Source organism: Vibrio sp. 1457 (assembly GCF_033340195.1).
Lineage (GTDB): Bacteria > Pseudomonadota > Gammaproteobacteria > Enterobacterales > Vibrionaceae > Vibrio > Vibrio alginolyticus.
Genome location: NZ_JAWOWA010000002.1, coordinates 173,014 through 288,356, shown reverse-complemented (window position 1 = coordinate 288,356; position 115,343 = coordinate 173,014). Strand labels below are relative to the sequence as shown.

Sequence of the window (115,343 nt, the reverse complement as noted above, 5' to 3'; positions counted from 1 at the left end):
ATGGATGGCTTTATCTAGGTTGAAAGAGACAGCGATTACTGCTCAACGCTGACTGGCTGTGCTTTAAACTTTTGAATCAGCTTTACGATTAGTGGACTTGCCAATACCAATACAGCTAAAACAGTAAAGGTAAGGGTAATAGGACGCTCCCATAGGAAACTCAGTTCTCCATCTGAAATCATTAATGCGCGGCGTAAGTTCTCTTCCATTAATCCTCCAAGGATGAAGCCCAGCAATAAAGGTGCGAGTGGGAAGTTAGCGAGCCGAAGTGCAATGGCAGCCATAGCCACAATCAGCATCACGAACACATCCATAGTATTAAAAGAGACCAAATAAACGCCGGTGATTGAGAAGAATAAAATCATCGGTAGAAGCACCGTTCTTGGAACCGCCAAAAGCTTTGAAATGTACGGAATCAACGGTAAGTTCAGGATCACAAGTACGATGTTGCCGAAGTACATGGAAATGATCACTGACCAGAACACATCTGGGTGTTCAACAAACAGGCGAGGGCCAGGTTGAATACCATAAGCGATCAGCGCACCGAGCATTATTGCTGTTGTACCAGAGCCCGGAATACCAAGCGTTAATAGCGGTACAAATGAACCACTAGATGCTGCATTGTTCGCAGACTCTGGCGCAACCAAACCACGTATACTGCCTTTACCGAACTCATCCTTTTTCTCTTTAGGTGCGAGGTTGCGCTCCATACCATAGCTTAAAAAAGCAGCAATGGTTGCCCCTGCGCCAGGAAGAACGCCAGTGAAGAAACCTAATATTGAAGAGCGAATTGAAACAGGCGCAACATCTTTGATTTCTTCCTTGGTCACTTTCATTGAGCCAATGTTGCTCAGCTTTTCTTGTTCTTCATCGCTGGTGTCTTTTGATGGTTTAAGGATGCCCATCAATGTCTCACCCAGTGCGAATGTCGCCATTGCAAGCAACAAGAAGCTAAAGCCATCCATTAAATCCGTTAAACCGAAGGTAAAGCGTTCAACGCCTACGCCTTTATCGATTCCAACTGTAGATAGCATCAAACCAAGAATGGTCATCATCCACGCTTTGATTACCTGACCTTTCCCCGCAAAAGCCGCGACAGCTGATAACCCAAGTAGCATCAACGCAAAATAGTCCGACGATTGGAAGCTAAGGGAGACGCTAGCCAATGCTGGTGCGGCAACAAGCAACATAATGGCAGATAGCGTACCGCCAGTGAAAGACGAATAAGCTGCCAAAGCTAATGCTTTACCTGCTTGGCCTTTTTGGGCCATTGGGTAGCCGTCAAATGCTGTGACCACGGTTGAAGAACAACCCGGCGCGTTAATTAAAATCGACGATGTAGAGCCACCAAATACCGCACCGTAATAAACACCCGCCATTAAAATAAGGCCAGAGGAGGGCTCTAGGCCATAAGTAATTGGGATCATCAAAGCAATGGCTGAGATCGGCCCAAGTCCAGGTAACATGCCGATAAATGTACCGACGAAGCAACCAACGATCACCATCATAATGTTCATTGGCATTACTGCGGTGGATAAACCTTGTAGAATTCCATCTAACATAATTCAGTCCTTTCTTTGACTACCAGATGGTGAAAATCAAACCCGGTTCGAGATAGATGTCCAAACCTTGAGTGAGTAATAAGTAGAACGCGATCACGAATGGAAACGACGCGCCAAACAGAACGGGTTTACGTCTTTCCCCGAGCAGATAAAAGCCAGCCAATAAAAACAAGCCAGTAGCTATCACAAAACCTAAGTAAGTCAGGCCCACGCCGTAGAGCGCCATTAAAATTAAAAAGGCAATCAGTAACTTCCAATTGAAGGTCAGCACTGCGCCACTTTGTTTATCTGGTTGTCCTGTCACCAGCAATAGCAAAGAAAGGCCGACACCAACGTAAGTCAGGATGGTTGGCAGAGTACGTGCGGTGAATGGTTCATACTCATCACCTGGAAACAATGGAATTTGTGAGGTTTGATAACCGTAGCAAAGACAGAAAAGTAGAAAGATCATTGCGCCGACGCGGTCACGACAGAGTAAATACTCTTTGGTGAAAAAGTTGGTTGAACGAGGCATATTCAACTCCTAACAAAAGTAAAAAAGACCGCATATGGACGTCAATGAATAAACTAAACCATTAACAATTAAGCATTTCGCTGCTAGTCGAGCCGCTTTGGGTATATAAACAAAGGAGTGTGCATGCCGATTGTCGACAATGTCCATATGCGGTGAAACTTAGAGTGCAAATACAATGGGGAAATACCAACCTACGTTATTCATTGAGGTTGGTATCTGAGGGACCCCAATTCGATTGTTACTTCAGGAAGCCTAACTCGCGCATTAAGTCACCCATCTGCTGCTCTTGATCTTCAAGAAACGCGAAGAATGCTTTATCCGCTTTATAGTTGTCGATCCAACCATTGCGGTCTCGAACGACTTGCCATTCGTCGGTGTTATACATTTTAGTAAATGCGGCATTCCATTCATCTAGCTTTTCTTGGCTTGTGCCTGGTGCTGCAAAGAATCCACGCCAGTTAGCAAAGACAGTTTCATTACCATATTCGGTGAGAGTTGGAATGTTAGGCGCAGCTTCTAAACGTTTTGGTGCTGTAATCGCTAACACTTTCACTTGCCCAGACTTAGACATTTCGAGTACTTCACCTAACCCTGTAGAGAGCAGTTGTGTTTCGCCTGAAAGTAGGGCAGCCATGGCTTTTCCACCTGCATCATAGGCAATGTAACGAACTTTACGCGCATCAAAACCTTCACCTTTGAAAGCTGCTGCTATAACCAAATGATCCATAGAACCACGAGCAGAGCCACCAGCAACCTTCACCTTACGTGGGTTTTCTTTAAAAGCTTTAACGACATCTTCCCAAGAGCTATAAGGAGAATCGGCTGATGTAACAATGGCGCCATAATCGGCAACCGTTGCGGCAACAGGAGTCAAGTCGCGGAAAGATTGTGGGAAGATCCCACTGAGCGAGCGAACGACGATCGGTGTTGAGTTCACCATGAGTGTATCTTCTTGACGATCAGCCGTTTCAATCAAATGTGCGATTGCTTTGCCACCGCCACCACCAGATAGGTTTTGAAATGATACGGTTTCGACGATGTCTAACTTTATTAATACATCACCAGTACCTCGGGCGGTCATGTCCCAACCGCCACCGGCACCTCCAGGGATAAGAAAGTGCATTTTTTCAATATCTGCAGCAAGAGCGTTGAATGAAAATGAAGCTGCGATGATTGAAGCGGCGAGCGTTGGTTTGAGTACCTTTAACATGTTCACGTTCCTTATGTTAGCGACTCTATTTAGTTGAGCCTTATTGTTTTTGCTCAGTTGTCATGCCTTGTAAGCGTTAAAGCTGAACTTGGTGTAAAGGTTAATTAAGTGTTAAATATCTGTCTGTAAAAGAGATATAAAGAGAATATTGAGCATTTCGGTTATTTTGTTCATAAAGTTCACGGTGAGAAGTTGGTGTTAGGTCACGCGGCTTTACGTTTTGGTAGGCCATAATAAAATGACGGAAAATGAACGAGGAAAAGAGAATGAAAGGGACGTGTTTGTGCGGCGCTATTGAAGTGATCGCAGATGCTAAGAATGAAGTGAGTCTATGCCACTGCTCGATGTGTCGAAAATGGTCGAGTGGAGCACTCCATGCTGTGCATTGTGGTCCTAACGTGACGTTTAAAGGTGGCGAACCTAAACGTTATCAGTCGTCAGACTGGGGAGTGAGGGGGTTTTGCGGTGAGTGTGGCACAAACCTTTTCTACCATTTGTTGCCGACAGGTGAGTACATTCTTTCCGCTGGTTTGTTCGATAACCCAGATTTCAAACTCACTTTAGAGATTTTTACCGATGAAAAGCCAGCTTATTATGACCTCAATTCCGCTTCACAAAAGATGACTTCGCAACAAGTCTTTGATCAATTTGTACCTAAAGAATAGTTTTTTATCCGATTATTGTTCGACAGCTGAGCTTTTAGTTTTTAGATCATAAGCTTAAAGGTTTACAAGTTGTCGACAATATAAGTTCCCCATTCTTTATTTCTGCTAAAAACAGCACTTAATAGGCATTTTAGGCCAGTTTAAATTACGACCTTAGTCTAAATTGTCGACAATTTACTTGATTGTCGACACTTTGATCGACTACTTTATATTCAGGTTAAGAAATTGTAGACATTTCGATGTCGGTAACAAGAGTATCTGAATATGAACTCTGAGTTGAAAGCTCGTTATAAAGTGCTGGGTTCTGAGAAAGAACACACCAAATCCGAAACGCTGACCGAAACACTCATTGAAGTCATTGTTAATGGCGACGTGAAGCCTGGCCATAAGATATCAGAGCCTGAGCTAGCAAAGAAATATCAAGTCAGTCGTGGGCCTTTGCGTGAAGCATTGATGCGCTTAGAGGGGCTAGGGCTCATCGAGCGAATTCCTCATGTTGGGGCTAGAGTGACCACTTTTTCTCCGGAAAAGCTGATAGAACTTTATGCCGTTCGAGAAGCATTGGAAGGCATGGCAGCAAGGTTAGCTGCGCGACACATTACGCAAGAAGAGCTCTTAAGCTTGGAAATGCTATTGTCGACACATTCCAAGCATATAGACCAAATGGAAGGCGCGTCTTACTTCCATCAACATGGTGACTTTGATTTTCACTATCGCATCATCCAAGCGAGCAGAAACAGTAAGTTAATATCTCTGCTGTGTGATGAACTCTATCACTTATTACGGATGTATCGTTACCAGTCGCCACGTGCGCAATCTCGCCCGAATGAGGCGCTCACCGAACACAAATTCATTTTGGAAGCCATTCGCAATCGCGATGAAGAGCTTGCAGAAATGTTGATGAGAAGACACATATCAGGAAGTCGAAAGCTCATCCAATCTCAAATTATACATACAGAAAGTTTAGACAAAGACTAGAAGGAATTCGTCATGAGCTTAACACCGGGAGCGAAATTCAGACTCGCCATTGAACAAAATAATCCACTACAAATTGTCGGCACTATAAACCCGTATTGCGCCATGATGGCAAAAAACTTGGGTCACCAAGCGATCTACTTGTCTGGTGGCGGTATCGCAAATGCGTCATACGGATTGCCGGATCTCGGTATCACAACATTAAACGACGTTTTGGTTGATGTTGACCGTATTACTAACGCATGTGATTTGCCTCTTTTGGTTGATATCGACACGGGCTTTGGCGGTGCATTTAACATTGCTCGCACGATCAAAGCGATGGAAAAAGCAGGCGCGGCAGCGGTGCACATGGAAGACCAAGTCGCACAGAAACGTTGTGGTCATCGTCCGAACAAAGCAATAGTCAGCCAGCAAGAGATGGTTGATCGCGTAAAAGCCGCGGTTGACGCACGCAATGATGAAAGTTTCGTGGTTATGGCTCGTACAGACGCGCTAGCTGTTGAAGGCATGGACAGCGCAATCGAGCGTGCGATTGCGTGTGTGGAAGCTGGCGCAGACATGATCTTCCCAGAAGCGATGACCAAGCTGGATCAGTACCTTCAGTTCTCAAACGCACTTGAGCAAGCAACTGGAAAGCACGTTCCTATTCTGGCCAACATTACCGAGTTCGGCGCAACGCCACTGTACGGCTGCGATGAGCTTGCAAAAGCGAAAGTCGATATGGTGCTTTACCCATTAAGTGCGTTCCGTGCCATGAACAAAGCTGCTGAAACGGTCTACAAACATTTGCTAGAAGTGGGTAATCAGGAAGCACTGGTTGATTCGATGCAAACACGTAAAGAGTTGTATCAGCACCTGAATTACCACGACTACGAAGACAAACTTGACCAGTTATTCTCTGAAGGGAAATAGCGGGGGAAAAGCAAAAATAGACGGAAGCCCAAGAAAAAGATAATCGGAATTTATCTCATCTAATAACGTGAAATTCGTTTGGCTAAAAACACCCCAGAGAGGGAAAAGTCAGACAGAAAAGGAGTTCAAACAATGTCTCAAACTGCAGAAAAGAAAGCAGAATTAGGTGGCGCAGGCCTTCGTGGTCAAAGCGCAGGAAGCACAGCTTTATGTACTGTCGGAAAAACGGGAACTGGTTTAACTTATCGTGGATACGATATTACTGATCTTGCGAACAACGCACAGTTTGAAGAAGTGGCTCACCTTCTGTTACGCGGTCACTTGCCGAATCAACAAGAACTTGATGCGTACAAGACACACCTACTCAGCTTTAGAGGTTTGCCAGCCGAGCTAAAACAAGCTTTAGAGTTGATTCCTGCAAGCGCACACCCAATGGACGTAATGCGCACGGGTTGTTCTGTATTGGGTAACCTAGAGCAGGAAATGAGCTTCGAGGAGCAACTGAAAGCAACCGAACGTATGCTAGCCTTGTTCCCTGCCATCATCTGTTACTGGTACCGCTTTAGTCATGATGACGTGCGTATCAACACCGAGGATCAGACTGAAGATTGCATCGGTGGTTACTTTTTGCGATTACTTACAGACAAAGCGCCATCTGCGCTGCACAAACAAGTGATGCATTGCTCGCTTATTCTTTATGCTGAACATGAGTTTAATGCTTCTACATTCGCAGCACGCGTTTGTGCATCAACGTTGTCAGACATCCATTCTTGTATCACGGCAGCAATCGGTACGCTTCGTGGACCACTTCACGGAGGTGCGAACGAAGCGGCGATGGAAATGATTGAAGATTGGCAAACGCCCGACGAGGCGGAAGCGAACATCATGAAAATGCTAGCCAATAAAGACAAGATCATGGGCTTTGGTCATGCGATTTATCGTGAAAGTGACCCTCGCAACGCCTTAATAAAACGCTGGTCCAAAGAGTTATCGAAGCAAGTTGGTGATACACATCTATATGCGGTTTCTGAGCGTGTTGAATCAGTGATGAAGCGAGAGAAAGGTCTGTTCTGTAATGCGGACTTCTTCCATGCATCGGCTTACCACTTCATGGACATTCCAACCAAACTATTTACCCCAATCTTTGTGATGAGTCGTTTAACGGGCTGGGCTGCACACGTTTATGAACAGCGTGCCAATAACCGTATTATTCGCCCAAGTGCTGATTACACGGGCCCAGATCATCAAGAATGGGTGCCTATCGAGAATCGCTAGCGCGAAGGTCAACGAGGGCATTATATGCTTTGGTTGACCACCTCCTTCCTTTGTCATTCTCTCTAACAGAGGAAGGAGATCCTCTCATCACTGTGTTTCTGGAGCAATGGAAAACCTTGATGAAGGCAAGATGTAAAGACTGAATGGAAGCAAACCATGAACACAAATATTAATACTCAATATCGTAAGCCGCTTCCGGGAACTCAACTGGATTATTTTGATGCACGCGAAGCCGTCAATGCCATTTCTCCTGGAGCCTATGAAACACTCCCTTATACCTCTCGCGTGCTAGCTGAGCAACTGGTCCGTCGCTGTGACCCGAACACATTGACAGATAGCCTGAAACAGTTAATTGAACGCAAACGCGATCTTGATTTTCCTTGGTATCCAGCACGCGTTGTTTGTCATGACATTCTTGGTCAGACCGCTCTAGTCGATTTAGCGGGTCTACGCGATGCCATTTCAGATCAGGGCGGCGATCCTGCAAAAGTGAACCCAGTGGTTGAGACACAATTGATCGTTGACCACTCTTTAGCGGTTGAACATGCGGGCTTTGACCCTGATGCCTTCGACAAAAACCGCGCGATTGAAGAGCGCCGTAATGAAGACCGATTTCACTTTATCGAGTGGTGTAAAACAGCGTTTGAAAACGTCAGCGTGATTCCAGCTGGGAATGGCATCATGCACCAAATCAACTTGGAAAAAATGTCTCCTGTGGTACAAGCAAAGCAGGGCATTGCCTACCCTGACACCTGTGTGGGTACGGACAGTCACACGCCTCACGTAGACGCTCTTGGTGTTATTGCGATAGGTGTCGGTGGTCTGGAAGCAGAAACCGTCATGCTTGGCCGACCATCAATGATGCGTCTACCAGATATTGTCGGTGTCAAACTGACGGGTAAACGTCAACCGGGCATTACCGCAACGGATATTGTCCTCGCGATTACTGAGTTTCTTCGTAATGAGCGTGTGGTATCTTCATATCTTGAATTCTTCGGAGAAGGCGCACGTGATCTAACGATCGGAGACCGCGCAACGATTTCAAACATGACACCAGAATACGGCGCAACAGCTGGCATGTTTTATATTGATGAGCAGACCATCAATTACTTGAAACTAACTGGTCGAGATGAAGAACAAGTTGCTTTAGTAGAAAATTACGCAAAACAAACCGGTCTTTGGGCAGACGATCTTGATAGCGCAGTTTACGAGCGTGTACTTGAGTTCGATTTATCATCAGTTAGCCGTAACTTGGCTGGTCCGTCAAACCCTCATCGTCGTTTACCAACTTCTGAGTTGGCACAGCGCGGTATTTCTGGAGCGTGGGAAGAGAAAGAAGGCGAGTTGCCAGATGGTGCAGTGATCATCGCTGCTATTACCTCATGTACGAATACTAGTAACCCAAGAAACGTGGTTGCTGCTGGCCTTGTGGCGAAGAAAGCCAACGAACTTGGTCTTGTACGTAAACCTTGGGTGAAATCGTCTTTTGCTCCGGGTTCTAAAGTTGCACGCTTGTATCTGGAAGAAGCGGGCTTATTACCAGAGCTAGAGAAGCTTGGCTTTGGCATTGTTGGTTACGCATGTACAACTTGTAACGGTATGAGTGGTGCGCTGGATCCAAAAATCCAACAAGAGATCATCGACCGTGATTTATATGCAACAGCGGTGCTTTCTGGTAACCGTAACTTTGATGGTCGAATCCATCCGTACGCCAAACAAGCTTTCTTGGCTTCACCACCATTGGTTGTCGCTTATGCGCTAGCGGGTACCATTCGTTTTGATATCGAGCGCGATGCATTGGGCTCGGACCAACACGGCAAACCAATTTATCTCAATGATTTGTGGCCAAGCGATGAAGAGATCGATGCAGTTGTCGGTACTCATGTTAAACCTGAGCAGTTTAAGCAAGTTTACATTCAGATGTTTAAGCTGAATGATCAAGAGCAAAATCCCAACCCGCTGTACGACTGGCGTCCGATGAGTACCTATATCCGCCGACCACCGTACTGGGAAGGTGCGCTAGCGGGAGAAAGAACATTGTCTGGTATGCGTCCATTGGCGATTCTGGGCGACAACATCACCACTGATCACTTATCACCATCCAACGCGATTCTCGCAAGCAGCGCTGCAGGTGAATACTTAGCGAAAATGGGTGTGCCAGAAGAAGATTTCAACTCTTACGCGACTCACCGTGGTGACCACTTAACGGCGCAACGCGCGACCTTCGCTAACCCAAAGTTGTTCAATGAAATGGTGAAGGAAAACGGCGAAGTCGTGCAGGGATCTCTGGCGCGTGTAGAGCCAGAAGGGCAGGTGGTTCGTATGTGGGAAGCGATTGAAACCTACATGAATCGTAAACAACCATTGATCGTGGTGGCTGGCGCGGATTACGGTCAGGGGTCATCCCGTGACTGGGCAGCAAAAGGCGTTCGACTGGCGGGCGTAGAAGCCATTGTTGCTGAAGGCTTTGAGCGTATTCACCGTACTAACTTGGTTGGCATGGGCGTACTACCACTGCAATTTAAGTCGGGCGTTAACCGCAATACGCTAGAGCTGGATGGTACGGAACTTTACGACGTGGTTGGAGAAATCAAGCCGGGCGCTGATTTAGCGCTGGTTATCACACGCAGCAACGGCGATAAAGTCGATGTTCCGGTTACTTGTCGCTTAGATACCGCTGACGAAGTTCACGTGTACAACGCGGGCGGTGTTCTGCAGCGTTTCGCGCAAGATTTCTTGGCACAATAAGGAGTGCGTATGGCAAATAATACTCCGAATCAAACAAGCCAAATAAAAGTGCCCGCGACGTACATGCGTGGCGGCACGAGTAAAGGTGTCTTTTTCAACCTAGAGGATTTACCTCAAGAAGCGCAAATGGCTGGAGCCGCGCGTGACAAGCTGTTGTTACGTGTTATCGGCAGCCCGGATCCTTACGCGAAGCAAATCGACGGTATGGGTGGTGCAACCTCCAGCACCAGTAAAACAGTGATTGTTTCGCGCAGTAGCCAAGACGGTCATGACGTTGACTATTTGTTTGGACAAGTGTCGATCGACAAACCATTCGTCGATTGGAGTGGTAACTGCGGCAACTTGTCTGCGGCAGTTGGTCCCTTCGCCATTCATGCTGGTCTGATCCCACAAGATCGCATTCCAGAAAATGGCATTGTGACGGTGCGTGTTTGGCAGGTGAACATCAGCAAAACCATCTTGATTCACGTGCCAATCGTCAATGGTTTTGTCCAGGAAACTGGAGAGTTTGAACTCGATGGTGTCACGTTTCCAGCGGCAGAGATTCAAGTGGATTTTGTTGATCCTTCCGATGGCGAAGGAAGTATGTTCCCAACGGGTAACTTAGTTGATGATTTGGTGGTGCCGGATGTGGGTACGTTCAACGCGACCTTTATTAACGCGGGCATACCAACCATTTTTATTGATGCTGAATCGATAGGATATCAGGGCACCGAGCTGCAAGACGATGTCAACAACGATGACACAGCATTAGCGATGTTCGAATCCATCCGCGCATATGGCGCGTTAAAAATGGGCCTGATTTCTGATTTAGAAGAAGCTCAAACACGCCAACATACGCCGAAAATAGCGTTTGTTTCTAAACCGAAAAGTTACCTGTCTTCAAGTGGTAAAGCCGTTAATGAGTCGGATATTGATGTGCTCGTTCGCGCGCTGTCGATGGGCAAGCTACATCATGCAATGATGGGAACAGCAGCCGTTGCTATTGCTTCTGCTGCGTGTGTGCCCGGAACGTTAGTGAATTTAGCCGCTGGTGGCGGTGAAAAAGAGTCCGTGACTTTTGGTCATCCGTCAGGAACGTTAAAAGTTGGGGCACAAGCGAAACAAACTGAGCAGGGCTGGGTGGTGCAAAAAGCCATTATGAGCCGAAGTGCGAGAATACTGATGGAGGGATTTGTGCGTGTACCCTTCTATGTCTTCGATTAAAAGAGACGATCTTTGGATTAAAAGAGCGATCTTTGAGTAGAACGAGAGCAATGTCAGGACATACTGGAGGAAGCAATATGTCTTCATACGAAAAAGAATACTTATGGGCGAAGAATGAACCGGAGAGTTTTTGGCGCGCTCAAGCGGAGAATCTCGATTGGTTTGAATCTCCTAAAACTATCTTGAAATCTGATGAAAACGGCATAGAACGTTGGTTTCCAGATGGTGTAATGAATACGTGCTGGTTAGCATTAGATTACCATTGCGAGCAAGGACGCGGTGATAATACTGCACTCATTTATGACTCGCCAGTGACAGGTCGTAAAGCCACGTACACCTATAGCGACCTACGTGACCAAGTAGCCAAAATTGCTGGCATGCTGTCTGCTCAAGGTGTTGAAAAAGGCGACCGAGTCGTTATTTACATGCCGATGATCCCAGAAGCCGCAATGGCGATGCTTGCCTGCGCGCGTTTGGGGGCTATTCATTCCGTAGTATTCGGCGGTTTTGCACCTAATGAGCTTGCTGTACGAATTGAAGATGCAGAGCCGAAAGTGATCATGACGGCGTCGTGCGGGATTGAGATCAACAAAGTCATTCCATACAAACCAATGGTAGACAAAGCCATTATGGACAGCCGTTGGAAGCCTGAGAAAGTGTTTGTTTTCCAACGTCCAGAGTGCGACGCTGAGCTAAACCAAGAAAGAGACTTAGATTGGCAGCGAGAGTACAAACAAGCGCTGCCACATGGTTGTGTTCCGGTGTTAGCAACCGATCCGCTCTACATACTTTATACATCGGGCACGACAGGTAAGCCGAAAGGCGTTGTGCGTGATAACGGTGGCCATGCTGTCGCGATGAAGTACTCCATGAGCGCAATCTATAACATTCCTCAAGATGGCGTCTTTTGGGCGGCATCTGATGTGGGCTGGGTAGTAGGGCACTCTTACATTGTTTACGCCCCACTGATTCACGGTTGCACTACTATCCTATTCGAAGGCAAGCCTGTTCGAACACCGGATCCTGGCGCATTTTGGCGAGTGTGTGATGAATATAAAGTAGATGCGTTGTTCTCTGCACCAACGGCGTTTCGTGCGATTAAGAAAGAGGACCCGGAAGGCGAGCACTTAAAACAGTACGACTTGTCGAATCTGAAAAACATCTTTATGGCGGGAGAACGCCTTGACCCTCCGACACTGGAGTGGGTTCAGAGCAAAGCGGACAAGCCCGTTATTGACCACTGGTGGCAAACCGAGACGGGCTGGGCCATCGTTGGCAACCCGACAGGTGTCGAAATGATGCCAGTTAAAGCTGGTTCTTCGACGAAGCCCATTCCGGGTTATCAGGTCGAGATTCTGAATGAACTTGGAGAGGCTGTCGGGCCTAACCTACAAGGCTTTGTCGCATTAAAACGTCCGCTACCACCAAGTTGTCTGCCAACGGTTTGGCGTAATCATGACCGTTTTGAAACTGGTTATCTTAGCCAGTTCCCAGGCTACTACGTGTCAGGTGATGGTGGCTATCTGGATGAAGACGGTTACCTGTTTATTATGGGACGTATTGATGACGTGATTAATGTCGCGGGACACCGATTGTCGACAGGTGAAATGGAAGAAATAGTAGGAGGCCACCCAGCGATTGCAGAATGTGCGGTGGTTGGTATCCACGATGATCTAAAAGGTCAGCTTCCACTTGGCTTTGTGGTACTAAAAGACGGCGTCAAAGTGGATGAGCTAGACCTTGAAGGTGAGCTTGTTGGCAAAGTGCGTAGTGAGATAGGTGCAGTTGCTTGCTTCAAGCATGCGTTGGTTGTAGACCGTTTACCGAAAACACGTTCAGGTAAAATTTTGCGTCGAACTATACGTCAAATAGCTGATGGTGAAAAATACACCGTTCCGTCAACGATTGATGACCCAAGTAGCTTGAACGAAATTGAGCGAGTGCTACGACGCTGAGAAAAACTCAATTCTAACTAACCCCTGATCCTCGAACTCTGTTGGTTGGTTCTGCCTCTGTACGTTTATTAAGTGCAGGGGCCTTTTTGTTGTTCAAACAGTACAAACGTATCGTGAAAGCATTTGTGACTTGCCAATACGACGTTTTCCTCACAAACTACAGCCATTCCATTTTTAGTGACCCTTTGTATGACCACGTTTGCGATTAAACCTGCGTGTTTTAGCGACCTAGAGTTGCTCAACGATCTTATGTTCGAGCTTCATGATGAGCATCATCTTCAATCTCCTGAGCTTTTCAAAACGGCAGAGGAGATAGAACAAGAAAAAAGCATTGCTCGATATATTGACGACCCTGAGTGCCTTGTTTACGTAGCAAAACAAGGAGATGAAATTATTGGCTTTATCTCTGGTCACTTCTGTGAACTTATTTCTACCGTCAGCCAGCCAGTTATGATGGGAAGTGTGGATGAGCTCTATGTGCTGCCTGAATATCGAAAACAAGGTACGGCGCAGGCATTGATTAATAAAATTGAGTCAACGTTCTCTGATTACGGTGCAAAACAGATGTTTGTTGAAGTATGGCATTTTAACCAGGGCGCAATATCTTTGTATGAAAAACAAGGATTTGCACATCATATCCACTATTTAAGAAAACCGCTGAACGAATAATCGTATTTAACTTTAATATTGTGATTTAGGTTCTATCGAATTGAAATCATTCAGTTCGTCAATAGACTTTTCTCTATAAGTTGCTCGCAATGTTAACAAATTGATATGCACCCACATTGGTATCGGCGTTTTTGTCTGCTTGTTTATTAGTAGCACGAGGATCGTGCTTACAAAAACAAGAGGACAATATTTTGAAACTAACAAAATCGTTACTTGCTTTAGCCGTTTTGCCAATGTTCGCAAGTGCTGATGATTTGTCTCAGACGCAAAATCACACTATCCAACCCCAGATCGTAGGCGGAGTAACTGCCGACCCACGTGACTGGAAATTCTACACCCAAATTGTTAGTCGTTATGGTAACCGATCGTATTGTGGGGCCAGTTATATCGGGAATGGTTACGTCCTGACTGCTGCACATTGTGTTGAGGGTGATTCTCCGAGTCAGATTGCGGTTAAAATCGGTGGCGTTGTTTATAACGGTAGTGATGGTGTTCGTGCAAACGTCAGTGAGATCCATATGCACCCGGCATATCGCCGCGCGACGCTTTCTCATGACCTCGCGGTATTGAAGCTCGACTCTGTGCCTCAAGGTGTTTCTTCAGTTGAGATTGCGAATGGTAGTCTAACGCAATACGCGAGCATCGGAGATTGGCTTAGTGTTGCTGGCTTAGGGCGAACTTCTGAAGGAGGAAGCTCTCCGTCTCGATTGCAGGAGGTTGACGTCCCACTTGTGTCGGATATGACTTGCCGTCAAGCCGGTGGCAACTACACAACGGTTGGAGAAGTGTCATTCTGTGCGGGTATTCCTCAAGGTGGGATAGATTCTTGTCAGGGAGATAGTGGTGGTCCAATCGTTATTAATCGCAGTGGTGTAATTACTCAACTTGGTGTGGTCAGTTGGGGAATAGGTTGTGCTCGTCCTGGTATGTATGGGGTTTATAGCGATATCGCTGCTATGCGCAATTTTGTCGATGGTGTTATCGGAACAGCAACACCACCAAAAGAAAATGTTTCTGTTGGATACACCACCGAACAGACACTGGCATCATTTAATGTTGGGGAGTTACAGCAACATAGCTTTGTTATCCAGAATTCAGGGAACACCACGTTCACTGTGGAAAATGTTCGCGCGTTTGCTTCGGGTGTTACTGATGCAGCTGTTATTGCCAATGATCAGTGCTCTCAGGCGACGTTAGCAATGAATGCAAGTTGTAGTGTTGATGTTGAATTTGGTGCTACTCAGAGCGGAGAAGCAAGAGTGGCTTTGAACTTCAACGTTGATAAGACCAGCACACAATACCAAGCGTTAGTATCCGCTCAAGCGAAAACGGTGACAACGCCTCCCACAGATAGCTGTAAAACTGTATGGCAAGCCAGCTTAGTGTATCTCAAAGGAGATACGGTTACTTGGAATGGTAAAGTTTGGCAAGCGCAGTGGTGGACTCAAGGTGATAATCCAGCAGACTCAGGGCCTTGGGGTGTTTGGCAAAAAGTCGGCGATGCGAATTGCACGTCTAACTAACGATCGGGCCAGTGAATTTGATTCGTTGACCATGAGATAAGATTCATTCTTGGTTTCAACGATCAGTACATAGTTACCATAACTGGGGTTTATTGTTTGCGAATAATAAGCCCTTTTTTATTGTGTCAACTATGAGAACCCACAAAATGTGTATGACTTTGTCCTGACGTTATCTTTATATAACTGGCAGAATTGCGATCAACATTTTATGTTTTGTCTGATTTTTGTCAGGTTTGCATTAAATTATTCTCCAGTGAGCGTTGAGATCAGGTTTTACGCGATCAACTCAGTTTGGCATAACTCGTTACTTAATTTTTGTCGAAAAAGATAAGATTAACTGCCATGATTCATTGGTTATCATTATGTTTATTTAAGGTCATATTTTGTGTTGAGACAGCTGTTATTACTCATCCTTTGTTTTATTTTGTTACCTGTTTCACCGATTTCTACGGCTAAAGCCACTGCGAGCGAAGTTAAAGGAGCGCTCTGTATTGTTCGCGCTGATGACAAGTTAGTGCTAGTTCATGAAGTATTAACGGATAAGATTTCTCTACCTGGCGGAACCATTATTGATGGTGAGTCTCCACAAGTTGCTGCTCAACGAGAAACGTGGGAAGAAACCGGTATAGTGGTTACGGTTGGAGAGGAGCTTGGCAGAACGGACACTGCGGTTTTTTACGACTGTATATCAGACTCTGACATTATCGCTTTTTCTATGAATAATTCTTTAGGTGGAAATGAACTGCCTATTTGGTTTGCCCCTCATTATGGAGTAGAAGTTGCGTCAGCGATGTTGCTTAGCCCATCTGAATTACCATCATCTTTATATCGTTATCCTGAGCAATGGCCACAAGCCACTCAGTTTTTTGATCAAGCTACCAAGCAATCAGTATCTTATGTGACTCAGTTGATCGAATCCGCGCCTTCATTTCGTCAGGTTGAATTGGCGTGGCTGATAGATTTACAGAGTTGGGTAGGGGCGTTGTCAGAAACGAGTTACGAGGTAGCTAGTCAGATCTCGAAACTCGTTATAGATCTGATAGAACCGACGGTACTACTCTTTCTATTTCCTTTTGCCATGATGCGCTTTGGTAGCCGGTTTGTGTACCGACTCTTTTTCGCAATTAGTACAACGTCGCTTATGGTGCTTGTCGCTCAACAAGGCTTTTCGCTACCGCGCCCACATGTCTATATACCAATGATGGAGTTAACGCACAGCTTTGGCTTTAGTTTTCCTAGCTTGCCTATCGCTGTGTGGTTTTGTGTGCTGACGTTCTTGTTTCATAGAACCCAGTATTTTGGTTTGAATGGAACAACGGCAGTCTTCGTGTTCATCACTCTTACTGTGGTGTTAGGTAAGTTTTTCCTCGGCAGTGCCTTTATTTTAGATATGTTATTTGGCGCGCTGTTAGGCAGCTTGGTGGCTTGGCATGTTCTTCGATTGGAAACAAATCAAGATGTGAACGTTGATCAAGTTCTAAGCTCAAAAGGCGTCTGGTTCATTATGACTGTGGCAACAGCGGTCATCTCCGTCATCTGGCCATTACCTGTGTTTGGTCGCTGGCTAGCAATTTTAATCACTGCATCAGCGTTGGTCATGACATTTAAAGAGTCGAAAGCACATTTAGATACTCGGCAGATGATCTTTGTGACGCTGGCATTGTTGCTTGTTGATCAACTCTATTTGTACTCGGCTAATATCGTATCGTTTAGCGGTTTGTGGTCATTAGTCTTGTCGACGTTACATTATCCATTATTAATGTTGTTATTTATGCTGCTTGCAAGGAAGCTGACTTGTGAAAACCAACCGAGCAAAACGTTGCTAGATTGATGGCTGTATTTGTTATCTATTAGTATTTAAGTAAAAACAAAGCCTTGCATTACAGCAAGGCTTTTACACGTTTAGTCCACGAACAACGCCGCTTGCCTATCTTGGACGGCTAGGGATGTTAAACGTAAGAAGCTTAACGCAACAGACATGGCGGAAAGGGCTATGCATTGAGCACGAACTTTTCTATAGCTTTAGCGACACCGTGCTCATCATTACTTGCCGTAATGTAGTCAGCGATTTGCTTGGTTTCTTCCATTGCATTTGCCATCGCGATACCAAGGCCAGCGTATTTCAGCATGTGGTGGTCATTTTCTGCGTCACCCATACAGATAACTTCTTCCGGTTTAATTCCCAGATACTCGGCAATTGCGGCAACACCAATACCTTTGTTGCTCGCAGGGTTAAGAAACTCAAGGAAAAACGGAGCGCTTTGAACAACCGTAAACGCTTCGCGCATTTCAGCTGGCAGTGCTGCTATAACTTCTGTTAGTTTGCTTGGCTCTGCAACCATCATAGCTTTGATGATTGGATGATCGTCTTCTAGTGATTCGAAGTTCATCTCGGTGACATTTAAGCCATTTATCTTTGCTTCAATATCGGTGTAAGGGTTGTGTTCGTTGGTGATTAAACCATGAACTTGACTAAAAGCATGGACGTACGCACCTAGCTCTTCGGCTTTTCGCGCCACCAATTTTGCAGCTTTACCATCTATGATTTGCTGGTGGATGATGTCGTTTGTGCCTACGTTCTTGACCATCGAACCGTTGTAGTAAAGAACAAAATCTCGATCGGAATGGATATTCAGTTCGTCGAGCTTGTCTTGCATTCCTTCTAATGGGCGACCAGAAGCGAGAACGACAGTAACGCCTGCTTCTCGAGCTTTTGCGATCGCTTGTTTGTTTTCTTCAGAAATGGCTTTATCACTATTGAGTAGCGTGCCATCCATATCTAGTGCGATCAGTTTATACATCATTTCTTACCTTAAAGTTTTTTGGGAGCTGTCAGTGAATAAGGCTTGGTTTAACGTTAACCAGAAACCTATATTCATTACGCTATGAAACTACAAAATGGTCTATTTTAACAATTAATTTTTGGTTTAAATTGACCTAGACACGCGTGTCCATTATGGTCTTCGCCTCGAAATGTTATGAGTTGAGTGAGTTCTGCGTTGTATAAGCTAAATGAGATGTTTGAAACCATCCAAGGGGAAGGGGTTTTCACTGGAGTCCCTGCTGTTTTTGTTCGGCTTCAAGAGTGTCCGGTTGGTTGCTCATGGTGCGATACCAAACAAACGTGGTATGCAGATGAGAATGATCAACGTCAAATAGGCGATATTCTGGTGAAAACGGAAGATTCTCCAACGTGGTGTGTTGCATCTGCCGAGAACATCGTAGAGCAATATCAACAGCAAGGCTTTAATGCTAAGCATATCGTGATTACTGGTGGAGAGCCTTGTATTTATGATCTGCGCCCTTTAACAAAGGCGTTTGAAGATATGGGGTGCCAATGCCAAATTGAAACCAGTGGCACATCAGAAGTGATTACTTCAGAAAATACGTGGGTGACAGTGTCACCAAAAGTAGCAATGAAAGGTAAATTACCAGTGCTTAATAGCGCGTTAGAGCGGGCAAATGAGATTAAGCATCCAGTCGGTACCCAGAAAGACATCGACCACCTTGATGATCTTTTAGCAAATGCGAACGTGGCGGCTGAGACTATCATTGCACTACAACCAATTAGCCAGAAGCCTCGTGCTACGCAATTGTGTATTGATACGTGTATTGCCCGCAATTGGCGTTTGTCTGTTCAAACTCATAAATATTTGAGTATTGCTTAGACGAGAGGCTCGTCATCATTCGAAGTGGCTTTTCTATCTAATCCCGGTTTCGCGAGTAATGCCGTTGGTAGCTTTGCTATCGAAACATTGTCGATATATCTAAACAGTTTATAGCGTTGTAAAAGCTAAGCAGTGTTGGCTGTTGTGGTGTGGTGCTATCTTTGGTTCGACAATCGTTTCGCATTTAATTGATGCCACCAATCTGGCGGCATCAAAATGAAGCTCTGTTGGCTGGAGTTTCACGCTGAGATAAAACGTTTAGAAGCTAACGCAAAAGGTTTTATCCCAGCGCTATTACCGCTAACAAAGACTATTTGCTCGCTAAGTATTCTTCTAAGCCGCTTTGTCGCAGTAGGCACGCTGGGCATTCACCACAGCCTTTACCAACGATTCCGTTGTAACATGTTAACGTATTGTTTTGGACAAACTCCAACATATTGTGCTTATCAGCGAGAGCCCAGGTCTCTGCTTTAGTAAGCCACATTAAAGGAGTCTTAATATTGAAGGCTTTATCCATACCTAAATTGCAAGAGAGATTTAGAGAGCGAATAAAGTTGTCTCGGCAGTCAGGGTAACCACTAAAGTCTGTTTCGCAAACTCCCGTAATGATGTCTTGAATACCAAGCTGGTAAGCATGGATACATGCGTAAGTAAGAAAGAGGATGTTTCTCCCTGGAACGAATGTATTGGGTACGTTAGCATCGCTTAAGTCATTAGATACCGGAATGTTGTCTCTTGTCAGCGAGCTTATCGCTAACTCATTAATTGATTTTACATCCAGGACTTTGTGGCTTTTGATGTTAAGTTGCTTACCTAATTCGATAGCGATATCTATTTCATCTGAATGACGCTGGCCATAATCAAACGTTATAGCATGAACCTCATCATATGTATTTAATGCATCGATTAAGCAGGTCGTAGAGTCCTGCCCACCGGAAAAAACCACAAGTGCTTTTGTTGTAGCCATGTTGAACCCTTAGTTATGCTCTTTGATTCTTTGGTATTGATACGTATTCTTAGGCGTTTAATCCCAATTACGTACTCGACTTGTTCGTAGCGATTGCGTCCGCAATCAACTGGGCTGTGCTCTCAAGCACTCTTTGCTTGTCATCATTTGACAGCTTGTGGAGATTCACAGCAAGTTCAGCGGTGATTTCATCTTCACAAAAAAAATAGTTTAGAGGCACGTTTAGCTCATCTGCGATAAGTTTGAGCGTTTTTACGTCGGGAGTATGGCGCTCCCTTTCGTATTGATTCATCCTTGCACTTGCAGAACTATCATCCATGCCGATACGGATGCCCAGTGCTTTTTGGGACAGATTCGCTTGTTTACGCGCATGCTTAAGGCGGGCTGGGAGTGGGTTATTAAACAACACTTAAAGTTCATACGAAGGACTTGGATGACTAAGATTATCTTAGTTTTTCTGATTTGTGTATACTAAGTAATGCTTAGTTATTGCCGAGGTCGCCAAGGCCGTGTATGTATAGCTAAACAAGATTTCGTCTCTTTAGGTTGATTAAGTGACGTTGAATCTACTTCTTCAAAAACTGCCGTATGGAGGCGCGGGAGGAGCGAGTAAGGGCACGAGAAACCGCAGCGATTTGTAGAGCAGAATTTGCTCTTCACATAAACGTAGTCGTCTAAGTTGAAGAGCAATATTGTTCTTGATGATCAACTATATACTTAAGTAAATAACTGTGTCGCACAATAGATCAGAGCTGCTGCTAAGCTCATATTGATGACTTTGCCATATCTCTGGAATTGCGATTGAAGTAGCTTTCCTGCAACGGCCCAAACTACGTTGCTAAGAAGTGCGATCAAAGCAAGAATGAGGCTAGTCGCTAAGATCCAGTAGATATTCTGAGTGTGGGGCAGTACGAACGTAGAAATAGAGGTAATTCCATAAAGAATGATTTTCACATTAACGAACTGCAAACCGAAACCTGTTAAGAAACTGATACCTTTAGAATTATCCGATGAAGTTTTGATCTCACTCGTAGCAAGCCCCCAAGCCAACCAAACAATATAAGCTGCTCCAATCCATGTTAGCCAAGGTGTAATCACGGGCAAGAGGCTGATCATGTTATACGTGAAAGCGCCACAAAGTAGCATCAAAACAACATAGCCACAAAACATCCCCGAAATCACTTTTGTTGAGCGTTTTAGTCCATATTGCGTCGCGATGCTGAGCGATAAAATGTTGTTTGGCCCTGGTGTAATTGAAGTAATGATTACGTAAGTAAAAAATGCGGTGTAGATGGCTGTCATCTCTATCTCTCCTGTTTTTACTGCACTATACTTCGCTACAATTGATTAAAAAATTGAATAAATTAAAACTTAGACTTTTAATTTATTGAACTGTTGGTTGTGGAGTCTAGTCATGAATCTAAAACGCTTTCTTACTTTTAAAGCTATTGTTGAAGAAGGATCGTTTCTAAAAGCGTCACAGAAGCTTTATTGCACGCAATCAACCGTCACCTTTCAAATCAAGCAGTTGGAACAAGATCTGTCTCTGCAGCTGTTCGAAAAAATAGGGCGTAAGATGGTTTTGACTCAAGCAGGAGAAAAGATACTGCCTTACGTCTATGAACTGGCGCGAGTGATGGAAAATATTGAGGGAACAGCACAGCAAGAAAACTCGGAGCCGACCGGTGAATTGAAAGTGCTGATTGCTGAGACTCAACTTGCTTATAAGATGGCTAATGTTTTAAAAGAGTTCAGGATCAGAGCGCCCAATGTCCGACTCTCTCTGCAATCACAAAATTGCTATCAGATTCGAGATGAGTTGATAGCGGATAAAGCTGATTTAGGTGTGTTTTATCGAGTAGGTAATGACGATACGCTCAAGGTCCACGAGTTTGAGCAGGAGCCACTGGTATTGGTTGCTTCACCGCTTTTAAAAGGGCTAGATTTAAAGAAGAGAGAGCAACATATTGATTTAGGGTTTATAAGCAATGGCCCTAAGTGCCTTTTTCGACAGATGTTTGAGAGCATTATTCAAGAGCGTGATATTAGCATCGACAACATGATCGAACTTAGCAGTATTAATACGATCAAAAATTGCGTTGAGAGTAATATTGGTATTTCTTACTTACCTCGTTTTACGGTTGAAAAAGAGTTGCAAGAGGGCAGTTTACAAGAGCTTGAGTTCACCGAATTTTCACAGATGATCAAGCCACTCTGCGCTTATCATGCTGGGAAGTGTGTGACGCCGGCGATGGAAGTCTTTATTGATTGTATGCGTAACGAGTATGAACGGTTTTCTACTCAGAGTCGGTGATCTTTAATATGTTCTATCTGACATAGTTTCGTTTTTACTCCTTTTTATTTTTTTAAGTGACCACTTCTAATTTATTGATTTTTTTTGCTTTGTTGTGAATCCGACTGTTGTGGGATGATAAATGGGATCTGATGTGAAAAGCTATTTATTGACGGAAAGAGATAAGATATCAAAACGACGGCGTGTGATAACTAGATTAGATAAGGTTACATAATTAACAGTGTAATAAATGCCATTCTTTATGGATTATTTTCAACGAGACTTAATTGTTACGGTTCGTTATTATTAACTCGTTAACGCATCCATTGCTAGGAAGTTAACTTACGCATATTGTTTTTTTCATCATTTGCAGCAAATTATATTTGCTGCTTTTTTTTAACCAAAAAAAGTTCAAAGCTTGAACTACAAGCTCTGAACTTTTGTTTATACTTAGTGGTTTTCTACTTTAATAAGTAAAACACCGTTTAAAAGTATCGCGTAACCTAGTAACTCTAAGCTTTCTTCGACCAAGTTTTTCACGTCTCTATTATATGATTTCCCCATGAACTCGACCCAAAAATCACCATACCCTGCAAATCGTGAGAATAAGAAAACAATAAAAAAGCCAATCGTTAATGTCGTGAAGCTAGAATGAGAAATGAAAAATTTTACCTCATTTTTTATGTTAACTATGTTATTAAAACAAAAATAACAGACCGAGACTATTATAATCCAAGCAGGGTACTTCCATGAACCGTGAGGGAAATACTGCTCTATGTGGTAGTCCATTTCTCTAACGAATATAACCATAAAAAATGAAGACATTATTACTAATATGTGTTTGAGTTCAAGATATTCCTTAGATTTATACAAACACATTAACGATGAAAAAAGCACAAATGCTATTTGAGTCATTTCTATAATAGAGTTCTCCGATGTGCTTTTGTCCATTTGTACGCTAAAATAAATCGTTGCTAACGTATAAATAACCAAAAAAATAAGATAAGATATTTTATATACTAACAAACTAGTGATCGAGGTGTGTTTTTCTTTAATATACATCGTAACTTGCATAGGTGATGGATTTGTTAGTATTATAAATCAAGAGTGTTTTATATTTAGTGAATTAAGCGCCATTTAGAATGGAACTTAATTCACCTAACATTAAACTTCGATGGATCTTAAACATTTCTGTTTTAAATTATTGATTTTATTTGATTTTCTGTTAATTTTGGTTAAATAGAATCAACTAGCTTTTATTGAAATGCTTTTCCCATATTGGTGGTATGCCAACTTCTTCTTGAACGATATCAATGAATGCCCTAACCAATGGTGATTGCTGACGGTGTGAGTACATGGCATAAATATCACCAAAATCTTGAGTTTCATATTCTGGTAAAAGTTGGACTAAATTAGAAGACTCTAGGTTTTTAGGAAGCATAAATTGACCTATAAGTGCTGCGCCCAGACCTGACTTTACGCTTTCAATTATTAGCTCAGCTTCATTGACCATGTATGACCCTGATATTGGGTATGTATCTAAACCATCTGATTTTGCTTTGTCGTAGAATTTAAGTTTATCGACAATAAAATTACCATTTGAATAAATAATAAAAGGTAGCTTAACTAACTCATCAGGCGTTTCTGGGTTACCATGTTTTTCAATTAAATTTCGAGAAGCAATGATTGCAGTCGTATTTTTTGCTAATTTTCTTGCTACCATTGATGAATCCCTCATAGGTCCGATTCGAAAAGCAATATCAAAATTACTTCTAATCACGTCTACATGAAGATCATCTAGCATTAGTTCAACACTTGCTTTTGGGTACTTATGTAAAAACTTCTCTATCGAAGGTTGTAGATAGAGTTTTCCAAATAATGTTGAGCTTGAAATTCGTACTTTCCCTGAAGGCTCAGTCTGAAAGTTCTCCGCTATTTGTTGAGTATCATCAAGGAGTTGAGATATTTGGTCTGCTTTTTCAACTATTTGCTTGCCGACTTGTGTTAATGAAAGAGAGCGAGTCGTTCTGTTTAATAGCCTAACGCCTAAGTGCTCTTCTAACTGCTTGATGTGTTTAGATAAAACAGAGCGGTCGATATTCATCCCATCTGCTGCTTTTGCAAAAGATCCAGCTTTAGAGACTTCTAAAAGCAGGTGTAGTTTATTTGCTAAATCCACAATGTTTATCCAAGTTAGATATTAGCGTATTAGTTTCATGTATAACTGCTGCTCTGTCTAGAAATTATTAATATACTTAATAACCAAAAGAAAAGGGAGCAATAGCTCCCTTTAGTATGAATATAAATGAGTATTTATATTATGGTTATAGTGTTTGACGTTTTTTGTTTCGACTCACTAACATGTAAAAAACAGGTGTGAGTAGTAATCCAAATACCGTTACGCCTACCATACCCGAGAATACGGCAATACCCATTGCTTGTCGCATTTCCGCTCCGGCCCCTGTACCAATCATTAATGGAATAACACCAGCGGTAAATGCAATTGATGTCATTAGAATCGGTCGAAGACGTAAACGACATGCTTCCAAAATCGCTGATAAGGTATCTTGGCCATTGTCTTTAAGTTCTTTAGCGAACTCCACCATCAAGATGGCATTTTTACACGCTAGAGCCACAAGGACAATCAAAGCAATTTGTGTGAATATATTGTTGTCACCACCAATGAACCAAACACCTGCTAGTGCAGAAAAAATGGTCATAGGAACGATCAAAATGATAGCGAATGGTAGTTTTAAACTCTCGTACTGCGAAGCTAGCACCATGAAAACTAACAAAACAACAAGTGGGAATATATACACCATCGTGTTACCAGCCAAAATCTGCTGGTAGGTTACATCAGTCCATTCATAAACCATTCCCTCTGCTAGGTTTTGATCCAGTACTTCCTCAATAGCCGTTTGGGCTTGGTCAGAACTGTAACCAAAAGCGGGACTGCCGTTTAGTTCTGCACTAGGGTAGCCGTTATAGTGCATCACGCGGTCAGGCCCAATCGTAGGTATGATCTCCAGTACAGCGCCGAGAGGAACCATTTGTCCGGCAGCATTTCTTACTTTGTAGTTAAGTATTTGGTCAGGTTCGAGACGATAGTTCATGTCTGCCTGGGCATTCACTTTGTATGTTCTACCAAACATATTGAAGTCATTGACGTACAACGATCCTAAATAAACTTGAAGCGCATCAAAAACCTGCTCTAGAGGAACACCTTGCAGCATCGCTTGTTCACGATCTATTTGGATGTCCATCTGCGGCACTTGTATACGAAATGTGGAATATAATCCCATCAGCTCGGGTCTTGTTGATGCCTCACTTATTACCAAGTTCAATTGCTTGAAGAGCTCATCAAACCCCTTGTTCGCACGGTCTTCGATTTGAAGCTTAAAGCCGCCAGTAGATCCAAGTCCTTGGATTGGTGGTGGTGGAAAAATCGCAACGAAGGCTTCATCAATAATTGAAAAGCTCTTATTTAAAGATGCAACAATCGCATTTGCGCCGAGAGTTGGATCATTTCGTTTATCGAAGTCCTCAAGCGTAACAAAAACGATGCCACTGTTCGGACTGTTAGTAAAACCATTGACCGATAAGCCTGGGAAAGAAATGGTTTGTGCTACGCCAGGTGTTGCCAGCGCGAGGTTTTCCATTTCTTTAATAACGGACTCTGTTCTATCTAAACTTGCTGCATCTGGAAGTTGGGCGATCGCAACTAAATACTGCTTATCTTGTTGAGGAATGAATCCTCCAGGAACCGCTTTGAATAGAGAAACCGTTCCCCCGAGTAACGCAATGTATACCACCACAACAACAAGGCTAAAGCGAATAAGCTTCTTGACCAGAGCTTGATATTGGTTAGAGCTGTACTCAAAAATTCTATTGAATGGCGCAAAAACATACTTACCAAAAACCGCATCCAATAGCTTGGTTAGCCGATCGGGTTTTGCGTTCTTATCTTGTAATAGCAGTGCTGATAAAGCAGGCGATAACGTCAACGAGTTAATTGCTGAAATAATCGTCGAGATCGTAATTGTTAGTGCGAACTGCTTATAAAACTGACCGGATAACCCTGTAATAAAGGTCGTCGGGATGAACACCGCACATAACACTAAAGCAATTGCAATAATTGGCCCGGTAACTTCGGTCATTGCTTGTTTCGTTGCTTCTAGTGGTGCAAGACCATTATGGATGTTCCGTTCCACGTTTTCGACGACGACAATGGCGTCATCGACAACGATGCCTATGGCGAGAACAAGTCCAAACAACGAAAGCGTGTTAATCGATACTCCGAGCATTTGCATTACGGCGAACGTACCGATTAATGAAACAGGCACCGCAATGATAGGGATGATAGACGCGCGCCATGTTTGCAAAAACAAAATGACTACAACAACAACTAGTACAATTGCCTCTAGCAGAGTATGAACCACTGCGTCTATCGATCCACGAACAAAGACGGTCGGGTCGTAGGCTATTTCATATGAAACTCCAGCTGGAAAGGCTGCTTGTAAACGGTCCATGGTTGAACGAACCTGATTAGATAGCTCAATAGCATTAGCACCAGGGCGTTGGAATACGGGCATCGCCACCGCTGGTTTACCATTTAACAAGGCGCGCAGTGCATAAGAGTTTTGACCTAGCTCTACGCGTGCAACGTCTTTAAGACGTGTCAAAGCCCCTGTTTCGTCAACTTTTACTACAATGTCGTTGAATTCATCAATATTCTCCAAGCGGCCTTTTACGTTCAACAAAACTTGGAATTGGTTTTCATTAGCGGCTGGTTGCGCACCTAATGAGCCTGCTGCCACCTGTTGGTTTTGAGATCGGACGGCGGAGACAACGTCCATTACGGTTAGATTTCTAGAAGCGAGCTCATCTGGATTTAACCACAAGCGCATTGAGTACTCGTCACCACCGAAAAGGCGCACATCACCAACGCCTCCGAGCCGAGCTATCTCATCTTTCAAGTTTAAATTAGCGTAGTTAGCTAAATAACTGACTTCACGGCTAGAATCTGGAGAATATATATGCACAACCATGGTGAGATCAGGAGAGGCTTTTTCGGCAACAACTCCTAACCGTTGGACGGCTTCTGGTAATCGGGGCAAAGCTGTAGTGACGCGGTTTTGAATTTGAACCTGAGCTTTGTCCAAGTCCGTACCCAAAGCAAAGGTTACGGTCAATGTCATTCTGCCGTCACTGGTTGCCTGCGAAAACATATATAACATGTTTTCTGTACCATTAATTTCTTGCTCCAGAGGCGTAGCAACTGTTTCTGCGATTACTTTTGGGTTCGCACCAGGATAGTTTGCTGTAACTACTACTGTAGGAGGGACAACCTCTGGATATTCACTCACAGGCAACTGTAAAAGTGAAATTGCGCCTACTATTAATATCAATAGCGATAACATAGAGGCAAATATGGGTCTTTGAATAAAAAAGTGTGCAAATTTCATTCGGTTGTCTTCTTAGTCTTGAGCTAAACGTTTGTTTGGCAACGATGTTGAGTTTGAAGCCATAATCAATGAAGTATTGCTAATATCTAGCATGACATTTTTTGGTGTGACTTTGCTATTTGGGCCAACTTTTGCTGGACCATTTACCGCAATAATTGAGTCGGCGTTCAAGCCATTCTCGATAGCACGAAATGTTCCGTAACGTTCGCCTAAGGTTACGATGCTGTATTGCAACGTATTCTCTTTATTGAGTGTTAATACAAAGCGGTTTTCTAGATCTGTGCCAATAGAACGCTCTGGAACGAGAACTCGTTCAACTGGTTTGGTTGTTGATATCTGAACTCGGCCAAACGATCCCACTTTTAAGTTTGATTTTGTTGCATCGAATACCGCTCGAACCTGCAAAGTACCGGTGTTTTCGTTGATGGAGTTGTCGACAAAGTCAACGCGTCCAAAAAACTCCTGCCCATTTTGTCCAGATAGTTCAAGACGAGTAGGTAAGTTAGAGTCGGCATTGATTGTCGAGAAGTAACGGTTCCAAGTTCGCTCATCGACATCAAAGTATGCATATACCTGATCGTTAGAGACAATGTTTGATATAACGCTTTGATTTGCGTTTACATTGTTTCCTTTAGTAATGAATGCTCTTGAAATAGTGCCGCTAATAGGGGCATATATCTTCGTAAACTCAAGATCTAACTTTGCGGATTCTAACTGAGCACGCAAAGCCATTAGTTCTGCAGAGCGTTGTTTTACTGCGGTATCTCGGGCCTCTGCTTGTTCCGCTGAGATGGCCTTTCGCTTAACAAGTTGAGCGGCTCTCTTTTGTTCGTTTGCTGCTTGCTCTAGCGCAGCTCGAGCACTCTTAACTTGCGCTTCAAGTCGTGAGACCTGAGCTTTGAAGGTTCGATCATCAAGAGTGACGAGTAAGTCGCCTTTGTTGACACTCTGTCCGTCTTTGAACTCTACCGTTTCAATAACTCCGGAAACGCGTGGCATTAAAGAAACTTTCTCTGGGGCTTGAAGCCTTGTTGTAAAGGTGAACCACGATTGAACGGGCTCATAGATGACTTTGGAGACGTCTATCGTAGGTAAGGGAGTATTAGGTTGTTTGGTTATCTCTTCGTCTGCACAAGCAGCTAAAACGGATAAAAGGCCAATGCCGAAAACTTTCTTTAACATTTGTCGCGCCCTAAATGATTCTGTTCATACTAAAAGGAACGGCATTGTATTCATTGTACCTATGGGTAAATAGGCCCTCAGCGAACATAGAGTAGTGATAAAAATGCACGATTAAATATTGGTCAAAATGCTCATTTTTTGGTTTGAAAAAGATCAGTTTAGGGTTTTAAAGACGTGGAGTATTGTTAAATGTAATAAGCCATAATAGATAGGAATAACTAAACAGAAGCTAAAGATAGCGACGAAAATTAAAGCGTTTTTAATTCGTGCATTATTTGCAATTCACTGATGCAATTTGAACCATAAAAAATTGAAATTAATTTTGTAAAATCCATTTCCCATCACATAAAGAATAAAAACTAAATAAGGAATTGTGCAGTGGATCTCGCAAGCCAACTTGAATTACTACTGGATGTCTCTGAATACGGAACTTTTGCTAAGGCTGCTGACAGAAATCATATAGATCGTTCAGCTTTGTCAAAACAGATCAAAAAGCTAGAGGATGAATTGGGCTTACGGCTGTTAAACCGTTCCACGCGTTCGCTATCCCTGACCAATGCAGGTGTTGAGATGGTGGCGCAAGCCAAGAAAGTAAGAGAGGTTCTAACCGAAACTCGTAGTATTGCTGCTACATTTCAGGATGAACCGAAGGGTAACTTGAAAATATCAAGCTCCACTTTCTTTGGCAGAGCATACTTAAATCAGGCAGTTAAAGAGTTTATAAAACAGTACCCAAACATTACTGTAGAGCTGCTGCTCGATGATAATCGAGTCGACGTTATCCACGAAGGTTTTGATGTTGTGTTTCGTATCGGACCAATCCGAGAGTCCAACATGATAGTGCGTAAGTTGGCAAGCAATAATATGGCACTGGTTGCATCGAAGAGTTTTATTGACAAGTATGGAGCCCCGAGCTCTCCAGAAGAGCTTATAAAAATGCCAGCAGTAATATACTCTAATGCTAACTTTAAGGCGGATAAGCTACGTATAGCGCCAAGCCAGTCATCAAGCGACGTTAGAACGTATAATATCAACGGGCAGTACTTCGTGAATGAAACTGAGTTAATGCTCGATGCCGTAAAATCTGATCTAGGGTATGCTTTAATTGGGCAGTTCTTTCTTCAGGAGAGTTTGAGTAAACAAGATCTTGTACAGTTGCTTCCTGATTATAATCTTCCCGCAATAGGGGAAATATATGCAATGTATACTCACCGAAATCAACAACCATTAGCCAAACTGTTCATTGATACTGTTCAAAAAATAATAGGAACGCCTCCTGTTTGGATGGATTATCTCGACTAATATGAGTACTAGGACATAATGTTTTAGATTGAGGGCTTGTTTATATTTATCCATAGAATATGGTTGAATTTGCACTTTAAAAATAATTGCCACTGTTCATAATCTCACTCGATTCAAACAACACAAGTAGTGGTAATTAAATGAAAATGACAAGAACGTCGATCGCAATCGCAGCACTTTTTTCTGCAAGTGCTGCAAATTCAGCCATAGTTTATGAAGATCAAGAATCAGTATTAAATATTCATGGCCGAGCGCAAGGGATGTATTATTTCTCTGATGATAAAAATGCTGACGGAGATAATAGCTACATTCGTGTAGGACTTGCAGGTGAGTCTAAAATAAATGAAGATCTTTATGCCTTCGGCTTATATGAGTTGGAATTTAAGTCTAATCGCAGAGATGCTGATGGGATTGAAGATGATGAATTTGATATCCGAAAAGGCTATGTAGGAGTTGGTGCAGATTACGGAACAGTAAGTTATGGACGTCAATACGGTGCGGTCACTTTAGTATCTGACTACACGGATATTTTCCCGGAGTTTGGTAATGAAGCTGCTGGCGTAAGTGCGGATATATATGGTACCGGTCGCTCCGATTCAGTATTTAAGCTAACGACAAGCTATGAAGGTTTGAATATTCATGTTAGCTATCAGGCTGAAAACGATGAAGTGTCAACAGATGCAGCCTCTTATGGTGCGGCGGCGGACTACAAGTTGCCATATGGCTTCAAAGTTGCGCTTGGTTACAACGAAGGTGAAGGGCAATCGGGTGCAGAAGATGCAGAGCTGCTAACGGGTGCTATTGCATTTGAATACGACAAGTTTTATGCCTCTGTTTTATACAGTGATGGTGAAAACTGGGCTAAAGATGGTTCTGAAAGTAATATTGATTACACCGGTATTGAAGCAGTTGCCACTTATGAAATAACAGATAAGCTTTGGGCACTTGTTGGCTATAACAATCTAGAGCGTGATGATGAAGACGTCGTCGATTACTACTCACTAGGTGCAGAGTACGATTTGACTTCTAATTTTAAAGCACTAGCAGAATACAGAATTACAGATGTAGACAATGAAGACGATATTCTTGCAATAGCTGCGAGATATTCATTCTAAAAAATTAATAAATATAAAAAGCCTGAAACTATTTTCAGGCTTTTTTATTTATCGGTGTAATTCTATAAGTGCTGATTTTCATCCATATATAATGGATTATATTGATCGTTACTTGTTAAAGTGTTTTGGATATAATTGTTTTGTTAGCTAGTCCACTGCTAGTTTTCATTTTCATATTTTTTGAATGATGATTTTTTCTTTGGCAACAAGAAGTATCTTGTTGCCTTTTTTTATTTTTACGTCTTATGGTTAATTAAAACAAAAAGAGTTTTTTATATATTGCTATAAACGAGAAAAATATAACGACAATTGTCAATCTTAGGTTGAGTTAATCTTCATAAAAAAGTGAACTCAATTTCAAGGGTCTTTTTCATTTAAGTGATGTGGAATCCATATGGCGAACCAAGTGAATGATAAAGCGCCAAACGACGAAATGTATCTCAATGAAGATTGGAAAAATTATTTTTATGTAAACGATAGAGGTAGGGATTGATACTGTTTATGTAAGGAGAGAGCGATTTATGAAAAGCCGTCGTTTCAATGTGATTAGACACCTTTACTTTCTTAAAATAGGAAGGGCTCTAAGAAAGTAAAGGTGCAGATGATTTTTTAGTTTTTACCGCCGTCACTTGTTCTGAAGTGATAATCGAAGTTTATGATTGCACGATATTTAACTTCATCACGGTTAAGTGCGTATTCTTCAACTCTCACCTTACTATCATCGATTGCAATATCACGAGGGAAACCGCTTCCAATGATGTTTAGACGATTTCTAAGTTCATGTTTTGATAGCGTTTGGTATTCATCGACAAGATCAAACGCAGAGCTATAAGCGGCATCTTTTGTCGTAAAGTCATTGAGAACAACTTTGTTTGTAGAGTGTTCGACATGAATACCAGCAGTAGCAGATAAACTGAATAATAATAGTGATGAGAGCGTCATTAGTTTTTTCATATAGTCACCTTTTTATTTGTATTACAAAGTCAAGATGTCCAACGAATCCTTGTTAATATCTCTCGACAAAGGTGATAGTGCCATTATAGAAATGTGCTGTACATCACATTTGTGACCATTGACTATGGAAGAATTGTCAACAATAAAACTCAAGCACTTTTGACATTACGGTCAATGTGAAAAAGCGAATATCTGTATGGTTTCGTTAATAATTAAACCACTTTCGGAAACGCTGACTATTCAGTCAAAGCGTATGTTTGTTGTCGTTATAGTGACCTGCCTACAACTTAATCACTTAATGCATGCAATTCAATTGCAATGCCTTGGTATAGATTTTCATTCAGATCTTCCGTCTTAGTGACGATTCTACAAATTCCAGTGATTAAAAAGTCATTATTTGTGGTTTTTTATTCTATTGTCGTGTATAAAAAAACTTTACAACAAATGATAAAGGAATATCCATGAAAAAGTTATTGTGTTTTGCTGCACTGGGGTTAGCTGTTTCGACGACGGTTAATGCAGACCCAATTTTAGACGACATCAAAAGTACAGGGGAGCTAAAAGTCTGCTTTGATTCTGGGTATATGCCTTTTGAAATGACAGCAAAAAATGGGCAGTACATCGGGTTTGATATCGATTTGGGTAAACAAATGGCGCGTGCCATGGATGTTAAGTTTGTGCCGGTAAACACTTCATGGGATGGCATTATCCCAACACTGTTGACTGGTAAGTGTCACATGATTATGGGCGGGATGACGATCACACCTATGCGAAATACTCAGGTGAATTTCGCTGATCCCTATGTGGTTATTGGCCAATCCATTCTCGTAGATCTCAAACATGAAGGTAAAGTGTCTAGTTACCGAGATCTCAATAGTCCAGAATATGTTGTTGCAACTAAGCTTGGGACAACGGGTGAGCAAGCGGTAAAACGATACCTTCCGAAAGCTAAGATAAATCTATACGAAACTCAGTCTGAAGCGGTACTTGAGGTTGCCAACGGAAAGGTAGATGCGTTTGTTTATGACTTTCCTTACAACTCTATTTATGTGGCGGAAAACAAAGGGCAGTTAATGCACTTGGCTAAACCGTTTACTTACGAGCCTTTGGGTTGGGCTGTGCCGCAAGGAAATCCAGATACGCTTAACTTCTTAAACAACTATTTACGTCAAATTAAGGGAGATGGAACTTACGATCGCATTTACGATAAGTGGTTTAACGACGATAAATGGTTAAAGCAAGTTAAGTAATCATTTTGTTATTGTAGAGGAGCGGCTAGCTTCTGGCTCGGTTCATCGCCAACCAAACGGTTCGCGCTGTGAAGCTAACGCTTTTCTTTATTCAAATACCCAGCCAACTTTAATCAAAGTCATTCTCGGAATCACATGCAAAATAACTTTAAATCCCTATTGTGGAACGCTGTTTTTGTTCTTGTTTTGCTATCAATTTGCGGTCTTGTCTATCTGTCAGGTAAGCGAATCGATTACAGCTGGAATTGGGAGCGTGTCCTTCCTTATATTGCCACTAACGCTGCTTCATCCATTACCGCGCCTGTCGATGGGAACATCATTCTCGACGAGAATAACCAACTGGCTCTGGAGAGTATTCATGGTGATATTGTTCTTGAACTAAGCCAATATAAGTCTGTGGACGTCTATGAAGGTGATCTTATTTTTGAAGGAGATACCTTAGCAACTATAAAAGAGTGGCGCTCTGGCCCAATTTTAGATGGTGTTGTGACGACCATTAAAATCTCACTCTGGTCACTTATCATTGCTCTAGCGTTGGGCTTAGTTGTCGGACTAATGCGTATATCCAGCAATCCGGCATTAAAAAAGCTGGCGCTTGTGTATGTCGAGGTCATTCGTGGAACGCCTCTTTTAGTACAGATTTTTATCGTTTACTTCTTTATTGGTACTGTGCTTGACCTTGAGCGTTTTACTGCGGGAGTGATAGCGCTCTCCGTGTTTACCGCCGCTTACGTCGCAGAAATTGTGCGGTCAGGAATCCAGTCAATCCCAAGAGGACAAATGGAAGCGGCGCGTTCACTAGGAATGAATTATCCCAAAGCGATGATTTATGTCATTTTACCTCAAGCGTTTAAGCAGACATTACCTCCCTTAGCCGGGCAGTTTATCAACCTGATAAAAGATTCCTCACTCGTCTCCGTGATCTCGATTACTGATCTGACAAAAGCGGGCAGGGAAGTCGTAAGTGGTAGTTTTGCCCCATTTGAAGTTTGGTTTACCGTTGCGGCCCTTTATTTGCTTCTAACTAGTACCTTATCTTGGGCAATACAAACGTTAGAAAAGAAATTTGCAGCAAGTGATTAATGGTGGAGTCATTAATGGAATACATTATTTCAGCAAAAACAATTAATAAAATTTACCCTAATGGCTGCCATGCGCTCAAGGACGTATCGGTAAATGTAGAAAAAGGGGAAGTGATTGTCATCGTAGGACCGTCAGGTTCTGGTAAGTCAACATTCTTACGGACGATCAATCAATTAGAGACAATAAATAGTGGGTCTATTATCGTAGATGGTATCGATATGTACCACAAATCTACGGATATCAATAAACTACGCGCTGATGTGGGCATGGTATTTCAAGGCTTCAACCTTTTTCCACATAAAACGGCGATAGAGAACGTCATGTTAGCACCTTTAAAGGTTTCTAAACGTGACCCTGAATCGGTGAAGAAAGAAGCAAAAGATTTGCTTTATAAAGTCGGTCTGTCGGAGAGAATGGATAATTATCCTAATCATTTATCAGGTGGACAGCAGCAGCGCGTCGCAATCGCTCGTGCGTTAGCAATGAAGCCCAACATTATGTTGTTTGATGAACCCACATCAGCACTAGACCCTGAAATGGTTGGAGAAGTTCTTGATGTGATGAAAGATTTGGCCAAGGACGGAATGACGATGGTCGTGGTTACTCATGAAATGGGTTTCGCAAAAGAGGTCGCTGATAGGGTGTTGTTTATGGAAGATGGTGAGCTTTTGGTTTCTGACTCTCCTGAGCGATTTTTTGATAACCCCACCAACCCTAGATTGCAGAAGTTTTTATCTAAAGTATTATAATAAAAAGAAAATTTGATTGAGGGCGAGTCCCTCAATCACTTCATGCACTATTGTGGCTCGTAACGTTCGCCTCGCCGAGAGACATAGATAATGGGATTTTTACTCGAAGTTAATGGCGATAACATTAGCTTGGTCCGAATGAAAGGTCTGGTAAATACTAGAGTGTTTAATCAGCCATTAAGTCTTTGTTCACTTTAAACATAACAATTTCATTTTGAATTGATAAAAATTGTGTTTGAATAGAGCTTATGGATGTTTGGCGGTATGGATGTCTAAATGAAGAAAGTAACAATTTTAGATGGTGGCATGGGGCGAGAGTTAAAACGTATTGGCGCCCCTTTTTCTCAGCCGCTTTGGAGTGCACAAGCGCTAATTGAATCACCACAATATGTAAAAATGGCACATGAGAATTTCATAGACGCTGGCGCAGAGATTATCACTGTCAACAGTTATGCATGTGTTCCATTTCACTTAGGAGAGGAACTCTATGCAAAGCAAGGGGCTGAGTTAGCAAAATCTGCAGCCAAAATTGCCAGAGATGTAGTCACCAGCTCTAACGATAGAGTGCTCGTTGCGGGGTCTCTTCCTCCTGTAATGGGGTCTTACAGGCCTGAATTATTCGAGCCGAAAAGGGCACTGGAAGTGGCTTCTGAGTTATTTGAAGCTCAAGATCAATATGTTGATATTTGGTTAGCTGAGACCGTGTCTAGCCTTGCTGAAGTTGAAATTCTATCAATAATTTTAGCCAAAACAGATAAGCCCAATTATCTTGCTTTCACCTTAATGGATGACCCTAACTCTTTGCCTCGCCTTCGCTCAGGGGAATCTCTTAAAGTCGCGGTTAATACGCTGTTGAAAACAAATGTTTCAGGTATCTTTTTCAATTGCTCTATTCCTGAAGTTGTCGAGCAAGCGATCATAGATACACAAGCAGTATTGAGTGAGTCAGGTAGAGAATTGACGATAGGTGTTTTCGCAAATAGCTTTGCTCCGATAAAGCAAGCGCACCAAGCCAACGAGACCATTCAGGAAGTTCGTCATTTCTCTCCGACTGAATATCTTGAGTATGCTAAAAAGTGGCATGTGCAGGGAGCAAGCATTATTGGTGGTTGCTGTGGGATTGAACCACGTCATATTAAATTGCTAGCGGCTTGGAGAGACACTCTCGAAAACGCCTAATTTTGGTGAAGTGCAGGGAAGCATGACAAGAGATTTTGTTTTTCATTCATCGTTATAGATAAAATAAAAGTCTTTCGTATCTGGCAAAGTAACAAGATGCTTTAACTTGCTCATTACTTTGCCAGTGTGCCTCGAGATTTTTATTAATTATTTTTGGTTCAGATTAACGACAATCTTTCCAACTGTTCTCTGATTTCGCATGTCCAAGAGTGCGTTACCTACATCCTCTAAGCCGATGATCTTCAGTTTCGGTACTTCCAATTCTCCATTTTCTAATAGCTCAGACACTTCCTTTCCGGCATTAACGATACTTGCAAACCCTCTCTCGCCAAAGACATGACCAGAGCCCAAACTTATTTGGTGGAAGCCCAAGCCTTTTAAGAAGGCATCTGGATATTGAGAAGGGTCGACAGTCTTGACGAGCTCCACCATTTCTCCCTCAAAGGTTAACACCGAGGCTGCAATTCGGTCGTTATCACCGCCTACACAATCGAGTGCAACCTCAACGCCATGATTTCCGGTAATGTCCATTACTCGTTGAACTACATCTTCATGATGATAATCAATCGTATGGGTTGCTCCTAACGAGGACAAATATGCGTGATTAGCTTTTGAACTAGTAGCAATGATCTGTTCAACACCAAATGTCTTTGCTAACTGAATAGCAAAGCTTCCAACGCCGCCAGCACCTCCGGCGATAAAAATGCTGCTTCGATTTGAAATATCGAGCTTGTCTACCAAAGCGCGATATGCGGTCCAGGCTGCGCAAGGTGTGGATGCTGCCACTTCAACCGGAACCTGAGGGTGCTTTATGAGCGTTCTTGAATCATGGATAGCAAATTCAGCGAATCCTCCGTGATGGCGTCTCATGTTTCCGTGATACAACACTTTATCGCCAACCTTCCAATCAACGACCGCATCGCCTACAGAGACTATTTCTCCTGATACGTCTAACCCGCCAACAAAATTGTTATCCATGTTAGTGACCATGTCTGACCAATAATGAATTTTTGCATCGACAGGATTCAAACCAACAGCGTTAACTTTAACCAATACATCAAATTGGGTTTCTAGTTTTGGTGTAGGTAATTCGGATAAAGAGAAAGTATCGTTATCTCGTTGGTAAGTTATCGCTCTCATAGGTTTTCCTTATTATTAAGAATGGTCGAAAGTCATACTAACTCAGAGGGTGCTGCTGCAATAATTATGGTTTTTTCTTATTTTGATAATTTTAGGTTATGTTTGATAAAAAGGATTCGAGATGCTCTGAAATTATCATAGACAACCAGTCTGCATAGCTAACGACATGTAACTTTATGATAAGTAATGACTAGTTTTATTATTCCATTTTTATGGAAATATTCTGTTGATTTTTTGTTTTGTGATTCTATAATTCCAGAAATATCGAAATGAAAGCTTATCTATCAGGTAAGCTTGTTAGCGAAAATGACGAGGAGAGTAAATGTGAATACAGAAATTATAACAATGGTTAAAGAAGCGCTGGATATGTTTGCGTTTCTAGCAACCGAACTTATCATCTTATTTCTGGCAATTAGCTACATTGTCGGTGTGTTGCAAGATTTTCTAACGCCAGAAAAAATTCAATCTATTCTTAGCTCGAAAAAGGGTAAAGGTTACTTCATTGCTGCGTTGCTAGGCTCGATTACGCCTTTCTGTTCGTGTTCGACCATTCCTTTCTTAAAAGGCTTGTTGCGTGCAAGAGCAGGTTTTGGACCTATGATGGTGTTCCTATTTGCAAGCCCGTTGCTTAACCCAGTGATTATTGGCTTGTTTGTGGTGACTTTTGGTTGGAAAGTTGCGGTATTTTACTTTGCTATCGCGATGTCAGTATCAGTGGTAGCAGGCTATGTACTTGAAAAACTAGGGTTTGAACGTTACGTCAAACCAGAAGCATATCAAGCGGTAGGTTCTTCTTCGTGCGGTACTTCTTGTGGCGATTCAAGCAAGAAAAAAGAAGAAGCGAGACCAGCATCAATCTGTGGTACCAGCGCCTGCAATGAACCTACGCCAGTTGCGGCGAAAACATCTTGCTGTGGTGATGCACCAAAACCTGAACCTAAAGTGGAAGTGTCTTGCTGCTCATCAGACGGTAGTGCAACAGCGACAGTCGTGGAAGAGAAAGAACCTAGCCGCTGGGTACGTATTTGGCAATCAACTTGGAAAGACTTTAAGCAAGTGTTCCCTTATCTCATGATGGGCATTGCGATTGGTTCATTTATCTATGGCTTCATCCCGACGGAGTTCATTGCGGAGTTCGCTGGTGAAGCGAAGTGGTACGCGATTCCGGTCGCAGCAATCATTGGTATTCCATTGTACATCCGTGCAGAGGCGGTCATTCCACTTAGCGCGGCACTAGTACAAAAAGGTATGGCTCTTGGATCTGTTATGGCGCTTATTATTGGTAGTGCTGGCGCAAGTCTTACAGAAGTGATTTTGTTGAAATCAATTTTTAAGAACCAAATGATCGCTGCCTTCCTAATCGTTATCTTAACGATGGCCATGGGAGCGGGTTACTTATATACGTGGGCTTTTTTATAAAAATAACCCTCGGGCGACTGCTCGAGGGCTCCGTTTTTGTCGCCATATAGGGAAAGGGAAGTTTCCTATACCGCGCAGGCTATAAAAAGATAAAGAGGTTACTCGTAAATACTATAGGAGAAATACTTGCTGGCGATGGTTTTATGCTTACCGCTCTGGATCAATTTTTGTATTCCGCTATCGAGTAATGCTTTTAATTCTTTGTCTTGTTTTCTCACTGCTACGCCAATGCCACGGCCGAACCACTTTTCCTCAGTAAACGCTGGTCCAGTAAAGTGATAGCCTTGACCTTGTGCAGTTTCAAGAAAACCAGCACTTAAACCGATTGAGCCGCCAAATACAGCATCTAACCGTCCATTGAGTAGATCGGTAAATGCCTCATCGAACGTACCATAACGACGAATATCAATATCTGGATACAAGGCCGAAAGGTACTTATCACCAATTGTGGCTCTTTGAACTCCAATAGATAAACGATTTAGGCTGCCGTCATCCATGTTGATTTCTCTATCATTTTTCATTACAAAACGAGTCGGTACTTTTGCATAAGGGACGGTGAAATCGACTTTCTTTTCTCGTTCTTCTGTGATTGTCATTGCAGCAATAATCGCATCGTTCTTGCGACTAAGGAGAGAAGGGATGATGCCATCCCAATCCATTTTTGAGATAACGCACTTTACTTCTAACTCTTTGCATAACGCGTTAGCGAGGTCGACTTCAAACCCTTCTAGCTTTCCCTCTTTTGTCGTCCAGCTAAATGGAGGGTAAGCCCCTTCAACAGTGAAGCGAATTTGTTTCCACTCTTTCGCATGGCTGAAAACTGAAAATAAGCTAATAAACAATGCGACTATCCATTTCATAAATGTTTCCTTGTAACTATTTGGAAACCAATGTTTAACACAAAGTAAGCAAATATCAATGAAAATGCATATATGTGTGACCTTTCGCCCGCATTGTGTGAGCGAAAGGTTTTGCGTGTATTACAGCTTATCTTCAATAGTTACGAGGGGAACTCTCGTTGAGACAGCGTGAAGTGCAATGTTGTGAATCATTTCATCGACCGTGGTACAGCTATCCATTAAGATCGAAACATCATACTTGTCCGCAGATTTTGAGATAGCAGTATGTGTGACGCAGTTTTGTGTCATCATTCCGCATACAAGTAACTCCGTTACATTTTTGCTTGCCAATACTTCTTCTAAACGTGTTCCTTCAAAGCTATCTGCGAAGTGCTTTACCACGATTTCGGAATTCGGCGCTAAAGCAAGAACTTCTGGGTGAATATTGGCACCGTCGCTGCCTTCATTGAAGAATGGGGCAATGCCCATGGCAGGATCGGCAATATGCTGAATATGAATCACAGGAATGTTTTGCTCATTGGCTTTAGTTATTGCTCTCTTAACATTGTCTAAAGTTGATTCTGTATTCCATAAAGGAAACTTTCCTTCTGGGAAATAGTCGTTTTGCAAATCAATTACAAGTAGGGCTTTTTGAGTCATTTTCTTTTCCTTTTATTGAGGATCATTGCGGTACGAATAATATAAAGACTTTTAGCCACCTTCTTTAGAGTCTAAAATGACACAAAAGAGTCAAAAAGCGACACTTGAAGATAAATGAAAATAGCACTCGTTAATTACCCAGATAGCTCGCAAGTCTCCGTATATGGTTTAAGCGAACTCTTCGAGATGGCAAACCGTGCGGCGGCTAAATTGGGCGTTGATGTGCACTTTGAAGTAGAGATATTGGATCACTGGTCAAACACGCACTTCGATGTGAAAACAGCGGTAATGATTCCGCCCAGCGGCACTGGTCAATATTACTTAGAACCAGAGCCAGAGCTACTCGACTGGTTAAATGTCCAATATAGTAAAGGTGCGATTTTAGCCTCCGCCTGCGCTGGTACTTTTATTCTTGCTCAAACCCAGTTGTTGACCAATAAGTCTTGTACAACACACTGGGGCTTGGCTCCTTCATTAGCGAGTCAGTTTCCCGATATCCACGTAAGACAAGAAGCCATCCTTATTAACGAAGGAACGATCATTACGGCTGGGGGTATGATGTCATGGGTGGATTTAGGCTTGGAATTGGTTTCCTTATTTGCGTCACCGGCAGTAATGCGCCTGTTAGGAAAAATGTTGGTTATTGATACTGGTCCGAGAGAGCAACGCTTTTATCAACAGTTTACCCCAAACTTCCAACATGGTGATGAGGTAATTGTTCAACTACAGCACTATATAAACGATCATTATCAAGGAAAACTGAGCAATAAAGAGCTTGCAGAGTTGAGTTGTTTAACAGAAAGGACATTGCAGCGACGCTTTAAAAAGGCGACAGGTTTCAATGTTAACCAATACATACAAAGCTTAAGAGTCCAAAAAGCTTGTGATTTACTTGAGTCGACAACCCTAACATTTGACGCAATATCATTTAGAGTGGGTTACCAAGATGTGAGCGCGTTCAGGAAAATATTTAATAGGATCGTAGGTTTAACACCAAAGTCGTTCAGATCTCGGTTCTGTTCATAAACGCCAGAAGTAAGATAATGTTGGTATTAAACATTTATAACTCAGAAACAAACACATATTTTTACAAGCTGGCTTAGCGTGATGAAAAGGGATAACAAGCTAAGCCAACCGTAGCGCACTCCTAATTACTGAACATTTTGTAGAATGCTTAAAGGGTTCTCAAATTACAATGACTTGTATAGGTCTTTGTTAATCACAAAAGCTATGTGATTTCCAAAACCAGTTTCCCAATATGTTGCTTGCGTGAAAATACTTCTTGCGCTTGACCTATCTGGTTCAAGGGAAATGACTCCGCGACTAAGGGACGAATTGCGTTCTGTTCGATATAGCGAACCAAGTTACCGAATACTTCTGGTGCCAAAACGGTACAACCAAATAACGCTAGGTCTTTAAGGTAAAGAGTTCTTACATCCAGCTCGACAATTGGGCCGCCTATGGCGCCGGAAACAGCGTATCTTGATCCTGGCTTTAGTACCTGAAGAAATTGTGGCCACTGCTCTCCTGCGACCAAATCAATCACTACGTCAACGCTGTTTTCTCCGAGAGTCGCTGTTAAATTTGCATCGCGAGGGATAACTTGGTTTGCTCCTAATGCCGTGATCTGTTCTTTCTTTTCTGGGCTGGCGATAGCAATGACGTATGCTCCACGCGCCTTCGCCAGTTGGATTGCGGCAGAGCCAACACCACCGGATGCCCCTGAAATCAGTACGGTATCGCTCGCTGTGACATTAGAGCGGACAAGCATGTTCTCGGCAGTTGAATAAGAACAAGGGAAGGAGGCCAAGTCGATATCCGATAAACTACTATTCACAGCATATGCATGTTTACTGTCAACAACAGTGAACTGAGCAAAGCCACCATCACATTCTGAACCGAAGTACCAAGGCGAGCTAAGTGCTTGACTGTGGAAGCGCGTAATACATGGTTCGATAAGCACACGCTGACCGATTCGTGATGGGCAGATATTCTCACCAACAGCGACGATGGTACCGCATACATCGGCACCTTGGATTCGAGGGAGAGATAGCGCGTCTCCTGACCAACTTGCATCCATGCTATTGGCGTCATTTTTAGAATACCATGCTGTTCGGGTATTGATGTCGGTGTTATTGACTCCGGCAGCGGCAACTTGGATCAATACATCATCAGGCGAGGGGACTGGCACAGGTAGATCATCGCGGTAACGAAGCATATCTGGCCCACCATGACCGATAAGTTGGACGCCTTTCATGACTTTCGGGATTGTGGTCATTGATTGTTCTCCTTCATTAGTTCTAGCAGAGTGCGTTCAGCGGATGCAAAGGCAGCGTGACCGAGAACCGGCCATGCGTTGGATAGACCTTCATGTAACAAAAAGAGTGTGGTTGCGAGGTCTTCTCGCTGACTTAGTTGGCCCATAAGCTGACGGACCGCCAATTTGTGTTGTTTTACTGCTTGATTAATTGATAGATTTTCTGGATAGGCTGCTAATGCATTGATGGACATGCAGCCATTCGGTGCAAACTCCTTCATCCAATCCTCGAGGCGAGTGAATAGGTGTAATACAGCCGGTGTTCCATTGGCAGGGGCGTCTTCGAGCAAAAAACTCAAATACCTTTGATGGCGATGCTCGAGAGCTGCAACAATCATCGCTTCCTTGGAGGGGTAGTATTTGTACAGGGTTCTCAGGCTGACTTCGCAGGCGTTTTTGAGTTGGGGTACGCTAGGCTCGGCGAAGCCATACTGACTGAATGCTTTTTCTAGGCTTGCTGCGATTTTTTCTTTCACTATTTGATACACCAGGTAGAACGTTTGTTTTACCTAAGGGTAGAATAAACTTTCTACCTCAGTCAATGGTGTATTTAAACTCTGTATTGAAAGCCCGACGTAATGCCGGGCTAATTTAAGTGATTTTTATAGATTCGGAACGTGAATCAGTGTGCCGTTGCGTGCTGCTCTCCACGCTTGTCTAGCATTCCGCTGAAACGGGTTAGTAGTAGAGCACCTAATACTACGATCGCGCCAATCCAAGGTGTGTGCATCAGCCCAGCATTGGCCACGATAAGGCCACCGCCCCAAGAACCCAGTGCAATACCTACGTTAAATGCAGCAATGTTGAGACCAGAAGCGACGTCGACTGCATCAGGTGAATATTTCTCTGCTAGTTTGACAACATAAACTTGAAGTCCTGGAACGTTACCAAAGGCAAAGGCACCCCAGACAAGAATGGTCACTACTGCAGAAATTGGATTAAATGCTGTGACACTAAACACGAGCAATACCACAATTAGGCCCGAGAAAATCGCTGTCAGAGCTTTGATTGGCCCCATAGAGTCGGCCATCTTTCCGCCCCAGATGTTGCCGAATGCGACTGATACACCATAAACCAACATAATTAGGCTGATAGCGCTAGAGCCAAACCCCGAAACTTCTTCCAAAATAGGAGCCAAGTAAGTGAAGGCTGTGAACGTACCACCGTAACCGAGCGCGGTGATTGCGTACACCAAAAGTAGACGAGGCTGAGTCAAGACTTTTACTTGCGATGACAGCTTGGTTGCTGGTGGTTGTTTCAGATTACTCGGCACTAGCAGAGCGCTTCCTATCAGTGCGATGATTCCAAGGATCGCGACGATTAGGAAGGTTGCCTGCCAACCAAATGTCTGGCCAATCCAGGTGCCAAGTGGCACGCCCGTCACTAGAGCTACGGTGAGACCGGTAAACATAATAGCAATTGCGCTAGCGGCTTTTTCTTTTGACACTAGGCCAGTGGCGATAGTCGAGCCGATCGAAAAGAACACACCGTGTGCAAGCCCGGTCAGTATCCTTGCTGTAACTAGTGTGTTGTATCCAGGTGCTTGCCAGGCTAACAGATTGCCAAGAACAAACAGTGCCATAACAGAAAGCAGAACGTACTTTCTTTTCCAGTTACCAGTCAGCGCTGTTAAAACGGGAGCACCAACCGCGACACCAAGTGCGTACAGGCTAACTAAAAGACCCGCTGAAGGTAATGATACGTTGAGGTCGGAGGCCATAGTCGGTATCAGACCGACAATTACAAACTCCGTGGTTCCAATAGCAAAGGCGCTCAGCGTCAATGCAAGTAAAGCTAAAGGCATAACAACTCTCTCTTATAATCATTGAATATGAATGGATAAACGAATAGCCCGTTTCCATGTCGTGTATTATTAAAGAGTTATTCGTTGCGAAAAATGGTGTTTATTACAAAATACTTTTGTTATAAATGATGAAAATGCGCAGTTAAGAAAGGGGATGAAATGTTAACCCGATCAGATGAATTAGAGATTCTCATGGCAGTTGTGGATAGTGGTGGATTTTCTTCCGCTGCTGATGCACTAGGTATTCAAGTCGCTAGGGTATCTCGTGCGGTTAGTAAAGTTGAATCACAGTTGGGGGTAACCTTGCTGAATCGCACGACACGCAGAGTGGAAGTTACTGAGGAAGGGCATCAGTTTGTTGAAGCGGTTCGCTTAGGTTTACTACAAATACAGCAAGCTGAAGAAGAGATCATTACACGAGGTGAACTACCCAAGGGGCGCTTAAGAGTTGATGCCGCTAGCCCATTTGTTTTACATCAACTTGTGCCGTTAATTCAGCCATTTAAAGAGGCTTATCCTGATATTCAGCTCGATCTTACCTCTAATGAGGGTTTTGTGGATCTATTGGAAAAAAGAACCGATGTGGCGATACGTATTGGACGATTATCGGATTCAACACTGCATGCTAAACCTTTAGGAACAAGCCCACTATTTATCGTTGCCACGCCTGGTTATTTATCTAAACGAGGTTTCCCTGAAGCGGTGAGCGATTTGCGCAGTCATAACTTGATCGGTTTTTCTGGCGCTAAAGTGTTAAATCAGTGGCCATTACGAGGGTTTGAGATGATAGAGCCTGATATCCTATCCAGCAGTGGTGAAACGGTTAGACAGTTAGTGCTGGCAGGGAACGGCATTGCATGTTTATCTGGCTTTATGGTGAAAGATGATCTTGATTCTGGACGGTTAGTGGCATTGTTTGAATCGGAAAAAATCACAAATACTGGACGAGAACAGGTCAATGCTGTGTTCTACAAATCTTCTTCAGTCTCTAAACGTATTTCCGCGTTCATCGACTTTATTCAACCAAGACTTACTTTAAAATAACTCTATTATTGTTGTTTTAACAAAAGAGTTTTGTCGTTATTGCAGCTTTTGTTTTTCCAAGTGCCAAGCCTAGCGTGCCACCCCTTAGTAAGGTGGCACATATTTTTATTTGATCTTAGTTAAAGCGTGGCAACACGTACTGAGCGATCTGTTCCATTGATTTCTCAATTGGTTGGCTATTACGACGGAAATGCAACCCGATGTGATTGACTCCTGCTTCTTGCATTTTTTCTAGCTCATCGCTCAAGCCATTGACTCCGGCCCGGATACCAAAATGATGCCGAACGACTGGTGCATTTGGGTTATCGACTAAATCAAGATGAATAAAGCTGGCGTAGGGTTTGTTTCCCGCTACGGAGCGCCAAAGTGCAACGCGGTGTTCATGATCATCAGGTGTGCCTGGGTAGGCGAGCCAGCCGTCTAGGTTTTCTCCTATCCATTGTGGACTTTGCTGCGCTAACCCTGCGACATAGATAGGAATATCAGCAAACTCGGGTAATAACTGTAGATCGTTACCCAGTTTATCATTTTTCGTATCTTTCAAAATCTCTACACTTTCTCGAAAAGCTGATCCACGGCTGTCAAAGTTGGCATTAAAAACGGGATATTCACTAGGGCGGTCTCCACTAGCCACACCGAGTATCAGGCGGTCACCACTTAACTCGTTGATGGTCGCAGCGGCTTTTTTCACTAGCCAAGGTTGTCTTAACGGTAATACTATCGCTGCTGTCCCTAGTAGAATGTTGTCGGTGCACGCAGAGAGATAGCCAAGATAACTGAACGGTTCATAAATTTGTGCCGCGTCTCCAAAGTTAGGGTCGTACAACGGGACATCTCTCACCCACGCTACGTTAAAGCCTAACTTATCGGCTAACATAATACGCTGTTTATGTGCACTCATGTCTGGTACGCCGAACGGTTTTCGTTGGAGCAGGCGTTTTTTCTGGCCTTCTTGGGTCCAGTCATTATCTAGGGGGAGCTCAACCCCGATGGTGAATCTGTTACTTAAATCTTTATGCATTATGAAGCCTGACTATTACTGTGAGTACTAGGAGGCAAGGTGCCTCCCTGATATTCAGGACACTATGAGATTTTTGTTGTGAGAAAAAGCGGCAAAAAGACAAAAGTGTTTTGCTACAAACAGCGGTGGTCTTTAAAGGAACTGGTGGTTCTCTACCTTGATTTCTTGCTTGATGAAGTCAATAAAAGAGCTGATCCGGCGTGAGGTGCTGGCATTTTTGTAATACACCGCATGAACGGGCTGTTCGACATTATGCGTGTGTTCACTAAGCACGCCCACTAAGCGACCAGCTTGTCGGTCAGAGTAGGTCATAAAGTCAGACAGGCAAGCTATCCCCGCACCATGTAAGGCTAAACATCTTAGCGTCTCGCCATTATCAGATCTTAGGCTACTCATAATACGCAGAAGTTTGTTCTTATCATCCATGATCGGCCATTCCTTAAGATACTCCGGCTTGTTGAATCCAAGTAGCTTGTGATTGAGTAACTGATCTATTGAGGTTGGAGTACCATGTTGTCTTAAATACTCTGGACTCGCGACGATTCGAATCCGACTTTTACCAAGAAATATCGCGCGCATGGTTGAGTTTTGTAGCTCACCGATACGAAAAGCAATATCGGTTTTTGTTCCCAAAAGGCTAATATTTTCCTCATTGGAATTGAGATCGATTTCGACTTCTGGATACAAGCTCTGATATTTAGCAATGTGCGGAGTTAGTACGTGCAGTAAGAAGGGGGTAGCTGCGTTTATTCGTAGGAGGCCAGAAGGCTTATATTTCTGGCTTTTCAGTTGTGCTTCGGCATTCTCTACTGCTTCTACAATATGTCTGACTTTATCGAGGTATATCGTTCCTTCATTAGTAACATCTAACTTACGGGTTGTGCGATTTAACAAGGTCGTTTCGAGTTTGGCTTCTAGCCGAGATACCGATCGACTCACCGCCGAGACGGTCATCGATAACAGTTCAGCCGCAGAGCTGATTGAACCCGTATCGACCACGGCCATAAAGGTGCGCATTTCATCTAGAGTAGCTTTCATTGTTGAATATATTTCAAATTAGATTTGAGTATTGTTAACTTTACGGAAAGTTTCTTGCGGCGTAAAGTTTTGCTTCGAATCAACTATAAAATCGATAATTCAGGAGATTTAGATGAAAGTACCATCATTTGGCGTCGGCACGTTTCGTTTAGAGGGTGAAGTAGTTAAGGATTCAGTCCGTAATGCGTTAGAAGTGGGTTACCGCGTAATTGATACTGCACAGATTTACGGTAATGAGGCAGAAATCGGTGAAGTATTGACACAATCCGGTATTGCACGTGATGAGCTATTCATTACGACCAAGATCTGGGTTGATAACATGAACACGGAACAACTCATTCCAAGTCTAAAAGAGAGCTTAGAAAAGCTAAATACAGATTATGTGGATTTGACCTTGATCCATTGGCCTGGCAATAACAATAACTTGAACGAATACATGGCTTCATTACTTGAAGCTAAATCGCAAGGGTTAACCCGTAATATTGGCGTATCCAACTTTAATATTGACTTGTTGCAACAAGCGATAGAAGTGGTCGGTAAAGAGAATATTGTTACTAACCAAATCGAGCTTAGCCCTTATTTGCAAAATCGTAAGTTGGTCAGCTTCATGCAGGAAAACGATATTCAGGTAACGTCTTACATGACCTTGGCATATGGGAAAGTACTTGGGGACCCAACTATTGCAGGTATTGCTGAGGACTATCAGGCCACGCCCGCTCAAGTCGCGCTTGCTTGGGCTTTGTCAAAAGGTTACGCGGTGATCCCGTCTTCAACTAAACGAGAGAATTTGGCAAGTAACCTGAAAGCACTTGAACTTAATCTGAGTGAAGAGGCGATTGCAAAGATAGATGCGTTAGAAAGAAATGGCCGCGAAGTAAACCCTGAAGGGCTAGCGCCTGAATGGGATGATTGAGTGAGTTTCACAGGAAATCATTGCCTAAATGACGCCTCTGCAATCGCTGACTTCCTCAGCGTTTGACAGTAGTACAACACCATAGACGATAAGGGCTCGCTTGTCTGACGATAGTGCGAGCTTTTATCTTTTTGGCCTATTAGTTTACTGTATTCTCCCGGCCTTCAATTTGGCCGGGAGACGTCATTTAGAGATCAATTACCATTCGATTGTAGAGCCATCAAATACGCGGAAGCTTCCGGATTGCTCAAGTGTTAGCTGTTCTGCGACCGAAACAATGCCTGCAACACTTTCCTCGGCAGAAAAGGTTGCGTCCTCACCGCCCATATCGGTTTTTACCCAGCCGGGATGAACTGCGACAGTTTTTACTCCTCGCGATTCGAGATTGCGTGCTGCTGATACTAGAACCTGATTAAGCGCTGCTTTAGATGCTCGATAACTGTACATGTTACCTGAACTGTTATCGCTTAAACTCGCAACTCGGGTTGAGATTCCCACGATGGTTTTGTGCTGACTTTTCGCAACGTTGTCTTGTAGGGCTTGAATTAGCAGGGCAGGTGCGACGGTATTTATGTTTAGTACTTCTAGCCATTTTTTCTGGGTCATTTCGCCAAGCTTTGCACACTCTTCGCCTAATACACCTGCATTAAGAATTAAATGATCGAGCGGACGATCCGCTAATCGAGTGGCTAACTGATCGATATCTTGTTGGTTAGTGACGTCTAGAGCCATCAGTTGAAGTTGATTAGATTGGGTTACTAGTTCATTGAGCTGCTTAGCATTTTCTGGTGAACGACAAGTTGCGATAACTTGCCAACCTTTTCCAAGGTAGTGGCGGACAAATTGCAAGCCTAAGCCACGGTTAGCGCCGGTGATTAATACAGTAGACATCGCTTCTCCTACGTTGTTGAGTTGAACAACGACCATATTAGAGGCGACGTATAAGCATGTAATCAAAACAGTATAAAAATGGCCTAGGATTCGACATTGTCAAATCTTAAAATTTGAGAAAGATGCTGGCAAAGTGTTTTAGCCTAGTGACCGTCAGTTCGGAGGCAGCACCGCTAACACCTGCAACAGCAACGACTTTACCATCCAAGTAAAGGGGGATCGCTAAGCAATTGAGGTTTGGCTCTGCCTCTTCTAAATCGAGTGCGTAACCTGATAATACAACCTGATTAAGTTCAGTTTCTAACGTGGGGGATATTTGGTTTTCAAGGCGTAATGTTCGACGAAGCTCATCATCAAAACTAAGAAAAACTTTGCCGATCGCAGATGTTGTGAGTCCTTCTCGTTTCCCTCTCGGGCTACGGATAGTAAGAGGGTTATCCTGCTCTATAGCATCGATATACAAGTACTCTTTAGCGCCACTTTGTACAGCGAGGTAAGCTGTGTTGTTAGTCACTTGGGCCATTTTTTCAGCAATGGAACAAAATGTTGTCGGATAGCTTCGTTTTTTTGTTCAATCGGCTTAGACAGTTCATAGCATCTAAACCCTAGGCTGTAGCTATGGTTGTGTTTGGATACATATCCAAGAGAGTGTAGAGTCGCAAGTAACCCGTGAACAGTCGTCTTATTTAACTGGATCGCATTACTGATCGTCTGTAATGATAGGGGAGACTCACTCATCGAGAGCAACTCGAGGATTAGAAAACCTCGCTCTAGAGACTGAATGTTTTTTCTTGCCTTGGGCACAAAGACTCCTTGATGATGGTGTTGCATCTGAATGGCTTACTGATGCTTCCACCTATAACAAACCACTACGCTGGTGGTTTGGTTTTATTAGAGAATATACTCAGCACTTAAACTGATCGGCTCGTTGTATGCATCCACAAGGGAGTTTTTTCCTTGCTTCTTAGCATTGTATAACGCTTGGTCTAATATCGAATAGAGCTCATCAAAGTTGGTGAGTGGCATTGAGGTTGATAGATAGGCCAGACTCGCAGATATATTCAATTGATGATTATTAAGCGAATGTACACTCTTTTCTGAAATTGTTTTATGCAGACTTTGTATTCTAAAGGGAACGTCAATCTCATCGACGTTTTTCAATAGCAAGATAAACTCTTCTCCACCTAAACGACCCAAGTACTCTCCCTTATTAAGTTTAGCTTTAAGCGCTTTGCATACCTGTTGTAGTACTAAGTCGCCAGTCGGATGACCATACTGATCATTAATCGCCTTAAAGTCATCTAGATCGATTAATGCTAGAACGTAGCGGAAGTCTCCTTCCGCTTTGGAGGTGTGGCTTTTAATCGTCTCTATAATTGCCGCTCTGTTTAATGCACACGTTAAGCTGTCTATTTTGGCTTTTAAGCGTGTTTGTCGCTGAACCATCAATGCCAGAGCGAGGAGAATCAATAAACAGAAAACAACAAAATTATAAGTGCGTTGTTGGTCTGTGAGTTTTTCAAACTGGTACTGACTTAGAAGAGTTTCGTTGTTCAACTGCGCGACTTGTAGATCATATTCATACTCTTTTTTAGTGAGATCTAGTGCCTCTAACGCCTTGATATTACTCGCGTCTCGGTTCGTTAGTTCAATCGTCGAGTAGGCCTTGTGATGCTCCAGCGCCTTTTTGTAATCATTTTGAGCTTGGTATGCTTTTGAGAGGAGTAATTGGGCTTGCGCTTGCAATAAGGGCCTAGCGTTTTTTACCGCTAATCTTAACGCAATTGTACCGTGTTCAATCGATTTTTCGGGTGTATGGTTCTTTAAATATGCCAATCCAGCAGCCAAATGACCCTCTGTTTCAAGGTGCGTATTCTCATAAGTTTGGGCAATGTTTAATGCTCTTCCAATGTAATCTACCGCGGTATCCAATTGCCCAGAATCGGCCAAAGCAGCAGATAACCCTAAATAGGTCAACCCTTGCCCGTATGGATAATGAAGTTGTTCGAGAATCGTTAATGCATTTTTGTAGTGGCTGATGGACTTATCGAGTTCTTTGGATTTTCTGTACATCGCTCCTAGACTATGTTCGACTTGCGCAACTTCAAGAGGTGTCCCTTCATCTTGGCGAACCAGTAAGGCTTGAATGAGATATTGCTCTGATTGTTCAAATTGCCCCAGCTCTGCAAGTAAATTGCCGACGTCATTGTAAATCCCTGAAGGATCGCTTTGCGTCGACATGTTGGCCATCAACTGTCGATACAAACTTAAGGCTTTTTCATAGTCACCGCGGTAATTGTAGTTATTTGCTACCACGCGCAAAGCGAGATCAACAGGGAAGTTTTCTTGATGCTTATGATTTAAGTGGCTCTCTAAGGATGAGCAATAAAAGTTTGCTTTGTGATAACGACCTTGTTGATTCAGCGTATAACAAAGTTGATAGTTCATCAGAGCCTTGCCTTCGGAATCGGATATTTTCTTCATTGTCTGTCGCAAAGAAGAAAAGCTATCTACTGAGGCCTCGTAACTACCATGCTTACGTTCATTTAAGGCAAGAATATATTCTGATTCTAATTGAGAAAAAGGGTTGTCTAAGACTTGACTGCTGCCGTAGTAAGGCTGATTTATGTTTGACATATATTCATAAATCAATCCACTTACGTAGAGCTTTTCGCTGTCCGATTTCGCTGTATGGTAGCGATCTTGAAGCATGCTCAATGCCGACTCAGGGTTGCTTCGTAGTGTGGTTTGGTAGACAGAGTGCCACTGTGTGATATTTTGGTTTGGTTCAATATCTTGAGTGTCGCTTGCATATACTGGAGTGAGCAAAAGTGACGCAAGCAAGGGATAGAGCACGCGCATGTTTAAACGAGCCTTTAATTTAAGGTGCCTTTAAAGTTGAGTTATCATAGCGCTTTTAACGCATCAGCGTTGTGATTGAGTTGGGTGTACTAAGAAAAAGAGTAGTAAAACTATGCACTTGGTCGAGATATTGAAAGAAGAGGCATAAAAAAGAAAGACCTCAACATAAAGTTGAGGTCAGAAATCTTTAATCAATGTAAAGCTTTGCTAGATCTTGAGGCTCCATTTCTTTGCCTTCTAACTGATCGTTCCAGTTAGTTCCAACAAGAACACCATCTTCAGCAAGAGTCAAAAGCCAATCTTCAACAAAGATATCTAATGGGATTTCTAGTACAGTAAAATCTGCCCATTCTTCAACATTATGTGCTTCTGCATCTTCTTTAGAAGACCAGAAAGGCATGACTTCGCTGTTTTCGAATTCAGTTGAATCGCAAGATAGCCAACCTTCTTCATTGCGTAGACCCCAAACCAATTGGTTTTCTTTCGTTTCTGCAACAAAAAGGTCAAGGTTCGCTTGGATATCTGATGTAAGTTTGCTCATTTCAAAACTCTCGTTGTTATGACGTGGCTAGAGTAACACTAAAGTGCCGATTCCTAAAGCATAATACGGTTGTCGAAATGAGTAAAAATAAAGGAGCCGAAGCTCCTTTTCTGAGGTTAAGTATTCACTCGTTTTTGTTTGCTTTGTGCTTGCAGAGCAAACAAAAACAGGTACTTTACCTTTCTGGAAGAGTTGTGAATATTGTCCACTCTCTTTTTATCTCGCCTTTGTAACCAACGACTGATGCGGTTACTCGACGATTTAAAGCATGGCTGACTTCATCGGTCCCTTGCTGTGCTAAGTGAGTGTCACCAAAACCAACAATGCGGACTCTACTCGGTTCGATGTCGTAGCTTAGTAGGGCTTCACGGACATTGCGTGCTCGTCTTTCAGAAAGATCTTGGTTATGCTTTGAACCACCAACTTTACTAGCATAGCCGTGCAGCTCTATCGAAGTAGTAGGGTACTCTTTTAAAAAGTCGGAAAGCTCTCGGACTTGTCTTCTGAAGACTGGATTGATCTCATCAGAGTCGTTAGCAAAAAGTATCCGCACTTGCATGTTATCTGATGCTTTAATGTATTCTCCACAACCGTCGTTGTCGACCTCTGAGCCTTCAGGTGTACCTGGGCACATATCTCGAGCATTGATGACACCATCGTTATCGTCATCTTGCAAATCTGCTATTTGTTCTGCATTTGGTACAGGACGATACTCATATTCGTCTTCAGCAACAACGTGTTGAGTGATGGCGAGCATACCCAATGCAAATAGAATCTTCACTGGTTTCATGATCAGTACTCCACCTTTTCATTCCATTCTGTAGGTACATCGACACGCAAGGCATTTAACAATTGGCCAGTCGCGTTCATAACGCGGTACTTGGCGTACTGCTCTGAGTATCGAGCATCCAAGTAGTTCTTTCTCGCTTCGAAAAGTTCGTTTTCAGTATTTAACAAGTCCAGCAGAGTGCGTTTTCCAATGCGATACTGCTTTTCGTAGGCGATGACAGTTTCAGAGGCCGAATCTACGTGATCCGCTAGGAACTCTTTTTGTTGAAGTGTTAAATCTAACGCACTCCAAGATAGACGAAGACCTTCTTCGACTTGGCGGTATGCACGTTCTCTTAAGTCTTTTGCTTTATTTAGTTGGTAGGCAAAACTTTCAGCGTTGGCTACGTCACTACCACCGTTAAAGAGGTTGTAACGCATACGTAACATTGCTGTTGTCTCTTCGCTGCTTCCTTCAATACCGCTTGCATCATCACGCCATGTTTGAGCCGCTTCTACCGATATCGTTGGGTAGTAAGCTCCCTTAGATTGCTTGTATTGGAACTTTGCAGAGTCCACATCAGCTACCGAGATTTTGATTACTGGGTGTGACTCGAATGCCAAGTCAATCGCTTCATCGATGGTGTAGGGAATAAAGTTTTGGTCCGCTCTTGGGAAAATCAATCCTTGTGGTGACTGTCCGACAAGGCGTGTAAAGGTGGTGTGGCTGTCATATAAGTTGTTCTGAGCTGCCACCAAGTTACCGTGAGCCTTTGCTAAACGAGCCTCTACCTGGGTTAGGTCTGCTGTAGAACCGATACCTGAGTTAACTCGCTTTTTAATGTCTTCATAGATCTTCTTATGCACTTTCAAGTTATTCTCGGAAAGTGTAAGAATTTCATAAGCTTTTACTGAGTCTAAATAAACTTTCGCGACCTCTAGAGCGGTGTCTTGGGCATCAGCTAGAAGTTGATAACGGACCGATTCAGCATCAGCTGCTGTTCGATCCATATCATTAAGTGTCGCTGAGCCATCCCATATTAGCTGGGTTAGTGTCACGGTGGCTTCTTTTCTTGTCAGGTCGGTTGAATCTCGCCCTGACTCTGCGGGTTTGATTCCTTCGTAACCGATACCGGCATCTAAGTCTACGGATGGGAGGTAAGCACCACCAGATGCTTCATTCACATACTGCTTGCTAACGAATTCATTGAACGCACTTTTGATGTCAGGATTGGTTTTTAATGTGTTTTCAACCGCTTGCTCTAGCGTTTGCCCAAACGCATGACTAGCGGTGAACATACCAATACAAAAGGCGTTGGCACGAGTCCACTTCACTGTGATTCTCCTAGATAATGGTAAAAATTCTCGAGGTGATAGGGCTTATAAGTGGAATACTTATAAGGGCGTCAATAATTTAGCGCACAATAACATTAATATGCGATGAAGTAACCTGTTGATTCGCTGTTCATTTGTTTCAATTTTGATAAATCAACCTACTAAATCTGCCTAAAACTTGAATTAAGATCTCAAATTAAAGATGGAGGTAATAGCTAGGAACGTGTGTCCAGATTTTAATAAAATAAAACACTTATGCATCTGGATTCTTATTGATGTATGACACATAATTACTTTATTGAGCATCAAATTGCTGTTATTGCACTATATATTCGGGCAATATATAGCAAATTAGTATTGTTAGTCAAAAACTTGACAGTTATTTAGGGTTAAGGTTTATATGGATCATACAGCATTAGTGCCACTCGGTAATCAAGTCGTCGTAATAGGTTTGGATGGGCAGCTGAGAGTCCTTGCAGAAGGACAGCAGCCTCTACCAGGTGAAGTGATAGTGGCAATGACAGATGCTGCGCCTCAAGACCTGAAAATTCAGCTTGCTCAAGAGCAAGGTTTAAAAGATATTTCAGACGATGTAGCACAGATTATTAGTGCTATTGAGCAAGGTCAAGACCCTTCTGCTATTGATGAAGAACTCGCACCTGCAGCGGGTGAAAATAGTGGCTCCAGTTTGCAAAATAGTGCCACGATTGTACGAGATGGTACTGAAGTGCTAGCCTCAACAAACTTTGAAACTATTGGCTTAGAATCCCTCGGCTTATCTGAAACTCAAGCGTTGACCTTAAATGACTTCTTCACAACAGGTATCGAGACAAGTGGGGATGGCTCAAGTAAGCCACTTACTAATTCTCCAGTGACATTAAGCGCTGTTGAGGAAGATAGCGATCCAATCACGATAACTACTGAAGAATTACTATCGAACGTCAATATTGATGATGCCGATACTCTTGTCATTACAAACGTCACTATTGAGAGTGGGAATGGCACCTTAATTGATAACAGCGATGGATCTTGGACTTACATTCCAGAGGCTGACGATGACACTGAAGTGTCATTCTCCTATGACATTATTGATAAAGATGGCGGTGTTATTAATGGCACTGCTAACTTAGATATTACGCCTGTTAATGACGCGCCAATAGCAACTAATGATGCGATTCAAACTGACGAGGATTCCCAGGTTGTAATTGATGTGCTCGCTAACGACAGTGATATTGAAGGTGATGATTTAATCATTACCTCTGTTTCTGTACCAGAAGAGCAAGGTATCGTTGAGATTATCGATGGTAAGCTTGTTTTCACTCCGGCCGAAAATTTCAACGGTAATGCAACGATTAGCTACACCATCACAGATGGTGAGTTAGAGGATGAAGCTCAAGTTTCGGTAACAGTAAACTCAGTTAACGATGCGCCTATTGCCTCTAATGATACAACAATTACAGAGGAAGATAGTTCAGTAACGGTTGATGTCCTGCCAAACGACACCGACATTGATGGCGATACGCTGTCGATTGAATCGGCTTCCGTACCTGAAACACAAGGTACAGTTGAGATCGTTGATGGCAAACTGGTCTTCATACCGGCTGAGAACTTCCATGGTGACGCTGAAATCACTTACACCGTGACCGATGGTGCACTGACTGACCAAGCGACGGTTAACGTCACCGTGAATGCGGTGAACGACACGCCTGTGGTTGAAAGCAGCATTGCAGACCAAACCTTGGCGGAAGATTTCACACCATACAGCATCAATCTGAATACCGCTTTCAGCGATGTGGATAACGTGGATGGCGAGTTAACGTTTAGCGTCTCTGGCAACAGCAACATTCAAGTGGCGATCGTCAATGGGATTGCTACGTTCACTCCAACTGCAGACTGGAACGGCTCAGAAGCGCTGACGTTTACGGCTACCGATCTAAGCGGCGAGAGCGTTAGCCAAACGGTGAACTTCACAGTAGCGCCAGTGGCGGACATCGTGGCAGATAAAGCGACGGTTGTGGAAGATACGCCAACCATCATTAAGGTCTTAGATAACGACACGTTCGAAGGCGACGACAAAGTGGTGTCGCTGGATACCAACAATGGACCAGCTAACGGCACGGTCTCGGTCAACCCGGATGGCAGCGTGACCTACACGCCGAATGACAACTACCACGGTACAGACAGCTTCACCTACATCGTTACGTCGGGTGGGGTATCAGAGTCCACCACGGTGAACGTCGATGTCACACCAGTCAACGATGCGCCAGTGGCAAACGATGACACGGCCATTACTGACGAAGACACGCCAGTGACGATTGATGTCCTGCCAAACGATACTGACATCGATGGTGATACATTACGTATTGACTCGGCGTCTGTGCCGAGTGACCAAGGGACAGTTGAGATTGTTGATGGCAAACTGGTGTTCACACCGGCTGAGAACTTCCATGGTGACGCTGAAATCACTTATACCGTCACCGATGGTTCGCTGACTGACCAAGCGACGGTCAACGTCACCGTGAATGCGGTGAACGACACGCCTGTGGTTGAAAGCAACATTGCAGACCAAACCTTGGCGGAAGATTTCACGCCATACAGCATCGATCTAAATACTGCTTTCAGCGATGTGGATAACGTGGATGGTGAGTTAACGTTTAGCGTCTCAGGCAACAGTAATGTCAATGTCTCAATAGAAAATGGCATTGCTACGTTCACTCCAACCGCGGACTGGAACGGCTCAGAAGCATTGACCTTTACTGCCACCGATCCAAGCGGCGAGAGCGTTAGCCAAACGGTGAACTTCATAGTAGCGCCAGTGGCGGATATCGTGGCAGATAAAGCGACGGTTGTGGAAGACACGCCAACCATCATTAAGGTTTTAGGTAACGACACGTTCGAAGGCGACGATAAAGTGGTGTCGCTGGATACCAATAACGGTCCAGCTAACGGCACGGTCTCGGTCAACCCGGATGGCAGCGTCACTTACACGCCAAACGACAACTTCCACGGCACAGACAGCTTCACCTACATCGTTACGTCAGGTGGGGTGTCAGAGTCCACCACGGTGAACGTCGATGTGACGCCAGTGAACGATGCGCCAGTGGCGACCAATGACAATGCCGTTACTGACGAAGACACGCCAGTGACGATTGATGTCCTGCCAAACGACACCGATATTGATGGTGATAAGCTGTCGATTGAATCGGCTTCCGTACCTGAAACACAAGGCACAGTTGAGATCGTTGATGGCAAACTGGTCTTCACACCGGCTGAGAACTTCCATGGTGACGCTGAAATTACTTACACGATTACTGATGGTGCACTGACTGACCAAGCAACGGTCAACGTCACCGTGAATGCGGTGAACGACACGCCTGTGGTTGAAAGCAACATTGCAGACCAAACCTTGGCGGAAGATTTTACGCCATACAGCATCGATCTGAATACGGCCTTCAGTGATGTGGATAACGCCGATGGTGAGTTAACGTTTAGCGTTTCTGGTAATAGCAACATTCAAGTGGCGATCGTCAATGGGATTGCTACGTTCACTCCAACCGCAGACTGGAATGGCTCAGAAACCCTAACCTTTACCGCCACCGATCCAAACGGTGAACTTCACAGTGGCGCCTGTGGCAGATATTGAATCTGACCGCGCTACGGTTGTGGAAGACACACCAACCATCATCAAGGTTTTAGGTAACGACACGTTCGAAGGCGACGACAAAGTGGTGTCGCTCGATAGCAATAACGGTCCAGCCAACGGCACGGTCTCGGTCAACCCGGACGGCAGCGTCACTTACACGCCAAACGACAACTTCCACGGTACAGACAGCTTCACGTACATCGTTACCTCCGGTGGGGTATCGGAATTCACCACGGTGAACGTCGATGTGACGCCAGTGAACGATGCGCCAGTGGCGACCAATGACAATGCCGTTACTGACGAAGACACGCCAGTGACGATTGATGTCCTGCCAAACGACACCGATATTGATGGCGATAAGTTGTCTATCCAATCGGCGTCTGTACCTGAAGCGCAAGGCACAGTTGAGATTGTTGATGGAAAATTGGTCTTTACACCGGCCGAGAACTTCAATGGTGACGCCGAAATCACTTACACCATCACTGATGGTTCGCTGACTGACCAAGCGAAAGTAGCTGTTACCGTTAACCCAGTAAACGATGCGCCAACGATCAAGGTCGATGCTGTAGAAAGTATCACTGAAGATGCAGTGAATACCGATACGGTAGTGGCAACGTTGGAAGTCGCTGATATCGACACGCCAGAAGAGCAATTAACCGTTTCTTTAGAAAACAACTCAAACGGCTACTTTGCGCTAGTTGGCGATGAAGTCAAACTGACTCAAGCGGGTGTTGACGCGGTTAACAACGACGAACTCAACCTTAAAGACCTAACGATCAGCGCATCAGTATCGGATGGTGTTAATCCAACGGTTAGCGACAGTGATAGTTTGATTGTGAATCGCGTTAACGATGCACCAACAGTCGACAATGTGATTTCAGATCAAGTGTTAGCAGAAGATTTTACGATCTACACGATTGATTTAAACGACGCATTTAAAGACAGCGACTCCGCACTGAACTTCTCAGTGTCCGGCAACAGCAACGTGTTGGTGTCGATTGAAAATGGCATCGCGACCATTAGCCCAACTGCGGACTGGAACGGCTCAGAAACCCTAACCTTTACCGCCACCGATCCAAGCGGTGAAAGCGTTAGCCAAACGGTGAACTTCACAGTGGCGCCTGTGGCAGATATTGAATCTGACCGCGCGACGGTTGTGGAAGACACACCAACCATCATCAAGGTTTTAGGTAACGACACGTTCGAAGGCGACGACAAAGTGGTGTCGCTGGATACCAATAACGGTCCAGCTAACGGCACGGTCTCGGTCAACCCGGACGGCAGCGTCACTTACACGCCAAACGACAACTTCCACGGGGCAGACAGCTTCACCTACATCGTCACCTCCGGTGGTGTCAGTGAATCCACCATTGTTAACGTCGATGTCACGCCAGTAAACGACAAACCTGACAGTGAAGACTTTACGCATGTGGCCGATGATCAGCTTACGCACGTTGTGTTTGATACCGATACGAAGCCTCTGGGTCACGGTGACTCTCAAGATCATATCGCGGATGTTGAAGACGACTTAAAAGGCAACGATCTACATGTCCGAATTACTGAACTGCCAACCTCAGGTACGTTGTTCTTTAAAGATAGTGATGGTGAGCTGCACGAAATTAAAGAAGTAAGCGATACGCTTTATGACAAAGACAGCCTTTACTATGAAGCTGATAATGTGGGTTTCTTGTTAGGTATCAAGGATCGCCCAGATACACTAAATAGTTCCGAGTCTACAACAGATTTCAATAATTGGGGGCTAAGTGAGGACGGAGGTCCATCACACTCCCGTACTGAGCATTTAGCAAATGGAGCTTCTATCACCATTTCTTCTGATAGCGGTGAGCTTGCGCAGTACAACCGCCAGGTGTCACACATCGGCAATGGTATCGCTGACAATGATGGGCAGGGTATTGAGAAAGGTGAAACGATTACGATCGATTTGTCTAATAATCCTGTGGGCAGCGTAAACCTTGGCTTAGATGGATTAGGTGGATTGTTTGATTACGGTGATGACAACGCAGCACTTATTACGGTTACATACTTAGATTCAAATAATGTCCAACAGACTCAAACGTTCGAGTTTTTGAAGCCTGAAGGCAACTTCATGCTATTCCAAGAAACAAGCGTTGGTTATGGGAAAGATCTAGCTCTTCCTGAAGGTTCGGTCATTACTCAGTTAGATTTTTCTACGAAAAATGAAGGGAACTGGGAGTTACGTTATGTAGAAGGTGTACCTGCCGAAGACAGCTTTGGATATGTGGCAGTCGACTCTGAAAATGGCGTTAGCGATCCATCTACAGTCAATATCGTTAATGAAATGCTAGATGGTAATATTGCTGAAAATGGGCCAAGCCTGTCTGTGGTCGGTGATAGCGTGACTGAGGGTGACAATGTCACGTTCTCGGTTGTTCTAAATGAAACCACTAGCACTGCCGTTAAGTACCAAGTTGATATGCTTGCTCAAGGTTCTTCAGTTGATAAGAATGACGTAAATCTATCAAATGCAACCTATACAAATGGTGTTGTTTTCTTAGGTGGTTACTTGATTGTTCCTGCAGGTATAAGTAGCTTCGAAATATCGATTCCGACTATTGATGACTTGGTTGTGGAAAGCAGCGAAACGATCGTTCTTGAGATCGGCGGTGAAACGGGGACGGCAACAGTTCTTGATAATGACAGTACAAAACTTAGCGTAGTAGATGCCGGCGATGTCATTGAAGGAACTGACGCAATATTTACCGTTTTACTCTCTAACCCTGTTCAAGAGGCCGTTGTCGTCAATCTGAAGTCAACAACAAATGATAGCTATACTGCGGAAGATGTTGATTTAGGCACTATGGTAGTGACCTATGTGGATACTCATGGTCAAACTCAAACATTAGATATGGCGCCTAATGGAGACGTTACCATACCTCCAGGTGTCGCTGAAATTAAAGTCGCAGTCCCGACCAAACTAGATAATGTCCATGAAGGTGATGAGAGCTTTGGTCTGACGGTTACGGAAATCGGTAGTGTCACCAGTAATGGTATTGCAACTGGTAACGCAAATATTGTGGATTCTGATCCTGCACCTTTAGTTAGTATTAGTGCCGATCAAAACAGCGTAAATGAAGGTGAAACGGCAGGCTTTACGCTGACACTTGATAAAGTTGCAGATGAGAGTGTTACGGTTCATGTCGAATATAGTGGCGTGGCCCAAGATGGAAAAGATTTTGTTGGCGTTCTGAGTGTTGAAGTTCCTGCGGGTCAATCTTCAGCTGCTCTTGACTTACTGACGGTCACCGATGGTATTTATGAGGGCGCAGAATCTTTCACAGTAACCATTAAAGAGGTTGATGGCGCTGATGCGAGCATTGCTTCAAATAACAGCGCAAGTGTTGTGATCGTTGATGCCCAAAGTGCACCGAAAGTGACTATTAGCTCAGATCAATCCTCAGTTGATGAAGGTAGTGATGCAAAATTTATCGTCAACATTGACCAAAAAGCAGATGAAGATGTACTGGTAACATTCACAATCGGAGGGAATGTTGATGACAAAGATTATATTGCTCCAAGTACGTACACAGTCACGATTCCAGCGGGTAAAACGTCGGCGCCGATTGATATAAAAACTCTCGATGATGGTATTTACGAAGATCTTGAAAACCTAACCGTGACTCTAATTGATACGGTTGGTGCAGATTCGACGCTTGCAAGTGACTCGAATGAAGTAACAGTCTCTATTATAGATGCTCAGCACGCTCCAGAGTTTATTTCTGGCGGCGATAGTGCTGGTGACAAACCAAATGATGATGTTTACGACTTCGGGTCAGTTAACGAAAACACGGTGAGTGGGGCCGTTATCGGCACGGTCGTTGCTGAAGATCACGATAATGACGTGCTTGTATACCGCTTTGCAGATGGCTCGAGCACTAATGGTATTTTTGATATCGACCCGACAAGTGGAGAGATTTCATTGAACAAGACAATCGATGATGTTGACTTGGGCGATTATACGCTTCAGGTTGAGGTTATCGATGGAACTGGCGGGATTGATACTGCCGAGGTAAATGTTTCTCTGGTAAATGTGAATGATGCTCCTGAATCTTCGCCTTCAGTGGTTGAGATGAATGAAGATACTCAAGTGATGCTTGATTGGTCATCATTCGGTATTAGCGATGTGGACTCTGATGTATCAGATCTATCCGTCCAAATTACAACGCTTCCTAGCGATGGCTCATTAGAGTACAGAGATTCGCAAGGCGATTGGCAGTCTGTACAAATCGATCAAGTCCTCGATAAATCGCTTTTTGAGGAAAACGGTGTTCGTTTTGTACCTGAATTAAATGAATCAGGCAGTGACAGCTTCGGCGGAAATCAAGTCGGAGATCAGGAATCTAGTTACGCTCAAATTGGTTTTAAACCGACAGATGGGCAGAGCTCTGGTCAAGAGTCGACACTGACAATAGACGTGAACCCTGTAGCTGACAAACCGAACTTAATTGCAGTGACGCCATTAAACTCATTGCCTCAACAAGAGTTTAACGTTACGACATGGAGTAATGTTCAAGTTGGTTCTAGTGATGGTATGGGGGTCAATGGAGAGACTCTAATCTCAGCGATCAACGCTCTTAATGAAGCCGATGGTACTCGATTGAGTTGGGCAAATGTGGAAGATTTAGGGACTCATGCAACCTTGGCAAATGAGGCCGTTCTAGTCACATCTCTTGTTTATCTCGAAGCTGGCTCGAGTTACGACTTTGTCGGTCAAGCCGATGATAGCCTTGCAATTAAGTTGGGTGGTACGTTACTTGATCAAGCTCGTTGGGGGAGCGACAGTGGTGATATTAAGGGAGCTAGCTTTACCCCTTCGGTATCTGGCTTTTATCCAATTGAAATTTATCACCATAACCAAAGTGGTCCGGGTAACTTTAATGTGGATGTATCCATTAATGGACAAGCGCCTGTCAACCTGAGCAATAGTAGTCTTTACGTAGTTAGTGATGAAAGTGCACTAGAAGCAACTGATATCAGAACGTCTGAACTACAAGAAGTTAATGGTGTTGCGTTTTACGAAACATACCAGCTGAACGAAGGGTTACAAGATACAGCGATACCGCTCTCTGAAATTAAAGCAAGCTTAAATGATACAGATGGCTCTGAATCACTTAAAGTCACGCTAACTGGCTTACCTGTAGGTGCGATCCTTTCAGATGGAAATAGTTCTATTACTGTCGCAACTATTGATGAAGAACTGGACGTGACAAGTTGGGCATTAGATGCACTTACTGTGACTCCACCTGCGGGCTCCCATGATGACTTCACTATCAATTTGACTGCAACGAGTACAGAAAGCTCGAATGGTGATTCAGCAGAATCTAACTTGGCGATCAATGTTGTAGTACATGAGAACTTACCGACGGAAACGGAAAGTGATTTGGGCGAAACCATAGAAGACAATACTCTACAAGGGAATGTATTGCTTAATGACTCTGACGGCGACAATATTCTGATGGTAGATCATCTTACTATCGATGGTGCTGATTACGAGGTAGGCGAAAGTGTTTCTTTGACTAGTGGTACGTTACTAGTAAACCGAGATGGTAGTTACATATTTGAACCTGCTGAGCATTGGTCAGGTGACGTTCCATTAATTAGCTATACCACAAATACTGGCGTAACAAATACACTTGATATCAATGTTGTTGCTATCGCAGATGCACCTACGATCACGATCAATGTTGGCGACTTAGTTAAACGAGATGCTATTGATCCAAACCATCACTTAGCTACATCGGCAATAAATAATACCAATACCGAAAATGAGGCTGTCGCAGCCAACCTTGGGTTGGATAATGCAGTACCTAAAATTAATACACACGCTGGTGTTGTGTTGGGAGTCAATACTGACTTAAGTGACACCGACAGCTTGTTTGTTGGGACAGATTTCAACGATGTATTCTATGGTGGCGGTGGCGATGACGTATTTGTTGGCGGTGGTAACAATGATACGTTTTATGGTGATGACGCGACCAGTCTTACTCTGCATGATGGTAAAGATACAGTCTACTTAACAGGGAACTTTGATGACTACAAAATGACCTTCAAAGACGATCATGGAGGTAAAGTTCCATATTGGATTTTATTAGATAGTCGTTCTATCGATTCGGTAAACGATCATACAGGTAGTGATGACCGAGGTGATCATTTATATGAAATTGAACGCGTTGTTTTTGCAGACAAAATTGTTGATTTGAAACCTGATGGCACTTATGAAGTGCTTCAAGATCGCTGGATTTCGGTCGATGTGGATGTTGATCTAGTTGATGTCGATGGAAGTGAGGATTTAGCGCAGACTGCTCTTGTACAAGATCTACCAGACGGTGTTGACGTGTATGTTGATGGGGTCGCAATTAAGCAAGATTCAAATGGAGATTACCCTGTCACTCTTGGTACAGATGGTAAGCTTTCCCTGGATATCAGAGTGCCATTCGATTATGAAGGCAGCTTAGAGTTCCCGCTAAGCGTTACTGCTACGTCTGTTGAAGGATCAAATAATGACGCAGCTTCAACAACTGAATCCGTTGAGCTTACAGCTCGTGACTATGTGTTGGAGTCGGGATCGCATGGGAATGATCAGATAACGGGTAGTGACGATCACGATATTATTGTTGGTGATGTTCAAGGATTGGAGATCATTGCAGGTCAGGACTACAACATCGCATTTGTTCTGGACACTTCAGGGAGCATGGGTAACTGGGTAGGAACTGCGAAGCAAGAAGTGCTAGATGTGTTTGATGAGCTGTTAAGTGCGGTAAATCAAGGAGAGAAGCCAGGGACAGTGAATATTCACCTTAGTGAATTTGCTTCAAGTGCATCAGCGGTGATTTCTGTTGACTTGAGTTCTCTTACAGCAAGAAAAGAGTTTGTAGAAGAGTTGAATCGTGTAATTGATGATGAGGGTTCTGGCGGCACAAACTATGAGGCGGGCTTACAGTCGGCCGTTGAATGGTTCAGCAGTCAACCTAACCCTAATGGCCAAAATATCACGTACTTTGTTACGGATGGTCAACCAAATAGAGCAACATACCTCTATGGTGTAGCACCGAGTGAATTCTCGAAAGTGATTTTGGACGTCGATAATTCTGGCAAGCTTGTTACCCTGCAAGATATTGCGAGTAAAAACAATTACTCATACGGACAAACAGTTACCTACAAAGGTGATGTCGTTATAGATAGTTACGGTAAGGTTTATTCACCGCTAACAGGAAGAATCCTTGGCGATATCGACAGATATTATGGCTCTATCCGTTATTACGATGAAGGGAATAGCTCGACACAAGCTCAACACATGTATCAAGTACTAGCGGCATTGTCCTCTATAGAAGCGATAGGTCTTGGGAGTGGCGTTGATGAACATACACTCAAGCAGTATGACACTGATGGTGTGGTAGAGTCAGATATTGATGTTACTAAGCTTGCTGAAACGATATTGGGTCAAGATGTACCTCTCAAACAAGGTTCAGACACTATTCAAGGAGGTGAAGGTAACGATATCTTGTTAGGTGACTTAATTGAGTTTGGTGGTAATGAACAAGGCTTAAGTGCGATTCAATCACATGTGGCGCAGCAAACGGGTCAGGATGTGTCTACCGTTGACGGCGAAGATATACATGAGTACGTTAGAAATAACTTGGAAGAATTCAACCAAACTCACCAAGGAGATAAATCGGATAATTTATATGGCGGCGCTGGTGATGACTTACTATTTGGTCATGGTGGCAACGACATACTCGTTGGCGGTGAAGGGGATGATATTCTGATTGGTGGTTTAGGTAGTGATACTTTAACAGGGTCAGAAGGGGCGGACATCTTTAAGTGGAGTGAAGTCACTAACGATGTTGATACTGTCACTGACTTCAATAAAAATGAAGACGCTCTAGACTTCTCAGATCTGTTTGACGACTTATCTAAAGATGAAATTGGAGAGCTTCTTAATGATCTTCAATCAGGTGATCATACTGGTGATGTCGGAGAGTATCATGTAGAAGTGGCACCAGACGGGGGATCTGAGGCAAACCTGAGTATTACAAAAGGGAGCTCGACATTGGACATCCATTTTGACGGTGCAAGTGTTGATGATGTGACTCAAAGCTTAATTGCGAGTTTAGAAGCTCAGTACAAAGACATGTAGTAGCGCTAAACTGTAGTCAAATTTAAAATCAAAAAAGGTCTAGCAATTTGCTAGACCTTTTATTTTTACGGTCTGTTTATTGTTGTGCTAGCTTTTTGGAAGTGTTGTGAAAACGGTCCATTCTTTCTTCACTTCACCCTTGTGGCCAATCACTGTTGCGGTTACTCGACGGTTCAATGCGTGACTAACTTGGTCTGTACCTTGTGTTGCAAGTACTGTGTCTCCATAGCCGACAATGGTAACTCTATCTCCACTAATGCCATTCTTCATTAGCTCTTTTCTAACGTTTTCAGCGCGGCGCTTAGATAGGTCAAGATTATGTTCTGCAGTACCAGTGCGACTAGCATAACCTTGAATCTCTATAGACGTGTTCGGGTACTCTTTCAAAAAGTCTGATAGTTCAAGAATTTGTTGCGTAAAGATAGGGTTGATCACATCGGAATCGTTCGCAAATAGTACTCGAATTTGCATTTCTTGTGAGGAGTCAACGTACGAACCACAACCGTCGTTGTCTATTTCGGCACCCAAAGGTGTACCCGGGCACAAATCTCGCTCGTTAATGACTCCGTCAGAGTCATCATCTATATGATCAGCCCACTGATCGGCAATTGGGGTATCTATGTAATCATATTCATCACCACGATCTGATGAACTGCATGCGGAGAGCATTAATGAGAGTGTAATAAAAGCTATGTGTTTCATAATTAATACTCCACTTCTTCTAGCCATTCTTTAGGCATTTCAACCCTTAATGCACTCAACAGTTGCCCAGTTGCGTTCATCACTCGATATTTGGCGTACTGCTCTGCGTATTTAGAATCTAAGTAGTCTTTACGCGCCTCAAAGAGCTCGTTTTCAGTGTTCAATAGATCAAGCAGTGTTCGTTTACCGATGCGATATTGCTTCTCGTAAGCAATTACGGTCTCAGACGCAGAGTCTACATGATCTGATAGAAACTCTTTTTGTTGTAATGTTAAATCAAGCGCACTCCAAGAAAGCCTTAATCCTTCTTCAACATTGCGATAGGCACCTTCACGCAAGTCTTTTGCTTTATTTAGCTGGTAGGCAAAGTTTTCTGAGTTCGCTGCATCACTGCCACCATTGAATAGGTTGTAGCGTAGACGCAGCATGGCAAGTGTCTCATCACTTCGACCTTTTAAACCATCAGCGTCGTCACGCCATGTTTGCGAAGCTTCAATTGAAATGGTTGGGTAATTAACACCTTTAGACTGTTTGTATTGAAACTTAGCCGAGTCTACGTCTGCGAGCGCCACTTGAATAACGGGATGAAGTTCAAATGCCAAGCCTACCGCTTCATCAACCGTGTACGGGATAAAGTTTTGGTCCGCTCTCGGAAAGATTAACCCTTGTGGTGTTTGACCGACTAAACGAGTGAACATCGTGTGAGAGTCATACAGGTTATTTTGAGCAGCAGCTAAGTTTCCGTGTGCTTTTGCCAAACGTGCTTCTACCTGCGTCAAGTCAGCAGTAGAGCCGATACCCGAGTTGACTCGTTTTTTAATGTCATCGTAAATATCTTTATGAACAGCAAGGTTGTTTTCTGAAAGCTTTAGGACTTCATACGCTTTAACAGCGTCCAAGTACACTTTAGTCACTTCAAGTGCCTTATCTGAAGCATCTGCTAAGAGTTGAAATCTAACAGATTCAGCATCAGCTGCGGTTCGATCAATATCATTTAACGTAGCGCTACCATCCCATATTAGTTGGGTCAGTGTCACTGAAGCTTCCTTTCGAGTGTAATCCGTGTCTCCTCGACCAACTTCATCTGACGGGTCTAATCCTTCATATCCAATTCCAGCATCTAGATCAACAGAGGGGAGGTAAGCACCTGATGAAGCTTCATTTATGTACTTCTGGCTCATAAACTCGTTAAATGCACTTTTAATATCGGGGTTATTTTGTAGCGTCTGTGCAACCGCTTGCTCTAGAGTTTGACCGAAAACTGGTGAAGACACTATTAAGCAACAGCAGGCTATATGTACTCGATTCCATCTCACGTTAGTTCTCCTAAAATCATGTCGCTCTTATTCTGTTTCATATTTGAGACGAGAAGTTACAAACAATGAATTTTCTTAGTGCGTATTATCAACTTGTTGATGTTTAAATGTTTAATTCAATAAAAAACAACAATCTTACTCTCTAAACTCTAGCATACGAGGCAAAGCTTGCTTGGTAAGTGGTCGATTTTTTCGTAGAAAACCTTTTTATCTTAAGAGCATAGCGGAAACTGGTTTAAATGAAGGCAAATTCTTCGGTTATTTTCCTTATTACTCTCAAAAAACTAAATCCTCTTGGAATAAAACGAAAAATTCATATTTTGTCTAAACTATAGACGTGTTTAGTGCAGTAACAAGCCTTTAATTAAACTAATACAAGGATGAAGAGCATGGATCGAGTAGCGTTAAGTTCATTGATGAGCAATGTCGTGGTTATAGGGCTTGATGGGAACCTGAGAAGTCTTGAAAGTGGTCAGCTACCTCAGCCTGGTGAATTAATTATTGAGGAAGTTTCTGATACATCAGAATTAATTGTACAACAGGTAACACCGCAAGGTAGTTCAATTAACGTTACTGATGATGTCACTGCGCTAATCGAGGCTATCGCTAGTGGAGAAGACCCGGCTGCTCTTGGTGAGGATTTTGAGCCAGCTGCTGGTGAGGAAAGTGGTTCTAGCCCCCAAAATACTGGTGCAATAGATCGTACTGGCGCTGAATTGTTGGCTAGTACGAATTTTGAGACCGTCGGTATTGATGGAATCGGACTATCTACAACTCAAGCACTATCTTTGTTGGATCTTTTCAGAGTAATTAATGGCCCTGTACCACCGACTATATTAGTTCAAGAAATATCTAGTCCGACTATCAACGAAGGTGACCAAGTTGTATTCGATATTACTCTAAGTCAAACAACTGAAGACAATACTGATGTCATTCTTTCTCTCCTTGATGGAACCGCAACAGGCGGCTCAGCTGACGATAACGGGAGTGACTACGTCAATGAGCGTGTCCTCATAACATTTTCTGATGGTACAACAGAAGAAGTTTCAGTCGGTGAAAGCGGAACCTTTACCATTTCGATCCCACCGGGTGAAAGTGGCTTTACGGTCTCTATAGACTCTATTGACGACTCTATATTTGAAGGCCCAGAAACGTTTACGCTCTCTGGCACGACAGAAGAACAAAGCACACCTGTTACTGGGACTGCCACTATTTTAGATGATGGTAGTGGACCTGGCTCAAATCCTGATGATGATCGCCCAGCGGTAACGATGAGTGATGCAGGTACGGTTAATGAGGGCGAGACAGCGAATTTCAAAGTGACGTTGTCGAACGCCTCCGAGTCTACAGTTCAAGTCGAGCTAGGCCTCAACTTGGGTGACACCGAAGCCGGTGACTTAGGTACCTTAGAATACAACACAGGCTCCGGTTGGGTTGCAGTGCCAAACGATGGTGTGGTGACCGTGCCAGCAGGGCAAACTGAGTTTGATGTGCGTATTGCTTCCATTGATGACGCCGTTTATGAAGGTCCAGAAGATTTCAGTGTGACGGTGACTGGCATTGGCGCAGTGCAAGGCAGCGATACGGGAACGGCAACGATAGTGGACGACGGCACGGGTCCAGGCTCTGATCCGGATGATGACCGTCCAAGCGTGACAATTTCAGATGCTGGCACCATTAATGAGGGTGACACAGCGAACTTCAAAGTGACGCTATCGAACGCGTCTGAAGCGGAAACGCAAGTGGAATTGGGTCTTAATCTTGGCGATACCGAAGTTGGAGATTTGGGCACCCTAGAATACAACACGGGAAGCGGTTGGGTTGCAATGCCAAACGATGGTGTGGTGACCGTGCCAGAGGGGCAAACTGAGTTTGATGTGCGCATTGCTTCCATTGATGACGCTGTTTATGAAGGCCCTGAAGATTTCAGTGTGACGGTAACCGGCATTGGCGCAGTGCAAGGCAGCGATACCGGTACGGCAACGATTGTGGATGACGGCAGTGGTCCGGGCCCTGATCCGGATGATGACCGTCCAAGCGTGACTATTTCAGACGCTGGCACCATCAATGAGGGTGAGACAGCGAACTTCAAAGTGACGCTGTCGAATGCCTCCGAGTCCACTGTTCAAGTCGAGCTAGGCCTGAACTTAGGTGACACCGAAGTTGGAGACTTAGGTACCTTAGAATACAACACAGGCTCCGGTTGGGTTGCAGTGCCAAACGATGGTGTGGTGACCGTGCCAGCAGGGCAAACTGAGTTTGATGTGCGTATTGCTTCCATTGATGACGCTGTTTATGAAGGCCCAGAAGATTTCAGTGTGACGGTGACTGGCATTGGGGCGGTGCAAGGTAGCGATACGGGTACGGCGACGATTGTGGATGACGGCACGGGTCCAGGCCCTGACCCGGATGATGATCGTCCAAGCGTGACTATTTCAGACGCTGGCACCATCAATGAGGGTGACACAGCGAACTTCAAAGTGACGCTGTCGAACGCGTCTGAAGCGGAAACGCAAGTGGAATTGGGTCTTAATCTTGGCGATACCGAAGTTGGAGACTTAGGTACCTTGGAATACAACACAGGCTCCGGTTGGGTTGCAGTGCCAAACGATGGCGTGGTAACGGTGCCAGCTGGGCAAACCGAATTTGATGTGCGCATTGCTTCCATTGATGACGCCGTTTATGAAGGCCCTGAAGATTTCAGTGTGACAGTAACCGGCATTGGCGCAGTACAAGGCAGTGATACGGGTACGGCAACGATAGTGGACGATGGCACGGGTCCGGGCCCTGATCCGGATGATGACCGTCCAAGCGTGACTATTTCAGACGCTGGCACCATCAATGAGGGTGAGACAGCGAACTTCAAAGTGACGCTGTCGAATGCCTCCGAGTCCACTGTTCAAGTCGAGCTAGGCCTGAACTTAGGTGACACCGAAGTTGGAGACTTAGGCACCTTAGAATACAACACCGGAAGCGGTTGGGTTGCAGTACCAAACGATGGCGTGGTAACGGTGCCAGCTGGGCAAACCGAATTTGATGTGCGCATTGCTTCCATTGATGACGCCGTTTATGAAGGCCCTGAAGATTTCAGTGTGACAGTAACCGGCATTGCCGCAGTACAAGGCAGTGATACGGGTACGGCGACGATTATTGATAATGATGCTCCTCCTTCTATTTCAAATGTTGTGAATGCAGTTGTTTCGGAAGAAGGTTTAGCTAATGGTATCCCTGATAATACAGGATCACCTTCAGACACCACTAACTCCGCAAGTTTCTCAGGAACATTCACAGTTGCCGATCCAGACACGGCGAATGTTTCAGTGGTATTGGCAGGCCCTAACAACCTAACATCAGGAGGGGAGCCTATATCGTGGACGTGGGACAACAGTACTCAAACGCTGACTGCGAAAACTGCTCACCTGAGCGTTGTTGCTACTGTTGTGCTGAGCGAGCCTTCAGCTTCAGGTCAAGGCTCTTGGGACTATACTATTACTCTGTTTGAGCCACTTGATCATCCTGTTAATGATGTGGAAGACATCATCAACTTTGATTTACAGATTTCTGTAAGTGATGGACAAACAACAACATCTCAAAGCTTAAATGTGGCCGTTGAAGATGATTGCCCATACGTGCCTGTGGTTGTTCAACCCGTCGATGTGTCGCTTACTGGTGCACCTAACGTTCTGACAGGGCGCATAGATTTTGCAGGAAGTGAGGCAGACGCAACCAGTCGAACATTTGGGGATGTTGTTGTGACTGCAAACGGTTTTGTGTCTGACGAATCTGTGATGCTGGGAACAGCTGAAATCAATCAATCATCAGAAGGGATTGGCGTTAAAAGTTCTGGTAACAACGGCTTCCAATTAGAAAACGAAGTCGATTATCGATTCGCGGGTAATGAGGGTGTATCAGAGCAGTTAATCATAGACTTAGGCAATAAAGTTGCTTACGGAGCAGAAATAGAATTTGAGAAAATGTTTGGTGGTGAACTTGAGAAAGGAATCGCATCTTTTTATAGAGATGGTGTATTAATTGCTCAGCAATCGTTCAGCTCTGACGCAAGCAGTGGTGATTACGCGGCAAATTTCAATGTTCAACAGGGAGGCTTTGATAAAATCATCCTCGAGGCGACCAGTAATGGCAATGGCCCGGATACTGAAGACAACAGTGACTTTACCGTTAAATCAATAACCTTTACAGGTGCGTACTCTGGCGTGCCAATTGCTAGTGCGGATGGGAACCTCGGTGCTGTATATGGAGCTGATGGCCCTGGTTCTATAGTCTTAAATGGAGGTGAGGCTGGTTTAGAGACTCTAGATGGTAAAGACGTGTTGATATACGTCGATCCACAAAACTCTAATAGACTGATTGCAGAGGCTGATGGAGAGCTTGCATTCGAAGTTCAACTTACACCTAGCACTGGAAAATGGGAGTTCTTCCAATACTTACCTTTGACCTCACCTTATGGCGATGGGGATATCGATTTTAACTACACGATTACTGATAATGATGGAGACAGTAAAACGGGGTACTTTTCTGTCAACCCTTACGCCCCACCAATCGTAGAAGGTGTAACTCTAAACGTTTCTGAGGAAGGCTTAAGCAACGCCATTGCTGATGACTCTGCTCTAAACGGCTTTGATGACACAACTGACTCGAGTACTGATGTAGAACAATTGACGCTGGGTCAAACCGTTGATTCTGTTACGCTCAGTGAACCATCTACAGCTCTTACTAGTAACGGTATCTCTGTAACGTGGACGTTATCAAATAACGACCAAATGCTTATCGGTTCAGCGAACGGTGAAGAGGTTATCAAAATATCAGTCAATGATACTGGAGTGGTATCTACGGAGCTTCTTGGTCCGATTGATCACTCCAACCCATCTGGAGAAGACACCTTAAATATTGAGGTGCCTGTGCTTGTCTCGAATGCTCGTGGTCTTACTAACTCCACAACGGTCGACGTTATTGTGGAAGATGACTCACCAGATTCTGCATCTATTATTCACGATGTAGTTGCAGAAACTAAAGAAAGTGCCAACGTTCAGCTCATAATGGATGTCTCGGGCTCTATGCGAACGGATAATCGCTTGCAGATAATGAAAGATTCGGCAACTCAGTTATTGAATCAATATGAGTCTATCGGTCAAACGCGAGTTCAAATTATTACTTATAGCAGTACAGCATCCACTTACGCTATAGGTGCTGCGACGTGGCTGACGGTCGAGGAGGCCAAAGCGTATATTGAGACGCTAACTGCGGGTGGCGCGACTAACTATAACAACGCGCTAAATGAAGCAAAACAGTCATGGGATGATGTAGGTAAGTTAACCAGTGCGTCGAATGTTAGTTACTTCTTGTCAGATGGTCAGCCAAACCCTGCGTCATCATTTATAAACGACGCTCGCGAGCAGAGTTGGATTGATCACCTAACCGATCCTGATAATCAGATAACAGCCCTAGCGTATGGTATGGGCGTTAATCTTATGCCGGAGCAATTAGATCGCGTAGCATATGATGGCTTTTTGAATCAAGACCTTGATGGTGTTGTGGTTCCTGACGTAACTCAATTACCTCCGGTTATGTTGCAGTCAGTGATTCAACCTGTTGGGGGGAACTTGATGTATACCACTTCTCCAGATACAGGTATTGGTGCAGATGGTGGTTATATTAGCGAAATAGAACATGACGGTGTCACTTATTCGTTTGATGGTACAGACCTAATAGTAACTGACAATAACGATGGTATTTCGCATGCATTTGACGACACAACGATGCAGCTTACTATCTATATCGACAGCAAACATACTCTGGAAATCGACCTAAACGATGGTGCGTATGCATTTTATGGTGCGGTGGGTGATACAGTTGAAACGTTAGACTTCGATTATGTATTGACGGATAACGATGGCGATCAAAGTGAGAATACCCTGCAATTCGTTATTGATGAAAACGGAGGAGTAAATGCTTCAAGTAATGGCTCTGCAAATATTATTGAAGCTGAAGTAGACGTAAGTCATGACATCTTGATCGGTAATGATAACGAGGCAGATGTCTTTAAATGGGTCAACGACTCCTTGGATACAGGAACAGATCTAATTAGAGGTTTTGAGAGAGATTTGGACACCTTAGATCTGAGTGAAGTCGTTGAAGATGCAGGGCACAATACGATAGAAGAACTTCTTAATAGTATTGACTTGAACATTGATGGCGATGACTTATCTCTAGAAATAACCCATAACGATGGAAACTCAATTCAAACTATCGTAATAGAAAACGGGGCGACAGAGTTTAGTGATTTAATCGTGGGAAATGCGGACTTTGAGAGAGATGTGTTATCCGCACTAACTAAGGTTAACTTAGAGCCATAATGAAAAGGGCCAGTAGGCCCTTTTCTTCTGCTTTGTCTTACTTATTCGTAGCCTAAAGCACTTTACATGCAAAACCTTTTAAGTAGAAACCTTCTGGATATGCGGTATCGGTTGGGTGGTCAGCGGCTTGTTCAAAACGCTCCACAAACTTTACTTGGCGGTTAGCGTCTACGGCTGCATCAGCGATGATTTTCTGGAACAGAACTTGATCCATCAAGCCAGAGCAAGAGTAGGTCAGTAGCGTGCCGCCCGGTTTTAGAATTTGCATTGCTAGCATGTTGATGTCTTTGTAACCACGACATGCGCCGTTTAGTTGTGCTTTGCTCTCTGCGAACTTCGGTGGGTCCATGATCACAACATCGAACTGAGTTCCTTGATCACGATACTCACGAAGCAGCTTAAACACGTCTGCATTTAGGAACACGGCACGCTTCTTCGAAATATCAAACTCGTTTAGTTCTGCGTTGAATTTTGCGGTATCTAAAGCAGGTTGTGACACGTCAGCGTTAATCACACGCTTTGCATCACCTTTTAGAGCGTAAAGTCCGAAGCCACCTGTGTAAGAGAAGCAGTTAAGAACTTCTTTGCCTTTCATATATTTCATCGCTTGCTGGCGACTATCACGTTGATCTAGGTAGAAACCTGTTTTGTGTCCGCCAACGATATCTACACTAATCTTTACGCCATTTTCTTCGATGACGACCGATTTAGGTGGCTCTTCGCCGTGCAAAACGCCCGTGATCTCTTTTAAACCTTCTTTTTTACGAACGGCCACGTCAGAGCGCTCGTACACATTACAATCAGGGAAGCACTCAACCAGAGCGTCAACAATAGCCTGCTTATTGTGTTCTGCGCCAGCACTGAGAAGTTGGCACACAAAGAAATTTTGGTAACGGTCGATCGTAACGCCAGGTAAGCCGTCAGACTCTGCTGCGATAAGGCGATAACCCGTAAGGCCATCACGTTCGATAATGTCTTCACGAAGAAGTTGTGCGTCTTTAAGTCGTTTAACGAAAAACGCGGTGTCGATTTCTTCTTTCTCAAAACTCCAAATACGAGCACGAATTTGTGAAGCTGGCGAATATGCCGCCTTAGCTAGCCATTTACCGTCGTGAGTGAATACATCAACCGTTTCGCCAAGAGCAGGTTCGCCCTCAACTTTGTTGATGCCTCGAGAGAAGATCCAAGGGTGCTTGCGCTTGACCGATTTCTCACGACCTTTAACCAAATAGATAGCAGCTGTCATTTCATTAGCTCTTGTTGAATTTTGAAAGGGGCGTATTGTCCGGGATGTGAATGGTAAAAGCAATATCCCTCGGCAATCCAGTACATTGTAGTGACTTTTAAATACAAAAAAGGTCACTAAAGTGACCCTTTTATTTGAATTTGCTGTAACAGATTCCGTTGCTATGCTTTAAGTCCAGTAAGTAGAGCTTCCATTGTGTCGCTTTGCTTACGCAGTTGAGCAACGTTTTGTGAAGTCTTGCTTATCATATTGCACACGTTATCTGCTTGAACTCGAATTTCTTCAACGCTTGAGGCGATATTGTCCGCGACTACACCTTGCTCTTCAGCTGCTGTTGCAATTTGAATGCTACTGTCGGAGATAGTTTGATTTTTATCTGCCAAAGAGCCGATTTCGTGATTCACTTCCGTCATGAGGTTTTGTCCCTCATTTGCGTTATTAACTGTCACTTCCATCAGCTTAGTAAGCGACTGACTGTTACGCTGTAACGATTCGATCATCGTTTGGATTTCAACTGTCGCTTGCTGAGTGCGTCCCGCAAGAGCGCGAACTTCATCCGCAACGACCGCAAATCCACGACCTTGTTCTCCAGCACGTGCAGCTTCAATAGCCGCGTTCAGAGCAAGTAGGTTGGTTTGCTCGGAGATCCCATTGATGGTTGTCACGACTTCATCAATTTGTGCTGCATTGGCATCTAACTCGGCAACGGCTTGAGACGCAGATTGAATCTCATTAGAAAGGTTCGAAATCGAGTGAAGCGTATTCTCAACTTTCACTTGTCCAGACTGAGCCACGTTACGTGCATCATCGGTTTGCGTGCTTGAATCGTGAGCTAGTGTCGCGACTTCTCGAATCGTTGATGCCATCTGTTCAGTTGCACTCGCAAGAGAGTTGAGGTGTTCCTGCTGAGTCGCTGAAATATCTGAACTGTGATGAATCGATTGATTCAGATCTGAGCTAATTTGTTGCATTAAAGCCACAGACTCTTGAATCGACAGCACCATTTGTTGCTCTCGTTCTGCAACTTTGTCTATCGTAATAGCAATTTCACTAAACTCGTCGCGAACAGGGAAGAAGTTCATTCTCGCAGTTAGGTCGCCACCAGCAAGAGTGTTTAATGCTTTGTTCATCGTGAACATCGCGCCGCCAATAAACGTCATGATGTAGTAAACGCCAAGAGCGAGAATAAACAAGCTCACACAGATGATGCTCACTTGAGTCGTTGATAGGGCAGTCCATAAAGAAAGTTCATGGTTTGCAACCAAGCTGTACGCACCATTTAAAACTGACACGGATTGCGGCCCTGAGCCAATAGAAACGGTTTCTGAACCCGCTATGAGGCTTGCTACTTGAGATTGAGAAAGGTTGCCTGCCTCTATCAGACCTTTCATAAGCATGAGCTCTTCTTGGTACATATTTGAGATCAGTGTATTAGCCGCGCTATTAAGGACGAGTGTGAGAATGACTAAAGCAAGAAGAGGGAGAACGAAGAGCAAATAGAACTTTTCTTGAATCTTTAAGTGAATGAGATACTTATCAATCCAGCGGAATGGAATTTCTTTCATAATTATAATAACCGTGCAAAAACCCACTATCCTTAGTGGGGTGAATAGACGAAAAGAATATATCACTCAGTAAAAAGAAGCGGTACAAAGATGAACGTAAAGTGTGAGAGATTTATAGTAAAAGGTCACGTTCAAGGCGTCGGCTTTCGTTACCATACTTCCCATCAAGGATTGAAGCTAGGGTTAACAGGTTATGCGAAGAACCTAAACAATGGTGATGTTGAAGTGATGGCGTGTGGAACAGACGCGCAAATAGTTGCGTTTTCGGAATGGTTACAAGAAGGACCGCGAACGGCAACAGTAGAGCATGTGATGCAGGAGCCTGCGTCGTATAAGCCGTTACGCGGTTTTAAAATTTTATGAATCTACAAGCATTTAGCTGGCTTTGGTAGGCCGGCTAATTTGGTTGCTTGTTTGGCTGGCCCCTTTTTAAACAGCTTGAATAGATACTTACTGTTACCTTTTTCCGGGCCGTGCGCTTTTTCCATCGCTTTCACAAGCATACGCACTGCAGGGGAGGTATTAAACTCTTCATAAAAGTCTCGCACAAAATGCACAACTTCCAAATGAGCATCCGTAAGCTCGATGTCTTCTTCTTTTGCTAAAAGCTCAATCATACCTTCTTCCCATTGAGTATGATCCAATAAGTAGCCTTGAGCATCCGTTTCAATTTCTTTGCCGTTGTAAACGAACATAACGTTTTATCCGTTAAGTAAACATGGATGTTTATAGATTAGCGACAGCCGAGAATGTTCTCAACAAAAGAATCTCGAAGTAGTGCCGAGCGAAGCAAAAGCGTACAAAGTAGTGGCCTATAACTGAATACTCTTAAATTATATTTTAAGCATAAATTTGTTTTTTTATTCGTGTTGTTAGAAAATTTTCGGGGTTGATATCGGTGGTTTTGCATTGTTATGCAATTCGCTTGGTGTGATTGATTTGTCAGTTATATTTATTGTTTTAGATAAGTTGATCACAACGAATATAAACTAGTTTTAAATCAAAAGAATAAATTGAAAAAAATCGTTATGTTCACCCATGCTTAACAACAACACGGAGCAATTCAGGAGTGTATGGAGTGGTCGAATCTTTTCGTTTCCATTGGATGGGCGGTACTGCAAGCATGTTTTAGCATTTTCTCTTTTCTATGTCTGACGGGATTTGTAAAACATAATCCTATAAAACCGAAGTATGCTTGGTTGCAGTACATCTATGGGCCGTTACTTTTTTTGGCTTGGGGAGTCATGTTAGTGACACCGATGATGTCGGCCTACATATTTTTTAGCGTAGCTGGTAAATCAGTAGTCTGGTTGCCCGCGCTCAAGATGTTCGGTTATTGGTGGGTTGCGTTTGGAGTATTTTGCTTCTTGTCATCAGTCGATGAGCGATTGCGAAGTCGCGGTTTGAATTAAGACAAGTTATACCCTGAAATCAGTTTACAAACTGAGAGAGGTGATTTTAAAGCGCTCATACAGGCGATATAGCGATTGTTTGAGAATTAATAGCTTAAACGTTGTGTTTGTTTTCATAGACCGATATTCTCATTGGATTAATGAAAGCCTGTATTCAGGTTAGAAACAACAATGATGACAAGGAGTTAGTCATGTCGAAACAACGTTACATTGAGATTAATGACAATGTAAAATCCACTTGGTCCATCGAGCGTATTTGGCAACTTGCAGAATCCTTACCTGTAGAAGAAATTTCGATTGATGATATCAAAGGCCTAAATGAAGTGACTTGGTTTAGTCATGAAGGGCCACAGCCAACCTGCCGTGAAATTGCAAAACATTGTCAACGAATCAACAATGCTGATTTGTCGTATCCGGTAATCTTAACCAGTGACTATCGTGTTTTTGACGGTATGCACCGAATCGCCAAGCAAATCATGTTAGGAGAGGAAACGATCAAAGTGAGACGCTTTAGAGAAAATCCAGAAGCTGACGAAGTTATCGAGTTGTCAGTAGAGCAGGCGTAATACACTGAATTGCACACAAAGAAAAAGCCCGAAGGAATTACCTTCGGGCTTTTTTATTCTACTTAACGAGAAACGATTAATCGTCGTTCATAATACCTAGAATGCTTAGTAGGCTGATGAAGATGTTGTAGATTGATACATACAAAGTTACTGTCGCAGAGATGTAGTTTGTTTCACCGCCACGAATAATGCTTTGTGTTGTCATCAGGATCGCCATAGTAGAGAAAATGATAAACAAGCTGCTCAACGCCAAGTGTAAGAGGGTTGATTGAATAAAGAAGCTTGCAATCATGCCCACAACCAGCACAACAAATAGTGATAGCATTAAGCCACCCATCATCGATAGGTCACGTTTCGTTGTTAGTGCGTATGCCGATGCTGCCATGAAAGATAGTGCCGTACCACCGAGTGCGGTTAATACGATATCGCCCATGCCTGCACCAATGTACATGTTTAGAATAGGGCCAACGGTGTAACCTAAGAAGCCAGTAAATAGGAACGTAAACACAAGGCCAAGACTGTTGTTACGGTTTTTCTCTGTTAAGAATAATAGGCCGTAGAAACCAACCAGCATTAGGATGATACCTGGATGTGGAAGGTTAAATGCCATTGCAACGCCAGCAACGACTGCCGACCATAAAAGTGTCATTGAAAGTAGAGCGTAAGTATTACGCAATACTTTGTTCGTTTGTAGAGCACTTTCTTGAGTTGAAGTGCGGGTAAACATTGGACTGTTCATAATCTTCCTCGATAAGAGACTTTCTTTTAAGTACATTTATGGGATTGAAAGTTCAAAAAATCAAGCCCTAACCATACGTAACTTAGATAAAATAATAATAGAAATAAGATGTTATGTATTTGGCAACTTGTAACACAATATTACTGCTTAGCATAGCTATGTTGATTCTTACACAGATTTTTGAATTTAGTAACAAAAAGCACTGGCTTCATAGAAACCAGTGCTTTTTTATGTCGATTCGGCTAAATCTTAGTGGTGTAAGATTTGCGCTAGGAAGTTTTGGGTCCTATCCGATTGAGGATTCTCAAAGAAGTCGACCGGGTTGTTTTCTTCGATGATCTCTCCTGCGTCCATGAATATCACGCGATCGGCAACCTCTTTAGCAAAGCCCATTTCATGTGTCACACATAGCATAGTCATGCCTTCCTCGGCGAGTTCGACCATTACATCCAGTACTTCGCGAACCATTTCCGGGTCGAGTGCAGATGTTGGCTCATCAAAAAGCATGACTTTAGGGTTCATACACAAAGAGCGAGCAATCGCCACACGTTGTTGCTGGCCACCAGACAACTGACCGGGATACTTCTCCGCTTGGTCTGGAATTTTAACACGTTCCAGATATTTCATCGCAACTGCTTCTGCCTCATCTTTTGGCATCTTCTTCACCCAGATAGGCGCGAGCGTACAGTTTTCCAGTACGGTTAAATGAGGGAAGAGATTAAAGTGTTGAAAGCACATGCCCACTTCTCGGCGTACTGCTTCAATGTTCTTTAAGTCTTCAGTTAATTCCGTACCAGAGACGTAAATGCTGCCTGCTTGGTGCTCTTCAAGACGGTTAATACAGCGAATCATCGTTGATTTTCCCGACCCTGATGGACCACAGATAACGATTTTCTCGCCGCGCTTAACGTCGAGGTTAATATTTTTTAGTACGTGAAACTCACCATACCATTTATTCATGTCCTTCAATTGGATCATGTAGTCTTGTTGTTGCGTCATAATACGTCCTTGATCTTGATGAGTTATCGTTTGTGACCGGTATGAAGTTTGTTTTCAAGCCATATCGAATAGCGCGACATGCCAAAACAAAATACCCAAAACACTAACGCGACAAATACATAACTTTCTGTAGCAAAACCTAACCATTCAGGGTCGGTGTTTGCTGCTTGCCCTATACCGAGTACGTCAAACATACCAATGATGAGTACCAAACTAGTGTCTTTAAACAAACCGATGAAGGTGTTCACGATAGAAGGAATAGTAATCTTTAGAGCCTGTGGCAAGATAATAAGCCCAGTCTTTTTCCAGTAACTTAACCCAAGCGCATCAGCGGCTTCATATTGACCTTTCGGAATGGCTTGCAGACCACCGCGTACCACTTCTGCCATGTAAGCGGAGGCAAACATAACCACACCTATAAGGGCACGAATCAGTTTATCTGTCTCTGAACCTTCAGACATAAACAATGGAAGCATAACCGAAGCCATGAACAAAACCGTAATCAGCGGAACACCACGCCAAACTTCAATGTAGACGGTACAAATGCTGCGAATGATCGGCATCTCTGAACGTCTACCAAGCGCAAGCACCACACCAATTGGCAGTGAAACTACGATACCAACTAACGCAATAATGAGCGTAACGAGTAATCCCCCCCATTTGTGTGTATCGACCACTTCTAGTCCAAAGACACCCCCGTATAACAGCCCAGCGATGATGAATGGGTAGATGTTTACGAAGAAAAGCCAAATCCACATCCTTTTCGGTGTCTTCTCATAAGCGAGTAAAACAGTAAATATGGCCAATGTGATATAGAAAAGGCGAGGGCGCCATAGTTCGGACTCTGGATAAAAACCATACATGAACTGCTCCCAGCGCACGCTGATAAATACCCAGCAAGCACCATCTCGGCTACAGTCGTCACGCGTTGAGCCAATCCAGTCTGCGTTAATAAACGCCCAATCCACGATATACCATATTGCAGTTACGACAATATACGCAAGAATGACAGTAACAATGGAATTGATAGGGCCATTAAATAGATTTTTCCGCATCCAACCAACGAAGCCTACAGTATTGGCGGGTGGTGGGAGATCCGGTTGAAATTGATGAGTACTCATATTATCTCTCCACCAGCGCGACTTTACGGTTATACAAGTTCATTAATGCAGACGTAATCAGACTTAATGTCAAGTACACGCCCATCGTCATCGCAATGATCTCAATCGCTTGTCCCGTTTGGTTCAGGGTAGTACCAGCAAACACAGAGACAAGATCTGGGTAACCAATCGCCATCGCTAACGATGAGTTTTTGGTGAGGTTGAGATATTGACTGGTTAAAGGTGGAATAATAATTCGTAACGCTTGAGGAATGACAACAAGCTTTAAAGTTTTCGAGCGTGGTAAGCCTAGCGACATCGCTGCTTCGGTTTGACCATGGCTAACCGCATTAATACCAGAGCGCACAATCTCAGCAATGAAAGAAGCTGTATAAACACTCAATGCCAAAAGTAGCGCAGCCAATTCAGGAATAATGCTAATACCACCTCGGAAGTTAAACCCTTTTAGTTCAGGATAATTCAGTGAAATTGGCATACCAGCAAGGAAGTACACAACCAATGGAAGGCCAACAACTAAACCCAAAACTATTCTTCCCATTGGGGTTTGTTGCCCAGTGAGACGTTGCTTATTATTCGCCCATACATTAATTAATAAGCTTGCGATTACCCCGAAGATTAACGCGGCAATAACGTAGCTACTGCCAGGTTCCATAGTCGGTGCAGGGAAATATAAGCCACGAACGTTCAGGAAAATAGCTTCACCAAGACTTAAGCTTTGGCGTGGTGAGGGTAATGCTTGAAGAACAGCGAAATACCAGAAGAATATTTGCAGAAGAAGGGGGATATTTCGGAAAGTTTCGATATAAACTGCCGCTAAACGACTAACTAACCAGTTAGAAGAAAGGCGGGCAACCCCCATGGTAAAGCCAATCACAGTAGCCAGAATAATACCTAATACAGAGACTAACGCCGTATTAAGAAGGCCGATGATAAATGTTCTACCGTAAGAGTACGTTTCATCGTATTCAATTAATGTTAACCCAATACCAAACCCGGCTTCTTGATTCAGAAAACCGAAGCCCGTTGCAATACCACGAGCATCTAAGTTATTGAGAGCGTTGTTTACAATCGTGTAAAAGAAAAATACCAGTGCAGCAATGGCAATGATCTGGAAAATAGCAGAACGAAAGGCAGGATTATAAATCAGGCTCTTGCTTCCGCTTGGTTTGGACATCGTACTTGGCGATGCATCTTGTGTCGGTTTCATACAGCGATAACCTCAAACCTTAGTTATAGATATCGGCCTGTATAACGAAGTTTCGTCCTTGCTGGCTAAAGAATAACGCTCTCATGTCTAGCGGCTTACGAACCTTTAAAGCCGTTCCACAAAGCGAGCGCTTTTCGCCATCCAATGAGCGATCCTTACTCATACAGTGAGATATAATCAAGAAAAAGGGCGGCATGAACCGCCCTGATTAACTCTTTCTATCGGATTGGTGGCGCGTACATAAAGCCGCCTGCATTCCATAGCGCATTAACGCCACGAGAGATTTCTAATGGCGAACCAGTACCGACTGTACGTTCGAAGCTTTCACCATAGTTACCAACTTGTTTGATAACCTGGTAGCCCCAATCGTCACGGATACCCAACCCTTTGCCTTTAGGGCCATCAACACCGAGGATACGTTTGATGTTTGGATCTGTTGACTTCAGCATTTCATCCGCATTCTTCGAACTAATACCGTATTCTTCAGCGTTAATCATCGCAGACAATGTCCACTTAGCGATGTTAAACCATTGATCATCGCCTTGACGAACGACTGGACCTAGTGGCTCTTTAGAGATGATTTCTGGAAGAACGGTCGCAGAGGACGGATCTTTCAAATTCAAACGTAGTGCATAAAGGCCAGATTGGTCAGTTGTTAATACGTCACAGCGTCCCGCATCAAAACCTTTCGAAGTTTGCGCCGCTGTGTCGAATACCACTGGTTTGTACGCCATGCCTTGGTTGCGGAAATAATCTGCAAGGTTTAGCTCGGTTGTTGTACCTGATTGAACACATACCGACGCACCATCAAGCTCTTTAGCACTTGATATACCAAGTTCCTTCTTCACCATAAAACCTTGACCATCGTAGTAGTTCACACCTACGAAGTTTAGGCCCAGAGCTGTGTCACGGTGGAGAGTCCAGGTCGTGTTACGGGAAAGCACATCAATCTCACCAGATTGAAGCGCAGTGAAACGTTCTTTTGCGGTTAGGGGTACATATTTAACTTTCGTTTTATCCCCAAGAACGGCTGCAGCCAGTGCTTGGCAATATTCTACGTCGATACCTTCCCATTCGCCTTTTGAGTTAGGGTTAGAGAAACCAGGTAGACCGGTACTTACGCCACAAGTAAGAAAGCCTTGTTTTGTGACTTTGTCCAGAGTAGTGTCTGCTGCTTGAGCTGATGTTGCCATCATCGCAGTAGAAGCCGCTACGACGGAAGCAAGAACTGTGAGTTTATTTGCCATTTGTATCCTTCCTGTATGATCCATGTTTAATCAGGAGTGACCTGAAATAACGTGTCCAATTCGTTAGAGTTATCGTCCTACGTGATTGATTTTCGAAGAAACGGCATTCGATAGATCAACCAGTTATAAGCGTAGGAAAGGATCTGTTAATTCTCAAATATATAATTTAAATGAAGTTTTGAGAGAACTTACAAAGTGCCTTGAGATTTAGAATGACGAAATGTTAATTGTTTGTAAATAGTGCAATTCATGGACAATTTGGTGCATCAGAACAATCAATAGAAGAGTGAACAATACAAAAGAATAAAAAGTTGTTATTAAAACTGTCATTAGCTGAGCAAGGTGAAGTTCAGTAAAAATTCAAACAAAAATTATTTGTGATACCGAAACAGGGTGATGAGCTTGCCCCATTTTTGGTAGCATGGTCTACAACAGCTAATTAGAGTAATCATGGATTGAAATGCGATATTTTCCTCTGTTCTTAGATTTAATTAATAAACCCGTTCTCGTCGTGGGTGGCGGTGAGGTGGCAAGCCGAAAGGTGGAAGCGTTGCTAAAGGCTGGGGCGGATGTGACTATCGTTTCTCCGACGTTGGTTGATTTTCTGTCTAAGCTTGCTTCTGAGCATCAACTGCGCTGGGTACAACGTTTCTATTCGAGTGACATTGTCACTAAAAGCTTTGTTCAAGTGTGGGCGACGACAGACAATCCTGAGCTAAATCACCAAGTGTACAAAGATGCCAAAGAGCTAGGCATCTTGGTTAACGTTGTGGATGATAAGCCTTATTGTGATTTCATCACGCCGTCTATGATTAATCGTGGCCGCATCCAAATCGCTATCTCTAGTGGTGGAGCTTCGCCAGTTTTAATTCGAAACATCCGTGAAAAACTTGAATCGATACTGCCACAAAACATGGGGTTGATGGCGGATTTTGCTAACTCAAAGCGAAACTCAATTAAAGAGGCACTGCCTAGCGTCGATTTACGCCGCAAGTTTTGGGAGCAATTTTTCTCGAATCCCGAGGTGGAAAACGCGCGAGATAATCGTGAGTTAGAAGCAATTTACCAAGCGACCATGGCAACACCTTTAGATGAAAAGGGAAGTTGTACTTGGATACATGTTGGGAAAGATGTTGAGATGTTGCCAATAAAAGCCGTACGCTATATGCAACAAGCGGAGCTGGCTCTGTACTCAACTCGATGTGAAGCGAATGTGTTAGAACTAATACGAAGAGATGCAGAAAGAGAAGCTTTCTCGAGCGCTGCTGAGCTTTCGGATATGCTGGCCAAGGCTAAAGCTGAAAAGCTTCGTATTTGCGTGTTCATACCACAAGGAACGAGCGAATTCGTATTGTTGCAAGGGCAGGACTTAGTTATCTAGCAATGCCAAATGCTAAAGTGGATACGTAGTTCGTTACACTAAAGCCAATAAAAAACGCCAGCCGGTTATGCGCTGGCGTTTTTATTTACTTCTCAGATTGATTAATCACGGAAGTTGTTAAACTGGAATGGGATACCCATCTCTGCTTCACGAATCGCTGCCATTGTCGCTTGCAGGTCGTCGCGTTTCTTACCAGTAACACGTACTTTGTCGCCTTGAATAGAAGCTTGTACTTTTAACTTTGCGTCTTTGATAAGTTTCACTACTTTTTTCGCCGTTGGAGTATCAATACCTTGGCGGAAAAGCAGAGTTTGGTGCCAGTTTTTACCAGTAACGTCTGGGTCTTGTGCATCCATTGCGTTCGCGTCAATGTTACGCTTCGCTAAGTGGCCGCGTAAAATGTCGCGCATTTGCTTAAGTTGGAAGTCACCTTCCGCAGACATTTTTACGTTTTCTTCTACTAGCTCAAAGCTCGCATTTACGTTGCGGAAATCGAAACGAGTAGACAATTCACGGTTAGCATTATCAACGGCGTTACGTAGTTCAACCGTATCGATTTCAGAAACAATATCAAACGATGGCATGAAGATTCCTTGATTATTTTGTTATAGGGACTTTCGGGACTTAACAGCGCTTGCCAGCATATTTAGCATTGTAGCAGTGTCTTCCCAACCTAGGCATGGATCTGTAATAGACTGACCATACGTTAGGTTATTGATGTCAGTCATTGGCTGATTGCCTTCAAGAATAAAGCTTTCAGCCATGATACCCGCAATACGAGTGCTGCCTGACTTAATTTGGTTACAAATGTCTTGAGCTACGTCGATTTGTTTTCTGTGTTGCTTCTGACAGTTTGCATGGCTGAAATCCACAACCAAACGTTGTGGCAATCCAAACTCAGCTAAAGCATCACATGCTTGTTTGACTGATGCTTCATCAAAGTTAGGGCCTTTTTCTCCACCGCGCAGAATAATATGACCGTAAGGGTTGCCACTTGTGCGGTAAACCGTCATTCGACCGTTCTTATCTGGCGAGTAGAAGTAATGCGATGCTTTCGATGCGCGAATTGCATCAATTGCAATTTTTACGTTGCCATTTGTGCCATTTTTGAAACCAACTGGGCAAGATAGTGCCGACGCCATTTCACGGTGAATTTGTGATTCCGTTGTGCGAGCACCAATCGCGCCCCAAGTGATCAAATCCGCGATGTATTGGCCAGTGATCATATCAAGAAACTCAGTAGCAGTCGCAAGACCAAGCTTGTTGATATCCAGTAGTAGTTTACGAGCTTTATGAAGACCAGCTTCAAGTGCGTAAGAACCATCTAGGTTAGGGTCCGTAATCAAACCTTTCCAACCAACTACTGTACGAGGCTTTTCAAAGTAAGTACGCATCACGATAAACAGTTCGTCTTTGTACTTGTCTTGGATTTCACTCAGGCGAGTGGCGTAATCAATGGCAGCTTCAGTGTCGTGAACAGAACACGGACCTACAATCGCAAGAAGGCGATCGTCTTCACCCGATAAAATGTTTTCAATCTGACGACGAGATTGAGCGATACGGTCTGCAACGTCATCCGTAATAGGATGTACACTACCTAGCTCTGCTGGGGTAGGCATTGGACCCAAAGGCTGGGTTCTCAATTCATCTGTTTTTATAGGCATGTTATAGCTTTATTCTCTATTGCGAAGGGGTAAAGATAACGGAATTACAGGCAGGAATAAACCGTTTCACGGGAATCTTCGCCAGGAAATACCGAATTGTATACAAAGGTGTAGGTATTCATTTAAATGACTTATGTATAAATGACAAAACTTGATCATTAAATCAATATATACATTTGAATTTATAACCATTTTATCTATCTCGCTGTAAGGTAATCTAAGTAACTGCGATAAACTTCATACCTCACGGGTGACGCCGTCACTTCATGAGGGTTAAATAACTCGTGAGATCGAGCTTTTGTTAACATTTCTTTGACATCTATTTCTTTCGTTGATTAACTGGTCTGACTAGATTGGTAAGGAGACCAAAATGTTATCAGCTCTACGTCGTGCGAATTTGTATCTAAATCTGTTTGGCTTTTCGAAAGTGCCGCTGATTTGGCTTTGCCACCCTAAAATCATTGCGATAGATAGCAAGCATGTTGAGGTTCGTATCCCATTGCGCAGAAGAACGAAGAACCACCTGAATAGCATGTATTTCGGCGCTTTAGCCGTTGGCGCTGATGTTGCTGGTGGTTTTCTTGCTATGAGTAAAGCGCAAGAAAAGGGAGAAGCGATCTCGCTAGCATTTAAAGGTGTGAAAGCCGAGTTTTTAAAGCGCCCGGAAGCCGATGTGCACTTTGTTTGTAACGATGGTCATGTCATTGATGAGATGCTCGAGCACACCTTGGCAACGGGTGAACGAGTAAATCGTGACGTAAAAATTGTCGCGCTGTGTCCTAACTTACATGGTGACGAGCCAATGGCTGAATTTTCGCTTACTCTTTCGATAAAAAAAGCAGCCCAACAAAGAAAAGAGGCTGCCTAGTGGTTTGTGGCTCGTTTGTTTAAAGGCGTTGGCTTAATTGAGTTCAATCTTCTCGATAGAGACGATTTTGGAGCGATTTAAGACCACTTTCCAGCGGTAATAAACAGGCTCATCGGTGTGGTTGTCCTCTTTGACAATCACATTGAGCAAATGACGTTTCTCTACTGACTCTTTGGTTACTTGACCTTCATTTAAACGGTAAACTCGGTTTGAGCTTTTATCCATCAAGCGGATGATAGGGCGCAAACTGATGTTCAATGTTTCTCTCGTTTGTTCGTAACCACTCAAGAAAAGAGAGGTCGCCATTTCGGTTTTCTCGTGATAATGAAGAATCTGCTCTTCACGTTGAACGACGCGTTTTTTACGTATTCTTTGAATCTTATCCGGCAAGCTACTTAAGGTACGATAATCGAGCCACTCCAATTTTTTGCCAACCACTTTTTTCGTCGTTGGATCAACGTACTTCTTACGCCATTTTGGTTTGCCTTTACGGATCCATCGCCACATGGCATCGCGTAAATCATCTTTAAAGATTTCTCGTAAAGCGTAAATAAAAGACATCGCGATAATGAATGAGGCAGAAATTTCCCCCAGATAATCGCGAGCGAGAATCACGGTCGAGGTCACGACAACCATCACTAAACCGGTTGCAATACCTTTGATAGCGCGCTTAATGTTGTTACCCATCGATATGGTTTCTTCACGAAGCACGATAGGGTGTTCAATCAATCGCCTTAGCAAGCGCATTTTGTTAGATAGGCGAGTAACGTCTTCAACGACTCTTGATGAGTTGTGTTTGTTGAGTTTACGATGGGCTTGCTCTTTCTCACATAGCGTGATCAGACGCTTTTTGATCGTGCCATAGTCGCCTTCACGTGGTAGATGGGCCACCAGTGACAGGAACTTTTGCTCGGTATACCAAGACAGATAGTTATCGATGTTAACGTAGTAGCGTTTTAAGTTCTCTTCATAAGGAATAGAACGCCGCAAGCGCTTTAAGATCTCAAGCGTGAGCTCGATAACTTCGTCCACTTCATCTTCCGTTACGGAGTTGTTCTCATGCTTGTTTAAACTTGCTACCGCTTTGTCTAGCGCGATAACGTATTGGTAAGCGAACAAACTCAAACTTACTCGGTATTGCTGATTCGACAGGCGTCCACGTTTGGCAAGTCGACTGTGTACTAGCGGAAGAAGGATTTCAGTACTGTAATAAGATCGTTGCTGTGTGATCGAGGTGTAATAAAATTCGGATTCACTGATGATATCGGCGTTTAAACCAAGCTCACCAGGTATAAAAAAGTAAATATCTAGGTCGACACTTTTGCTCTTTGCGAGTGCATGACTGATTTTTAATGTTATTGAGTCTTGTTTATCGACGGTGACCAAAGAAAGCTCCTGACTTTGCTAAAGCATTCTTAACTTATGCGTTCCGTTGAGCAGGTAAGTATAAGAGTGCTAAAAGAGTGACTGGGGCATATAGCTGAACGACAACAGCATAACAGAGCACTATGCTTTTCTCTCTGATTTTCTTGTTAGTTTAGGTATAATTCCACGTAAATTTAAAAAGAGACAAAATCAATGATTAAAATTGGTCAAATTAACAGCTTAGAAGTCATTAAAAAGGCTGATTTTGGCGTATTTCTGGATGGCGATGATTACGGTTCTGTTCTACTACCTAGTAAGTATGTACCAGAGGGTACTGAAATTGGTGAGCATGTAGACGTATTTCTGTACTTCGATTCAGAAAGCCAACTTGCTGCGACCATTGAAAGACCAATTGCCCAAGTGGGTGAATGGGGTTTAATGAAGATTGAGGGTGTGAATGCGACAGGTGCTTTTGTAAATTGGGGCATCAAAGAAAAGGACTTACTGATTCCTTTTAGTGAGCAACGCACTCGCTTCTCTGCCGGACAAACCATTTTAGTGTATGTTTATACCGACAAAGCGTCAGGTCGCATTGTTGGTACGACTAAGTTCAATAAATGGTTAGATAAAACTCCAGCGAATTATGAAGTTAACGAGCAAGTTGATTTGATCATCGCAGAGCGTAGTCAACTTGGTTATAAAGCTATCGTTAATGGTAAGCATTGGGGCATGATTTTCCCATCGGATGTTTTTGGTAAGCTTTACATCGGTAAAAAGCTGAAAGGCTTTATTAAGCACATTCGTGAAGATGGCAAAATCGACCTTGCTCTACAAAAAGTCGGTGTGGCGAAAATGGACGATCTTTCTAGTAAGATCCTTGACTTGCTAGAGAAGAAAGGCGGATTTTTGCCTTTGAATGACAAGTCTTCTCCTGAAGCGATTTTTGATGCTTTCCGCACAAGTAAAGGGACTTATAAAAAGACCATCGGTGGCTTATACAAGCAGGGTAAAATTGTCATTGAGAAAGACGGTATTCGTCTAGCGTAGTCCAAACTCACGTATAGTGGAACTACAGCCAAAAAAACGGCCCAAACTTTTCCTTTTTTTGGGCCTAGGGGAAACGGCTCCGCAGAGCCTGCGCTAAACTTGTCCAACAATAATTTTGTTGGTGAACATAGAGAGAAATGCCACATCAAAGCATTACTTTGATACAACTAGTTTAGTACAGCGTGTCCGGATCGCTAGCGAGCCCACTTGCTTTCATACTTCCGAATTAAAAAGCCATCGCAAATACGATGGCTTTTCATTTATTTATGGTTCGTTACGTCTTTTAAAATAAGTTCTTATCTCGTACTAATTCGCGAGGGAGACCATTCTTTATTCGGTTGCTTACCCACTTGCCAAGGCCAATAACTGCGCCTTGATAGGTGACAAGCACTTCGCCTTTACCTGTTTTCATTCCCTCAGGAATGGTTTGTGGGCGAACATCACGCCCCATGTACCATTCGCGCGCTTCTTCAATACTGAGTTCAATGGCGTTGCTTTCAGAACCTGTCGCCAGGGCAGTCGCGACTTGGTGTTGCCAACGGTAGCCATTTTTATGGGCTTCCGCGATCTTTATACCCATACGGGAGAAGCGTAATTCGCCGATCATCGCTTCTAAAGCATTAGGGAATAACCAGACATCTTTATCGCGAAGCCATACAGAACTGTCATTTGGAAGTTTAATACCTAACGCGCTTTGGAGTTGTTGAGCAATTTCTGTCGATTCTTTTTTTGAAGTTTTAGCAAAGGGGAATTTCCCCATGCGCTTTTTGACTTCTGGCGCCTCAACAGCAGCCAGTTTGCGAATTCTTGCAACAAAGAACCCTTCACAGTCGTAGACCTGTGGGAAAATATGCAAAAAGCCTTCTTCAGTTAGGGCTGCCTCTGCGTTTTCAAACAAGTTCTCAAGGCTTTCAAACTCTACAGCATCTCCAAAGTTTTCTTTCAAGTGATGACAAACTTGTTGGTTTTCTTCTGTACTGAGCGTACATGTTGAGTAAACCATCACACCACCGGGCTTTAATGCATGGAAGGCGCTTTCAATAAGATCTTTCTGTGTGTCAGCGATGTCGAGTACGGAAGCTTGCGTCCAGTTTTTCATCGCATCTTCGTCTTTGCGAACGGTGCCTTCTCCAGAGCAAGGCGCGTCGAGCAAAACCGCATCAAATTGTTCTGGTAGCCAACCGCCAAAAACGCGTCCATCGAAGTTACTTAGTGCGGCGTTACGTACCCCACAACGTTCCACATTAGCGTACAGTACTTTTACACGACTTGCGGCGTATTCATTGGCCACAAGTACACCTTCGTTGTTCATTAAAGCTGCAATTTGAGTGGTTTTTGAGCCTGGAGCGGCTGCGGTATCTAACACGGCATCGTAAGATTCATCATTCATAAACAGAGCAGATACCGGCATCATCGAACTGGCTTCTTGAATGTAGAATAAGCCAGACATGTGTTCTGCTGTGTTGCCTAATGGTACAACTGACTCGTCCGCTTCAATCCAAAACCCCGTGTCACACCAAGGCACAGGAGAAAGCTTCCAGCCTTTTGTTTCTGCTCGTTCTAAAAACGCTTCAACGCTGATCTTCAACGTATTAACTCGAATACTCTTGCGCAGTGGCTTTTGGCACGATGCGATAAAGTCTTCCATGTTGAGGTGAGCTGGAAGGATAGTTTGGATTTTTTCCAGAAACGCGTCTGGGATGTAAACATTAGGATGCAATGTGGGATCTCGTTTGCAGAATTTGTGGCAAATAATATACGAAAGCGAAGCAGAAACGAATAGTGACAAGGGCCGAGCAATAAAAAAGAGCAGCGATTGCTGCTCTTTTAAGGTACTCAAACTTCAATTGTACGTGAATTGAGCTTTATTCTACGGCTTAGGAATCGCTGTACGCCATTGAGTCCAACCTTCTTCAGCTTGTGGATACAAAAAGAAAGATTGCCCACTCTTTGCCGCTGGTGGAATAGTAGATTGCTCTGGCGTTGAAAACGCAATTCCTCCGCGAACTAAACTATCAAAGGTTCCCGCTTTGATGTTAGCGCCGGTAAGCCCGATGGAAACATCTACTCCTGAAACATTCCAGAACACACTGTTTTGACGCACGAGGTAAGCATATTCAGGCTGTATTTTGATAGTCGTGACGATGCGATCAGCAAATTCTCCTAGGCTTACGTCGGTCACTTGGCCAACTTCCATCTGGCGGTAAAGAATAGGGGTACCGACTTGTACTGAGCCTCTTTGTTCACTTTGTAACGTAAACATGATTCCATGCACGCGTTCTGAACTATTTTCTAATTGAAAATCAAATTTAGCTTTACCTTTACCTGGTTCAACACTGATGGATTTCGAAACCAACGCCCCGAGGTTTTTAACGCCACCTAAACCAATTTCTGGTTCAGTTAGCCAAAAATGTGAGCCTTCAACCGCAATGTTTTCTACGTATTCAGGTCGGATTCTTGCAGTGACTTCAACCATGTTACGACGAAAATTCGGTACAACCAGAGTGATTTCACCAACTTTAACACCTTGATATTCAATCGGCATTCCTTTAGCAATCTCTTGCGAACCGTCGGTTTCTAAAGCAATGACGCGCCCAAACTTGCGAGCGGTTTTTTGATCAGAATACAGCTTCCAGTTTTCTCCGATTTTGTTTTCAACGCCTGGCACGGAGTCAAAAGCGATGCCACCTTCGATTAACGACTTCAAAGGGTGTGCTTTCACACTGACGCCAGCTAATGATGCATCTATCTCAATCCCTGAACGATTCCAAAAAACGGTTTGTGGCGTTACAAGATAAGCGAAGCGGTTTTCGATAGTAGCCTTAATTAGTACTCCGCCATCAACTAGTTGGAAATCGGAGACGTTACCAACTGGAAGATTACGATAGAGTAGAGGACTGCCTTTGGAAATCGGCGGCAATTCAGAAGCAAATAGTGTTAGCGCCCTAGAGCCACTTTGATTGTACTGCGCCAATTCAGCCAATGATTCATTTTGGAACAGTTGATACTCTTTTTGAATATCTTGCTTGCCTTCGCTCACAAAACTAATTGACCCAGTTAACAACTGCTTTGCTGGAGGAACGGTAACGCTGAGCCCCGATTCAGTTAACTCTGCTGATGCACTGCCGGTTACATAAAAACGATTGTTTGATTTGATCAGATGTTTATATTCATGGTCAATCAATACATCCATAAATACTTCGTGTTGTGATTTTTTATCTTCCTTAACTAGGCCCACTTTGATGATTGAACCAACAACGATGCCTTTATAAAGTACATTGGCACCGCTATCTAGGCCAAACGAATTGTCGGATACCAAACGAATCGCGATGGACTTTTCTTGCTGTTGGTTAAACACGTTTTTACGAATGGCAGTAAAGCGGCGAGAGCGTTCACCCGCGCCCGGCACGATCGTTAAGAAGTTTCCTCGCACTAAATTAGCAATGTTTTCAACACCAGAAAGGGACACCTTTGCTTCTTCTAAGACAAATCGAGTACCTGTCGTCAGCATGTCACTAAAGGCGGGTTGAATTGCCGCTGACGCCAATATCACTTCTCGGCCTTCGGAAAGGCTCAAGTCCGTAACTTGGCCAATTTCGATTCCGCGATACATAATTGGAGCGCCTTCTCCGCTGATCTTGCTGTCATCAGGTAGGACGATTTTAACCGCGATGCCTCGACCAGCAGTTTTCAAATCTTTATACAAACGGAACTCGGTGTTCTCTTCTACAGGCTCACCATCATCCGGAGAGTCGACGGCGATGGCGCCACCTAGTAAGGCACTCATGCTTTCTAGTCTTACATCGACACCTTCAAAACCGATGCTGGCACCAATTCCACTGACGTTCCAGAATCGACTGCGGTTGTTAATGATATGTCGGTATTGATCCTGAATGTTGGCTTGAATAGTGATAGATTTTGCATCTTCATCTAGCTGGTAACTGTACACTTCACCGATTGGGATTTTCTTATAAACAATTTGAGAGCCAACCGATACACCACCTAAATCACGGCTTTTGAGCTTAATATTCAAACCTTGAGAAACGCGTAAATCTGTTGGGGCAGAGTCTAACGCATGGAATGTTGTCTCAAACTCTTGACCATCTCCGGGTTGAATCGAGATGTAGTTACCTGAGACGAGCGCATCCAGTCCGGAAACTCCCGTTAGGCTAGCTGTTGGTTTTACTAACCAAAAGCGTGTTTTATCGTTCAGTAACTTTGCAGCTTCAGGATAGATATCAGCATCGACATAAATACTGCCGAGATCTTCGGTGAGGTTAATGTCTCTTACCATGCCGACTTCTAATCCTTGGTAACGGATAGTGGTTCGGCCGGCGACAAGACCAGCGGCATCAGAAAAATAGATTTGCACTCGTTGTCCTGCATCGTGTATCGACTTCACAACAAGCCAGCCAGCTAAGACCATGGTCAAAATTGGCAACAGCCAAAGAGGAGATATGCCTTTACTCCGCTTTACATCTGGTACGTATGACGTTTGAGAACTGTTCTGATCACTCATTCATTGACTCTTTTTCTGATTGTTTTGGGCTTGTTTGGTCCCAGATTAGCCTTGGATCAATACTTTCTGCTGCAAGCATGGTCAACACTACGACAACACCAAATGCTACGGCGCCATATCCTGGTGTGAAATCCAGTATCTGACCACGATCGACTAAGGTCATCATGATAGAAATAACAAACAAATCCATCACAGACCATTTACCGATCCATTTAACAACAAAGTAAACCATCATTCGTTGTCTCTTAAACACCGAACGTTTGAATTGGATGCAAAGCATGATGTAGGCGAGCCCAAGTATTTTAATCACCGGGACAACGATACTGGCAACAAAAATGATCGCAGCGATTCCATACATGCCGCTTTTTACCAAACCAGCCACGCCTGAAAAAATAGTGTCCTCCAAACGCTTACCATTGGTAAGCAAGATGGAAATAGGGATCAGGTTAGCGGGGAAGATGGCGACCGTTGCTGCGATGAGGTAAGCCCATGTTTTCTGAATGGAGTTTGGCTTGCGATGATATAACTCTTGATGACAACGCTGGCAATGGTCACCTTCAGGCTGGGACAAGTGGCATTCATGGCAATGCACATCTTTATGCTCAAAAGCATATAAACTTTCTGGTTTCCAAGCTTCCCAATAACGACGCACGCTGATTCTTGAAACTAACAAAACGGTAAATATCTGCAAAAGAACCAGACCAATTAACCCTGGGCCGACGAAAATGTCGGAATAATCTTGGAGTTTAAAACAGGAAATGGCGATGCTAACTAAGAACACATCCAACATAACCCAATGCTTCAAATGTTGAATTAGCCACAGTGAGATACGAAGCCCACGGAACCATCGTTGATGTAAAGAAATATGCGCCGTTACCACTGAAACACAAACCGTCAGTGGCGCTAGAGAGCTACAAAATAGAATGAGCAATGAAAGAAGAACAAATCCTTCTTCCATCAATGTGATCATCCCTGAAGGCAAGGCTGCCGGAATCATCACACCAAAGAGTCGGATGCTAATAAAGTTAAAAAAGTGCGATGGAATAAATAGTAGGATACAGGTTATCGCGACGGCTAGATTACCAGAGAGGCTAGGGCTACCTCCGCGATATAATTGTGTACCACAACGAGGGCAGTGTGCATTTTTGCCATGGGGTAAGTCGACGATGTCGACAGGCAATTCACAACCTTGGCACAAACGTACGTTATTGGGTTGCATGGCGTGCTTAGACAGAGAGGTCATAACGACCTCTCTAGCTTGAACGATTTAAGCGTGGGACTGTATGCCCCCATATAAGGTTTGATATAAGCCTTCTTGCTCAACTAACTCACCATGAGTACCTGTTTGCGTCACTTTCCCATCTTCAAGCACGTAGATCAAATCGGCTTGTTTCACAGCGGATAGTCGGTGCGCAACGATTAATGTTGTTCTACCACGTAAGAACTCGGTCAGTGCTTTGTGTAAAGCCGCTTCAGTAGCGGTATCTAGCGCAGACGTGGCTTCGTCTAAAATAACAAATTGAGGATTACTCAGCACCATTCTAGCAATGGCAAGCCGTTGTCGTTGACCTCCTGACAAACGAATGCCATTACGACCAACTTGAGTATCCAAGCCGTGGTTAAGTTGAGAAATTACATCATGCAGCTGAGCCACTTCAAGCGCACGCCAAAGTGACATTTCGTCAAAATTCCCACCAAGCGTTAGATTATGCCTCAAGGTATCGTTAAATAGTATAGGTTGCTGTAATACCACGGCAATTTTGTCGCGAATTACTTCAAAACCAATATCTTCTGTTAATTCATCATTAAAGCGAATGCTACCGGAGTTTTGACGGTAAACCCCAATAAGTAATTGTATCAAGGTTGACTTACCACCGCCGCTTGCACCAACCAACGCCACTTTCTTTCCTGCCGGCATATGTAAAGAAAGATTATCTAGGACTTTGTTTTCATTATTGTAAGAGAAATTAATGTTTTCTACTTTAACATCAACTTCTCTACCTTCTTTGAAAGGATTTACCTTAGGAACCGGTCTCTGCTCTTCTTCTAACTCTAATAAGTCGTTGATGCGTTTTAATGCGGCTTTAGCGCTGTACCAAGAAAACTGAATCCCAAGCAACTCTTGAACAGGAGACAGCATGAACCATAGGTAACCAAAAACGGCAAATATTTGGCCAATAGTAAGGTCACTGAACATGACCATTAACATTGCGACAGCTCTGAATAATTCAAAGCCGATCAAAAAGAGAAGAAAAGAAACGCGACCAGCCGCTTCAGATTGCCAAGCATACTTGTCTGCATCAACGCGAACTTGGTTCGCACTATCTTTGAGTTGCTGGAGAAATTCTCGCTCTTTATTGGCCGCGCGTAGTTGGTAGATTCCATCTAATGTTTCAACTAAACGGTTTTGGAAAATTTCAAAAGAATGATTTTCCTTCCGTTTCAGATGTTTAACCATACTGCCTAGTTTACGTGAGAAGTAAATGACAATAGGGTTAACTAACAGGATAAACAGACCAAGTCGCCAATCGAGCCAAAGTAGAACGATAGCAGTACCAATAACAGTCAGAAAACTGATAACGAATTTTGCTAACGTAGAACCAATAAATTTATCAATGGTCTCAATGTCAGTGATAAGGTGTGCGTTGATTCCTCCGCTACCTTTGGTTTCGTATTGTCGGATGCTGATACGGCCGAGTTTGTCGATCATTTTACTGCGCATCTCAAACGTGATGGTTTTTGAAACAAGCGTAAATTGTCGGCTTTGAAGGATATTTAATCCTTGGCTCGCAGCTCGCATAAGAACAACCAAGAACAGGGTGAAGAAAATATAGCCTGTCGGAGTGTGCCACGCTTCAGGGAGAATGGCATTCATGGCATCTAAGCCTTTTGCAGGTTGGTCCAATAAGACCTCATCAACCATCAAAGGCATGAGGAGGGGAATTGGAACACTAATCAAGGTTGCAAGCACCGCTATCAAGTTCGCTATGATCAGCTTGGACTTGTGCTTTTTTACTTGTGTTATCAACCAAGAACGGCTAATAGTGTCATTTTTCAGAAGCATTGTAATTGAGAATAAGTCCTATTATAAAGTAGGGCTGCATTTTAGCGCCATACATTGAGAATGGAAGCTTTTATAGTAAGTAGGAAGTTAATATGAACTTAGAACAATACCAAAGACTAACCAAACAAGCTGTTGCTCTAATTGAGTCTGAACCAGACTTTATTGCGAACCTAGCAAACTTGAGCTCATTGCTTTTCATGGAACTTGACGATCTTAACTGGGCAGGCTTTTACCTAACAAAAGGTGAAGAGCTTGTTCTTGGTCCGTTCCAAGGAAAACCAGCTTGTGTTCGTATCCCAATGGGTCGAGGCGTCTGCGGTACTGCTGCACAAACTAATACTATACAAAGAGTATACGACGTTCACGAATTTGAGGGGCATATTGCGTGCGATGCAGCGAGCAATTCAGAAATTGTGATTCCATTTTCTATTAATGGAAAGGTGGTTGGTGTACTTGATATTGATAGTCCAAGTATTGGCCGATTTAATGAAACAGACGAAGAAGGTCTCACTCATTTCATGGTTGAAGTAGAAAAGCTGCTTAATTCACACGCGAACGACGCATAAATTAGCCTTCGAGTGTGGTTTTTCCTTGGCATGTCACTATAATACGAGAATATTTTTTCTTAATGCTCGCGGAAATCCGCTCAAATCAGGACCCCTCATGACTGAAAAGTTAAAAAACAGCAAAGAAGTTATTGCATATATTGCTGAATGTTTCCCTAAGTGCTTTACTTTAGAAGGTGAAGCAAAACCTCTGAAAATTGGTATTTTTCAAGATCTTGCGGAACGTCTAAATGAAGACGAAAAAGTAAGCAAAACACAGCTTCGTGCAGCGTTAAGACAGTACACTTCATCATGGCGTTACCTACACGGTGTAAAACCAGGTGCAGTACGTGTAGACCTAGATGGCAACCCTTGTGGTGAGCTAGAAGAAGAGCACGTTGAACACGCGAAAGCGACACTTGCAGAAAGCAAGGCGAAAGTTCAGGCTCGTCGTAAAGAACAAGCACAAAAAGCTCGTGAAGAGGGTAAGGCGAAAGCGAAACCTGCGGCTAAAAAGCCTCAACAGCCTCGTCGTACTAATAAACCAAAAGTACAAAAACCAACTAAGCCTGTAGAAACGCGCGCTCTAAATGCTGATGAAATCACAGTAGGTAACGCAGTTAACGTGAACATGGGCAAAGGAAACATGGCAGCGACCATTGTTGAAATCAATAAGGATGATGTACGTGTTCAACTTGCTAACGGCCTACAAATGGTTGTGAAAGCGGAGCACTTGCGCGCATAAAGGAGATACTCCTACGCATGAATTGCCGTTCAAAAGTGACCCTGATTGCTGCTAGCTTATGGCTAGCAGCATCAGCTCAGGCTCTTGAAGCCAAACTACATAAAGATGACCTGCCGGTTCTTTCTCCTGAAGTTCAGCATGAAACAGCTAGCAAACGAGTCACCTCGCGATTTACCCGCTCTCATTATAAGCACTTCAGCCTCAATGATGATTTCTCTAAAGCGATATTTGAACGCTATGTAGAGTTGCTTGATTACAATAGAAATATTTTCACTCAAGCAGACATCGATTCATTTAAAAATTGGTCAGTCGAGCTTGATGATCAGCTTAAATCGGGCAACAACCAAATTGCTTTTGATGTTTACAACCTCTCAATGCAGAAGCGTTTCGATCGTTTTGCTTATGCGTTAACTCTACTCGATGAAGAGATCAAGTTTGATACCGATGACGAGATAGAGTTAGACCGCTCTGAGGCCGCATGGCCAAAAGACGAAGCAGAGCTCAACGAGTTGTGGCGCAAGCGTGTGAAATATGACGCGTTAAATCTGAAACTGACTGGCAAAGAGTGGCCAGAGATTAAAGAAGTTTTAGAGAAGCGTTATAACAACGCGATGAAGCGCATCACACAGACCAACAATGAAGACGCATTTCAGTTGTATATGAATGCCTTCGCGCGACAGGTTGACCCTCATACAAGCTACCTTTCTCCACGTAATGCCGAGCAATTCCAATCGGAAATGAACCTTTCTCTAGAAGGCATCGGCGCCGTTTTGCAAATGACAGACGATTACACAGTAATTCGTTCACTTGTTGTTGGCGGTCCGGCATCAAAGAGTAAGCAACTTGGTGAAGGGGACCGAATCACTGGTGTTGGACAAGACGGTGAAGAAATTGTCGACGTGATCGGTTGGCGTCTGGATGATGTTGTTCAGTTAATCAAAGGCCCTAAAGGCACAAAGGTTAATCTACAGATCTTGCCAGAAGGTAACGATGCGAAGAGTTACATTGTCACAATTGTTCGTGACAAAGTTCGCTTAGAAGATCGTGCAGTTAAGTCAGAAATCATCGAAAAAGACGGTAAGAAGATTGGTATTTTAGAAGTACCAAGTTTCTACGTCGGCTTATCGAAAGACACCGATAAATTACTAGCTGAGTTGAAAACCAAAAACGTTGACGGCGTAATCGTTGATCTACGCAACAATGGCGGTGGTGCGCTAACAGAAGCAACGGCATTGACAGGTTTATTCATTAAAGAAGGTCCTGTGGTTCAAGTTCGTGACAGCTATGGCCGCATCAAGGTGAATGCCGATACCGATGGAAAAGTGAGTTATGATGGCCCATTGACGGTGTTGATTAACCGCTACAGTGCTTCAGCATCTGAAATTTTTGCAGCGGCAATGCAAGATTATAATCGTGCAATCATCTTAGGTGAAAACTCTTTCGGTAAAGGTACAGTTCAGCAACATCGTTCACTGAATCATATTTACGATCTTTTCGATAAAGAGCTAGGTTATGTTCAGTACACGATTCAGAAGTTTTATCGTATTGACGGTGGAAGTACGCAAAATCGTGGTGTTGCACCAGATATTTCGTACCCAACGCCAATCGAGGCTTCTGAAACAGGTGAAAGTGTTGAAGACAATGCTTTACCTTGGGATCAGATTGATAAAGCACAATATCAAACGTTTCCAAGTAACGACGCCTTAGTTGAAAAACTTACTGCTCTTCATAACAAGCGTATTTCTGATGAGATGGAGTTCCGCTTTATCAATGAAGACATCGAGAAATATCGTAAAGAAAAAGACGATAATACTTTGTCTTTGAACGAAAAAGTTCGTAAAGCTGAATCGGATAAAGCGGAAGCCCTTCGATTACAACGCATAAATGAACGTCAAGTTGCTTTGGGTAAAAAAGCATTCAAAACATTGGATGACATACCAAAAGACTACGAGGCTCCTGATGTTTATTTAGATGAGTCTGTCGCGATTATGGTCGATCTACTTAAGCAGGAAAATCAGTCATAATAACTGGCAATTTAGAATAAAAAGAGTGAGTCTTTCAGATTCACTCTTTTTTTATGCCTTTTTGTCTTCCGCTATCTCGATATCGAGCAAGATATTCGCTTATTTTCCCCCAATAATTTACGTGATCTACATCTAAAATTTCGCGAAAGTGAGGACTACTGGCTAAGCTAAAAGAAAACGATAAGGATGCCGATATGAAGTGGTTCTTTATTTTACTTAGCTTTTGCTGCTTTAGTGTGTTTGGTGGAGAAAACACCAGAGAAGATGAATTAAGTCACTTTGACACGCCGTTTCTCATCGGAGACTGGTATTTAATGAACCCAAACCCCGAAGAGTCGGCTGAAAACTTTCGCGCGATCAAACTCTCATTAGGTTCTGACTACAGCTTTTCTATTGATATTCAAAAGAAAGACTATTCCGTTGACCATTGGGAAGGGCTGTATAACGCAAATGAAGACACCATCGTTCTTGGTTTAAACACCGACGAGCCTCAAATTTATGCCTATCGCAACAACCATAATACGCTTGATCTTAATGGTGTAACATTCACTAAGGGATTATCCAATTCACTTGCAGGTATTTGGTCTAGCTCTCACGTATCTGGCGACGGTCTTGTGGCCAACAACATTAATCAGATGGATTTGATACTTCAACCTGATTTCGTGTTCATGTTTAGGGTTTCGAACGAAGAAGGGGATGAGTCCATCAAACAAGGTGTGTTTTACACAGAAGATGAGTTTTTGGTTCTGTTGTATGAAAATGGCGAGCATGGAACCACGTATAAGCTCAACAAGAATGAGCTAACGATCGAAGATTCCAATGGTGATATGTACGCCGTACTCAATAGAGTTACGCCATGATGCCTTTAACATGCGCCAAATTACGCGTGCGTACGGTAAGTCATTAATGTTGTTTAAATGTTAATCAAAAAACGGAGCTAGAGCACTAAAAGCTCCGTTTTTTGATGGAAAGACTTGTATTCTGATACCACAACCCCTACAAATAGCTTATATAGTGATACCAGAACTGCATTTTTGATCATGCAGTCTGGTATTTTTGTTGTTCGACATACAAGGATTTATGCTCATGTCTCAAGCTCCCCTGGCCAAATATCGTAAAGATTATAAAGAGCCATCTCATGCGATTACTGATATCGATCTTACTTTTGATCTATATGACAATGACACAATCGTTACGGCGGTATCAAAAGTTGCTCAAAAAGGCGATACAACAACGCTAGAACTCGATGGCGAAGGGCTTGAGCTACGCGCTGTAAAAGTAAATGGTGAGGATTGGGCTCATCACGAGGTGAAGGAGTCATCGCTGGTACTGACCGATCTTCCATCCGAGTTTGAACTTGAAATCGTCACCAAAATTGATCCTGAAGCGAATACAGCACTCGAAGGTTTGTACAAATCAGGCGGCGCATTTTGTACTCAGTGTGAGGCTGAGGGCTTCCGCCGTATCACGTACTATCTAGACCGTCCGGATGTTCTAGCAAAATACACAACAAAAGTGATCGCAGATAAAGCGGTTTATCCATATTTGCTGAGCAATGGTAACCGAATTGCAGAAGGCGATGCAGAGAACGGTCGTCACTGGGTTCAATGGCAGGATCCGCATCCAAAACCAGCTTACTTGTTCGCCCTTGTTGCAGGCGACTTTGATGTATTGCGTGACAAATATACAACGATGTCAGGTCGCAGTGTTGATTTAGAAATCTTTGTTGATAAAGGTAACTTAGATCGTGCAGGCCATGCGATGACATCGCTGATCAACTCGATGAAGTGGGATGAGGAACGCTTTGGCCTAGAATACGATCTGGATATTTACATGATCGTTGCTGTTGATTTCTTCAACATGGGTGCAATGGAAAACAAAGGCTTGAACATTTTTAACTCAAAATATGTGCTGGCGAACGATCAAACTGCGACAGATCGTGATTATTTAGGCATCGAAGCTGTGATCGGTCATGAGTACTTCCACAACTGGACTGGCAACCGTGTCACTTGTCGTGACTGGTTCCAACTAAGTCTAAAAGAAGGCTTAACCGTATTCCGAGACCAAGAATTCTCTTCTGACTTAGGCTCTCGTGCTGATAACCGTATTGATAACGTACGTATTATTCGTGGTCCTCAATTTGCGGAAGATGCAAGCCCAATGTCTCACCCGATTCGTCCTGACAAAGTCATTGAGATGAATAACTTCTACACGCTAACGGTGTATGAAAAGGGCAGCGAAGTTATTCGTATGTACCATACACTCCTTGGCGAAGAGGGCTTCCAAAAAGGAATGAAACTTTATTTTGAACGTCACGATGGTACCGCCGCGACGTGTGAAGACTTTGTTTCTGCAATGGAAGATGCCACCGGTGTTGATTTAAAACAGTTCCGTCTGTGGTACAGCCAATCGGGTACACCAACGCTACGCGTAAATAGCGAATACAACGCTGGTGCAAAAACTTACGCACTAACGGTAGAGCAATTTACGGAGCCGACGCAAGACCAAGCAGAAAAACAAGCGCTGCATATTCCGTTCGATATCGAGTTGTATGATTCGAAAGGTCGAGTTATCCCACTGGTGATTAACGGTGAATCAGTTAATAACGTGCTGGATATTAAACAAGATAAGCAAACGTTCGTATTTGAAAATGTCGAAGAACAGCCAGTGCCATCTTTGTTGCGTGAATTCTCGGCACCAGTCAAATTAGAATACGATTACAGCGATGACGAGTTAGTCTTCTTGATGAAGCACGCAACGAACGATTTTGCTCGATGGGACGCTAGCCAAATGCTATTGGCTAAATACATTCGTCAGAATGTGAAAAACGTTCAAGCGGGACAAGAAGTATCGCTTTCTGAAGGTGTGATAGATGCTTTCCGCGGTGTGCTGTTGGATGAAACGCTTGAGCCTGCTTTCATTGCTCAAGTTTTCTCTATGCCTTCAATCAATGAGATTACTGGTTGGTACCAGCAAATTGATATCGATGCCGTAGACAAAGTGCTAAACAGCATTACAGTGTCACTTTCTAAGAAATTAGAAGATGAGCTAAGTGCGACTTATCACACGCTTAAGCAAACAGAGTATACGATCGACCATGCTGCTATTGGCAAGCGTGCTTTACGTAACCGTTGCCTTCAGTACCTAGCATATACGGAAAAAGGTAATGATTTAGTCAACGCGCAGTACGCATCTGCAAATAACATGACAGATACGATTGCTGCGATGAGTGCCGCAAATAACGCTCAGCTCGAGTGTCGCGAAGCACTTATGGCTGATTATAGCGATAAATGGAAGCACGATGGTTTGGTTATGGATAAGTGGTTTGCACTTCAAGGTAGCAATCCTGCAGAGGATGCTCTTGAAAAAGTAAAAGCAACCATGAACCACGAAGCATTTAGTTTGAAAAATCCGAACCGTACGCGCAGCTTAATTGGCTCGTTCTTAAGTGCGAACCCTGTACGTTTCCATGATAAATCCGGTGTAGGTTACCAGTTTGCCGGTGAAATTCTTCGCCAACTAAATGATTCGAACCCACAAGTAGCTTCTCGAATGATTGATCCTTTGCTTAAGTTCCGTAAATACGATGAAGCTCGCCAAGCAATGATTCGTGCAGAACTTGAAAAGCTCAAAGCAATGGATAATCTTGCTAAAGATCTATTCGAAAAAGTGACTAAAGCACTAGACGAATAGTAAACAACACAATAGGGTGGTCATTAAGACCACCTTATTTGTTTATGTCACTTAGTTTTCACTTCATGAACTATTACTACTTCAATCTCAACATTTCATATCAAACGTTTTTATCTCATTATTCTGGTGCGGCAAGTGTTGTTCAAGTTGTCACACACAACGGTTTGCGTTTGCAGTTACCCGCCGCGAGATTTAGACCATTTCTTAGTCAATTGGGCGTTAGAGGCCAGTTTAGACTAACAACTAACCAAAATAATAAGTTTCTTAAGTTAGAAACTCTGTGATGTATTGTATTTGCAGAGAGTTAAATAGGAATCTTAGTCACAGAATCGGACATTTCACCTCTTACCACTACGATTAGTTGTTAAACATTTGTAATTATGCTTTTACAATGGGCACATGCATTACCTATGCTTAGTTTCTAAGGTAACAGCCTAGCTACTAAGTCCCCCTACAAAACAACAATTCTAATGTGGAGTGTGAATATGACCGCGCGTGAAAATGTAGTGCCGGTTCTGCTTGAAAAGGTTTACCAACTGATTCAAGACAAACTCGAGCTTTCTCACCAAACGCTTGTAACTAAACTTGCTCAACACTTATTCAGTAACATTGCTGATGATGATCTAATTCAGCGAAACGAATCCGACCTTTATGGTGCTGTCGTTAGCCTTTGGCACCATATCAATGAAAAAAAACCAGAAGAGATTTCGGTTCGAGTATTTAACCCGACCGTAAGTCGTCAAGGCTGGCAATCCACACACACAATCGTAGAAATTGTTGTTCCAGATAGTCCATTCTTAGTGGACTCAGTCAAAATGGCTTTAGCACGTTTGGATCTTGTTTGTCACCTAATGTTGAATAACCCAACACAGATTCAGCGTGATAAAAAAGGCCAAGTTACAGACGTAAACGGTGAGGGTGGTGTTCTTCAATCACTTTTCCACATAGAGGTAGACCGCCTTACTAGTAAAGACGAGATGCAAGCGCTTAAAGAAGAGCTGTTAAGAATTCTATCTGATACTCGCTTAGTCGTTGATGACTGGAAGCAGATGGTTGATAAGCTTAAGTTTGTTACTGATGAACTTGAGAAAAATAAAGATCGTGTTTCTATCCAAACGGATCGTATGGATGAAACGATCGCATTTCTTCGTTGGCTAGAAGATCATAACTTTACCTTTATGGGTTATAAAGATTATGACTTAAAAGAGGTCAATGGTGATACCGAACTTGTTCCTGCTAAAGAAAAAGGACTAGGTCTGTTTGCTGATGACAAGCGCGTTCGTAGCGTCAAGCTCTCTGAATTATCAGATTCAGCGCGATTAGAAGCGAAAAAACCATACGCTCTGATCATCACCAAAGGTAACAAAGCATCTCGTATCCACCGTCCAGCTTATACTGATTACATCGGTATTAAAAAGTTTGATAAAAACGGTAAAGTAATAGGTGAGCATCGCTTTACTGGTTTATATACCTCCGCTGTTTACAACCAAGCGGTACAAAGTATTCCTCTGATCCGTGAAAAAGTTGACCGTATCCTTGAAGCAAGTGGATACCGTCACGGATCATACTCATACAAAGCATTGCACAATATCTTAGAAAACTACCCACGCGACGAGTTGCTTCAAGCTAATGAAGAAGAGCTGCTTGAGGTGGGAATGGGTGTTGTACAAATGCAAGATCGTGACTTGCTGCGTTTGTTTGTTCGTAAAGACCCATTTGGTCGTTTCTTCAGTTGCATGGTTTATGTCACTAAAGATCGTTACAACACAGAATTGCGTCGTCAAACTCAACGCATTCTTAAGCAGTACTTTGGTTGCGAGCAAGAGGTTGAATTTACAACGTACTTCTCAGAAAGCCCACTAGCGAGAACACATTACATTGTTCGTGTAGACAATAACAACATTGACGTAGACGTGAAAAAGATCGAGCAAAATCTAATGGAAGTTTCTACCTCTTGGGATGACAGACTAAAAGAATCCATCATTGCTAACTTTGGTGAAAGCAAAGGCCTTCCTCTTTCAAAAGAATATATGAGTGCGTTCCCTCGCTCATACAAAGAGGACATGATGCCAGGTTCTGCGGTTGCAGATATCGAGCGCTTAGAAGCGTTAAGTGATGATAATAAACTTGGCATGTTGTTCTACCGACCTCAAGAAGAGGGTGCAGATTCCAAAGCTGTCCGCTTAAAGTTATACCATCGCGATGAACCAATTCACCTTTCTGACGTAATGCCGATGTTGGAAAATCTTGGTTTGCGTGTAATTGGCGAATCGCCATATGAGATCGAGAAAAACAACGGGCAGACTTTCTGGATCCTTGACTTCTCTATGCTGCATAAGAGCGAGAAAACCGTTGACCTTCGTGAAGCTCGTGACCGTTTCCAACAAGCATTTGCTGCCATTTGGGCGGGTAATCTTGAAAGTGATGGTTTCAACCGATTGTTATTAGGTGCGTCTTTATCTGGCCGTGAGATTTCCATTCTTCGCGCTTACGCACGATACATGCGCCAAGTCGGCTTCCCATTCAGTCAGCAGTACATCGAAGATACGCTAAGCCACTACCCAGACTTAGCGACAGGTCTAGTCAAGCTGTTCACCAAGCGATTTGATCCGAAACACAAAGGCAGCGAGAAAGGCCAAAACGATCTAATTAAAAAGCTAACAGAGCAGTTGGATCGTGTAGAGAGCTTGGATGATGATCGTATTATTCGTCGTTATATCGAAATGATCATGGCGACGCTTCGTACCAACTACTACCAAGTAGACGAGAATAAGCAGCCTAAGCCTTGGTTATCTTTGAAAATGAAGCCAAGTGATATTCCTGAGATTCCGCAGCCTGTACCTGCATTCGAGATCTTTGTTTACGCACCAGATATTGAAGGTGTTCACCTTCGTGGTGGAAAAGTGGCTCGTGGTGGTTTGCGTTGGTCAGATCGTCAAGAAGACTTCCGTACGGAGATTCTTGGCTTAGTGAAAGCGCAACAGGTTAAGAACACTGTAATTGTACCAGTGGGTGCAAAAGGCGGCTTCGTTTGTAAACGCCAGCCATCTCTCACCACTCGTGATGAAATTTTTGCGGAAGGTCAGCGTTGTTACAAACGCTTTATCCGTGCACTGCTTGATGTGTCAGATAACATCATTGAAGGAGAAGTAGTACCACCACAAAACGTTGTTCGTCACGATGAAGATGACCCATACCTAGTAGTGGCTGCCGATAAAGGCACAGCAACCTTCTCAGATTTGGCAAACTCTGTTTCTGCAGAATACAACTTCTGGCTAGGCGACGCATTCGCTTCAGGTGGTTCAAACGGTTACGATCACAAAGCAATGGGTATCACCGCAAAAGGTGGTTGGGAATCTGTTAAGCGTCATTTCCGTGAAATGGGCATCAACTGTCAGACCACTGATTTTACTGCAATCGGTGTAGGTGATATGGCAGGTGACGTGTTCGGTAACGGTATGCTGTTATCGAAGCATATTCGATTGCAAGCTGCGTTTAACCACATGCACATCTTTATTGATCCAAATCCAGATTCAGCCAGCAGCTGGGAAGAGCGTAACCGCTTGTTTAATCTGCCAAGATCAAGCTGGGAAGATTACAACAAAGACTTGATCTCTCAAGGTGGTGGCATCTTCTCTCGTCGATCAAAATCGATCCAGTTGACGCCAGAAATTCAGAAAATGTTAGGTACGAAGAAAGCATCTTTAGCGCCTAACGATCTGATAAAGATGATCTTGAAAATGAAAGTCGATCTTCTTTGGAATGGTGGTATCGGCACTTACGTTAAATCATCGACAGAAACTCATACAGATGTTGGTGACCGTGCTAACGACATGCTGCGCATTGACGGCCGTGACTTAAGAGCCAAAGTGGTTGGCGAAGGTGGTAACTTGGGTATGACTCAGCTTGGTCGTATCGAATACGCACTAACTGGCGGTCGAGTGAACACGGACTTCGTTGATAACGTAGGTGGCGTTGACTGTTCGGATAATGAAGTCAACATCAAGATCTTCCTCAATGGACTGGTTTCAAATGGCGATCTTACGGTTAAGCAACGTAACCAAATTCTAGAGTCTATGGAAGACGAAGTGGGTGAAATTGTCTTGGATGATGCTTACCGTCAGTCGGAGTCGATCTCTGTTACTGAACAGCAAGGTGTTGGCATTGTTAAGGAGCAAATTCGGTTCATCCACACTATGGAGAAAGCAGGGTACTTGGATCGTGCTCTCGAATACATTCCTGATGATGAAACGCTAATCGAGCGTGAAAAACAGGGACTAGGTCTGACTCGCCCTGAGCTATCAGTGTTAGTTGCCTACGGTAAAATGGTACTTAAACAGCAACTTGTTACGGATGAAATCGCAAATGATGAATTCCATGCAAAACAACTTGTTGAATATTTCCCAAGTGCGTTACGACGTAACTATAAAGGTCAAATGGTTAATCACCCACTGCGAGCTGAAATTATCGCTACAGCATTGGCTAACCAGATGGTTAATGAAATGGGCTGTAACTTCGTTACTCGTTTGCAAGAAGAAACTGGTGCAAGTGTTGTCGATATTGCCAACGCTTACAGTGCGGCTAGAGAAATCTTTGATTTAGAAGAAATCCTCAAGCAAACTCGCAAACTTGATAACGTTGCGACAGCGCAAGCTCAATACGAAATTATGTTTTACGTGCGCCGAGCACTGCGTCGAATTGCACGCTGGTTGCTTCGTAACCGTAGCGGCAAATGCACGGTCGGTGAGTTGATTGCTATCTACAAGCAAGATGTCAATGTTATCACTGAAACCCTAGACACTATGTTAGTTGAGTCTGAAGTTGAAGAACACAATGACTTGGCTCAAGGTTGGATAGAGAAAGGGGTTGAAGAGAAACTCGCTCACCAAGTTGCCCGCTTATCAAGCTTACAATCTGCACTGGATATTTCATCAGTAGCAAGTGAAACAGGTAAAACGGTTGAGCAAGCATCGAAACTCTACTTTAACTTGGGTGACCGTTTATCGTTGCATTGGTTCTTGAAGCAAATTAATAGCCAAGCCGTTGATAACAACTGGCAAGCACTTGCAAGAGCGGCATTCCGTGAAGATCTGGACTGGCAACAACGTCAACTTACCGCTCAGGTACTGACTTGTGGCTGCTCAACCGAAGAGCTTGACGTGATGGCTGCGTTAGAAGATTGGATTGAAACTAACGAGCAATCGTTGCACCGCTGGGAAAGTATCTTAAACGAGTTCAAAGTTGGCTCAGTACACGAATTTGCTAAGTTCTCTGTAGCACTTCGAGAGCTAGTACTTTTAAACCTCAACTGCTCATCGAAAGAGTAGTGGAATAATCAAGTCATAAGTAAAAGCCTCGTTATTTAACGGGGCTTTTTATTATCTATTATTCACATTTGGAACAAAAACAGTTACATTGTCACATTGAGTTGAAATTAAAACAGAGTGAAATCGATTGCTTTTAAGCGGTTAGTTACGATTTTTATCGCAGAAACTTGATTGTAATTGTTTGTTTTATATTTGAAAATCTTATAAAGATGTAGGTTTTTACTTATTACGTTCATTTTCATTGAATTACGATGAAAAACGGTAAATAATATTGTCCCGTTTATACGGGGCTTTTTTCTTTCGGAGGCACAATGCTTTACCGTCTAGCCAGAACTGGCTTTTTCCAACTCGATGCCGAGAAGGCACATGATCTTGCAATCAAGAACTTCCAACGCTTTAACGGCACACCACTTGATCTCTTTTACCGCCAACAGTTACCAACTCGTCCTGTTGAGTGTATGGGTCTAACATTCCGTAACCCTGTTGGTCTTGCGGCTGGTTTAGATAAAAACGGCGAATGTATTGAAGCATTTGATGCCATGGGCTTTGGCTTTGTCGAAGTCGGCACTGTAACGCCACGACCACAACCAGGTAATGATAAACCACGCCTATTCCGTTTAGTGGAAGCAGAAGGGATCATCAACCGCATGGGCTTTAATAACCTAGGCGTTGATAATTTGATCGAGAATGTTAAACGAGCAAAATTCAATTGTGTTCTCGGAATTAATATCGGTAAAAATAAAGATACGCCAATTGAGAAAGGGGCAGAGGACTACCTGATTTGTATGGAAAAAGTGTATGAGTATGCTGGCTATATTGCAGTAAACATCTCATCGCCAAACACTCCAGGTCTTCGTTCACTTCAATATGGTGAAGCGCTTGATGAACTGCTTTCCGAATTAAAGACGAAACAAGCGGAGTTATCAGAGAAGTACAACAAGTACGTCCCGTTAGCATTAAAGATTGCGCCAGATTTAAGTGACGATGAAATCTGCCAAATTTGCGATTCTTTATTGAAAAACAATATAGATGGTGTGATCGCGACTAACACAACTTTGGATCGCACGATCGTAGAAGGGATGAAACACGCCAATGAGGCAGGTGGCTTGAGTGGTCGCCCTGTGCAATCACGCTCTACGGAGGTCGTACGTAAGCTTCATGAAGAGCTTGGAGACAAACTTCCAATTATCGGTGTTGGTGGTGTAGATTCCTATGTTGCAGCCAAAGAAAAGATCATGGCAGGCGCTAAACTTGTTCAAGTCTACACTGGCTTTATTTACCACGGCCCAGGTCTCGTACGTGATATTGTTAAGAATCTTTAACATATACATCAAAAACTACTGAAAAATCAGTACCTGTTACATAAAAAAGAGGACTTTGTTTCCTCTTTTTTTTTATCCGTTCGTTTGTAGAATTTAAAAATCACGAGTAGGTAATTAAGCGTCTTACCTCTTTACCACTGATTTAACTAGTCAAGAGAGAACGGAATAATGCTTAAACCCAGCGACAAATGGAATTGGTATTTTGACGAGCAAAAAGCTTGCTTAATGCTGGATCTGGGGGAGGAAATGATTTTCCAAACCAATCTATCCCGAAAATTGTTGGTTAACTGTGCCTTCTCAAACAGTGAATTTACCGTTGATGACGCCAGCGCATTTCAAACGTTTAATGAGCGCATTCGCTGTCTCGATATCAGTGAATATCGCCAAGCTGAATTAACACTGTATTGTGTTGCTGCAAAGCGTTTTCATAAACCTGTACAGCCTAAGAGCTGGTTCTTCGATGCACAGTCCTCTGATTATGAACCTCAAGAAGGGGACATGGTCTTTCTCACAAATCAATATTCTGATGGTATGTTCATCGTTCTAGAACCAGGCGAAACATCGAGCTTATGTGCTTATGTTAACCAAGAAGCCTTTGTTCTTGATGGCAATAAGGCGCTTCAATTTGGGCAGCCGATTAAAGTAATGCATGATCGCATGGCTTGTGCAAACCACCTCTTTGCAATGACCCCTATGGCAATGGTGGGTTAAAGCGGTTTAATTTTTCTTTATTTCGTTCCTTTGTTTGCCTTAATCGACCTTATTGGGTCGATTTTTTTTGTCCTTTCCTCAGACACTCCAATCCGAAAGACCATGAAACTGTTTGTTTTCTATGCATGAAAACATGAAGCTGGTCACTTTTATTTTACTTATTTCAATTTGATTACTCCTTTAATTAGGCAACCTAGCGCCTAAAACAACCCTATTTATTCCCCTATAAAGGGTATTTGTAAGTAACTTACATCAACCAATCCCGACTGGTATATACCAAAATGCATGTAAATAAGTATTCACTTCTTCTAAAGGAAACAAAATACGTTCATGAATGAAAAACATTCAAACTAAAGATGTTGAAAGTTTTAGATCATTTGAGTGGTGATGATTTGAACTAACGGGTGGGAAAATACCTTTAAAAACGAGGCATTGATCGTAAAGTCAGGTATAATTGAAGCCATTTTTTATCAGCGAAAGAACACTATGAATCAATATCTCGCGGTAACTTCAAATGGCATGGAAAATTTGCTTGTTGAAGAACTGACTAAACTAGGCATTGAAAATGCGAAACCAGTACAGGCAGGCGTAAAATTTAAAGCGACAAACGAACAGGTTTATCGCTGTTGTTTGTGGAGCCGTTTAGCGTCTCGATTTGTACGTGTTTTATCTGAGTTCACGTGTAACAACGACATGGACTTGTATCTATCCACTTCCACTATTAACTGGGTTAACCAATTTCATAGCTCTAAACGCTTTGTTGTGGACTTTAACGGCACAAACCGTGAGATTAGAAATAGCCAATACGGGGCTATGAAGGTCAAAGATGGCATCGTAGATTGCTTTGAGAACAAAGGCTTGCCACGTCCTAATATCAGCAAAGAACGCCCAGATATTCGTATTCACGTTCGTTTGCATAAAGATAAAGCGTTGCTTGGGGTAGACATGGTAGGTAGTGGTCTTCATCAGCGTGGTTATCGACCAGAATCGGGTCGTGCGCCATTACGTGAAACGCTTGCTTCTGCGATTATCATGCGTTGTGGCTGGGATGGGCATCAACCATTACTCGATCCAATGTGTGGTTCTGGTACTTTGCTTATTGAAGCAGCAATGATGGCAGCCAACATGGCACCTGGCGTTAAGCGCAAACAATGGGGCTTCGAAGTTTTGGAAGACTTTGAACCGGAGACCTGGGCTGAGATTAAATCAGAGGCTAATGTTCAAGCTAGACGAGGTGTCAAGAAAGTTGACGCTAAGTTTTTTGGATTCGATAACGACCCCAAAGTATTAAAAGTCGCTCAAGAAAACGCCCGCAGAGCAGGTGTTGAAGAGTTGATTGAGTTTGCGCAAGGTGATGCTGCAACTATTACTCGTCCCGCAGGATTTGAACACGGTGTTATCGTTTCAAACCCACCTTACGGTGAGCGTCTAGGAACTGAGCCGGGGCTGATTGCGCTCTATACCGCATTCGGTGGACAGCTAAAATCTGAGTTTGGCGGATGTAAAGCATCTATCTTCTCTAGCTCAGACGAGCTCTTGAGTTGCCTTCGCATGCGCGCTGATAAACAGTTTAAATTGAACAACGGTGCGTTACCGTGTCACCAAAAGAACTACAGCATTGCCGAGCGCAGCGCTGATGAAGTTAAAGGTGCAGATACTAACGTTCAAATCGCACCAGACTTCTCAAACCGTTTGAAGAAAAACATTGGCAAGATTGGCAAGTGGGCTCGTAAAGAGAAACT

Annotated in this window: 81 protein-coding genes and 1 pseudogene (1 of these 82 running past the window's edge); 40 read left to right on the top strand and 42 right to left on the bottom strand. The window is 43.4% G+C overall.

The genetic code is table 11. From position 1 onward, the window contains the following. Positions 1 to 35: 35 nt before the first annotated feature. The 3 genes from R7Z41_RS03090 to R7Z41_RS03080 form a co-directional block, all read right to left on the bottom strand. Positions 36 to 1,562: a tripartite tricarboxylate transporter permease gene (locus R7Z41_RS03090; RefSeq protein ID WP_005388177.1), complete on the bottom strand. Its 1,527-nt coding sequence runs from the start codon at positions 1,560 to 1,562 to the stop codon at positions 36 to 38. 19 nt (positions 1,563 to 1,581) lie between these two features. Next, positions 1,582 to 2,076, bottom strand: coding sequence for a tripartite tricarboxylate transporter TctB family protein (locus R7Z41_RS03085; RefSeq protein ID WP_005377273.1), 495 nt, complete (start codon positions 2,074 to 2,076; stop codon positions 1,582 to 1,584). Between the two features lie 238 nt (positions 2,077 to 2,314). After that, positions 2,315 to 3,286 (bottom strand): tripartite tricarboxylate transporter substrate binding protein, encoded by a 972-nt coding sequence (locus R7Z41_RS03080; RefSeq protein WP_206970886.1) that lies wholly within the window; start codon positions 3,284 to 3,286, stop codon positions 2,315 to 2,317. 266 nt (positions 3,287 to 3,552) lie between these two features. On the opposite strand from R7Z41_RS03080, the gene R7Z41_RS03075 reads away from it, so the two are divergent. The 10 genes from R7Z41_RS03075 to R7Z41_RS03030 all read left to right on the top strand — a co-directional run bounded on the left by R7Z41_RS03075 (position 3,553) and on the right by R7Z41_RS03030 (position 17,045). Further along, complete coding sequence (locus tag R7Z41_RS03075; RefSeq protein WP_206970885.1) at positions 3,553 to 3,951, top strand: GFA family protein; 399 nt, start codon at positions 3,553 to 3,555, stop codon at positions 3,949 to 3,951. A 264-nt stretch (positions 3,952 to 4,215) separates the two neighbouring features. Beyond that, positions 4,216 to 4,929 (top strand): GntR family transcriptional regulator, encoded by a 714-nt coding sequence (locus R7Z41_RS03070; RefSeq protein WP_005377279.1) that lies wholly within the window; start codon positions 4,216 to 4,218, stop codon positions 4,927 to 4,929. 12 nt (positions 4,930 to 4,941) lie between these two features. Further along, positions 4,942 to 5,838 carry a methylisocitrate lyase gene (gene prpB / locus R7Z41_RS03065; RefSeq protein WP_042523753.1) on the top strand — a complete coding sequence of 299 codons (897 nt, stop codon included), beginning with the start codon at positions 4,942 to 4,944 and terminating at the stop codon, positions 5,836 to 5,838. Between the two features lie 132 nt (positions 5,839 to 5,970). Then, positions 5,971 to 7,113, top strand: coding sequence for a 2-methylcitrate synthase (gene prpC, locus R7Z41_RS03060; protein WP_318136301.1), 1,143 nt, complete (start codon positions 5,971 to 5,973; stop codon positions 7,111 to 7,113). A 156-nt stretch (positions 7,114 to 7,269) separates the two neighbouring features. Beyond that, positions 7,270 to 9,861, top strand: coding sequence for a Fe/S-dependent 2-methylisocitrate dehydratase AcnD (acnD, locus tag R7Z41_RS03055; RefSeq protein WP_169629147.1), 2,592 nt, complete (start codon positions 7,270 to 7,272; stop codon positions 9,859 to 9,861). Between the two features lie 9 nt (positions 9,862 to 9,870). Beyond that, positions 9,871 to 11,067, top strand: coding sequence for a 2-methylaconitate cis-trans isomerase PrpF (prpF, locus tag R7Z41_RS03050; RefSeq protein WP_213896894.1), 1,197 nt, complete (start codon positions 9,871 to 9,873; stop codon positions 11,065 to 11,067). Between the two features lie 77 nt (positions 11,068 to 11,144). Beyond that, on the top strand, positions 11,145 to 13,022 hold the full coding sequence (locus tag R7Z41_RS03045) for a propionyl-CoA synthetase (protein ID WP_206970883.1): 1,878 nt from the start codon (positions 11,145 to 11,147) through the stop codon (positions 13,020 to 13,022). 189 nt (positions 13,023 to 13,211) lie between these two features. Then, positions 13,212 to 13,691, top strand: a complete 480-nt coding sequence (locus R7Z41_RS03040; protein ID WP_005377290.1) for a GNAT family N-acetyltransferase — start codon at positions 13,212 to 13,214, stop codon at positions 13,689 to 13,691. Positions 13,692 to 13,882: 191 nt separating this feature from the next. Beyond that, positions 13,883 to 15,214, top strand: coding sequence for a trypsin-like serine protease (locus R7Z41_RS03035; protein ID WP_318136302.1), 1,332 nt, complete (start codon positions 13,883 to 13,885; stop codon positions 15,212 to 15,214). Positions 15,215 to 15,599: 385 nt separating this feature from the next. After that, positions 15,600 to 17,045: a bifunctional NUDIX hydrolase/phosphatase PAP2 family protein gene (locus tag R7Z41_RS03030; RefSeq protein ID WP_206970882.1), complete on the top strand. Its 1,446-nt coding sequence runs from the start codon at positions 15,600 to 15,602 to the stop codon at positions 17,043 to 17,045. Positions 17,046 to 17,205: 160 nt separating this feature from the next. Here the strand turns inward: R7Z41_RS03030 and R7Z41_RS03025 are convergent, their stop codons facing one another. After that, positions 17,206 to 18,015 carry a Cof-type HAD-IIB family hydrolase gene (locus R7Z41_RS03025; RefSeq protein WP_017821691.1) on the bottom strand — a complete coding sequence of 270 codons (810 nt, stop codon included), beginning with the start codon at positions 18,013 to 18,015 and terminating at the stop codon, positions 17,206 to 17,208. 216 nt (positions 18,016 to 18,231) lie between these two features. On the opposite strand from R7Z41_RS03025, the gene queE reads away from it, so the two are divergent. Beyond that, positions 18,232 to 18,882, top strand: coding sequence for a 7-carboxy-7-deazaguanine synthase QueE (queE, locus tag R7Z41_RS03020; RefSeq protein ID WP_005377296.1), 651 nt, complete (start codon positions 18,232 to 18,234; stop codon positions 18,880 to 18,882). 310 nt (positions 18,883 to 19,192) lie between these two features. Here queE and queC read toward each other — a convergent pair whose 3' ends face one another. The 3 genes from queC to eamB form a co-directional block, all read right to left on the bottom strand. Then, positions 19,193 to 19,849, bottom strand: coding sequence for a 7-cyano-7-deazaguanine synthase QueC (queC, locus tag R7Z41_RS03015; RefSeq protein ID WP_005377298.1), 657 nt, complete (start codon positions 19,847 to 19,849; stop codon positions 19,193 to 19,195). Between the two features lie 67 nt (positions 19,850 to 19,916). Continuing rightward, entirely contained in the window at positions 19,917 to 20,258 is a 342-nt protein-coding gene (locus R7Z41_RS03010) for a helix-turn-helix domain-containing protein (RefSeq protein ID WP_025768136.1), read from the bottom strand. A 308-nt stretch (positions 20,259 to 20,566) separates the two neighbouring features. After that, the gene (gene eamB / locus R7Z41_RS03005) at positions 20,567 to 21,151 is read right to left on the bottom strand and encodes a cysteine/O-acetylserine transporter (RefSeq protein WP_005388201.1); all 585 of its coding nucleotides are present in this window, start codon (positions 21,149 to 21,151) and stop codon (positions 20,567 to 20,569) included. 112 nt (positions 21,152 to 21,263) lie between these two features. Here eamB and R7Z41_RS03000 point away from each other — a divergent pair, with 112 nt between their 5' ends. After that, positions 21,264 to 22,163 (top strand): LysR family transcriptional regulator, encoded by a 900-nt coding sequence (locus R7Z41_RS03000; protein WP_005388203.1) that lies wholly within the window; start codon positions 21,264 to 21,266, stop codon positions 22,161 to 22,163. A gap of 1,228 nt (positions 22,164 to 23,391) precedes the next feature. Here R7Z41_RS03000 and R7Z41_RS02995 read toward each other — a convergent pair. The 3 genes from R7Z41_RS02995 to R7Z41_RS02985 all read right to left on the bottom strand — a co-directional run bounded on the left by R7Z41_RS02995 (position 23,392) and on the right by R7Z41_RS02985 (position 28,789). Further along, complete coding sequence (locus R7Z41_RS02995) at positions 23,392 to 24,321, bottom strand: LysR family transcriptional regulator (RefSeq protein ID WP_205461551.1); 930 nt, start codon at positions 24,319 to 24,321, stop codon at positions 23,392 to 23,394. A 145-nt stretch (positions 24,322 to 24,466) separates the two neighbouring features. After that, entirely contained in the window at positions 24,467 to 27,607 is a 3,141-nt protein-coding gene (locus R7Z41_RS02990; protein WP_005377311.1) for an efflux RND transporter permease subunit, read from the bottom strand. A 12-nt stretch (positions 27,608 to 27,619) separates the two neighbouring features. After that, entirely contained in the window at positions 27,620 to 28,789 is a 1,170-nt protein-coding gene (locus R7Z41_RS02985) for an efflux RND transporter periplasmic adaptor subunit (protein WP_206970881.1), read from the bottom strand. Between the two features lie 378 nt (positions 28,790 to 29,167). Here R7Z41_RS02985 and R7Z41_RS02980 point away from each other — a divergent pair, with 378 nt between their 5' ends. Together R7Z41_RS02980 and R7Z41_RS02975 are read left to right on the top strand one after the other, a co-directional pair. After that, a complete protein-coding gene (locus tag R7Z41_RS02980) occupies positions 29,168 to 30,091 on the top strand; it encodes a LysR family transcriptional regulator (RefSeq protein ID WP_206970880.1) in 924 nt (307 codons plus the stop codon). 140 nt (positions 30,092 to 30,231) lie between these two features. Then, positions 30,232 to 31,206 (top strand): porin, encoded by a 975-nt coding sequence (locus R7Z41_RS02975; RefSeq protein ID WP_225477592.1) that lies wholly within the window; start codon positions 30,232 to 30,234, stop codon positions 31,204 to 31,206. A gap of 609 nt (positions 31,207 to 31,815) precedes the next feature. On the opposite strand, the gene R7Z41_RS02970 is transcribed toward R7Z41_RS02975, so the two are convergent. Beyond that, on the bottom strand, positions 31,816 to 32,160 hold the full coding sequence (locus R7Z41_RS02970) for a DUF3316 domain-containing protein (protein ID WP_005377323.1): 345 nt from the start codon (positions 32,158 to 32,160) through the stop codon (positions 31,816 to 31,818). A gap of 461 nt (positions 32,161 to 32,621) precedes the next feature. Between R7Z41_RS02970 and R7Z41_RS02965 the strand changes: the two genes are divergently transcribed. The 4 genes from R7Z41_RS02965 to R7Z41_RS02950 all read left to right on the top strand — a co-directional run bounded on the left by R7Z41_RS02965 (position 32,622) and on the right by R7Z41_RS02950 (position 36,421). Then, entirely contained in the window at positions 32,622 to 33,410 is a 789-nt protein-coding gene (locus R7Z41_RS02965) for a transporter substrate-binding domain-containing protein (protein WP_005377324.1), read from the top strand. A gap of 135 nt (positions 33,411 to 33,545) precedes the next feature. Continuing rightward, on the top strand, positions 33,546 to 34,493 hold the full coding sequence (locus R7Z41_RS02960) for an amino acid ABC transporter permease (RefSeq protein ID WP_225477590.1): 948 nt from the start codon (positions 33,546 to 33,548) through the stop codon (positions 34,491 to 34,493). Positions 34,494 to 34,507: 14 nt separating this feature from the next. Next, positions 34,508 to 35,242, top strand: coding sequence for an amino acid ABC transporter ATP-binding protein (locus R7Z41_RS02955; protein WP_170893395.1), 735 nt, complete (start codon positions 34,508 to 34,510; stop codon positions 35,240 to 35,242). Positions 35,243 to 35,518: 276 nt separating this feature from the next. Next, on the top strand, positions 35,519 to 36,421 hold the full coding sequence (locus tag R7Z41_RS02950) for a homocysteine S-methyltransferase family protein (RefSeq protein WP_206970878.1): 903 nt from the start codon (positions 35,519 to 35,521) through the stop codon (positions 36,419 to 36,421). 147 nt (positions 36,422 to 36,568) lie between these two features. Here the strand turns inward: R7Z41_RS02950 and R7Z41_RS02945 are convergent, their stop codons facing one another. Continuing rightward, positions 36,569 to 37,561 (bottom strand): zinc-binding dehydrogenase, encoded by a 993-nt coding sequence (locus R7Z41_RS02945; RefSeq protein ID WP_206970877.1) that lies wholly within the window; start codon positions 37,559 to 37,561, stop codon positions 36,569 to 36,571. Between the two features lie 345 nt (positions 37,562 to 37,906). Between R7Z41_RS02945 and R7Z41_RS02940 the strand changes: the two genes are divergently transcribed. Beyond that, a complete protein-coding gene (locus R7Z41_RS02940; RefSeq protein ID WP_242532995.1) occupies positions 37,907 to 38,980 on the top strand; it encodes a permease in 1,074 nt (357 codons plus the stop codon). A gap of 98 nt (positions 38,981 to 39,078) precedes the next feature. On the opposite strand, the gene R7Z41_RS02935 is transcribed toward R7Z41_RS02940, so the two are convergent. Next, positions 39,079 to 39,840 carry a transporter substrate-binding domain-containing protein gene (locus R7Z41_RS02935; protein WP_186585015.1) on the bottom strand — a complete coding sequence of 254 codons (762 nt, stop codon included), beginning with the start codon at positions 39,838 to 39,840 and terminating at the stop codon, positions 39,079 to 39,081. Between the two features lie 120 nt (positions 39,841 to 39,960). After that, the gene (locus R7Z41_RS02930; protein ID WP_005377333.1) at positions 39,961 to 40,479 is read right to left on the bottom strand and encodes a cysteine hydrolase family protein; all 519 of its coding nucleotides are present in this window, start codon (positions 40,477 to 40,479) and stop codon (positions 39,961 to 39,963) included. Between the two features lie 114 nt (positions 40,480 to 40,593). Between R7Z41_RS02930 and R7Z41_RS02925 the strand changes: the two genes are divergently transcribed. Beyond that, a complete protein-coding gene (locus R7Z41_RS02925) occupies positions 40,594 to 41,505 on the top strand; it encodes a GlxA family transcriptional regulator (protein ID WP_318136303.1) in 912 nt (303 codons plus the stop codon). A 202-nt stretch (positions 41,506 to 41,707) separates the two neighbouring features. On the opposite strand, the gene R7Z41_RS02920 is transcribed toward R7Z41_RS02925, so the two are convergent. The 3 genes from R7Z41_RS02920 to R7Z41_RS02910 all read right to left on the bottom strand — a co-directional run bounded on the left by R7Z41_RS02920 (position 41,708) and on the right by R7Z41_RS02910 (position 44,600). Continuing rightward, complete coding sequence (locus R7Z41_RS02920) at positions 41,708 to 42,757, bottom strand: alcohol dehydrogenase family protein (RefSeq protein ID WP_017635961.1); 1,050 nt, start codon at positions 42,755 to 42,757, stop codon at positions 41,708 to 41,710. Beyond that, positions 42,754 to 43,275, bottom strand: a complete 522-nt coding sequence (locus tag R7Z41_RS02915) for a TetR/AcrR family transcriptional regulator (protein ID WP_053307056.1) — start codon at positions 43,273 to 43,275, stop codon at positions 42,754 to 42,756. The genes R7Z41_RS02920 and R7Z41_RS02915 overlap by 4 nt, the downstream gene beginning before the upstream one ends. 143 nt (positions 43,276 to 43,418) lie before the next feature. Further along, positions 43,419 to 44,600 (bottom strand): MFS transporter, encoded by a 1,182-nt coding sequence (locus R7Z41_RS02910; RefSeq protein ID WP_017635963.1) that lies wholly within the window; start codon positions 44,598 to 44,600, stop codon positions 43,419 to 43,421. Between the two features lie 159 nt (positions 44,601 to 44,759). Here R7Z41_RS02910 and R7Z41_RS02905 point away from each other — a divergent pair, with 159 nt between their 5' ends. After that, entirely contained in the window at positions 44,760 to 45,644 is an 885-nt protein-coding gene (locus R7Z41_RS02905; RefSeq protein WP_005377338.1) for a LysR family transcriptional regulator, read from the top strand. 115 nt (positions 45,645 to 45,759) lie between these two features. On the opposite strand, the gene R7Z41_RS02900 is transcribed toward R7Z41_RS02905, so the two are convergent. Further along, positions 45,760 to 46,665, bottom strand: coding sequence for a TIGR03571 family LLM class oxidoreductase (locus tag R7Z41_RS02900; RefSeq protein WP_053307049.1), 906 nt, complete (start codon positions 46,663 to 46,665; stop codon positions 45,760 to 45,762). 132 nt (positions 46,666 to 46,797) lie between these two features. Then, positions 46,798 to 47,703, bottom strand: coding sequence for a LysR family transcriptional regulator (locus R7Z41_RS02895; protein ID WP_005377343.1), 906 nt, complete (start codon positions 47,701 to 47,703; stop codon positions 46,798 to 46,800). A 112-nt stretch (positions 47,704 to 47,815) separates the two neighbouring features. Here R7Z41_RS02895 and dkgB point away from each other — a divergent pair, with 112 nt between their 5' ends. Next, entirely contained in the window at positions 47,816 to 48,616 is an 801-nt protein-coding gene (dkgB, locus tag R7Z41_RS02890) for a 2,5-didehydrogluconate reductase DkgB (RefSeq protein WP_053304418.1), read from the top strand. A gap of 198 nt (positions 48,617 to 48,814) precedes the next feature. Here the strand turns inward: dkgB and R7Z41_RS02885 are convergent, their stop codons facing one another. From R7Z41_RS02885 to R7Z41_RS02860, 6 genes and pseudogenes are all read right to left on the bottom strand, one after another. Further along, positions 48,815 to 49,507, bottom strand: coding sequence for an SDR family oxidoreductase (locus R7Z41_RS02885; protein ID WP_132937121.1), 693 nt, complete (start codon positions 49,505 to 49,507; stop codon positions 48,815 to 48,817). Positions 49,508 to 49,613: 106 nt separating this feature from the next. Beyond that, positions 49,614 to 50,311: pseudogene (locus tag R7Z41_RS02880) on the bottom strand (IclR family transcriptional regulator). A gap of 87 nt (positions 50,312 to 50,398) precedes the next feature. Beyond that, complete coding sequence (locus R7Z41_RS02875; protein WP_132937123.1) at positions 50,399 to 52,369, bottom strand: diguanylate cyclase domain-containing protein; 1,971 nt, start codon at positions 52,367 to 52,369, stop codon at positions 50,399 to 50,401. Positions 52,370 to 52,556: 187 nt separating this feature from the next. Next, entirely contained in the window at positions 52,557 to 52,910 is a 354-nt protein-coding gene (locus tag R7Z41_RS02870; protein ID WP_005377352.1) for a DUF2750 domain-containing protein, read from the bottom strand. A gap of 175 nt (positions 52,911 to 53,085) precedes the next feature. Then, the gene (locus tag R7Z41_RS02865; RefSeq protein ID WP_005377354.1) at positions 53,086 to 53,700 is read right to left on the bottom strand and encodes an OmpA family protein; all 615 of its coding nucleotides are present in this window, start codon (positions 53,698 to 53,700) and stop codon (positions 53,086 to 53,088) included. A gap of 2 nt (positions 53,701 to 53,702) precedes the next feature. Continuing rightward, positions 53,703 to 55,013 (bottom strand): TolC family outer membrane protein, encoded by a 1,311-nt coding sequence (locus R7Z41_RS02860; RefSeq protein WP_017821962.1) that lies wholly within the window; start codon positions 55,011 to 55,013, stop codon positions 53,703 to 53,705. A gap of 400 nt (positions 55,014 to 55,413) precedes the next feature. Between R7Z41_RS02860 and R7Z41_RS02855 the strand changes: the two genes are divergently transcribed. Both R7Z41_RS02855 and R7Z41_RS02850 read left to right on the top strand, forming a co-directional pair. Then, positions 55,414 to 58,656, top strand: a complete 3,243-nt coding sequence (locus R7Z41_RS02855) for a tandem-95 repeat protein (RefSeq protein WP_318136304.1) — start codon at positions 55,414 to 55,416, stop codon at positions 58,654 to 58,656. Then, positions 58,643 to 66,832, top strand: coding sequence for a tandem-95 repeat protein (locus tag R7Z41_RS02850; protein WP_318136305.1), 8,190 nt, complete (start codon positions 58,643 to 58,645; stop codon positions 66,830 to 66,832). Before R7Z41_RS02855 ends, R7Z41_RS02850 begins: the two co-directional genes overlap by 14 nt. Before the next feature lie 87 nt (positions 66,833 to 66,919). Here R7Z41_RS02850 and R7Z41_RS02845 read toward each other — a convergent pair whose 3' ends face one another. Together R7Z41_RS02845 and R7Z41_RS02840 are read right to left on the bottom strand one after the other, a co-directional pair. After that, positions 66,920 to 67,534, bottom strand: a complete 615-nt coding sequence (locus R7Z41_RS02845; RefSeq protein ID WP_005377363.1) for an OmpA family protein — start codon at positions 67,532 to 67,534, stop codon at positions 66,920 to 66,922. 2 nt (positions 67,535 to 67,536) lie between these two features. Then, positions 67,537 to 68,850 (bottom strand): TolC family outer membrane protein, encoded by a 1,314-nt coding sequence (locus R7Z41_RS02840; protein ID WP_021707835.1) that lies wholly within the window; start codon positions 68,848 to 68,850, stop codon positions 67,537 to 67,539. Between the two features lie 389 nt (positions 68,851 to 69,239). Between R7Z41_RS02840 and R7Z41_RS02835 the strand changes: the two genes are divergently transcribed. Next, entirely contained in the window at positions 69,240 to 75,224 is a 5,985-nt protein-coding gene (locus R7Z41_RS02835; protein ID WP_318136306.1) for a Calx-beta domain-containing protein, read from the top strand. 52 nt (positions 75,225 to 75,276) lie between these two features. Here R7Z41_RS02835 and R7Z41_RS02830 read toward each other — a convergent pair whose 3' ends face one another. Further along, a complete protein-coding gene (locus R7Z41_RS02830) occupies positions 75,277 to 76,470 on the bottom strand; it encodes a class I SAM-dependent methyltransferase (RefSeq protein WP_171344715.1) in 1,194 nt (397 codons plus the stop codon). A 161-nt stretch (positions 76,471 to 76,631) separates the two neighbouring features. Next, a complete protein-coding gene (locus R7Z41_RS02825; RefSeq protein ID WP_064368437.1) occupies positions 76,632 to 78,035 on the bottom strand; it encodes a methyl-accepting chemotaxis protein in 1,404 nt (467 codons plus the stop codon). A gap of 90 nt (positions 78,036 to 78,125) precedes the next feature. Here R7Z41_RS02825 and yccX point away from each other — a divergent pair, with 90 nt between their 5' ends. Then, positions 78,126 to 78,398 carry an acylphosphatase gene (gene yccX / locus R7Z41_RS02820; RefSeq protein WP_017634611.1) on the top strand — a complete coding sequence of 91 codons (273 nt, stop codon included), beginning with the start codon at positions 78,126 to 78,128 and terminating at the stop codon, positions 78,396 to 78,398. Positions 78,399 to 78,400: 2 nt separating this feature from the next. Here the strand turns inward: yccX and R7Z41_RS02815 are convergent, their stop codons facing one another. Continuing rightward, positions 78,401 to 78,730 (bottom strand): TusE/DsrC/DsvC family sulfur relay protein, encoded by a 330-nt coding sequence (locus R7Z41_RS02815; protein ID WP_005377396.1) that lies wholly within the window; start codon positions 78,728 to 78,730, stop codon positions 78,401 to 78,403. A gap of 908 nt (positions 78,731 to 79,638) precedes the next feature. Between R7Z41_RS02815 and R7Z41_RS02810 the strand changes: the two genes are divergently transcribed. Further along, the gene (locus R7Z41_RS02810) at positions 79,639 to 80,013 is read left to right on the top strand and encodes a chromosome partitioning protein ParB (protein ID WP_225478158.1); all 375 of its coding nucleotides are present in this window, start codon (positions 79,639 to 79,641) and stop codon (positions 80,011 to 80,013) included. Positions 80,014 to 80,089: 76 nt separating this feature from the next. On the opposite strand, the gene R7Z41_RS02805 is transcribed toward R7Z41_RS02810, so the two are convergent. From R7Z41_RS02805 to R7Z41_RS02785, 5 genes are all read right to left on the bottom strand, one after another. Next, positions 80,090 to 80,752: a Bax inhibitor-1/YccA family protein gene (locus tag R7Z41_RS02805; RefSeq protein ID WP_025766607.1), complete on the bottom strand. Its 663-nt coding sequence runs from the start codon at positions 80,750 to 80,752 to the stop codon at positions 80,090 to 80,092. A gap of 249 nt (positions 80,753 to 81,001) precedes the next feature. Beyond that, positions 81,002 to 81,751 carry an amino acid ABC transporter ATP-binding protein gene (locus R7Z41_RS02800; RefSeq protein WP_005377400.1) on the bottom strand — a complete coding sequence of 250 codons (750 nt, stop codon included), beginning with the start codon at positions 81,749 to 81,751 and terminating at the stop codon, positions 81,002 to 81,004. 23 nt (positions 81,752 to 81,774) lie between these two features. Continuing rightward, positions 81,775 to 82,872, bottom strand: coding sequence for an amino acid ABC transporter permease (locus R7Z41_RS02795; RefSeq protein ID WP_005389988.1), 1,098 nt, complete (start codon positions 82,870 to 82,872; stop codon positions 81,775 to 81,777). 1 nt (position 82,873) lies between these two features. Then, positions 82,874 to 84,079: an amino acid ABC transporter permease gene (locus R7Z41_RS02790; protein WP_005377402.1), complete on the bottom strand. Its 1,206-nt coding sequence runs from the start codon at positions 84,077 to 84,079 to the stop codon at positions 82,874 to 82,876. Positions 84,080 to 84,297: 218 nt separating this feature from the next. After that, complete coding sequence (locus tag R7Z41_RS02785; protein ID WP_025766608.1) at positions 84,298 to 85,326, bottom strand: amino acid ABC transporter substrate-binding protein; 1,029 nt, start codon at positions 85,324 to 85,326, stop codon at positions 84,298 to 84,300. 460 nt (positions 85,327 to 85,786) lie between these two features. On the opposite strand from R7Z41_RS02785, the gene R7Z41_RS02780 reads away from it, so the two are divergent. Beyond that, the gene (locus R7Z41_RS02780) at positions 85,787 to 86,707 is read left to right on the top strand and encodes a bifunctional precorrin-2 dehydrogenase/sirohydrochlorin ferrochelatase (protein ID WP_213914984.1); all 921 of its coding nucleotides are present in this window, start codon (positions 85,787 to 85,789) and stop codon (positions 86,705 to 86,707) included. 101 nt (positions 86,708 to 86,808) lie between these two features. Here the strand turns inward: R7Z41_RS02780 and R7Z41_RS02775 are convergent, their stop codons facing one another. Together R7Z41_RS02775 and R7Z41_RS02770 are read right to left on the bottom strand one after the other, a co-directional pair. Beyond that, on the bottom strand, positions 86,809 to 87,291 hold the full coding sequence (locus tag R7Z41_RS02775; protein WP_005377415.1) for a YajQ family cyclic di-GMP-binding protein: 483 nt from the start codon (positions 87,289 to 87,291) through the stop codon (positions 86,809 to 86,811). Between the two features lie 21 nt (positions 87,292 to 87,312). Then, entirely contained in the window at positions 87,313 to 88,371 is a 1,059-nt protein-coding gene (locus tag R7Z41_RS02770; RefSeq protein ID WP_213914985.1) for a 3-deoxy-7-phosphoheptulonate synthase, read from the bottom strand. Between the two features lie 370 nt (positions 88,372 to 88,741). Between R7Z41_RS02770 and R7Z41_RS02765 the strand changes: the two genes are divergently transcribed. Further along, a complete protein-coding gene (locus R7Z41_RS02765; protein WP_005377418.1) occupies positions 88,742 to 89,239 on the top strand; it encodes a DUF4442 domain-containing protein in 498 nt (165 codons plus the stop codon). A gap of 33 nt (positions 89,240 to 89,272) precedes the next feature. Here R7Z41_RS02765 and R7Z41_RS02760 read toward each other — a convergent pair whose 3' ends face one another. Then, positions 89,273 to 90,625 (bottom strand): hypothetical protein, encoded by a 1,353-nt coding sequence (locus tag R7Z41_RS02760; RefSeq protein WP_225478157.1) that lies wholly within the window; start codon positions 90,623 to 90,625, stop codon positions 89,273 to 89,275. Positions 90,626 to 90,817: 192 nt separating this feature from the next. Here R7Z41_RS02760 and R7Z41_RS02755 point away from each other — a divergent pair, with 192 nt between their 5' ends. Next, positions 90,818 to 91,651, top strand: coding sequence for a S1 RNA-binding domain-containing protein (locus R7Z41_RS02755; RefSeq protein WP_017633794.1), 834 nt, complete (start codon positions 90,818 to 90,820; stop codon positions 91,649 to 91,651). A 283-nt stretch (positions 91,652 to 91,934) separates the two neighbouring features. Here the strand turns inward: R7Z41_RS02755 and rsmF are convergent, their stop codons facing one another. From rsmF to R7Z41_RS02735, 4 genes are all read right to left on the bottom strand, one after another. Further along, positions 91,935 to 93,371, bottom strand: coding sequence for a 16S rRNA (cytosine(1407)-C(5))-methyltransferase RsmF (rsmF, locus tag R7Z41_RS02750; RefSeq protein WP_206970815.1), 1,437 nt, complete (start codon positions 93,369 to 93,371; stop codon positions 91,935 to 91,937). A gap of 150 nt (positions 93,372 to 93,521) precedes the next feature. Next, positions 93,522 to 96,170, bottom strand: a complete 2,649-nt coding sequence (locus R7Z41_RS02745; RefSeq protein WP_053307107.1) for an MlaD family protein — start codon at positions 96,168 to 96,170, stop codon at positions 93,522 to 93,524. Then, a complete protein-coding gene (locus R7Z41_RS02740) occupies positions 96,163 to 97,413 on the bottom strand; it encodes a paraquat-inducible protein A (protein WP_225478156.1) in 1,251 nt (416 codons plus the stop codon). The genes R7Z41_RS02745 and R7Z41_RS02740 overlap by 8 nt, the downstream gene beginning before the upstream one ends. Positions 97,414 to 97,437: 24 nt before the next feature. Then, positions 97,438 to 99,234 (bottom strand): ABC transporter ATP-binding protein, encoded by a 1,797-nt coding sequence (locus tag R7Z41_RS02735; protein ID WP_005377431.1) that lies wholly within the window; start codon positions 99,232 to 99,234, stop codon positions 97,438 to 97,440. Between the two features lie 92 nt (positions 99,235 to 99,326). Between R7Z41_RS02735 and R7Z41_RS02730 the strand changes: the two genes are divergently transcribed. From R7Z41_RS02730 to rlmKL, 10 genes are all read left to right on the top strand, one after another. Next, positions 99,327 to 99,800: a GAF domain-containing protein gene (locus R7Z41_RS02730; protein ID WP_005377433.1), complete on the top strand. Its 474-nt coding sequence runs from the start codon at positions 99,327 to 99,329 to the stop codon at positions 99,798 to 99,800. Positions 99,801 to 99,897: 97 nt separating this feature from the next. After that, entirely contained in the window at positions 99,898 to 100,524 is a 627-nt protein-coding gene (gene proQ, locus R7Z41_RS02725; protein ID WP_005377435.1) for an RNA chaperone ProQ, read from the top strand. 17 nt (positions 100,525 to 100,541) lie between these two features. Further along, positions 100,542 to 102,548, top strand: a complete 2,007-nt coding sequence (gene prc, locus R7Z41_RS02720; RefSeq protein WP_017634279.1) for a carboxy terminal-processing peptidase — start codon at positions 100,542 to 100,544, stop codon at positions 102,546 to 102,548. 194 nt (positions 102,549 to 102,742) lie between these two features. Further along, positions 102,743 to 103,408 (top strand): hypothetical protein, encoded by a 666-nt coding sequence (locus R7Z41_RS02715; RefSeq protein WP_005377438.1) that lies wholly within the window; start codon positions 102,743 to 102,745, stop codon positions 103,406 to 103,408. A 226-nt stretch (positions 103,409 to 103,634) separates the two neighbouring features. Next, positions 103,635 to 106,241, top strand: coding sequence for an aminopeptidase N (pepN, locus tag R7Z41_RS02710; protein ID WP_225478154.1), 2,607 nt, complete (start codon positions 103,635 to 103,637; stop codon positions 106,239 to 106,241). 65 nt (positions 106,242 to 106,306) lie between these two features. After that, the gene (locus tag R7Z41_RS02705) at positions 106,307 to 106,525 is read left to right on the top strand and encodes a DUF2835 domain-containing protein (RefSeq protein WP_080659264.1); all 219 of its coding nucleotides are present in this window, start codon (positions 106,307 to 106,309) and stop codon (positions 106,523 to 106,525) included. 201 nt (positions 106,526 to 106,726) lie between these two features. Further along, positions 106,727 to 111,568 carry an NAD-glutamate dehydrogenase gene (locus R7Z41_RS02700; RefSeq protein WP_225478153.1) on the top strand — a complete coding sequence of 1,614 codons (4,842 nt, stop codon included), beginning with the start codon at positions 106,727 to 106,729 and terminating at the stop codon, positions 111,566 to 111,568. A gap of 311 nt (positions 111,569 to 111,879) precedes the next feature. Further along, positions 111,880 to 112,890 carry a quinone-dependent dihydroorotate dehydrogenase gene (pyrD, locus tag R7Z41_RS02695; protein WP_104979202.1) on the top strand — a complete coding sequence of 337 codons (1,011 nt, stop codon included), beginning with the start codon at positions 111,880 to 111,882 and terminating at the stop codon, positions 112,888 to 112,890. 168 nt (positions 112,891 to 113,058) lie between these two features. Continuing rightward, positions 113,059 to 113,601, top strand: coding sequence for a cell division protein ZapC (locus R7Z41_RS02690; protein WP_005377444.1), 543 nt, complete (start codon positions 113,059 to 113,061; stop codon positions 113,599 to 113,601). 486 nt (positions 113,602 to 114,087) lie between these two features. Next, positions 114,088 to 115,343, top strand: the 5' portion of a protein-coding gene (rlmKL, locus tag R7Z41_RS02685; RefSeq protein WP_054702333.1) for a bifunctional 23S rRNA (guanine(2069)-N(7))-methyltransferase RlmK/23S rRNA (guanine(2445)-N(2))-methyltransferase RlmL. Its footprint extends 865 nt past the window's final position; 1,256 of the gene's 2,121 nt are visible here — the first part of the coding sequence; the start codon lies at positions 114,088 to 114,090; its stop codon lies off the right edge, out of view.

Excerpts from the sequence above, each read along its gene's own strand:
- R7Z41_RS03090 (WP_005388177.1), bottom strand. The coding sequence starts at position 1,562 with ATGTTAGATGGAATTCTACAAGGTTTATCCACCGCAGTAATGCCAATG.
- R7Z41_RS03085 (WP_005377273.1), bottom strand. The coding sequence starts at position 2,076 with ATGCCTCGTTCAACCAACTTTTTCACCAAAGAGTATTTACTCTGTCGT.
- R7Z41_RS03080 (WP_206970886.1), bottom strand. The coding sequence starts at position 3,286 with ATGTTAAAGGTACTCAAACCAACGCTCGCCGCTTCAATCATCGCAGCT.
- R7Z41_RS03075 (WP_206970885.1), top strand. The coding sequence starts at position 3,553 with ATGAAAGGGACGTGTTTGTGCGGCGCTATTGAAGTGATCGCAGATGCT.
- R7Z41_RS03070 (WP_005377279.1), top strand. The coding sequence starts at position 4,216 with ATGAACTCTGAGTTGAAAGCTCGTTATAAAGTGCTGGGTTCTGAGAAA.
- prpB (WP_042523753.1), top strand. The coding sequence starts at position 4,942 with ATGAGCTTAACACCGGGAGCGAAATTCAGACTCGCCATTGAACAAAAT.
- prpC (WP_318136301.1), top strand. The coding sequence starts at position 5,971 with ATGTCTCAAACTGCAGAAAAGAAAGCAGAATTAGGTGGCGCAGGCCTT.
- acnD (WP_169629147.1), top strand. The coding sequence starts at position 7,270 with ATGAACACAAATATTAATACTCAATATCGTAAGCCGCTTCCGGGAACT.
- prpF (WP_213896894.1), top strand. The coding sequence starts at position 9,871 with ATGGCAAATAATACTCCGAATCAAACAAGCCAAATAAAAGTGCCCGCG.
- R7Z41_RS03045 (WP_206970883.1), top strand. The coding sequence starts at position 11,145 with ATGTCTTCATACGAAAAAGAATACTTATGGGCGAAGAATGAACCGGAG.
- R7Z41_RS03040 (WP_005377290.1), top strand. The coding sequence starts at position 13,212 with ATGACCACGTTTGCGATTAAACCTGCGTGTTTTAGCGACCTAGAGTTG.
- R7Z41_RS03025 (WP_017821691.1), bottom strand. The coding sequence starts at position 18,015 with ATGTATAAACTGATCGCACTAGATATGGATGGCACGCTACTCAATAGT.
- queE (WP_005377296.1), top strand. The coding sequence starts at position 18,232 with ATGTTTGAAACCATCCAAGGGGAAGGGGTTTTCACTGGAGTCCCTGCT.
- queC (WP_005377298.1), bottom strand. The coding sequence starts at position 19,849 with ATGGCTACAACAAAAGCACTTGTGGTTTTTTCCGGTGGGCAGGACTCT.
- eamB (WP_005388201.1), bottom strand. The coding sequence starts at position 21,151 with ATGACAGCCATCTACACCGCATTTTTTACTTACGTAATCATTACTTCA.
- R7Z41_RS03000 (WP_005388203.1), top strand. The coding sequence starts at position 21,264 with ATGAATCTAAAACGCTTTCTTACTTTTAAAGCTATTGTTGAAGAAGGA.
- R7Z41_RS02990 (WP_005377311.1), bottom strand. The coding sequence starts at position 27,607 with ATGAAATTTGCACACTTTTTTATTCAAAGACCCATATTTGCCTCTATG.
- R7Z41_RS02985 (WP_206970881.1), bottom strand. The coding sequence starts at position 28,789 with ATGTTAAAGAAAGTTTTCGGCATTGGCCTTTTATCCGTTTTAGCTGCT.
- R7Z41_RS02975 (WP_225477592.1), top strand. The coding sequence starts at position 30,232 with ATGAAAATGACAAGAACGTCGATCGCAATCGCAGCACTTTTTTCTGCA.
- R7Z41_RS02970 (WP_005377323.1), bottom strand. The coding sequence starts at position 32,160 with ATGAAAAAACTAATGACGCTCTCATCACTATTATTATTCAGTTTATCT.
- R7Z41_RS02965 (WP_005377324.1), top strand. The coding sequence starts at position 32,622 with ATGAAAAAGTTATTGTGTTTTGCTGCACTGGGGTTAGCTGTTTCGACG.
- R7Z41_RS02960 (WP_225477590.1), top strand. The coding sequence starts at position 33,546 with ATGCAAAATAACTTTAAATCCCTATTGTGGAACGCTGTTTTTGTTCTT.
- R7Z41_RS02955 (WP_170893395.1), top strand. The coding sequence starts at position 34,508 with ATGGAATACATTATTTCAGCAAAAACAATTAATAAAATTTACCCTAAT.
- R7Z41_RS02950 (WP_206970878.1), top strand. The coding sequence starts at position 35,519 with ATGAAGAAAGTAACAATTTTAGATGGTGGCATGGGGCGAGAGTTAAAA.
- R7Z41_RS02945 (WP_206970877.1), bottom strand. The coding sequence starts at position 37,561 with ATGAGAGCGATAACTTACCAACGAGATAACGATACTTTCTCTTTATCC.
- R7Z41_RS02940 (WP_242532995.1), top strand. The coding sequence starts at position 37,907 with ATGGTTAAAGAAGCGCTGGATATGTTTGCGTTTCTAGCAACCGAACTT.
- R7Z41_RS02935 (WP_186585015.1), bottom strand. The coding sequence starts at position 39,840 with ATGAAATGGATAGTCGCATTGTTTATTAGCTTATTTTCAGTTTTCAGC.
- R7Z41_RS02930 (WP_005377333.1), bottom strand. The coding sequence starts at position 40,479 with ATGACTCAAAAAGCCCTACTTGTAATTGATTTGCAAAACGACTATTTC.
- R7Z41_RS02925 (WP_318136303.1), top strand. The coding sequence starts at position 40,594 with ATGAAAATAGCACTCGTTAATTACCCAGATAGCTCGCAAGTCTCCGTA.
- R7Z41_RS02920 (WP_017635961.1), bottom strand. The coding sequence starts at position 42,757 with ATGACCACAATCCCGAAAGTCATGAAAGGCGTCCAACTTATCGGTCAT.
- R7Z41_RS02910 (WP_017635963.1), bottom strand. The coding sequence starts at position 44,600 with ATGCCTTTAGCTTTACTTGCATTGACGCTGAGCGCCTTTGCTATTGGA.
- R7Z41_RS02905 (WP_005377338.1), top strand. The coding sequence starts at position 44,760 with ATGTTAACCCGATCAGATGAATTAGAGATTCTCATGGCAGTTGTGGAT.
- R7Z41_RS02900 (WP_053307049.1), bottom strand. The coding sequence starts at position 46,665 with ATGCATAAAGATTTAAGTAACAGATTCACCATCGGGGTTGAGCTCCCC.
- R7Z41_RS02895 (WP_005377343.1), bottom strand. The coding sequence starts at position 47,703 with ATGAAAGCTACTCTAGATGAAATGCGCACCTTTATGGCCGTGGTCGAT.
- dkgB (WP_053304418.1), top strand. The coding sequence starts at position 47,816 with ATGAAAGTACCATCATTTGGCGTCGGCACGTTTCGTTTAGAGGGTGAA.
- R7Z41_RS02885 (WP_132937121.1), bottom strand. The coding sequence starts at position 49,507 with ATGTCTACTGTATTAATCACCGGCGCTAACCGTGGCTTAGGCTTGCAA.
- R7Z41_RS02875 (WP_132937123.1), bottom strand. The coding sequence starts at position 52,369 with ATGCGCGTGCTCTATCCCTTGCTTGCGTCACTTTTGCTCACTCCAGTA.
- R7Z41_RS02870 (WP_005377352.1), bottom strand. The coding sequence starts at position 52,910 with ATGAGCAAACTTACATCAGATATCCAAGCGAACCTTGACCTTTTTGTT.
- R7Z41_RS02865 (WP_005377354.1), bottom strand. The coding sequence starts at position 53,700 with ATGAAACCAGTGAAGATTCTATTTGCATTGGGTATGCTCGCCATCACT.
- R7Z41_RS02855 (WP_318136304.1), top strand. The coding sequence starts at position 55,414 with ATGGATCATACAGCATTAGTGCCACTCGGTAATCAAGTCGTCGTAATA.
- R7Z41_RS02845 (WP_005377363.1), bottom strand. The coding sequence starts at position 67,534 with ATGAAACACATAGCTTTTATTACACTCTCATTAATGCTCTCCGCATGC.
- R7Z41_RS02835 (WP_318136306.1), top strand. The coding sequence starts at position 69,240 with ATGGATCGAGTAGCGTTAAGTTCATTGATGAGCAATGTCGTGGTTATA.
- R7Z41_RS02830 (WP_171344715.1), bottom strand. The coding sequence starts at position 76,470 with ATGACAGCTGCTATCTATTTGGTTAAAGGTCGTGAGAAATCGGTCAAG.
- R7Z41_RS02825 (WP_064368437.1), bottom strand. The coding sequence starts at position 78,035 with ATGAAAGAAATTCCATTCCGCTGGATTGATAAGTATCTCATTCACTTA.
- yccX (WP_017634611.1), top strand. The coding sequence starts at position 78,126 with ATGAACGTAAAGTGTGAGAGATTTATAGTAAAAGGTCACGTTCAAGGC.
- R7Z41_RS02815 (WP_005377396.1), bottom strand. The coding sequence starts at position 78,730 with ATGTTCGTTTACAACGGCAAAGAAATTGAAACGGATGCTCAAGGCTAC.
- R7Z41_RS02810 (WP_225478158.1), top strand. The coding sequence starts at position 79,639 with ATGTCGAAACAACGTTACATTGAGATTAATGACAATGTAAAATCCACT.
- R7Z41_RS02805 (WP_025766607.1), bottom strand. The coding sequence starts at position 80,752 with ATGAACAGTCCAATGTTTACCCGCACTTCAACTCAAGAAAGTGCTCTA.
- R7Z41_RS02800 (WP_005377400.1), bottom strand. The coding sequence starts at position 81,751 with ATGACGCAACAACAAGACTACATGATCCAATTGAAGGACATGAATAAA.
- R7Z41_RS02795 (WP_005389988.1), bottom strand. The coding sequence starts at position 82,872 with ATGAGTACTCATCAATTTCAACCGGATCTCCCACCACCCGCCAATACT.
- R7Z41_RS02790 (WP_005377402.1), bottom strand. The coding sequence starts at position 84,079 with ATGAAACCGACACAAGATGCATCGCCAAGTACGATGTCCAAACCAAGC.
- R7Z41_RS02785 (WP_025766608.1), bottom strand. The coding sequence starts at position 85,326 with ATGGCAAATAAACTCACAGTTCTTGCTTCCGTCGTAGCGGCTTCTACT.
- R7Z41_RS02780 (WP_213914984.1), top strand. The coding sequence starts at position 85,787 with ATGCGATATTTTCCTCTGTTCTTAGATTTAATTAATAAACCCGTTCTC.
- R7Z41_RS02775 (WP_005377415.1), bottom strand. The coding sequence starts at position 87,291 with ATGCCATCGTTTGATATTGTTTCTGAAATCGATACGGTTGAACTACGT.
- R7Z41_RS02770 (WP_213914985.1), bottom strand. The coding sequence starts at position 88,371 with ATGCCTATAAAAACAGATGAATTGAGAACCCAGCCTTTGGGTCCAATG.
- R7Z41_RS02765 (WP_005377418.1), top strand. The coding sequence starts at position 88,742 with ATGTTATCAGCTCTACGTCGTGCGAATTTGTATCTAAATCTGTTTGGC.
- R7Z41_RS02755 (WP_017633794.1), top strand. The coding sequence starts at position 90,818 with ATGATTAAAATTGGTCAAATTAACAGCTTAGAAGTCATTAAAAAGGCT.
- R7Z41_RS02745 (WP_053307107.1), bottom strand. The coding sequence starts at position 96,170 with ATGAGTGATCAGAACAGTTCTCAAACGTCATACGTACCAGATGTAAAG.
- R7Z41_RS02740 (WP_225478156.1), bottom strand. The coding sequence starts at position 97,413 with ATGACCTCTCTGTCTAAGCACGCCATGCAACCCAATAACGTACGTTTG.
- R7Z41_RS02735 (WP_005377431.1), bottom strand. The coding sequence starts at position 99,234 with ATGCTTCTGAAAAATGACACTATTAGCCGTTCTTGGTTGATAACACAA.
- R7Z41_RS02730 (WP_005377433.1), top strand. The coding sequence starts at position 99,327 with ATGAACTTAGAACAATACCAAAGACTAACCAAACAAGCTGTTGCTCTA.
- proQ (WP_005377435.1), top strand. The coding sequence starts at position 99,898 with ATGACTGAAAAGTTAAAAAACAGCAAAGAAGTTATTGCATATATTGCT.
- prc (WP_017634279.1), top strand. The coding sequence starts at position 100,542 with ATGAATTGCCGTTCAAAAGTGACCCTGATTGCTGCTAGCTTATGGCTA.
- R7Z41_RS02715 (WP_005377438.1), top strand. The coding sequence starts at position 102,743 with ATGAAGTGGTTCTTTATTTTACTTAGCTTTTGCTGCTTTAGTGTGTTT.
- pepN (WP_225478154.1), top strand. The coding sequence starts at position 103,635 with ATGTCTCAAGCTCCCCTGGCCAAATATCGTAAAGATTATAAAGAGCCA.
- R7Z41_RS02705 (WP_080659264.1), top strand. The coding sequence starts at position 106,307 with ATGAACTATTACTACTTCAATCTCAACATTTCATATCAAACGTTTTTA.
- R7Z41_RS02700 (WP_225478153.1), top strand. The coding sequence starts at position 106,727 with ATGACCGCGCGTGAAAATGTAGTGCCGGTTCTGCTTGAAAAGGTTTAC.
- pyrD (WP_104979202.1), top strand. The coding sequence starts at position 111,880 with ATGCTTTACCGTCTAGCCAGAACTGGCTTTTTCCAACTCGATGCCGAG.
- R7Z41_RS02690 (WP_005377444.1), top strand. The coding sequence starts at position 113,059 with ATGCTTAAACCCAGCGACAAATGGAATTGGTATTTTGACGAGCAAAAA.